Source organism: Gallionella capsiferriformans ES-2 (assembly GCF_000145255.1).
Lineage (GTDB): Bacteria > Pseudomonadota > Gammaproteobacteria > Burkholderiales > Gallionellaceae > Gallionella > Gallionella capsiferriformans.
In genome coordinates this window covers 2,880,979-2,996,321 of record NC_014394.1, presented here as the reverse complement: position 1 = coordinate 2,996,321, position 115,343 = coordinate 2,880,979, and the positions used below count along the sequence as shown (strand labels likewise).

Annotated in this window: 113 protein-coding genes and 1 tRNA gene (2 of these 114 only partly in view); 36 read left to right on the top strand and 78 right to left on the bottom strand. The window is 52.0% G+C overall.

Features of this window, described 5'->3' with window-relative positions; all coding sequences use genetic code 11:
- The 3 genes in view from GALF_RS13900 to GALF_RS13890 are tightly spaced (at most 40 nt apart) and all read left to right on the top strand, a layout consistent with a single transcriptional unit that may run on beyond the window.
- Positions 1-2,947, top strand: the 3' portion of a protein-coding gene (locus tag GALF_RS13900) for a DEAD/DEAH box helicase (RefSeq protein WP_013294682.1). 86 nt of this gene lie to the left of the window's left edge; only the last 2,947 of its 3,033 coding nucleotides appear in the window; the start codon falls outside the window, past its left edge; the stop codon is at positions 2,945-2,947.
- A gap of 40 nt (positions 2,948-2,987) precedes the next feature.
- Positions 2,988-3,599 (top strand): hypothetical protein, encoded by a 612-nt coding sequence (locus tag GALF_RS13895; protein ID WP_013294681.1) that lies wholly within the window; start codon positions 2,988-2,990, stop codon positions 3,597-3,599.
- Positions 3,596-4,630, top strand: coding sequence for a virulence RhuM family protein (locus GALF_RS13890; RefSeq protein WP_013294680.1), 1,035 nt, complete (start codon positions 3,596-3,598; stop codon positions 4,628-4,630). Before GALF_RS13895 ends, GALF_RS13890 begins: the two co-directional genes overlap by 4 nt.
- Before the next feature lie 182 nt (positions 4,631-4,812).
- Here GALF_RS13890 and GALF_RS13885 read toward each other — a convergent pair whose 3' ends face one another.
- From GALF_RS13885 to GALF_RS13870, 4 genes are all read right to left on the bottom strand, one after another.
- On the bottom strand, positions 4,813-5,508 hold the full coding sequence (locus tag GALF_RS13885) for a hypothetical protein (protein ID WP_013294679.1): 696 nt from the start codon (positions 5,506-5,508) through the stop codon (positions 4,813-4,815).
- Between the two features lie 438 nt (positions 5,509-5,946).
- Positions 5,947-6,825, bottom strand: a complete 879-nt coding sequence (locus GALF_RS13880) for a lysophospholipid acyltransferase family protein (protein WP_013294678.1) — start codon at positions 6,823-6,825, stop codon at positions 5,947-5,949.
- A gap of 20 nt (positions 6,826-6,845) precedes the next feature.
- Positions 6,846-8,471 carry a methyl-accepting chemotaxis protein gene (locus GALF_RS13875; protein WP_013294677.1) on the bottom strand — a complete coding sequence of 542 codons (1,626 nt, stop codon included), beginning with the start codon at positions 8,469-8,471 and terminating at the stop codon, positions 6,846-6,848.
- A gap of 2 nt (positions 8,472-8,473) precedes the next feature.
- Positions 8,474-10,333 carry a GGDEF domain-containing protein gene (locus GALF_RS13870; protein WP_041938103.1) on the bottom strand — a complete coding sequence of 620 codons (1,860 nt, stop codon included), beginning with the start codon at positions 10,331-10,333 and terminating at the stop codon, positions 8,474-8,476.
- Positions 10,334-10,461: 128 nt separating this feature from the next.
- On the opposite strand from GALF_RS13870, the gene GALF_RS13865 reads away from it, so the two are divergent.
- Entirely contained in the window at positions 10,462-13,554 is a 3,093-nt protein-coding gene (locus tag GALF_RS13865; protein WP_013294675.1) for a DUF748 domain-containing protein, read from the top strand.
- Between the two features lie 42 nt (positions 13,555-13,596).
- Here GALF_RS13865 and GALF_RS15170 read toward each other — a convergent pair whose 3' ends face one another.
- On the bottom strand, positions 13,597-15,741 hold the full coding sequence (locus tag GALF_RS15170) for a two-component system response regulator (RefSeq protein ID WP_013294674.1): 2,145 nt from the start codon (positions 15,739-15,741) through the stop codon (positions 13,597-13,599).
- A 193-nt stretch (positions 15,742-15,934) separates the two neighbouring features.
- Here GALF_RS15170 and GALF_RS13855 point away from each other — a divergent pair, with 193 nt between their 5' ends.
- Positions 15,935-16,606, top strand: coding sequence for a dUTP diphosphatase (locus GALF_RS13855; protein ID WP_013294673.1), 672 nt, complete (start codon positions 15,935-15,937; stop codon positions 16,604-16,606).
- Between the two features lie 57 nt (positions 16,607-16,663).
- On the opposite strand, the gene hslO is transcribed toward GALF_RS13855, so the two are convergent.
- The 9 genes from hslO to GALF_RS13815 all read right to left on the bottom strand — a co-directional run bounded on the left by hslO (position 16,664) and on the right by GALF_RS13815 (position 20,685).
- Positions 16,664-17,560: an Hsp33 family molecular chaperone HslO gene (hslO, locus tag GALF_RS13850; RefSeq protein ID WP_013294672.1), complete on the bottom strand. Its 897-nt coding sequence runs from the start codon at positions 17,558-17,560 to the stop codon at positions 16,664-16,666.
- A gap of 131 nt (positions 17,561-17,691) precedes the next feature.
- A tRNA-Arg gene (locus GALF_RS13845) sits at positions 17,692-17,768 on the bottom strand.
- Positions 17,769-17,898: 130 nt separating this feature from the next.
- The gene (locus GALF_RS13840) at positions 17,899-18,204 is read right to left on the bottom strand and encodes an ABC transporter permease (RefSeq protein WP_041938102.1); all 306 of its coding nucleotides are present in this window, start codon (positions 18,202-18,204) and stop codon (positions 17,899-17,901) included.
- A gap of 272 nt (positions 18,205-18,476) precedes the next feature.
- The gene (locus GALF_RS15790; RefSeq protein WP_013294671.1) at positions 18,477-18,635 is read right to left on the bottom strand and encodes a hypothetical protein; all 159 of its coding nucleotides are present in this window, start codon (positions 18,633-18,635) and stop codon (positions 18,477-18,479) included.
- A 2-nt stretch (positions 18,636-18,637) separates the two neighbouring features.
- A complete protein-coding gene (locus GALF_RS13835; protein WP_041938101.1) occupies positions 18,638-18,988 on the bottom strand; it encodes a hypothetical protein in 351 nt (116 codons plus the stop codon).
- Positions 18,989-18,992: 4 nt separating this feature from the next.
- Positions 18,993-19,334, bottom strand: coding sequence for a hypothetical protein (locus GALF_RS13830; RefSeq protein WP_013294669.1), 342 nt, complete (start codon positions 19,332-19,334; stop codon positions 18,993-18,995).
- A complete protein-coding gene (locus GALF_RS13825; RefSeq protein ID WP_013294668.1) occupies positions 19,334-19,972 on the bottom strand; it encodes a hypothetical protein in 639 nt (212 codons plus the stop codon). Before GALF_RS13825 ends, GALF_RS13830 begins: the two co-directional genes overlap by 1 nt.
- Positions 19,972-20,439: a hypothetical protein gene (locus GALF_RS13820; RefSeq protein WP_013294667.1), complete on the bottom strand. Its 468-nt coding sequence runs from the start codon at positions 20,437-20,439 to the stop codon at positions 19,972-19,974. Before GALF_RS13820 ends, GALF_RS13825 begins: the two co-directional genes overlap by 1 nt.
- Positions 20,440-20,466: 27 nt before the next feature.
- Positions 20,467-20,685: a hypothetical protein gene (locus GALF_RS13815; protein ID WP_150102625.1), complete on the bottom strand. Its 219-nt coding sequence runs from the start codon at positions 20,683-20,685 to the stop codon at positions 20,467-20,469.
- Positions 20,686-21,000: 315 nt separating this feature from the next.
- Between GALF_RS13815 and GALF_RS13810 the strand changes: the two genes are divergently transcribed.
- The 6 genes from GALF_RS13810 to GALF_RS13785 are packed head-to-tail and all read left to right on the top strand — an operon-like array spanning position 21,001 to position 27,839.
- A complete protein-coding gene (locus GALF_RS13810; RefSeq protein WP_013294665.1) occupies positions 21,001-23,142 on the top strand; it encodes a DEAD/DEAH box helicase family protein in 2,142 nt (713 codons plus the stop codon).
- A 30-nt stretch (positions 23,143-23,172) separates the two neighbouring features.
- Positions 23,173-24,795 (top strand): HsdM family class I SAM-dependent methyltransferase, encoded by a 1,623-nt coding sequence (locus tag GALF_RS13805; protein WP_013294664.1) that lies wholly within the window; start codon positions 23,173-23,175, stop codon positions 24,793-24,795.
- Positions 24,795-26,000, top strand: coding sequence for a restriction endonuclease subunit S (locus GALF_RS15165; protein ID WP_013294663.1), 1,206 nt, complete (start codon positions 24,795-24,797; stop codon positions 25,998-26,000). The genes GALF_RS13805 and GALF_RS15165 overlap by 1 nt, the downstream gene beginning before the upstream one ends.
- A complete protein-coding gene (locus tag GALF_RS13795) occupies positions 25,997-27,037 on the top strand; it encodes a hypothetical protein (RefSeq protein ID WP_013294662.1) in 1,041 nt (346 codons plus the stop codon). Before GALF_RS15165 ends, GALF_RS13795 begins: the two co-directional genes overlap by 4 nt.
- Positions 27,018-27,338 carry an STAS-like domain-containing protein gene (locus GALF_RS13790; protein ID WP_013294661.1) on the top strand — a complete coding sequence of 107 codons (321 nt, stop codon included), beginning with the start codon at positions 27,018-27,020 and terminating at the stop codon, positions 27,336-27,338. The genes GALF_RS13795 and GALF_RS13790 overlap by 20 nt, the downstream gene beginning before the upstream one ends.
- Before the next feature lie 3 nt (positions 27,339-27,341).
- On the top strand, positions 27,342-27,839 hold the full coding sequence (locus GALF_RS13785; RefSeq protein ID WP_013294660.1) for a hypothetical protein: 498 nt from the start codon (positions 27,342-27,344) through the stop codon (positions 27,837-27,839).
- Positions 27,840-27,854: 15 nt separating this feature from the next.
- Here the strand turns inward: GALF_RS13785 and GALF_RS13780 are convergent, their stop codons facing one another.
- The 7 genes from GALF_RS13780 to GALF_RS13750 all read right to left on the bottom strand — a co-directional run bounded on the left by GALF_RS13780 (position 27,855) and on the right by GALF_RS13750 (position 37,352).
- Complete coding sequence (locus GALF_RS13780) at positions 27,855-28,637, bottom strand: ABC transporter permease (protein WP_223293709.1); 783 nt, start codon at positions 28,635-28,637, stop codon at positions 27,855-27,857.
- Positions 28,638-28,795: 158 nt separating this feature from the next.
- The gene (locus GALF_RS13775; RefSeq protein WP_013294658.1) at positions 28,796-31,000 is read right to left on the bottom strand and encodes an ATP-dependent DNA helicase; all 2,205 of its coding nucleotides are present in this window, start codon (positions 30,998-31,000) and stop codon (positions 28,796-28,798) included.
- Positions 30,997-31,494 carry a hypothetical protein gene (locus GALF_RS13770; protein ID WP_013294657.1) on the bottom strand — a complete coding sequence of 166 codons (498 nt, stop codon included), beginning with the start codon at positions 31,492-31,494 and terminating at the stop codon, positions 30,997-30,999. Before GALF_RS13770 ends, GALF_RS13775 begins: the two co-directional genes overlap by 4 nt.
- Positions 31,494-32,000: a hypothetical protein gene (locus tag GALF_RS13765; protein ID WP_013294656.1), complete on the bottom strand. Its 507-nt coding sequence runs from the start codon at positions 31,998-32,000 to the stop codon at positions 31,494-31,496. The genes GALF_RS13770 and GALF_RS13765 overlap by 1 nt, the downstream gene beginning before the upstream one ends.
- Entirely contained in the window at positions 31,997-34,126 is a 2,130-nt protein-coding gene (locus tag GALF_RS13760; RefSeq protein ID WP_013294655.1) for a site-specific integrase, read from the bottom strand. Before GALF_RS13760 ends, GALF_RS13765 begins: the two co-directional genes overlap by 4 nt.
- The gene (locus tag GALF_RS13755; RefSeq protein ID WP_013294654.1) at positions 34,123-36,183 is read right to left on the bottom strand and encodes a hypothetical protein; all 2,061 of its coding nucleotides are present in this window, start codon (positions 36,181-36,183) and stop codon (positions 34,123-34,125) included. Before GALF_RS13755 ends, GALF_RS13760 begins: the two co-directional genes overlap by 4 nt.
- The gene (locus tag GALF_RS13750; RefSeq protein ID WP_223293708.1) at positions 36,180-37,352 is read right to left on the bottom strand and encodes a hypothetical protein; all 1,173 of its coding nucleotides are present in this window, start codon (positions 37,350-37,352) and stop codon (positions 36,180-36,182) included. Before GALF_RS13750 ends, GALF_RS13755 begins: the two co-directional genes overlap by 4 nt.
- A gap of 616 nt (positions 37,353-37,968) precedes the next feature.
- Here GALF_RS13750 and GALF_RS13745 point away from each other — a divergent pair.
- A complete protein-coding gene (locus tag GALF_RS13745) occupies positions 37,969-38,850 on the top strand; it encodes a hypothetical protein (protein WP_013294652.1) in 882 nt (293 codons plus the stop codon).
- Positions 38,851-39,163: 313 nt separating this feature from the next.
- On the opposite strand, the gene GALF_RS13740 is transcribed toward GALF_RS13745, so the two are convergent.
- From GALF_RS13740 to phnF, 15 genes are read right to left on the bottom strand one after another with little or no spacing between them, the layout of a single operon-like run.
- Positions 39,164-40,024 carry a DMT family transporter gene (locus tag GALF_RS13740; protein WP_013294651.1) on the bottom strand — a complete coding sequence of 287 codons (861 nt, stop codon included), beginning with the start codon at positions 40,022-40,024 and terminating at the stop codon, positions 39,164-39,166.
- Complete coding sequence (gene phnP / locus GALF_RS13735; RefSeq protein WP_013294650.1) at positions 40,021-40,782, bottom strand: phosphonate metabolism protein PhnP; 762 nt, start codon at positions 40,780-40,782, stop codon at positions 40,021-40,023. Before phnP ends, GALF_RS13740 begins: the two co-directional genes overlap by 4 nt.
- Positions 40,773-41,342, bottom strand: a complete 570-nt coding sequence (gene phnN / locus GALF_RS13730) for a phosphonate metabolism protein/1,5-bisphosphokinase (PRPP-forming) PhnN (protein WP_041938563.1) — start codon at positions 41,340-41,342, stop codon at positions 40,773-40,775. Before phnN ends, phnP begins: the two co-directional genes overlap by 10 nt.
- A 1-nt stretch (position 41,343) precedes the next feature.
- Positions 41,344-42,504, bottom strand: coding sequence for an alpha-D-ribose 1-methylphosphonate 5-triphosphate diphosphatase (locus GALF_RS13725; RefSeq protein ID WP_013294648.1), 1,161 nt, complete (start codon positions 42,502-42,504; stop codon positions 41,344-41,346).
- A 1-nt stretch (position 42,505) separates the two neighbouring features.
- Positions 42,506-43,222 carry a phosphonate C-P lyase system protein PhnL gene (phnL, locus tag GALF_RS13720; protein ID WP_013294647.1) on the bottom strand — a complete coding sequence of 239 codons (717 nt, stop codon included), beginning with the start codon at positions 43,220-43,222 and terminating at the stop codon, positions 42,506-42,508.
- Positions 43,223-43,229: 7 nt separating this feature from the next.
- Positions 43,230-44,063 carry an ATP-binding cassette domain-containing protein gene (locus tag GALF_RS13715; RefSeq protein WP_013294646.1) on the bottom strand — a complete coding sequence of 278 codons (834 nt, stop codon included), beginning with the start codon at positions 44,061-44,063 and terminating at the stop codon, positions 43,230-43,232.
- Positions 44,060-44,947, bottom strand: coding sequence for an alpha-D-ribose 1-methylphosphonate 5-phosphate C-P-lyase PhnJ (locus GALF_RS13710; protein WP_013294645.1), 888 nt, complete (start codon positions 44,945-44,947; stop codon positions 44,060-44,062). The genes GALF_RS13715 and GALF_RS13710 overlap by 4 nt, the downstream gene beginning before the upstream one ends.
- Positions 44,944-46,050, bottom strand: a complete 1,107-nt coding sequence (locus tag GALF_RS13705) for a carbon-phosphorus lyase complex subunit PhnI (protein ID WP_013294644.1) — start codon at positions 46,048-46,050, stop codon at positions 44,944-44,946. Before GALF_RS13705 ends, GALF_RS13710 begins: the two co-directional genes overlap by 4 nt.
- Entirely contained in the window at positions 46,047-46,628 is a 582-nt protein-coding gene (gene phnH / locus GALF_RS13700; protein WP_013294643.1) for a phosphonate C-P lyase system protein PhnH, read from the bottom strand. Before phnH ends, GALF_RS13705 begins: the two co-directional genes overlap by 4 nt.
- Positions 46,618-47,082: a phosphonate C-P lyase system protein PhnG gene (gene phnG, locus GALF_RS13695; RefSeq protein WP_013294642.1), complete on the bottom strand. Its 465-nt coding sequence runs from the start codon at positions 47,080-47,082 to the stop codon at positions 46,618-46,620. The genes phnH and phnG overlap by 11 nt, the downstream gene beginning before the upstream one ends.
- Positions 47,082-47,876 carry a phosphonate ABC transporter, permease protein PhnE gene (phnE, locus tag GALF_RS13690; RefSeq protein ID WP_013294641.1) on the bottom strand — a complete coding sequence of 265 codons (795 nt, stop codon included), beginning with the start codon at positions 47,874-47,876 and terminating at the stop codon, positions 47,082-47,084. Before phnE (GALF_RS13690) ends, phnG begins: the two co-directional genes overlap by 1 nt.
- Positions 47,877-48,674: a phosphonate ABC transporter, permease protein PhnE gene (gene phnE / locus GALF_RS13685; protein WP_013294640.1), complete on the bottom strand. Its 798-nt coding sequence runs from the start codon at positions 48,672-48,674 to the stop codon at positions 47,877-47,879. It lies immediately after the preceding gene.
- A complete protein-coding gene (gene phnC, locus GALF_RS13680; RefSeq protein WP_013294639.1) occupies positions 48,640-49,419 on the bottom strand; it encodes a phosphonate ABC transporter ATP-binding protein in 780 nt (259 codons plus the stop codon). The genes phnE (GALF_RS13685) and phnC overlap by 35 nt, the downstream gene beginning before the upstream one ends.
- A 56-nt stretch (positions 49,420-49,475) precedes the next feature.
- Entirely contained in the window at positions 49,476-50,345 is an 870-nt protein-coding gene (phnD, locus tag GALF_RS13675) for a phosphonate ABC transporter substrate-binding protein (RefSeq protein ID WP_013294638.1), read from the bottom strand.
- Positions 50,346-50,383: 38 nt separating this feature from the next.
- Positions 50,384-51,109: a phosphonate metabolism transcriptional regulator PhnF gene (gene phnF / locus GALF_RS13670; RefSeq protein WP_041938100.1), complete on the bottom strand. Its 726-nt coding sequence runs from the start codon at positions 51,107-51,109 to the stop codon at positions 50,384-50,386.
- A gap of 260 nt (positions 51,110-51,369) precedes the next feature.
- Between phnF and GALF_RS13665 the strand changes: the two genes are divergently transcribed.
- Positions 51,370-52,539 (top strand): IS4 family transposase, encoded by a 1,170-nt coding sequence (locus GALF_RS13665; protein ID WP_013292311.1) that lies wholly within the window; start codon positions 51,370-51,372, stop codon positions 52,537-52,539.
- 434 nt (positions 52,540-52,973) lie between these two features.
- Here the strand turns inward: GALF_RS13665 and GALF_RS13660 are convergent, their stop codons facing one another.
- The 9 genes from GALF_RS13660 to GALF_RS13620 form a co-directional block, all read right to left on the bottom strand.
- A complete protein-coding gene (locus GALF_RS13660) occupies positions 52,974-53,534 on the bottom strand; it encodes an ABC transporter permease (RefSeq protein ID WP_013294636.1) in 561 nt (186 codons plus the stop codon).
- Positions 53,531-54,445, bottom strand: coding sequence for an ATP-binding cassette domain-containing protein (locus tag GALF_RS13655; protein ID WP_013294635.1), 915 nt, complete (start codon positions 54,443-54,445; stop codon positions 53,531-53,533). Before GALF_RS13655 ends, GALF_RS13660 begins: the two co-directional genes overlap by 4 nt.
- Entirely contained in the window at positions 54,442-55,062 is a 621-nt protein-coding gene (locus tag GALF_RS13650) for an alpha/beta hydrolase (RefSeq protein ID WP_013294634.1), read from the bottom strand. Before GALF_RS13650 ends, GALF_RS13655 begins: the two co-directional genes overlap by 4 nt.
- Positions 55,062-55,373 (bottom strand): (2Fe-2S) ferredoxin domain-containing protein, encoded by a 312-nt coding sequence (locus GALF_RS13645; protein ID WP_013294633.1) that lies wholly within the window; start codon positions 55,371-55,373, stop codon positions 55,062-55,064. The genes GALF_RS13650 and GALF_RS13645 overlap by 1 nt, the downstream gene beginning before the upstream one ends.
- A gap of 28 nt (positions 55,374-55,401) precedes the next feature.
- Positions 55,402-56,472 carry a VanZ family protein gene (locus GALF_RS13640; protein ID WP_013294632.1) on the bottom strand — a complete coding sequence of 357 codons (1,071 nt, stop codon included), beginning with the start codon at positions 56,470-56,472 and terminating at the stop codon, positions 55,402-55,404.
- Between the two features lie 64 nt (positions 56,473-56,536).
- Positions 56,537-57,454, bottom strand: coding sequence for a site-specific tyrosine recombinase XerD (gene xerD / locus GALF_RS13635; protein WP_013294631.1), 918 nt, complete (start codon positions 57,452-57,454; stop codon positions 56,537-56,539).
- Positions 57,451-57,918, bottom strand: coding sequence for a methylated-DNA--[protein]-cysteine S-methyltransferase (locus GALF_RS13630; protein WP_013294630.1), 468 nt, complete (start codon positions 57,916-57,918; stop codon positions 57,451-57,453). Before GALF_RS13630 ends, xerD begins: the two co-directional genes overlap by 4 nt.
- Before the next feature lie 90 nt (positions 57,919-58,008).
- Positions 58,009-60,786, bottom strand: a complete 2,778-nt coding sequence (locus GALF_RS16100) for a methyl-accepting chemotaxis protein (protein WP_013294629.1) — start codon at positions 60,784-60,786, stop codon at positions 58,009-58,011.
- 66 nt (positions 60,787-60,852) lie between these two features.
- Complete coding sequence (locus GALF_RS13620; RefSeq protein WP_013294628.1) at positions 60,853-62,112, bottom strand: methyl-accepting chemotaxis protein; 1,260 nt, start codon at positions 62,110-62,112, stop codon at positions 60,853-60,855.
- 383 nt (positions 62,113-62,495) lie between these two features.
- On the opposite strand from GALF_RS13620, the gene GALF_RS15160 reads away from it, so the two are divergent.
- Positions 62,496-64,439 (top strand): PAS domain-containing sensor histidine kinase, encoded by a 1,944-nt coding sequence (locus GALF_RS15160; protein ID WP_013294627.1) that lies wholly within the window; start codon positions 62,496-62,498, stop codon positions 64,437-64,439.
- Positions 64,440-64,462: 23 nt separating this feature from the next.
- The gene (locus tag GALF_RS13600) at positions 64,463-64,903 is read left to right on the top strand and encodes a response regulator (protein ID WP_013294626.1); all 441 of its coding nucleotides are present in this window, start codon (positions 64,463-64,465) and stop codon (positions 64,901-64,903) included.
- Positions 64,904-65,098: 195 nt separating this feature from the next.
- On the opposite strand, the gene GALF_RS13595 is transcribed toward GALF_RS13600, so the two are convergent.
- The 15 genes from GALF_RS13595 to GALF_RS13525 form a co-directional block, all read right to left on the bottom strand.
- A complete protein-coding gene (locus GALF_RS13595) occupies positions 65,099-65,575 on the bottom strand; it encodes a YHS domain-containing protein (RefSeq protein ID WP_013292694.1) in 477 nt (158 codons plus the stop codon).
- Between the two features lie 10 nt (positions 65,576-65,585).
- The gene (locus GALF_RS13590) at positions 65,586-66,230 is read right to left on the bottom strand and encodes a methyltransferase family protein (protein WP_013294625.1); all 645 of its coding nucleotides are present in this window, start codon (positions 66,228-66,230) and stop codon (positions 65,586-65,588) included.
- A complete protein-coding gene (locus tag GALF_RS13585; protein WP_013292692.1) occupies positions 66,227-66,469 on the bottom strand; it encodes a DUF2933 domain-containing protein in 243 nt (80 codons plus the stop codon). The genes GALF_RS13590 and GALF_RS13585 overlap by 4 nt, the downstream gene beginning before the upstream one ends.
- Positions 66,470-66,513: 44 nt before the next feature.
- On the bottom strand, positions 66,514-68,904 hold the full coding sequence (locus GALF_RS13580) for a heavy metal translocating P-type ATPase (protein ID WP_013292691.1): 2,391 nt from the start codon (positions 68,902-68,904) through the stop codon (positions 66,514-66,516).
- A gap of 39 nt (positions 68,905-68,943) precedes the next feature.
- The gene (locus GALF_RS13575) at positions 68,944-69,360 is read right to left on the bottom strand and encodes a hypothetical protein (protein ID WP_013292690.1); all 417 of its coding nucleotides are present in this window, start codon (positions 69,358-69,360) and stop codon (positions 68,944-68,946) included.
- Positions 69,354-69,821 carry a hypothetical protein gene (locus GALF_RS13570; RefSeq protein WP_013292689.1) on the bottom strand — a complete coding sequence of 156 codons (468 nt, stop codon included), beginning with the start codon at positions 69,819-69,821 and terminating at the stop codon, positions 69,354-69,356. The genes GALF_RS13575 and GALF_RS13570 overlap by 7 nt, the downstream gene beginning before the upstream one ends.
- Before the next feature lie 352 nt (positions 69,822-70,173).
- Positions 70,174-71,442 carry an HD-GYP domain-containing protein gene (locus GALF_RS13565; protein WP_041937950.1) on the bottom strand — a complete coding sequence of 423 codons (1,269 nt, stop codon included), beginning with the start codon at positions 71,440-71,442 and terminating at the stop codon, positions 70,174-70,176.
- 150 nt (positions 71,443-71,592) lie between these two features.
- Positions 71,593-71,871, bottom strand: coding sequence for a hypothetical protein (locus GALF_RS13560; protein WP_013292687.1), 279 nt, complete (start codon positions 71,869-71,871; stop codon positions 71,593-71,595).
- Between the two features lie 81 nt (positions 71,872-71,952).
- Positions 71,953-72,423 (bottom strand): DUF2231 domain-containing protein, encoded by a 471-nt coding sequence (locus GALF_RS13555; RefSeq protein ID WP_013292686.1) that lies wholly within the window; start codon positions 72,421-72,423, stop codon positions 71,953-71,955.
- Between the two features lie 37 nt (positions 72,424-72,460).
- Entirely contained in the window at positions 72,461-72,898 is a 438-nt protein-coding gene (locus GALF_RS13550; protein ID WP_013292685.1) for a DUF411 domain-containing protein, read from the bottom strand.
- 13 nt (positions 72,899-72,911) lie between these two features.
- Positions 72,912-73,562 (bottom strand): cation transporter, encoded by a 651-nt coding sequence (locus GALF_RS13545; protein WP_013294624.1) that lies wholly within the window; start codon positions 73,560-73,562, stop codon positions 72,912-72,914.
- Between the two features lie 18 nt (positions 73,563-73,580).
- Complete coding sequence (locus GALF_RS13540) at positions 73,581-76,691, bottom strand: efflux RND transporter permease subunit (protein WP_013292684.1); 3,111 nt, start codon at positions 76,689-76,691, stop codon at positions 73,581-73,583.
- 1 nt (position 76,692) lies between these two features.
- The gene (locus GALF_RS13535) at positions 76,693-78,276 is read right to left on the bottom strand and encodes an efflux RND transporter periplasmic adaptor subunit (RefSeq protein WP_013292683.1); all 1,584 of its coding nucleotides are present in this window, start codon (positions 78,274-78,276) and stop codon (positions 76,693-76,695) included.
- Positions 78,273-79,526: a TolC family protein gene (locus GALF_RS13530; RefSeq protein WP_013292682.1), complete on the bottom strand. Its 1,254-nt coding sequence runs from the start codon at positions 79,524-79,526 to the stop codon at positions 78,273-78,275. Before GALF_RS13530 ends, GALF_RS13535 begins: the two co-directional genes overlap by 4 nt.
- A gap of 216 nt (positions 79,527-79,742) precedes the next feature.
- Positions 79,743-80,114, bottom strand: a complete 372-nt coding sequence (locus GALF_RS13525) for a DUF2946 family protein (protein ID WP_013292681.1) — start codon at positions 80,112-80,114, stop codon at positions 79,743-79,745.
- 302 nt (positions 80,115-80,416) lie between these two features.
- Between GALF_RS13525 and GALF_RS13520 the strand changes: the two genes are divergently transcribed.
- The 4 genes from GALF_RS13520 to GALF_RS16185 all read left to right on the top strand — a co-directional run bounded on the left by GALF_RS13520 (position 80,417) and on the right by GALF_RS16185 (position 84,213).
- On the top strand, positions 80,417-81,418 hold the full coding sequence (locus GALF_RS13520; protein ID WP_150102561.1) for a hypothetical protein: 1,002 nt from the start codon (positions 80,417-80,419) through the stop codon (positions 81,416-81,418).
- A gap of 35 nt (positions 81,419-81,453) precedes the next feature.
- A complete protein-coding gene (gene istA / locus GALF_RS13515) occupies positions 81,454-82,995 on the top strand; it encodes an IS21 family transposase (protein WP_041937949.1) in 1,542 nt (513 codons plus the stop codon).
- Between the two features lie 23 nt (positions 82,996-83,018).
- Entirely contained in the window at positions 83,019-83,753 is a 735-nt protein-coding gene (gene istB, locus GALF_RS13510; protein ID WP_013292678.1) for an IS21-like element helper ATPase IstB, read from the top strand.
- A 181-nt stretch (positions 83,754-83,934) separates the two neighbouring features.
- Positions 83,935-84,213, top strand: a complete 279-nt coding sequence (locus GALF_RS16185; RefSeq protein WP_396230363.1) for a response regulator transcription factor — start codon at positions 83,935-83,937, stop codon at positions 84,211-84,213.
- 65 nt (positions 84,214-84,278) lie between these two features.
- Here the strand turns inward: GALF_RS16185 and rplS are convergent, their stop codons facing one another.
- The 5 genes from rplS to GALF_RS13480 form a co-directional block, all read right to left on the bottom strand.
- On the bottom strand, positions 84,279-84,662 hold the full coding sequence (gene rplS, locus GALF_RS13500; RefSeq protein ID WP_013294623.1) for a 50S ribosomal protein L19: 384 nt from the start codon (positions 84,660-84,662) through the stop codon (positions 84,279-84,281).
- Positions 84,663-85,436, bottom strand: a complete 774-nt coding sequence (gene trmD / locus GALF_RS13495; protein WP_013294622.1) for a tRNA (guanosine(37)-N1)-methyltransferase TrmD — start codon at positions 85,434-85,436, stop codon at positions 84,663-84,665.
- Positions 85,433-85,993: a ribosome maturation factor RimM gene (rimM, locus tag GALF_RS13490; RefSeq protein WP_317623713.1), complete on the bottom strand. Its 561-nt coding sequence runs from the start codon at positions 85,991-85,993 to the stop codon at positions 85,433-85,435. The genes trmD and rimM overlap by 4 nt, the downstream gene beginning before the upstream one ends.
- Positions 85,947-86,204, bottom strand: a complete 258-nt coding sequence (gene rpsP, locus GALF_RS13485) for a 30S ribosomal protein S16 (protein ID WP_013294620.1) — start codon at positions 86,202-86,204, stop codon at positions 85,947-85,949. Before rpsP ends, rimM begins: the two co-directional genes overlap by 47 nt.
- A gap of 212 nt (positions 86,205-86,416) precedes the next feature.
- Positions 86,417-87,229 carry a cytochrome C assembly family protein gene (locus GALF_RS13480; RefSeq protein WP_013294619.1) on the bottom strand — a complete coding sequence of 271 codons (813 nt, stop codon included), beginning with the start codon at positions 87,227-87,229 and terminating at the stop codon, positions 86,417-86,419.
- A gap of 411 nt (positions 87,230-87,640) precedes the next feature.
- Here GALF_RS13480 and ffh point away from each other — a divergent pair, with 411 nt between their 5' ends.
- From ffh to GALF_RS13420, 12 genes are all read left to right on the top strand, one after another.
- On the top strand, positions 87,641-88,993 hold the full coding sequence (ffh, locus tag GALF_RS13475; RefSeq protein WP_013294618.1) for a signal recognition particle protein: 1,353 nt from the start codon (positions 87,641-87,643) through the stop codon (positions 88,991-88,993).
- Positions 88,994-89,065: 72 nt separating this feature from the next.
- On the top strand, positions 89,066-89,773 hold the full coding sequence (locus GALF_RS13470) for an HAD-IA family hydrolase (RefSeq protein ID WP_013294617.1): 708 nt from the start codon (positions 89,066-89,068) through the stop codon (positions 89,771-89,773).
- 65 nt (positions 89,774-89,838) lie between these two features.
- Complete coding sequence (gene rpe / locus GALF_RS13465; RefSeq protein ID WP_013294616.1) at positions 89,839-90,519, top strand: ribulose-phosphate 3-epimerase; 681 nt, start codon at positions 89,839-89,841, stop codon at positions 90,517-90,519.
- Between the two features lie 5 nt (positions 90,520-90,524).
- Positions 90,525-90,920: a hypothetical protein gene (locus tag GALF_RS15155; RefSeq protein WP_013294615.1), complete on the top strand. Its 396-nt coding sequence runs from the start codon at positions 90,525-90,527 to the stop codon at positions 90,918-90,920.
- A gap of 8 nt (positions 90,921-90,928) precedes the next feature.
- Positions 90,929-91,624, top strand: a complete 696-nt coding sequence (locus GALF_RS13455; protein ID WP_013294614.1) for a phosphoglycolate phosphatase — start codon at positions 90,929-90,931, stop codon at positions 91,622-91,624.
- Between the two features lie 119 nt (positions 91,625-91,743).
- Positions 91,744-93,231: an anthranilate synthase component I gene (gene trpE, locus GALF_RS13450; RefSeq protein WP_013294613.1), complete on the top strand. Its 1,488-nt coding sequence runs from the start codon at positions 91,744-91,746 to the stop codon at positions 93,229-93,231.
- 1 nt (position 93,232) lies between these two features.
- Positions 93,233-94,870 (top strand): NAD(P)/FAD-dependent oxidoreductase, encoded by a 1,638-nt coding sequence (locus GALF_RS13445; protein ID WP_013294612.1) that lies wholly within the window; start codon positions 93,233-93,235, stop codon positions 94,868-94,870.
- Positions 94,861-95,430: an anthranilate synthase component II gene (locus GALF_RS13440; protein WP_013294611.1), complete on the top strand. Its 570-nt coding sequence runs from the start codon at positions 94,861-94,863 to the stop codon at positions 95,428-95,430. Before GALF_RS13445 ends, GALF_RS13440 begins: the two co-directional genes overlap by 10 nt.
- Complete coding sequence (gene trpD, locus GALF_RS13435; RefSeq protein ID WP_013294610.1) at positions 95,427-96,461, top strand: anthranilate phosphoribosyltransferase; 1,035 nt, start codon at positions 95,427-95,429, stop codon at positions 96,459-96,461. The genes GALF_RS13440 and trpD overlap by 4 nt, the downstream gene beginning before the upstream one ends.
- Before the next feature lie 3 nt (positions 96,462-96,464).
- Positions 96,465-97,091, top strand: a complete 627-nt coding sequence (locus GALF_RS13430) for a glutathione S-transferase (protein ID WP_013294609.1) — start codon at positions 96,465-96,467, stop codon at positions 97,089-97,091.
- 86 nt (positions 97,092-97,177) lie between these two features.
- On the top strand, positions 97,178-99,076 hold the full coding sequence (htpG, locus tag GALF_RS13425; protein ID WP_013294608.1) for a molecular chaperone HtpG: 1,899 nt from the start codon (positions 97,178-97,180) through the stop codon (positions 99,074-99,076).
- Positions 99,077-99,186: 110 nt separating this feature from the next.
- A complete protein-coding gene (locus GALF_RS13420; protein WP_013294607.1) occupies positions 99,187-100,476 on the top strand; it encodes a M18 family aminopeptidase in 1,290 nt (429 codons plus the stop codon).
- Positions 100,477-100,513: 37 nt separating this feature from the next.
- Here the strand turns inward: GALF_RS13420 and GALF_RS13415 are convergent, their stop codons facing one another.
- The gene (locus GALF_RS13415; protein WP_013294606.1) at positions 100,514-101,371 is read right to left on the bottom strand and encodes an SDR family oxidoreductase; all 858 of its coding nucleotides are present in this window, start codon (positions 101,369-101,371) and stop codon (positions 100,514-100,516) included.
- A 60-nt stretch (positions 101,372-101,431) separates the two neighbouring features.
- Between GALF_RS13415 and GALF_RS13410 the strand changes: the two genes are divergently transcribed.
- Positions 101,432-102,454 (top strand): CDP-6-deoxy-delta-3,4-glucoseen reductase, encoded by a 1,023-nt coding sequence (locus GALF_RS13410; protein WP_013294605.1) that lies wholly within the window; start codon positions 101,432-101,434, stop codon positions 102,452-102,454.
- Here the strand turns inward: GALF_RS13410 and GALF_RS13405 are convergent.
- From GALF_RS13405 to GALF_RS13370, 8 genes are all read right to left on the bottom strand, one after another.
- Positions 102,451-103,788 carry a class I SAM-dependent rRNA methyltransferase gene (locus GALF_RS13405; protein ID WP_013294604.1) on the bottom strand — a complete coding sequence of 446 codons (1,338 nt, stop codon included), beginning with the start codon at positions 103,786-103,788 and terminating at the stop codon, positions 102,451-102,453. The two genes, GALF_RS13410 and GALF_RS13405, sit on opposite strands and share 4 nt — an antisense overlap.
- Complete coding sequence (gene xerC, locus GALF_RS13400) at positions 103,785-104,738, bottom strand: tyrosine recombinase XerC (protein ID WP_013294603.1); 954 nt, start codon at positions 104,736-104,738, stop codon at positions 103,785-103,787. Before xerC ends, GALF_RS13405 begins: the two co-directional genes overlap by 4 nt.
- Positions 104,698-105,324, bottom strand: a complete 627-nt coding sequence (locus GALF_RS13395; protein ID WP_013294602.1) for a DUF484 family protein — start codon at positions 105,322-105,324, stop codon at positions 104,698-104,700. The genes xerC and GALF_RS13395 overlap by 41 nt, the downstream gene beginning before the upstream one ends.
- A gap of 9 nt (positions 105,325-105,333) precedes the next feature.
- On the bottom strand, positions 105,334-106,164 hold the full coding sequence (gene dapF / locus GALF_RS13390; RefSeq protein ID WP_013294601.1) for a diaminopimelate epimerase: 831 nt from the start codon (positions 106,162-106,164) through the stop codon (positions 105,334-105,336).
- A 1-nt stretch (position 106,165) separates the two neighbouring features.
- Positions 106,166-106,741, bottom strand: coding sequence for a DNA-3-methyladenine glycosylase I (locus GALF_RS13385; protein ID WP_013294600.1), 576 nt, complete (start codon positions 106,739-106,741; stop codon positions 106,166-106,168).
- Positions 106,738-107,148 (bottom strand): CoA-binding protein, encoded by a 411-nt coding sequence (locus GALF_RS13380; protein ID WP_013294599.1) that lies wholly within the window; start codon positions 107,146-107,148, stop codon positions 106,738-106,740. The genes GALF_RS13385 and GALF_RS13380 overlap by 4 nt, the downstream gene beginning before the upstream one ends.
- 27 nt (positions 107,149-107,175) lie before the next feature.
- Positions 107,176-108,312, bottom strand: coding sequence for a PilT/PilU family type 4a pilus ATPase (locus tag GALF_RS13375; protein ID WP_013294598.1), 1,137 nt, complete (start codon positions 108,310-108,312; stop codon positions 107,176-107,178).
- 66 nt (positions 108,313-108,378) lie between these two features.
- Positions 108,379-109,422: a type IV pilus twitching motility protein PilT gene (locus GALF_RS13370; RefSeq protein ID WP_013294597.1), complete on the bottom strand. Its 1,044-nt coding sequence runs from the start codon at positions 109,420-109,422 to the stop codon at positions 108,379-108,381.
- A gap of 63 nt (positions 109,423-109,485) precedes the next feature.
- On the opposite strand from GALF_RS13370, the gene GALF_RS13365 reads away from it, so the two are divergent.
- Genes GALF_RS13365 through GALF_RS13350 form a run of 4 tightly spaced genes read left to right on the top strand, consistent with a single transcriptional unit; the run spans position 109,486 to position 111,872 of the window.
- Positions 109,486-110,181 (top strand): YggS family pyridoxal phosphate-dependent enzyme, encoded by a 696-nt coding sequence (locus GALF_RS13365; protein WP_013294596.1) that lies wholly within the window; start codon positions 109,486-109,488, stop codon positions 110,179-110,181.
- A 25-nt stretch (positions 110,182-110,206) separates the two neighbouring features.
- The gene (gene proC / locus GALF_RS13360) at positions 110,207-111,019 is read left to right on the top strand and encodes a pyrroline-5-carboxylate reductase (RefSeq protein ID WP_013294595.1); all 813 of its coding nucleotides are present in this window, start codon (positions 110,207-110,209) and stop codon (positions 111,017-111,019) included.
- A complete protein-coding gene (locus GALF_RS13355; protein WP_013294594.1) occupies positions 111,016-111,582 on the top strand; it encodes a YggT family protein in 567 nt (188 codons plus the stop codon). Before proC ends, GALF_RS13355 begins: the two co-directional genes overlap by 4 nt.
- Entirely contained in the window at positions 111,582-111,872 is a 291-nt protein-coding gene (locus GALF_RS13350) for a DUF167 domain-containing protein (protein ID WP_013294593.1), read from the top strand. The genes GALF_RS13355 and GALF_RS13350 overlap by 1 nt, the downstream gene beginning before the upstream one ends.
- 47 nt (positions 111,873-111,919) lie before the next feature.
- Here the strand turns inward: GALF_RS13350 and GALF_RS13345 are convergent, their stop codons facing one another.
- The 4 genes from GALF_RS13345 to rlmH all read right to left on the bottom strand — a co-directional run.
- Entirely contained in the window at positions 111,920-112,762 is an 843-nt protein-coding gene (locus GALF_RS13345; RefSeq protein ID WP_013294592.1) for a delta-class carbonic anhydrase, read from the bottom strand.
- Positions 112,763-112,854: 92 nt separating this feature from the next.
- Complete coding sequence (gene rng, locus GALF_RS13340) at positions 112,855-114,309, bottom strand: ribonuclease G (protein WP_013294591.1); 1,455 nt, start codon at positions 114,307-114,309, stop codon at positions 112,855-112,857.
- Positions 114,310-114,343: 34 nt separating this feature from the next.
- Positions 114,344-114,964, bottom strand: a complete 621-nt coding sequence (locus tag GALF_RS13335; RefSeq protein ID WP_013294590.1) for a Maf family protein — start codon at positions 114,962-114,964, stop codon at positions 114,344-114,346.
- Between the two features lie 8 nt (positions 114,965-114,972).
- Positions 114,973-115,343 carry the 3' portion of a 23S rRNA (pseudouridine(1915)-N(3))-methyltransferase RlmH gene (gene rlmH / locus GALF_RS13330; RefSeq protein ID WP_013294589.1) on the bottom strand. Its footprint extends 100 nt past the window's final position, so the window shows 371 of its 471 coding nt (coding positions 101-471); its start codon lies off the right edge, out of view — the gene reads right to left on this strand; the stop codon is at positions 114,973-114,975.

The following is a 115,343-nucleotide window of genomic DNA, read 5'->3' as shown; positions in this document are numbered from 1 at the left end:
AATTTCCGCGTTGCCCGGCAACAAGGAACGCGGCGACGCGTTTGAGATATTTGCCGAAGCCTATCTGGCGACCCAGAAAATAGCTCAGGCGCAGGAAGTCTGGCCGTTTGAGGCCGTGCCGCTGGAACAGCGCAAACTCCTTTCGCTCGACACGGGGCGAGACATGGGCGTGGACGGAACTTATCTGACCGTTGATGGCGAGTTACGCGCCTATCAGGTCAAATTTCGCAGCAATCGCACGGCGCTCACCTGGGATGAACTTTCTACCTTTATGGGCCTGACCGATCAGGTCAGCCAGCGGGTGCTGATTACCAATTGCGAGACGCTGCCCGCGCTGATGCAGGACCGCAGCGGTTTTGTCCCCATACGCGGTAGCGATCTGGATCGCCTCAATACCGATGATTTCGCTGCGATGCGGGAATGGCTGCATAGCGGGCGGATAACGCTGTCTCGCAAGCACCCGTTGCCACACCAGCAGGAAGCGCTGGATGCGATTGCGGACGGATTGCAGACAAATGACCGCGCCACCGTGGTAATGGCCTGCGGCACGGGCAAGTCGCTGGTCTCGCTGTGGGCTGCCGAGCAACGCGAATGCAAAGCCATTCTGGTTTTAGTGCCGTCGCTGGCACTGGTTCGCCAGTTGCTGCATGAGTGGTTGCGGGAAACCGCCTGGGAGCGTTTCACCTTTATGTGCGTGTGCTCCGATCCAACTGTCGCCAAGGGGGCGGATAATCTGGTCGTGCATCAGGCCGATCTCGATTTCCCTGTGACGACAGAAAGTGCCGTCGTTAGCCGCTTTCTGAACAAAGCATTCGATGGCATCAGGATCGTCTTTTCCACCTATCAGTCGGCGCATGTCGTGGCAGAGGGCATGCCTGTCGGTGCAGATGGCATGGCGTTGCCATTTGATCTGGCGATTTTTGATGAAGCGCATAAGACCGCCAGTCGCGAGGGAACGCGTTTCAGCTTCGCGCTGGAGGACGCTAACCTGCCGATCCGCAAACGGCTGTTTTTTACCGCTACCCCTCGCCATTACGATGTTCGTAAGAAGGACAAGGAAGGCGACAACGCGCTGGTGTATTCGATGGACAGGCCGGAAGTCTATGGTCCGGTCATTCATACCTTGAGTTTTGCCGAAGCGGCAAGGCGCGACATCATCTGCGATTACAAGGTAGTGATCTCGGTGGTCACCTCCGAAATGGTCAACGACGAATTGCTCAAGCACGGTGAAGTGACCGTTGCGGGCGATACGGTGAAGGCGCGTCAGGTTGCACTGCAAATCGCTTTGCAAAAGGCCGTAGAGAAATACGGTGTGAGCCGAATCTTTACTTTTCACGGTTCGGTCGCCGCCGCGCGTTCATTCACCTCCGGTGATGGCGAAGGCATCCGACAGCATTTGCCGGATTTCTCCACATTGCACGTCAGCGGCGAAATGCCCACCTCCCGACGCGAAGACAACATGAAGGCGTTTCGTCAGGCGGAAAAGGCGGTCATTTCCAATGCCCGCTGCCTGACTGAAGGTGTGGACGTCCCCGCCGTAGATATGGTGGCGTTTATCTCGCCGCGCAAATCCAAGGTGGATATTGTTCAGGCCACGGGTCGCGCCATGCGCAAATCGCCCGGCAAACAGTTCGGCTATGTGATGGTGCCGCTATTTGTCGAACAGGCTGCCGATGAGTCCATTGAGGAAGCGTTACAACGCAGAGGCTTCAATGATATATGGGATCTGCTTGGCGCGATGCGCGAGCAGGACGAGGTGTTGACCGACATCATTCGCCAGATGCGCGAAGATAAAGGCCGCACGGGCGGCTATAACGAAAGCCGATTCAGCGAACGCGTCGAAGTGCTGGGACCTGACGTTTCGCTGGAAACGATAAGAGAGTCGATTACGGCGGAGTGTATAGAAAGTCTTGGAGCATCTTGGGATGAGTTCTTTGGGAAGTTGCTAGCATTTTCCGAACGAGAGGGACATTGCCGAGTGCCTAGGGATTACTTGACTGTGGGAGGATTCAAATTAGGTAATTGGATACACCATCAGCGAGTGAATATCGGTGCTTTGACAACAATACGGAAGGAACGGTTTCAGGCATTACAGGGTTGGGTTTGGGATGTCCGTACTTACCAGTGGGAAACTGGTTTCCAGTACCTCTCGGAATTCGCTGAGCGCGAGGGGGGTAGACTATTACCTGTGAATTATCAAACGAGCGATGGGTACCGTTTGGGTCAGTGGGTATCGAAACAGCGAACAGAAAAGAATAATTTATCAGTCGAGAGTAAGGAAAGGCTTGAATCTATTCCCGGCTGGATTTGGGATCCAGTTTCAGAGCAGTGGGAAATCGGCTTCCGATACCTCACGGAATTCTCAGAGCGTGAAGGGAATTGCGAAGTTCAACAACGGTATAAAACAAATGATGGATTTCGATTGGGGGTCTGGGTTTCGAGTCAACGAATGCTCATGGAAGAATTGTCTGTCGAGAGAAAAAAACGACTTGAGGCGCTTTCCGGTTGGTTATGGGAGGTGGTTTCTGAGCAGTGGGAGCTAGGGTTTTACCATTTGACGAAATTTGCAGATCGCGAAGGGCATTGTAATATTCTTGGAGATTATCAAACAGCGGATGGATATCGACTCGGTCAATGGGTGACAGTGCAAAGAACAAAATATAAAAGTCTGCGCCCAGACCGAAAAAAACTGCTTGAATCTACGCCAGGCTGGATTTGGAGTGTATTTTCTGAACAATGGGAGCGTGGATTTAGATACTTAGAAGAATTTTTAGCTCATGAGGGCCATTGTGAAGTCACGGCAAAATATCAAACAAGTGATGGATATCGCTTGGGAATTTGGGTGCATAACAACAAACAATCTTGTAAAAATGGTTTGCTATTGCCTGAGCGAGAAAGTAGGCTGAGAAAAATAGGTTTGGTAATTCCAGCGCGCATTAAAATTTAAATTGCAGCGAATAAGTGGAAATAATATCGGGAGAGATGTTGTGGGAAATTTTACTTTTGACAGGCAATATACCAAGCTAAAGCTTAGACAGTATGTTTCCGATATAGAACACTGCAAAAAATTATCTGATACTGGTTACTACACCGAATCTTTCATTGCAATGTGGATACTTGTTGAGGTGATTGCCAAAAATATTCAAATTACATATCGGGCTTCAATAGTCGCAGAAAATATCTCGGGTAGTCTGCTGAGAAAATTACTTGCGAATCATGTTGATATTGAAAAGAATGGACTCCGTATTCAGCTCATTGATATTTCATTTTATAAAGCAAAGGAAATGTATGGAAGCAGGCGTGAATATATTGACGTAGGTGATGTAATTTTCGGATTAAAGCTTAGTGCACCAGATGCTGATGAACAGCGGTTGAGGTTTTTACTGGCATCAAAAATTGCTCAGGCTCCAACTGGATTTTCATCAAGAACAACGATTCGAGAAATACGGAATGGCCTTGTTCATAGTAAATGCACCATTTCTAAAGAAAATTTTATAAGATATCAAGAGTATTTTGATTACTTTTTCTCCCTTACGGTGCACAAAGAAGCATCCGCTCCAGCTTTTGCCACTAACTCACATTCTGAGGACGTCAAATGACCGCCGAGATTGTTTTTTACCAGAGCGAAGACGGCACGATCAGGCTGGAGACGCGGCTGGAAAATGAGACCTTATGGCTGACGCAGCAACAAATGGCGGAGCTGTTCCAGACTACGCAGCAAAATATCAGCCTACACATTCAAAATATTTACACCGAGGGCGAGTTGTCGGATGAGGCAACTCACAAGAAAAGCTTGTGGGTTCGCCAGGAAGGCAATCGGCAAGTGCAACGGGAGCTGGACAGTTACAACCTGGATATGGTGATTTCCGTCGGCTACCGGGTTAAAAGCCTGATAGCAACGCGTTTTCGCATCTGGGCTACGCAGCAACTGAAAGAGTACATCGTCAAAGGCTTTGTTATGGATGACGAGCGCCTGAAAAATCCACCTGTTGCGGGTTCTGCTGTGCCAGACCACTTCGCTGATTTATTGGCGCGCATTCGCGATATCCGTGCCAGCGAACGGCGCATGTATTTGCGGGTGCGTGAAATTTTTGCACTGGCCGCCGACTATGAACCTTCCTTGCCGGAAACCAACCTGTTTTTCAGCACCATACAAAACAAGCTGCACTTCGCCACCACGGGCATGACGGCTGCCGAACTCATTGCCGCGCGCGTCAATCACACTTTGCCGAATTCAGGGTTGACCAGTTGGGCGCGAGACGAGGTGCGCAAATTGGATGTGACGATTGCGAAGAACTACCTTAACAGCGAGGAAATTACCGAACTGAACCGCATCGTCACCATGTGGCTGGATTTTTCCGAAGACCAGGCAACGCGACGCAAGCAGGTATTTATGCGCGACTGGCAAACCAAGCTGGATGAGTTTTTACGCTTCAATGACCGTGACGTGTTGCCGGATGCGGGCGGCGTAAGCAAAAAATCAGCCGATGAGAAAGCTCGCGCTGAATATGAACAGTATGCCACCTTGCGCCGTGAAGAAAAGGAAGTGGCGGGCGAAGCAGAGTTGATGAAACAGCTAGAAGCTACCGCCAAATTGATCCCGACAAAAAAAGGTCGCATCAAGAAATAGGAAATTGAATATCGGCTCTGTCTCGTTACCGGATACTAAAGGTTTAAAATTTCTTGCCCGAAAGCGGATAGTTAAACCAATCAGCCTTTTCCAGCTGGAAAATAAAAAACAAAAGTCGATTTAAACCGATAGCCGGTTGTGATGAGTAGTGTCCGGTGCGAGCGAGAAAACGAAAGTTGCACTTAATGCCCGACTGTTATTTTTTGTATCGGGCTGAAATCACCGCTGATCTTATTGTTCTCATACCAGCATAAGCGGTATTCTCGAATCTCAGGAACTGATGGGGTTTGCAATGGACGATTGTCCAGCCAGGGGGAGATCAATGCAACGCCTAAATATTCCCAATTGCCGTTATTGCGTCGTGTTTCGATCAAAACGGCAGGATGGTGATATTTTTTAAATCCAACTTCAACCAACTCTCCGTTCGCATCGCGTTTGATTATCAAGTTTGCTTTCGGGTAGGCATGCGTGTCGATCTTGTTGATGCCGATCAAACCAAGATCCTGGCCGATTGATTCGGTATAATTTGTGCTGTTTTTAATGCGTTTCACCAGTTTAAACAGGCGAACAAGGATGCCAGCTGGAAAGGGAGACGGAGGATTGTCAAAGACGACCGGCATCGGTAAAGGTGGAGTGCCAGCGGATTCATCCATCGCCATGCTGAGCTTGTGTGCGGTCGCTTCCAGTGCAAATTGTTGCGTACTGATATACCAGTTTTGTACCAGCCAAACATAATGCATCAGCTCAGCAATGGTCGTGGTGATCTCTTCTTCACTGATGCCTACAATCGGTCCTTGTACAGGAAGTTTGTCGCAAAAATGGACAATCCAGGAAATGCTTTCAGCTTCACTGTGGGGAAAATAACCTTGATTGCTCATTGCAAATCTCCTTAAAGAAATTGTTTGGCTGTCAGGGAGACTTTAATGTGTCTGTTTTGTTCTGTATATCGGGCAATGATGATTTTAAAGGCGATATTTGATGATTGCGACTAGGAATATCCCTGAAGAGGACTCCCCTGGAGTTGCTGGGGAATCCATGACGCTGATTGTGAAACCACGGAACTGCTGGAGAGTCCACGGCGCTACTAGTGAATCCACAGTGAATGTTGAGGAAATCCGGGCAAGTCCTTACTACACCGACTAATCGACTAAAGCCCCGGCGATTTGGCTAAAATCTCGCCGAAGCGCCTAAAGCATTGGCGAATCATCTAAAGCTCCAGCGCAGCATATAAAGCCTTGGCGAAATGCATAGTATCTCCGGGGGCATTGTTAATACATCGGCGAAGTTTGTGTTGCCTCGAAAATTTAAAAATTAAATTAACGCGAATGGAGAGCCACATCATCGCTCTCATAACTGCCGGGCATGGGAAGCAGCATGCTATACATTGCTTTTATATTTTCTTCGAGAGGTTGATCCGCTGCTGTACCTTCCGGTAGCTGATGATCTTCGTGCATCGCAGCGATTGCCGCACGAATCTGTTGCTGGGCCGCAGCAGTCAGAGACCGACGATTAAAATCCGCTGCGCAGAGGGTTGGCGTGACAGTCAGATGTGCGTGTAAATTGTGGCACTTGAGAATATTCCAGAGCGAGGCGGCGAAGGTTATTTCGCCGATATAGGCCGGTGCTGTGTTATGTGTGCCATCGGCGTCCTGATAGCGAAGGGCAAGCGGATATAGGTTAGCCGCCGCATCGATGGCGGGTTGCAGCAGCGAGGCGTGAAAGTCTGCCACATGCCGTCCGTCGGTCGAGGTGCCTTCGGGAAAGACGGCCAGCGAGTCGCCGCTTTGCAGCAAATCGAGGATTTGTCTGTTGAGGCGCGCCGCATCGCGTGCATGGCCGCGTTTGATGAATAATGTTTGCGAGCGGGCGCATAACCAGCCGATCACAGGCCAGCTTTTAACTTCTGTTTTTGCAATGAAACGGGTTGGCATCACCGAGTTCAGCACGAACACGTCCAGCCATGAGATGTGATTGCAGACGATGAGGCCGGATGCAAGCTTATGCAGCGCGTCCGTTGCGGTAACTTCGATCCGGATGTTGAGGATGTGCAATAGATCTGCCGACCAGCGTCGCACGATACGACGCCGTTTATCGGTATCAAAGCGCGGGAAAATCAGCGCAATCATCAGGCCATAGACCAGATGCAGTGCCATGCGCGCTGCGCGGAAGAGCGCGATAATTTTATGCCGTGGCATGATCGAGACGTCAGCTGTTGTCAGGCAAACAATTCAACGCCGCCAACCCGGGTGCCTGGTGCGATTGAGGTGATGCGAAAACGCGAGACGCTGCGGTGTAATCCTTCCGAGGTTTGGGCAAGCCCGACCATTTCATCGCGGGTATTCTCAATGTCGGTGCTGGTATTGCTGCTGATGCTGTGCACCTCGGCGATATGGTTGGCAATGCGTTCTCCGGAAGAGGATTGCTCTTGGGTCGCCTGAGCGATTTGCTGCATACGTTGTGCGACCAGCTGCATGGAGTGTTCGATCTCAGCGAGTACCGTATCGGTTTTTTGTCCGCGCGTCAGGCCGATTTTGGCCGTATCGCGCGCGGACTGCATTGCCCCGACCGCATTTTTAGCCGATACATGTACCTCATCGAGCAATATGGAGATATCTCTGGCCGATGCAGCGGTACGGTCTGACAGTATCCTGACTTCATCGGCCACCACGGCAAATCCGCGCCCGTGATCGCCGGCACGCGCAGCTTCAATGGCCGCGTTGAGCGCCAGCAAATTAGTTTGACCTGCAATGTCTTTGATCATCTGGCTGATATCGTTGACCTTTTGCAAGGTCTGATTGAGTCCGTCCATCGTTTTGACTGAGTCGGTCATCGTGGCGTCGAGATTCGAAATCGCCTCCAGTGTCTGACGGCCGGCCTCGCTGCCTTCCTTGACCTGCTCGCGTGTTTTGTTTGCGGCATCGGCGGCAAAATTGGCATTATCTGCGATGGCGGCGATCGTACTACGCATCTCTTGAATCGAATCGTTGGCATTCGATGCTTTTTCGGACTGCGCATGGGCGTTGTTGCTGACGGCATGGGTCATGAGCAGGACTTTGCTCGAGGCCTTAGATGCCTGATCGGAGGATAGGTTAACTTCGCGCAGTATGCTTTCAAAGCTGGCGATGAAAGAATTGACGGTGCTTGCCATAACACCGATTTCGTCGGCATGGCTGGTGGGCAGCCGGTGCGTTAGATCGCCGTTGATCAGGTGATCCATTGTGCTGATGACATCGTCGACGCGTCTTTTAAGGTGGCGGTTAAAGCGTGCCTGAAACGAGATGATAATGACGCCTGAGAAAAACAGCGGCAATACGATGATCCAGATAATCCGGTTAACGGCGTTGTTGATCGATTGCTTGGCGGACGCGAGGTTCGATTCGTTAGCGGTAATCAGCGTGTCGATGTCATTGATCATCGGGCCGGTATGCATGCCATAGAGCATATCCTGTGCAGTCACGGCATCGGCAGGGCTTGTACTGGCGATCTGTACGGCAAGCGCGAGCCCTTTTGCATAGGCATCCCACGCGGACAGCGCATGAGTCAATGGCGTCTGATCGAGTCCGGCACTCGCGACCAGCATGGTCGCCTGATGTAATTCGCGTATTTTTTTGTCAGCCAGCGCTAATTTTTGGCTTGTTTCCTGCAAAATCGGATCGGCGCGGGAAATCGAGAGTGCTTCGCTTTTAATGGCAGAGAGATTGGCGGAAAAGACCTGTTGATTCTGGTATTGGTCAAAGCTGTTGCGCAGCCATGAGAGTTGTATCACAGCGAAAATGACCACGCCGGAGAGACAAATCAGCGTGATGAGGGCAATCAGGCGTAATTGAGCTTGCAATGTCATGATTAGATTTTTCCTTCTATGCCGCGTTGTTCAATAAACAGGCTATTGCCCGAGATTTTTTTTGCCATTTTCTTTGCGCTGCTCATTGCCGCCGACACTTCATGGTGAGAGATAAACTGGCCCGGCGCTATGCTGATAGCACCGATTGAGAGGCTGGTGAGCGGGTGAAAGTGCATCTGTCCGTCACGTCCTTCACTGGTATATCCGCCGGCAATTAAATGTTCTTCTTTAAATAGCAGAGACGCTGCTTGTTCAAATGAACGCAGTGCCTGTTCGCAGCGCGCTTTCCAGTCACGGCTTTGCATCAGCAGAATGAAGTCGTCGCCACCAATATGACCGATGAAATCCTGCTTGTGATCGCACGCCCAGTTTAGCAATCGGCCGGTAAGCTGGATCATTTCATCACCTTTGCGGTAGCTGTAGGTGTCGTTGAAGGGTTTGAAGTGATCCAGATCGCAATAGCAGGCGACGAAAGACGTGTTTGCCAGCAGAAGTCGTTCGATGTGTTCGTTGATAGGTACATTGCCCGGCAGCAGACTCAACGGGTTGGCATAACGCGCCGATTCAATCTGCATCCGGGTTAATTCACGGAGCAAGTCCTGACCTGAAGCGACACCAATATAACGATTGTTTTCGGTGATGATGAAGCCATCTGCAAAATAGCGGTTATCCGCTTCAGCCAGAAAATAGCTCAGTTCTTCGATCGGCATGCTTTTTTCTACCAGCAGTGGCGCAGTGGCCGGAATAAATTTGTTGCAAGCTTTCTTACCTAATAATTCGCGCTGAAAGGGTTTTGAGTAGCTGTCGATAAACTGATAGCGGTTGATCAGACCGACCGGAAGGCCATTTTTTACCACCGGAATCATGTGCAGCGCGGCGTTGCTGGAAAAGCGCTCGAATACCTGTTCATTTGAGGTGTCAGGATGAACAGGTTCTATATAGCTCAACAGTTTTTGCGCTGTCATCTGCGAGCGGTAGCTCACTTCCATCATCGGAAAAATAGCGATATTGTTCGAACTGATGATGCGGCTGGTTTCAGAGGAGGCCAGCAGGGGCGGGGTGGGACTGGGGCGTGCGATGAAATAGCCCTGGCCCAGCGCGATGCCGATGTCCTTGACTACGCGCAATTCGCCTTCGGTTTCAATTCCTTCGGCGATGACGCGCGTGCCGCAACTCTCCGCGATCTGCTGTATCGACTTCAGAAACTGCAGCTTGATCGGGTCATGATCCACGCCCTGCACGAAGTGCATGTCGATTTTGATATATTCGGGACGTAATTCGGACCAAAGGCGCAGGCTGGAGAAGCCCTCGCCCAGATCATCGATGGCAGTCTTAAAGCCCATGTTTCGATAGTGCAATAGCGCGTTGCGCATCTCGGTGAAATCGAAAGTGGGTTGGTTCTCGGTAATTTCCATCACGACGCGCGCGGGATCGATATTCAGCGTTCGCATGAATTCAAGCGTCTGCCCATTTTTGAAACTGGGATGCGTGAGTGTATCCGGACTGATGTTGAGAAACAGGCTGCCCGGTAATTTTTGCCGGGAAAATGCTTCCAGTACCGTTTGGCGCGCCAGCATCTCCACTTCCAGCGATAAGTTTTGCTGTAGGGCTGCACCGAATAGATTGATAGGCGAATGCAGCGGGCTATCAGCCGGGCCGCGTATCAGGCCTTCGAATCCCAAAAAATCACCGCTTTTTAGATCGATGATGGGTTGGAATAACGCGCTCAGTTTGCGCTGCGCGATGATTTCCTGCAGAGGTGTTTTGGCTTGTTCCTGCGCCATGATGAGATCGTCCAGAAATTCCACATGGAGAGAGAGGTGAGAGGGACGTTTGCGCTCAGCGGTTTGGATGGCTAACATGCGTTTTCCGTTATCTGTCTTGAGGAGGCGCACACTAGCGCCGCTGTGTGACAGCGTTATTACAAAACTCTGGGCAATTGTTTGGGCAGGGGCTAGAATCGGCGCATATCGCATATTCAAGGTTGATCATGACGTTACGTCTTCCCTCACGCAAGGTATTGGCACTGACTTCTACGGGCTTGATCCTGAGCGTAATACTATTCAGTTGGCTGGTTTTGCCGCACCTCATTCAGTCGCAGGCAGAAAAATACTTCACGGATAAGACTGGTCACCATCTGACCATGGCGACTCCCAGCTTTAATCCTTTTGAGCTGAGTTTGCGCCTGTCCGGTTTGCGTCTGACCGAGCCCGATGGTAAGCCGCTGCTCGCATTTCGCGAATTGCTAGTTAATTTTTCCTCTGCCAGCCTGTATCGGGGCGCACTGGTTTTCGACAATATCAAGGTTGATGGGCTGGAAGCAACGGCGGTCTTATTGCCGGAGGGGAAATTAAACTGGTCAGGGCTGATTACGGCGCTGCAAAGTCCGGAGACGCCAGCGACTGATGCGCCGCTACCCAGATTCGATATCCGCCACATTACACTATCGGGCACGCAGGTGGACTTTACCGATAACCGCCTCAAACCCGCGTTCACTACGCGCATCGAACCTATGGATCTGGAACTCAATGAGTTGTCCTCATTGCCGGGCGATCAGGGGAAATTCCGGCTATCGGCCACGACGTCTTTTGGTGCGCGATTGCTCTGGCAGGGGCAGGTGCGCTTAGATACGTTGACTGCTAACGGTAATGTGGCGGTGAGCGAGGTTAATCTTGCTCAATTGTCGGGCTATTTCAAAGACAGTCTGCCCGTTAAACTGTCTCAGGGGGTGGCTGGCATCACGACCGATTATCGCGTAGGTTATGACAAGGGCGCTTTGTCGTTCAATCTGGATCATCTGAATGCCAAACTGTCCGGTATTCAGCTGGCGTATCCGGCAGGCCCCGGTGTTTCGATCAAGTCGATTGAAGTTCGCGAGGGACGTTTCGATCTGGCGAAGAACCGCTTATTGCTGGATAGTCTGAACATTTCCGGCAGCCGGTTTAGTTTGCCGCAGGGCCGCGAAGCCTTTGCGCTCGGTAGTTTTGCGGTAGACGCGATTGATGTGAATGTGGGCGCACGTCAGGCAACGGTCGGCCGGGTCGCGCTGAACGAAGGGAATCTTCATGTGGCGCGCAACGCGCAGGGGGAAATCGATCTCCTGCAGGCCTTGAAAATTATGTCGCCGCCTGCCAGCGTGTCTGCGGCTAAACCTGTCGCGACGCCGTGGCGTTACAAACTGGAAAAATTCGATCTGGCAGGGTTTGCTGCCGAATTCAATGATCAGGCTATTCAGCCCGCGGCCAAATTGGCAGCCAGCGATATCGCGCTATCGCTGGGTGGGATCAGCGAGGACTGGGCGGTAGCGGTCCCCTTAAAAGCGGCCTTTAAAGTTGTCGGCGGGGGAGACTTTTCTGCCGAAGGGAGCGTCGTTCCTGCGCTGCCGGGTGCGGATATCAAGCTTAAACTGACCGACTTGAGCCTGAAACCGGCACAACCCTATTTGTCTCAATCGGTCAGATTAAAACTTGCCAGCGGGCGTCTGTCTACGGCGGGGCGGGTTATCTACAATCCGCAGAGTGCGGCCTATAAGGGAGACTTTGCATTGCGCGATTTGCGCTTGCTGGAGGAGGGCGGCCCGGTGTTTTTAAGCTGGAAGTCGCTAACGAGTCGCTCATTTGAAGTGTCGCCCGCTAAACTGGATATCGCGGAACTGACGCTCGACGGGCTAGACACCCAGCTGATCATCAATAAGGATAAAACGCTCAGTTTTAATCGCATTTTAAAGCCATCACAAGCCTCCGCCGCGCCAGCAAAACCATCGACGTTTGTGGTTAATTTAGAACGCTTGCGCTTTAGCCGCGGCGAGATGGATTTTGCCGATTATTCACTGGCTCTGCCATTTGGCACGCGAATACACGGCTTGAAAGGGGTTGTCAGCGGACTTTCTACCCGTCCCGATGCCTTGGGGCAGCTGGTGCTGGATGGGCAGGTGGATGAATATGGCATTGCGCGAGCGGCCGGTAAAATCGATTTAATGAATCCGACCGATTTCACGGATATCAAGGTTGTGTTCAGAAATATTGAAATGGCCCGGTTGACGCCCTATTCGGCCACTTTTGCCGGACGTCGCATCACCTCAGGTAAGTTGTCTCTCGATCTGGAATACAAGATTATTCAGCGTCAGTTACAGGGCAAGAATCAGATTGTGATGGACAAACTGACACTGGGCGAAAAGGTTGCTAGTCCTGAAGCGCATGATTTGCCCTTGGATCTGGCGGTGAGTATTTTGCAGGATTCTGAGGGGCGGATTGATCTTGGCTTGCCAATATCCGGCAGCCTCGATGATCCTAAGTTCAGTTATGGCGGCATTATCTGGCAGGCGATTAGCAACGTGCTCAGCAAAATTGTGACTGCCCCTTTCCGTGCGCTCGGTGCGCTGTTCGGTGGCGATGATGAATTTGAGCGCATTGTTTTTGACGCTGGCAGCCCACTGCTGACGCCCCCTGAACGGGAAAAACTGGTGCGACTGGCAGAGATATTGAACAAGCGTCCGGGATTGTCACTGGCCGTTCAAGGGGTTTATGCCGACATGGATCGTACCGCGCTTCAGGATTTGCAGTTGCGCCGTACCATCGTCGGCATATCGGGTCAGCATCTTGAAACGGATGAGGATCCGGGGCCGTTGGCCATTCATCAGCCTAAGATTCAGAAAGCGCTGGAGAGTCAGTTTTCGGATCGTCTGGGAGGCGGGGAGCTGGCCGCCGTTAAGACGGGTTACCGGCTGGCAAATCCCGGTAAGCTAGAACAGAGCACTGCCGGGAAAATGATGTCCGGTTTGACGGGGCTGTTCCGCGAAAAACGCACGTTGAGCGAACAGGAAATCGCCAAAATGAAGGGGGCTGATTTTTATGCCGTACTGTTTGAACGTCTGCGCGGCACGATTGTGGTTGAGGACAAGCAGTTGCTTGCACTGGCGGCCTCCCGTGGGGAAGCGACTTTAGTTGCTCTGAAGGATGCAGGTGCGCCGAATGAGCGTTTATCGGTGCTGGCCGCCGAAAAAGTGATAGCGGAAGGGCTCACTGTGCCGGTCAAACTGGTGCTGGGCACGGCCGCTAAAGCTGCTGCTGATGTTGCAAAGTAGCAAACTTAAGTTAGCTGTACCCTAGGCACGCATCGTTGTGCATTATTTATAGCGATGTGCGAAGGTCTCAAAGTCATCTATACGCAGGGGTTTGCTGAATAAATAGCCCTGATATGCATGGCAGTCTGCACTTGCCAGAAACGCTCTTTGCGCCTCAGTTTCAACGCCTTCGGCGATGACGCCTAAGCTTAGACTTTGCGCCAGTGTGATGATCGTTCGGGCAATGGCCGCGTCATTAGGGTCGATCAGCACGTCACGCACGAACGACTGATCAATTTTCAGCTGATCGAGCGGCAGGCGCTTAAGATAAGACAGCGACGAGTAGCCGGTGCCGAAGTCATCGAGCGAAAAGCTGACCCCCGTTAATTTCAGCGCAATCATTTTCTCGATGATTTCTTCCACGTTCGTTAACAGCAGGCTTTCTGTTAATTCAAGTTTCAGACGATGCGGGTTGGCGCCGCTATTTTTGATGACTTCAAGCACCTGATCAACAAAGTCCGCCTGGCGAAACTGATGTGCACTGACGTTCACTGCGATGGTCAGGTGCGCGCGTTCCGGTTGATTGGCCCATATAGCCAGTTGCCGGCAAGCTGTTTCCAGTACCCACAGACCCAGCGGCAGGATCAAACCAGTTTCTTCCGCCATCGGGATGAAGTCGGCGGGCGACACCATGCTGCCATCAGGTTTTTGCCAGCGCACCAGCGCTTCCACACCGGTCAGCTGTTGATCCGCTATTTGTGGCTGATAATGCAGTATAAATTGTTGTTGCTGGACCGCTACACGCAGATCATTTTCCATGTTGGCATAGCGGGTCACTTTGGTTTCCATATCCTGATCGAAGAAATGCAGGGCATTGCGTCCCGCCTCCTTTGATTTGTACATCGCAAGTTCAGCTTGTTTTAACAGAATTTCGACATCAGTCTGTTCACCGCAAAACAAGGTAACACCGATGCTCGGGGTGCTATGGTGCGGGATGGCGTCAAAGTGATATGTCCGGTTGAGTGCAGCAAGGATTTTTTCGCCTATATTTTCAGCTTGTGTGGCCGCGAGCGCTTCATGGGTGTTGAGATTTGCCGACATTACAACAAACTCGTCGCCGCCCAAGCGCGCAACAGTATCGCCGGAGCGAACGCAGTGGCTGAGCCGTTCTGCGACCTGTTTGAGCAACTGATCGCCCATGTCGTGGCCCAGTGTTTCGTTGATCGTTTTAAATTTGTCCAGATCAATCAACAGCAGCGCAATATGACAGCGGTTCTGGGTGCTGGCGCTCATGGCCTGTTTTAGTCTGTCCAGAAGAAGCACCCGGTTTGGCAGGCCGGTGAGTTGGTCAAAGAAGGCCAGTTCATTGATTTTTTTCGCGGCCTGTCTTAATTCATTCGCATGCAGTTGCTGCTGAGTGTGTTCTATCCTGTGCACCATGCGCTGGTTTTCCAACAGATAGCTAATACGCGCAAATAACTCCTCTTTGACAACCGGCTTATGAATATAGTCTGTCACCCCCAGATTAAACAGCTCGATGCGCCGGGTTTTGTCATCGAAAGCGGTGACGGCGATGATTGGAATGTCACCTTTAGTGCTGGTGGTTCGGCGAATTTGATTAACGAGGGCAAGCCCGCTCATCGAGCCGCCTAGTACGATGTCGGTAAGTACGAGATCATAGTCGTGGTCCTTGAAATTCTGCAGTGCCTCTTCTGCGGATGCAAAACTATCTACGGTCAGTCCGCGATGTTGAAGGATCGCTTTGAGAACATCGCGCTGACTTCGGTTATCTTCGACATAAAGTATGCGGCCTGTCATGCGAGCATGCGATGACGGGAAGCGCGAGATGAAAGCCAATAGCTGGGCGATATCCTGCCTGTGAAAAATATCGGTGACCCCGGCCGGCAGCGCTTTATTGATCGCATTGCTGTTGTCAACCGAAGTCAGTAAAACATACGGTTTGGCAATATTTTTTGTCAGGTGTCGCACGCGCTGACACAGTTCGATACCCTCCATGTCAGGCAGATAAAAGCTCGAGCAAATGAAATCGATGTAGCGACTGCCGATTAGCTCCAGCGCCTCCTGTCCGGTTGAGCAAATAAACAATTCGCAGGTATCGCTGTTAAAAGTGGCTTTGAATACGCTTTGGAAGGTTTTGCTGTCGTCAACCAGTAGGACTTTGCGGCGGAATCTGGATCGTTTTGGCATGTTTTCGGCTACAGTAGCGAGGATCAGAATAACTGGACGAGCCGCATCATAACTAAGGGGGGGGTGATTGGCAATTTTCTCCGTTGAATTATCCTCTTGTCGTGAATATTCAGACTAAATTGGCTAGGTGCGGGATAGAAACTGTTAGGCTGTCTTGGTAGAATGCGTGCACGACTTAATACTGACTTGAATAATGACGCTTACCGAATCGCAATTGATCGACATGTTGCAAATGCAGCACGATATGAACAGCAAGGTCAATACAGACTGGGTTCTGGCAAACAATAACTGGCATCGGGCCATTCAGGTCGAAGGCGTTGAGGCGATTGAACATCACGGCTGGAAGTGGTGGAAAAAGCAGGATTGCGATATGGCGCAGCTGCGTATGGAGCTGGTTGATATCTGGCATTTTATTTTGTCCGCGGCTCTTCAGCATAAACATGGCAATGTGGCTTTAGCACGTCTCGATATGATGGCGGAACAAAATCTGCATCAGAAAACCGTTCAGTTCGATAACCAGTATTTTGTGCTGGCACAGATGAATTTGCTGGCAAAGCTCGATTTGCTGGTCGGCTTGGCTACCGTCAAACGCACCAGTCTGGCCTTGTTTGAATCACTGCTGACCGATTGCGGAATGGATTGGACGCTGCTGTACGGGCAATATATTGGCAAAAATGTGCTGAATGTATTTCGTCAGGATCACGGCTATAAGGATGGCTCATACCTCAAAATATGGCATGGGCGGGAAGACAATGAATATCTGGTCGATGTGCTGGAGATGACAGACCTGAATGCTAGCGACGTCCGTGCAACGCTTTATCAATCACTGAAGTTGCAATACGCATCGGCGCTGGAAAAATGCTAGCTGCGTTTTGATGCGGTTATCAGCGTTTTACAGCAGATCGGCTTAAGGCAGAGCGTGTTAATGACGCATTTCGCTGACGGCGACTTGCGCGGTCGCTGAGAAAATCTGTGCCGCATCGACTTTGTCGAATTCGTAGCGGTGATTGCAGAACTCACAATGCACCTCGATGGTGGTGCGTTCAGTCAGGATCGCATCGACTTCTTCTTCGCCCAGCATGCGTAGCATCTGCGCGACATTATCCCGCGAGCAGGAGCAGCAAAAAGCGACCGGCTGGGCCTCAAACAAGCGTACTTCTTCTTCGTGAAACAGCCTGAGCAATAAGGCCTGTGTGGACAGTTGCATCAGCTCGTCATCGCGCAAGGTGTCGGCCAGTTGTGTAAAGCGCGACCAGGCATCAACGTCCTCTTCCGTCTGATCAGGCAATTTTTGCAGCAGCATGCCAGAGGCCGAATGTTCGTCGACCGCCAGCCACAATCGGGTGTCCAATTGTTCTGAATGGGACATGTAGTTTTGCAAGATCTCTGCAACACTTTCCCCCTCCAGTTCCACGATACCCTGATAGGCAGGTTTTCCATCCTTTTGGATAAGTGTGATGACAAAGCGTCCGTCGCCGAGAAGTTCGGACAAACAGCCCTGTAACGGCCCTTCCCATTTTGCAGTTGCACGCAACTTCAGGTCTCCGCCACATTCCACTACCAGCAATTTGATCGGCCCCGTCCCCTGTATTTGCAACAGGAGCGAGCCGTCCAGCTTGAGCGTGGCCGCCAGCAGCACCGCGGCGGCAGTCAGTTCGCCCATCAGTTTCCGTAGCAGGGGCGGGTAATCGTGGCGGTCGAGTACACTGCGCCATGATTCGTCCAGATGTACGCGTTCGCCGCGGATCGGTGCATGTTCAAATAAGAAGCGGAAGAGGGAGTCGGGCAGATGTTTCATAGTGGCAATGATAGCATGCATGGCAATACACGGTTAACCTGCACGCAGCAAATTGGGGATCAGTCAGTCCAGATTAAGGGCGATTTGCCGCCCTTGCGATGCATCAAATGAAAATAGGCACTAATAATCTAGTGCCTACACTCATATTGAATTGGTGCGCTCGGCGGGAGTCGAACCCACGACCCTTGGCTTCGGAAACCAATACTCTATCCAGCTGAGCTACGAGCGCGTATGTGAAAATGACAACGTGACATCCGATAACGATGCCTGACTTAAACGGAAACTTGTCAGGTCAGTTTCAGAAGAGTGCGCAGCATAGCGGTTTTTGGCTATTCCGTCCATGAGGATCAACCGGTTTGTTACTGAGCCAGCCGTTTTCTGAACAGCACCAGCGAGACGTAATAGCCGGTCAGCGCATAACCTGCAAGCACCGCAGCATCCGCAAGGATGCTGCCCGGAACATTGCCGCTCAACAAGGGGCGTGCCAGATTGACGGCATGGGTCAGCGGCAGAATGGAAGAGACCGTTTGCAGCATTGATGGCAGTTGATCGACCGGGAAGAACACGCCGCACAGCAGGGTCATTGGCGTGATGACCAGTGTGAAGTAATAATCAATTATACGTTGCGGAACACTATACGAGTATCCCAATTCGTTGTATTTCATGAAATATATTGCTCATATAGCGCGACATCACTAGATGAAACGATGGAGATCACTAAAAAGTATGCTTTCCATATAGTGGTGGGACACCACCTACTTCCTAAAACGGCATCAAAGTGCCAAAGCAGTGGTTGCTTATAACCACTCAAATAGAAAGGGGAATCCGATATGAAGATTACGACAATTGGCATTGATTTGGCAAAAAACTGTTTTCCAGAATCACGGCGTAGATGAACGCGGCAAGGTGGGCATGCGTAAGTGTCTGGTACCACACTTTAAGGTAATGGGACGGTGACGACGCTGTCATCACTGAATTTGATAAACAGATCGCAATTCAACTGTTTTAGATGTTGCAACAGACTCGCGGCCTCATCTGTTTTAAGAATTTCAACAAGCCCGTCAACAAGAATCCTTTGCTCTTTTTCGTCAATCATATTTAACTTTCTTTGTTGTTTGCGACCTCAATAAACTCCAGTTGCAAGGGTGAATTTTCCGGCCAGCCTGGGCGGTAAGCGTAAACGCGGAAACCATTACCAGTAACAAGACTCATTGTTACCACAAATTCGCTCGTTATTTGTAGTGGATCTGTTATCCCCGTCTTGCCAAACCGATCGTCGTAATTGGGTAAACTCGCCAAAAAATCTAACATCAGAAAAGGGCTGACTATCGGCTGGTGCTCAATTTTCAGGTCTAGAGTCATTTTTCCGAAGTCAGCACACCACTCAATGCAAACATCCCTTGCGTCAGTAAATTGGTGCTTCATTAAAATTTTGTGCATATTTTGCATTGGATCAATCTATACCATTCTCGCGAAAAAGGTCTTCAAAATTGGTTTCTCTTGCGGGGTTATTGAGCATATAATTTCTAGCACGATCCAACTTTTCTTTCATAGCAGGCTCATGAAGCCAGTGCTCGTCAGCCGATATTTTCAGCCTTACATATCGAGCTTGAGCCTCTTGGAATTTTTTGCTGCGCGGAGGTGGATTGTCTATCAGCTCGATCACCCGTAACATCTCACGGCGCGTTAAGCTAATAGATGATTCACTTCTCAATCCTACCCCACACCAACCACCATTGATTAAAACAGCGCGACGGCGCATTAGCCTGAGCTTTTCCTGTTTTAAGTTTTTCATTAAGCCGCCCTTTTCTCCCGCTCATTAAGCCATTCAGCACGGCCATAGCAATAGCCTGGGAACTCTATTTCTAGCGTAGTTTGTCTTAGCAAAAGCCGCTTTGCTAAGAGGGCAACCATTGCCAATTCGTTCCCATTACGAACTTCCATCGGTGCCACCAAGCTAATTCCCATTGCCCAATTCAGGCGTTCAAATTTACACGATGGCGCAACATCTTTCTCTATGCCTTTATTTGCCAAACGCTTACCGATGATACGCAACTTGTCGTAATACTGCGATTGTGCTTCAGAGGGTTGGCGACTGGTATAGCTGACAATCTTCTTGCGTGACGCACCGGCAGGCTTGTAATTTTTTGTACTGCCATCTGTAAGCCAGTTGTCTTGCGGACTATCGCCAGCTTCCTGTAAAGATTGCTCATCAATCGCGTCTGCATATATGAGACGCGGATGCTGCCACCAGACGATGATACGCCGACCGTTCAAAATAAAGCCAACGTCATCCCACCACGAAAGACCGTCCGGTTTTGTGTCTGAATACGAGTGTGGAATATAAAGCCCGCCCATCCTCAAACGCCATTGATTGCAACGGTGATATTGACGCTGCATTAGCCTGAGCTTTTCCTGCCTTAGATTTTTCATTATTTCCAAACAATTAAGTCGACTTCACTCCTACTAAAATAATAATCCCCTAGCTTTATTAGGCTTGCCTTACTCGCGGCTGAACTGAATACGTTGTTAATCCCTGGAATTTCTTCTTCATTATCGATGAGGAATGTTTTTTCCGCTAAAAACACAGTGCATCCACTTTTATCGTCCCCTTCTATTCTCTTTACGGATTGATTGATCGTTATATAATTAATATTTTTAATATTAATTAAATATCCAGAGCCATTATTTTTTAATGAAGACCAAAGTAAAAAATCACAAATATCATCACTTTTTGATATATCTAAGGCATCTGTTAATTTTCCAAGCCCATCGACATCGAATTCAAAGCTGTGCTTTTTCTGTGAGAATTGGATACAAATATGGTACATCCCCTCGATTTTTTCATCGCATTCATTGTAATTTTTATTACTGCTTTTAGTCTTAAAAAAACTGAACATATCTTCCCTATCAATACAGTAATATAATTATCTTATTGCCATCTTAATAACTGATTTTCTAAGGTCATCCAGACGTTGATAATAAATTATGCGATCAATGATGTTATATTGACGTTCAAAAAAATATAACTCTTTTACATTCAATGAGTTATCGTGATTTTTTTTGCGAAAATAAAGAGTCTCGATTCTCAACTCGATATTTTTTCTTTTAATCAACATCTCTTCAAGCAGCATTTTTTTCTTCACGCTTGCACATCCTTAAAAATTAATTTAAATGAACTCGACCTTGATTGGCGTTTTTAAGACTAACATCAAACACTATTTAATTCAATTAAAATGTTGTTTTATAAGGGTATTTTGCACTTCAAGTGTTTTTTAATGCCACAACATTTCTAATCAACACTTGTAGTATCAAATTTAAGCTAAAGAGGCGCTTATAGTGTGTACCTATTGGAAATAAGGGTAGGCGTTGTTATCAATAGTCAGTTTTTCACGAATAGGTCAATTTATTGACATTGTGTTTTCGCACGGCAAGTCCGCTGTGTGCTAACCTCTCATTCCATGAAATCTACCAACGAAGCTTTCTCACGTGTTGTCATCGACAGCCAGCTCACCGTACAGGGCTGGAGTTTGGCTGATGGTTTCAGTGTTCGATACGAAGTAATGATGGAAGACGGTACGCGCGCCGACTATGTGCTGTGTGATCGTCATGGCCGCTCGATTGCCGTAATCGAGGCAAAGCGTTTTTCAGTTAGTCCGGGCGATGCCACGGAGCAAGCCAAGAATTACGCAAGGCAGCTTAAGGTTCCCTACATTTTTCTTGCTAACGGCAATGAAATTAAGTTCTGGGAATGGCAACGCGAGGCTTATCCTCGTCCCGTTAAAACGTTCTTCAAACAAGATGATTTGGAACGCCGCTTTGCCACGCTGCAAGTTGCGCGCAAGCCGTTGTCCGTTCCCATTGATGTAAAGATTGCCGGTCGTGACTACCAGCAAACCTGCATCCAGACCTTGTGCCAGGAGATTGAGCAAGGGCGTCGCAAGTTACTGGTGGAGATGGCAACTGGTACTGGTAAAACCCGCACTGCCGCAGCTCTCATCAAGCGGTTATTCGAGGCAAACGCCATTACCCGCGTGCTGTTTCTGGTGGATCGCATTCCGCTGGCTATACAGACCGAAGATGCCTTCGCCGAAAATCTGCCGGACTACCCATCTTATGTACTGCGATCTGGTCGTCGTTTTCAGGATGAGAAGCGCATCACCATCACCACGCTGCAAAGCATGGTCAACATCTACGGCGAATACTCTGCCGGATATTTCGATCTGATTATTTCCGACGAATGCCACCGCAGTATCTATGGCAAGTGGAGCGGCGTACTCAAGCATTTCGACGGCATACAAATCGGCCTGACCGCCACGCCATGCGTCAGTGGCGAAGATACGGCTACCGAGAATGAGGATGACAAACTATTCGTGCGGGACACGATGCGTTTCTTCGAGGTGGACAAGCCTACTTTCAGCTACAAGATGAAAGATGCGATCAAAGACGGCTATCTCGTGCCGTACCAGATATATAAGGCCAAGACCGTTAAAACTGCTGCTGAAGGTGGCTTTGAAGTCAAACGCAGTGAACTTGACTGGTCGGCAATGGATGAGAAGACCCGGCAGGAATTTGAGGTGCTGTTCAAGGATTCTGATTCGGTGATGATAGACCCGAATGCGCTGGAGCGCCGCTTCACCATACCGGAACGCAACCGCGCCTTGGTACGTGAATTCCGTCAGGTAATGGACAACGGCTACATTGACCACAAGGGTATTCAGCGCAAGCCATTGTTGGGCAAGACCATCGTGTTTGCTGTCACCAAACGCCATGCTGAAACGCTGGCCCAGATGTTTGACGAAGCCTTTGCCGACAAGAAATCGTCGGCGGATGTGCGCTATGCCGATTATGTTGTCTCTGGCATGGGGCAGGACGATACTGTAGATGCGATGAGCAGGATCAAACGATTCAAGAAAGAGCCGTTCCCACAAATACTGGTATCGGTAAACATGCTGGATACCGGCTTCGACTGCCCTGAGGTTGCGAATCTGGTGTTTGCACGATTCACCAAGTCCGTCACGTTGTACCAGCAGATGCGCGGTCGCGGCACACGCAAGGCGCAGAATAAGCCGGTATTTACCATGTTTGACTTTGTCGGTGTTGCTGATTACCACGGCGACGACGATGTTTACGCGCAAGGCGGAATCGTGGTGGCCAAACAGCCACCCAAGAAGCCTTATGAACCACGCCGCCTGCTCTCGCTGGATGTTGACGACAAAATCGACCCTACCACCCGTGAATGGGTCACGGTAGATGAGGACGGCAACATGGTATTCCCGGAAGCCTCCGAGCTGAAAGCGAACGAAATGGGCGCACGTTTTGAGGCCTGGCTGCTATCGCGCACTGACATATGCCCGGCACAGGAAATCCTGCTGCGTGTGGTCGGCAGCCAGATACGCGCCAATGCCGAAACTTGGGATGAGTTCACCAGTGACTATTTCGCGTTACCGATCTTCAGTTCACAGGGCGGCTACCAAAATGCACTACGCGTTTTTGGCGGTAAAGCTCAACTGGATGAGGTCATGGAAAGCCTCAACGCCAACGTGTTCCAAGACGAAAGTACATTTCAATCCGATGCGTCGGATATTCACACTCCCATGTAATAACCTGCATCACCACAGAAAGTATCCGTAATGTCATTAACACCCGAAATGCGCCAGTCCATAGATCAGATACGCAACTACCTCTACGGTGGCGGTTATCCCGATCCAATGAGCAACGCAGAGCAGCTGTCCTTCCTGTTTTTTTTCTATCTCATCGAAGGGATAGATGCTGAAAACACCATGAAGGCTAAGGTGATGAAGCAGCCCTATGAGTCGCTTTTTGCGGGTGAATGGACGTTGCGTAACCCGCTTAACGCGCCTGAATCTGACAGTAAAACCATCACCAAATCTCGTTTCAAGTGGTCGGTATGGGCGAAAGGCTTGAGCGGTGAATCACTGGTGCGCTTTGTGCGCGACGAGGTATTCCCATTTTTTGCCGAAGTCGCCGAACGTTCCGCCTTCAACTTTATGAATGGTGCGCGTCTCACTATCGACGAACCTACCGTACTGACACAGGTGGTCAATCTGGTGGATGGTCTGCGTCTTGATCAGGCCGATGCCGACACCAAGGGCGACTTGTTTGAGCATGTGCTGCGTCAGATCAAGCAGGCGGGTGAACTCGGTCAATTCCGCACGCCGCGTCATGTGATTCGCGCCATCGTTGAGATGCTCGACCCCAAAATTGGTGAAACGATTTACGATCCTGCAGCAGGTACGGCGGGCTTTCTGGCAGCGGCCTACAATCACATTCGACTTGCTAACTCATCGCCAAGCGGGATTAGCGATGCGGAATCAGATGGCAAACTGCAAAAACGTGGCATCGGTGACAAACTGTCGGCTGCACAAGTCTCCGTGCTGCAAAACAGCACATTCTACGGAAACGATGTTGATCCGAAGATGGTGCGCTTAGCCACCATGAACCTGACGCTGCGCGGCCTGCCGAATGTGCGTATCCAGTTGCGCAACGGCTTGACCACTACACAGGACAATGAACGCAAGGCCGAGTTGGGTTTGCCGCTGGAAGGCTATCACGTCGTGCTGGCCAATCCGCCCTTCTCCGGTCGCGTCGACAAAGACCGCATCGTAGATGAAGTGAAGGTCGGCACCAGCACCGCTACCGAAATCCTGTTCCTAAAATACATGATGGATTGCCTGCGTCCGGGTGGTCGTTGCGGTGTCATCATTCCTGAAGGTGTGCTGTTCGGCTCCACTGGCGCGCACAAGGAATTGCGTCGCCAATTGATTGAGAACAATACCGTTGAAGCCGTACTGTCACTACCTGGCGGCGTGTTTCAGCCATATTCCGGTGTAAAGACCTCCGTGCTGTTCTTCAAAAAAGGCGGCACGACTGACAAGGTGATGTTCCTGCATGCCGACAATGACGGCTATAAAATGGATGCCAATCACGACACACCGATAGCTGCAGACGACTTACCAATGCTGGCAGATGCATACCTGAGCCGCAAAGAGAAATGGGCAGAATGGGCTGCGCGGGATGTAGCAGCGGAGTGGACTCAACAATGGTGGTTTGCAGATACCGCCACCTTGCGCAGCAACGACTTCAATCTTTCTGCCGGACGTTACCGCCCTATGAGCCAGACTGCTGTCATACATCGTAACCCGCGCGAATTGTTGGATGAGCTAGCCGCGATTGAAACGGAGATTGCCGAGGAAGTAGAAGCATTGCGGGCGGTTCTAGGAGAATTGGCCTAATGCTAGAACTCGCTACGCTTGGAGCTGTTGTAGAGAAAACAACTGGCACTCGGAATCCTACCAAAGCACCGAATGATAGTTTTATTTACGTCGATGTGGCGGCTGTGGATAACACCCAAAAAATTATCTTTGGCGCAAGGAATATCTTGGGTAATGCGGCACCGAGTCGAGCACGTAAGCTAATTCGCACAGGAGATATTTTGGTGTCCACTGTGCGGCCAAACCTGAATGCGGTAGCACTTGTCACAGCAGATTTGGATGGGCAAATCGCGAGCACAGGTTTTTGCGTGCTTCGCGCCACAACCAAGGTTTTGCCGGAGTACCTGTTTTACTTTGTGATATCTCGCAAGTTCGTAGATGCTCTGTCTTCGCTTGTGGCAGGGGCATTGTATCCAGCCGTGTCAGATTCGCAGGTATTAGCTCAGTCATTGCCACTACCATCCATCGTCGAGCAACGCCGCATCGTTGATATTCTTTCCCGGGCCGGGGGCATCGTGAAACTGCGGCGCGAGGCAGAGAAAAAATCTGCCGAGCTGATCCCCGCGCTGTTCCTTGATATGTTCGGCGATCCAGCGACGAATCCGAAGGGGTGGCCGGTTGTGATGCTCCCTGACGTATTAGCTTACCCATTCAAGAACGGTTTGTATCTACCAAAGGAAAAATACGCGCCCGAGGAGTCCGGTGAGGGCGTTGAAATGGTTCATATGTCTGATGCCTTCTATGGGGAGGTGAAAAGAGGTGGGCTGCGACGTGTGCTCGCTGAAGAAAAACAAATCCGGGATTACGGTCTATCGAAAAATGATCTCTTGGTTGCGCGGCGTTCACTGACCTACGATGGCGCAGCAAAACTCTGCGGTATCCCAGCATCGGATGAACCACTTCTTTTTGAATCTTCTTTCATCCGCCTGATACCCGATTCTGGGAAAGTGCGCACTGAATATCTTCTTTATTACTTAAATGACGAAAACACACGGCGAGCGCATGTTTTGAGTCGAATATCAGGAATCACCATTTCAGGAATCAATCAGGCGGCAATGAACCAAATCCCTGTAATGGTCCCACCACTTCCTAAGCAAGGAGATTTTGTGGAGCGTGTCAGTGAAGTCCGATCCATCCAGTCCCAGCAAGCCGCAGCTACCACGACGGCGCAAGCCACCTTCGACGCATTGCTGGCTAAGGTGTTTGCTGTAAAGGGAAATCCATGAAAAAACTTACGAAGAAAGCTCGGGAACGCCAAATTCGTTTAGCCCAGCAACAGCTGTGCCGCATTCGGAAGAAAAAATTGGTGCGTAACAAAAGTATTAAATTCCGAGTGAACCTTACGACAATAAAGGCTCCTGATACCTTCACTATCAGTACGGAAGATAAGCGTCACAGTCTTTTGAATTTTTTGGAAAAATTACGTAAAACCGTTGTTCTTCGTAAACATTCAGTTTGCATTGACTTTACTGCTACACAGAAAATGATTGCTGATGGAACATTATTATTTTATGCGGAACTCAACCGGATAAATCGTTTGAAGGGTAGCGTGAAAATAAGGTGTATTCCCCCTCGTAGCCATAAGGTGGCTCAGGTTCTTAAACAGGTCGGCATATTTGATTTGGTTGGTTACCGAAAAAGAATTGAGACAACTCATGCAGATGTTATCCATTGGCGAAGTGCGAAAGGCCATGAAGTAGCAGGCGAAAAATTTGACGAAGTGCTAGGCCATTATGATGGTCAAATCACCGATGCGCTAAGCAGAAATCTTTATCTAGGATTTACTGAAGCGATGACCAATTGCCATCATCATGCTTATATTGGTGTGAGACCGGATGGGCTTAATGTATCAAATGAGCCTAGGGAATGGTGGATGTTTTCGCAAGAAAAAGATGGAAAACTGATGGTTGTGTTTTGCGATTTAGGGATTGGAATTCCTGGCACATTACCGATTAAGAAACCAACACTCTGGCAGCGTATCCAGATATTTGGAAGCCAACTGGACGCTCATGCAATACAAGAGGCGATTGGTGAAAGCCGGACACGTACTGGTTTGCACCACAGGGGCAAGGGGCTTAAGCAATTAGTTGATGTAATCGCCCATTTGGACGGCGGGCAGGTCAATATTTTCAGTAACAAGGGGCGTTTTACTTTAAAATCTGGGTCTGAACGTATTTCGCAATTCAAAGACGATATTTATGGCACGCTTATTATGTGGCAAGTGCCAATAGGAGGGTTATCAGATGAAACAGTCCGTGGTTAATGTGGCGCGGGACTTCTCAAGGTATCCCGCAGGTAGATACCTTGAGGATGGACCCGCAAGTGGACAGGCTTTCCGTGACAAATTTTTGCTTCCCTCTCTCAAGGAAGCAAAGGGCCTGACTATAGAGCTTGATGGAACTAGGGGATATGGATCTTCTTTTCTTGAAGAGGCGTTTGGTGGTGCCGTAAGAGAAGGATTTGCACCTGCCACCGTTACGCAGACATTTACTTTGATTAGTGAGGACAATAGCCTTGTAGCAGAAATACATGATTATATTAATCACGGCAGCGATCCCGAATAGTTCATGTGTTATTCCTCGAATGGTCAGTTTCTAACACAGATACCTACTTGGCTTATCGTTGTTGCTGGTTGGTTTGTGGTTCATCATCTGTCCCAAAAGCGCGATCAACGCAAAGAAGCGCGTGAACGTGTTGATCAGTTAGTCACTGCAATACTATCAATTGAGGAAAGAGCAGTCCGATTTCATCAGTCAGATTCATACCAAGGCGATGTAGCCCGCTCACTATTGTTTGATATTCAGCGCATTATTGCCAAGTTAAAGCGCCATCCATTTGGTTCATTCGTGATTAGCCCAACCCTACTTAAAGAGCTGCGCCGAGCAGTTACGCTCAAAAATTTCGATGCAAGCAAATTTACTCGTCAGGAAGCCAATAGTGCAATTTTGAGTAATATTGCTGATGCGGTGGACGATATAGAAGATCAGCTTGAGCAGGAATATGAGCGAATTTATCTTTCGACTGAGTGGTTCGTAGTACCCAGCCAGCAGAAAAATTGCCGATGACCAACCATCGAGCGCCTACTGTAAAAAGCGACGACGGCCTAAAATAACGGCAATCCAGAATGCGATTAACGATGTCGCGAATAGAGACACGGCGTGACTGATGAGTGCTACCGGAACTTCGCCAGATAACAAAAGCGGCCTCACTAAGGCAATTACATGCGTCAGAGGTAGCCAGCCTGACACCACCTGTACCGACGATGGCATCTGATCGAGCGGAAAAAACACACCCGACAGCATCATCATTGGCGTAACAAACAATGTGAAATAAAACATAAAGAAATCATATGATGAAGCAAGCATCGTGGCTATCAATCCAAGCGAGGCGAATGTCAGCCCGGCGAGAAATATCACCGGCAATGCCCACAAGGCCATAGGGGAGGTGACTATGCCAAGCGCAAAGAGAACAATAAGCATAGCTGTGCCGGATAGCATTGCCTTGGAAGCGGCCCATAGCAGTTCACCGGACATCACGTCCTCAAGCGCGATTGGTGCGTTCATAATCGCTTCCCACGTGCGCTGATCATGCATTCTGGAGAAGGTTGAGTACAGTGCTTCAAATGACGCGGCGTTCATAGTTGATGCACAGACCGTACCACTACCCAGAAAGGCAATATAGGACACGCCGTTTATTTGTGGTAATAATCCACCCAAACCGTACCCAAGTCCAAACAGATAAATCATCGGATCCGCTAGATTGCCGAGCAGTGAACCAATTGCCAGCTTCTTCCAGACGAAAAAATTCCGTCGCCAGATATAAATGGCTCTCATTGAAATGCTTGGGTATGCGATCAGCTTCACAGTAAAATTTTCCAATATAAAATTGCCGATATATCCAAGATGAACAGCGGGGCTCCGCCCCATACCCCGCGCTCGCCACAGAGCATATGGCTCACTTGTGCTATCCAGGCCTTTCGCGGCATAAACGGCATCCGCCCCGCTACGCGGGATCCCTCCATTTATTCCACGGTGCCTTGACAGCCCTTCGCTTCACCAACGCGAAATCCTGTAGTTCGCACAGTCCTTCGCGCTACTGCGCGTTCCAAATCACCACTCTCACCAATTACTAACAGCACCAATTGCTTTGCACGCGTAACAGCAGTATACAACCACTCCCGCGTGGCCAACGAAGTGGCTTCCACGAGCACCATTACCGTATTGGCGCTTGATCCCTGCGCCTTGTGGCAGGTAATCGCATAGGCAAGTTCAACGTCGCCTTCCGCTTCTTCAGGCAAGTCGCGCGACTCTGACTCGCCGTCAAACCGAACTTGAACCCTCGCCTCGGATATCTCCGTTACGACGCCCAACAAGCCATTAAATAGGCCATGCTTGTACCGATTGACGGTAATCACTATGGGGTCGCCGACAGCAACCGTCGCCAGCGGCCCAAGGCGGCGAGTTGGAACATGCTGGTCCTGCCGTGCCTCTGCTTCGGATTCATTAATACTGGCTACAGTGTTTCTGAGAGCTGCCACAACTAAGAAATCGACGCCATGCAGCTCTCTCTGTACACGCTCGCGTTGGTTTACATGCACGGTAAATACCCCCTTGGCTTCTCCTCGCCATTCCTGCAGACTAGGCGTTATCCCGCAGTGAACCTGGTTTGCGACATGTGGTATCACACTGTCATTGGCCTGCCTCAATATTTTGGTAAGCCTGACAACGCGAGTTCCATCGGCTACGAGATCGTGAAACACCTTGCCAAACCCTATGGGAAACAACTGCCCGCAATCCCCTACAAAGAGCAACCGAGCTCCTGTTGGCAATAGTGCCAGTATTCGATGGAGTGTGGGCGTGTCCATCATGCCCGCTTCATCAATGACCAGCAGTGTCATGGAGTCAAAGGTTACGTCTGGCCGTCTTTTTGATCTCGTCTCTACATTCAGGAACGCCTGTTCTTCGAGCATGCCTATCAATCGGGCAAGGGTGTATGCAAGACGAGGACAATTATGAGTCGACGCGCCACGAGAGAGCTGCAGGGCCGCCTTTCCAGCGAGCGCCCCCATAACTACGTTGCCGCCTAAACGCTCCCAGCAGTATGCCAGAACCTTCATCACGGTTGTCTTCCCCGTACCGGCCCCGCCCTGCAGGACACCAATTGGATTGTGCAGAAGCTTTCGGAGTGAGTCGCGCTGCTCATCTGTCAGTCGGAGGTCGGTGGCACGCTCGCCGTCGCCGATGATTTTATCGATGGCAGCATCGTGAGGTACCGGAATGGTAGGAGGGTAGGACTCGATCCGCTCAAAGGCACGTGCCACCTCATTTTCAATCCAGGCAGCACCTGGCGCACGAATGAGGTCGCCGGATTCGTAAAGGTGATGAAGACATCTGGCGTGCGCAAGCGCGAGGTCTGGATCGACACCTCGATCAACAAGCATCTCCCGAACGCATTGCTCGCTTGCTGCGCTGTCACCATTACCAATGAGTTCGCGCCAAACGCTGGCTAGTGCTCCCATCAAACGGGCTGGATGTACATCCAGATTCTCAGAAACTTCGCTCTCACGGAGCAGGCGCTTCCCTAGTCGGTCAGCGACACTCCAATCCATGAGGTGCGCTGGCACATAGGGATTTTTGAGCAATTGTTCCGGGGCGTTAGATCCCGCCATGAACCGCCAGAGGCGAAACGCGGTACGCGGCTCGCGCAGCCCAATCTTCTCCAAGTAAGCCAGAAACTCGGCTTCCGCGACCTTCACTTGGTCAGCTGCGGTCTTGCTGACCATGGCTGCATATATCTGCGCGGCAAGGCGAGCGGCCAATGCCGGTTTATTCGGCTCGATCGTCTCGGCGATTTCTGCCATACGAGTCGCGTCCTTGAGGACAGTCACCAGATCATGGCCAAAGCGATCTAAGAGCCGCTTACCGCGCTCCGGTCCAATGTTTGGAATGCGTTGAAGCCACGGGCCGAGCAGATCCCCTACGACCACTCTCCGTTTCATGATCTTGCTATCAACCTGATGATGGATCCGGCGATATTTATCCGTATAATTTTTCCATTGCCCCTTTATGTGAAAGGTATCGCCTGGCAACGGGATCACGTCTCGCCCCTGATACTTGACCCGCACAACTTCCCCATCTGACGTGACGGACGTGAAGATAGCGCCGCCTTCCATCTGAGAGAAGACCTTAGTTACCGTGACTTCCTGATCGAAACCAAATGCACTCACGATTCTATGCTCACCCAAAGACCTTCTCGAACCGCGTCAAGCTGCGCACGGAGTCGCACGTTTTCGGCCTTTGTTTCCTCCAGTTCGGTGGATAGCTGAGCAATGCGGCTAAGCAGTTCCTGCTGTGTAGAAACCGCTTCTACAGCAGCTTGTGAGTCTTCTTGTGCTGACTTGGCCTGCATTGTCAGTCGAGCCTTGATCGCTTTATCTGAGGCTGACTGGTGCAATCTGGACCCTATTGACAATAGTTCCTGCCCTTCAGCAATACAGTTAATCAGATCGGTCAGTTCCTTCCTCTCAAAGAGGTACTTTTCCTGGTTGACGGTGAGATCGATAGCGGTAGCGACTGCCCTGACGTTAATTTTTCCGTCAGGCGTGCAGGGGAGGGTTGGCTGGCGATTTAGGTCATCTTGTGCCAGATACTCAGCTTCCTTTTGATCGAGGTATTCTTCAAGCCGTGCCTTGATGCCTGGTATGACGCTTGGACGAGGCATCAGTTCTCCCTTTTTGGTATTGGGGTAATCTTGGACTTGCCTGCTAGTCTCAACTGGTCCAAGATGACTGCATTTTCATTGCGCAATCGCTGAACCTCCGCGATTGCTTCATCGCGCTCGGACTGTGCAACCTGGAGATCAAGCTCGGTTTTGATATGACTGTCCTGTAATGCGAGAAAGCGGCTTTTCCAGTCCTCTGCGCGATCCTCAAAGGTTCGTCGCACACGTTGGCGACCGATGGTTTCTTTCTTTTTAAGGGCTTCCAGCCAGAGCGTGACCTTTTTCCCCAACTCCTTTTGCTTGGGGGTGAATAGTGTAGTCTCGCTAATACCTGCTCGGCGCGCCACCTCGTTTTTGCTAACCGCTCCGCCATTAGCCGGGTAGATGCCACCATTGGACTTTATCTCTGCCATGATGGTATTCATGGCCTCTTTGACCTTGCGTTCAATATCGGCGGATCTCGCCTCGCCACGCACTAGCGCTGCCTTCTCAAATCGATTACTCATTCAACAGCCTCTCTCAGTAAAACCACGTCGGGATGATTGACAAATTCCTCTTTGATATCATCAAAGCGTAATATCTCCTCGTTGATTTGCTGAACCTTGTCGGCTACCAACAGTAGTTGATTCTCGACCAGTGCTCGCTTGCCTTCGTCAATTAGTACAGGGATGACTTTGCGGACATCGCGCCGTGCTGTTTTTTCTTCTATCCGGTTTATGCACGTTGAGTCACAGGTGCATGGACCCGCCTCGCGTGATTCTTTTAGACATACTACACCTGGCCGAGTCATGCGGAAGTATTGGCCGTTTCCAGTCAAGATAACGGACAGTTCGTAGGATGAATTAGCGTCCCACAACTGACCGGTGCGGTGAAGTTCTTCTTCATGTGTCTTGACAGCTTCAGTTATGAAAGGGGCTGCACCGCCGCCATGCCCACCGAATTTTGAAGCATCTGGAGTGTGAAGTGCTGTATGCATATCTTCAATGACTTCCTGACACCGCATGATGCGAAGTTCCCGTGCCACCTGGTCGATCTCTACCTGAAGTGCCTTGTCGGTCAGGATGTAACCTAAGGTCATAGCGATGTCCTTGTGGCCAAAAAGCTTCATCAGCACGCGCGGGCTATCGACGATTGCAATTCCAACCAAACGCGCAATTGTCTTCCGGAAACGGTGGGGGTGCAGGTTCTTGCCACCCGGTTTCGGGGTGAGGCCAGTGCGCTCAGCTAACTTCTGCAAAGCTTGACCAAATGACATAAGTTGAGATTCTGGGTCGTTCTGGCCAGCTCCGAGTGACGCCCATAAATGCTCGCCATCGAAGACCAACATCTCATTATCCTCTTGACTTAACCCTTTGACTAAACGTGCGATCCGTTCCCATGCTGAAACCAGCCTCGCTTGCTGCGCCAATGCCTGCACGAGAATTTCCGGGGCGGGCCAATCGCGATCCGTTCCAGCAAAATTTGCACTCAGCTTGAACGTCTTACCGTTAGCAAATGGTTTTCCGTCGCGAGCCCAGTCGATACAGTCGCGTTTCAAGGATGATATTTCGCTGATACGACCGCCCATTCCAAGCAGGGCGACCCAAAGGTGAGCAGCCTGTAAGGTCACAGCCAGAATACTCATATTTTCCCAATAGCGTGGTGGCCACGCATAGGGATCTCGGCCATTTAATTTTCTTCCAAGCTTGAGTGGGAAAGGTGGCGCAATAATTGCTTCGCCATTGCGGTCACGCCAATTGTATTGAGAAAGTTGCGGTCCTAAACGAGCTGCCTTTGCCTTCTTATGGTTCGAACCTGGAATAAATAGAATGTCGCTGAACAACTCAGGAATGGACTCAAACATAGAGAGTAGATTGGGTGCCAGGTCTCGTACTAACCAAAGGATACGTGGCCCCATCTCAGCCAGATAATCGTCAGGAATTGGAGGATAGGGTATCGAAATGCTTTGCGCTGCGGGCATTACAGCCTCACCCTTTGGGTTCGTTGTTATCGAGATATCAGCCTTCAGAAGGGCATCCCTCCACAACATCTGATCTGCTAGCATGCGCATTCGCCTAAATTCAACGCCGATAGCTTTGTCAATATTATTCAATTCGCGAACAGCATTAGACGTCAGATAACGCACAAATACTTCATATTCTCGGCTATCAAGTTCGAGGCTGCGCAGGATACCTTTAGCAAGAATCTGTGGCACTATTGCATATAGACGAGTTGCTATCATCGTGACGTCAAGTGAACGACCATTGCCCTTATTCATACCAGACGGGCCGATCCTAAGCAACAAGGCGTAGCGGGTCATCCAGAGTACGCCTTCGTCGAGCAGAGCATCCAGAGATGGTAACGAGATAGTCGAGATAGTGGCCCCGGGTATAAAGTTCTTCAGACGCTTGCGCAGATCGACGCATTGCGAACTTCTAAATTGTTTGCGTCCTATCATTGCGTCAGGAGTTTCCCACATGCCGAAGCGGCTTCCATGACCGAGGATTGTTTGGCAGCGGATGGCACTCTCACGATCCAGATATTGCAAGTTTTCCAATGGGAAGAGGCGAAGTGCTTCATCGATCCGTCGGCCAGATTCTGACATGGCCGGCACGCTGCTTGCAGCAGACAAGTCTTTGAAAGTGTCACTCATGTTGCCTCGCTCAAGTTGTTGATTATATGTAGCCCAGGGATATAATGTGATCCATTATCAATGGCTTGAGCCCAGTGCGTGCGCGCTTCCAGAACCTCATCAGGAGAAAACAGCCTGAGAATATCTATGCCGTTGCGTAATTCCTCAGGAAACCGCGACTCAAGCCAAATCCCGACGGGCAAGACATCTCGCATCGTATTCAGCTCCTCAACCCTCATGGCTATGCCTGTCATGGACTCAGGGAGGATAACCGCATGGGACTTGCAGAGGAGACATCTCTGCGAGCCACACATACGATTTTTTTTCGACTCGGGCTGGATGCCTGCTGGCGGATGGAACGGGTCTTTACAGGCCATACCCATCCGGCTGCGTTGATGCGCTCGAAATTCCGTCAGGCGCTGCTCCATTTCCTTGCTGACTGCACCGTGGCGTTGCAGGTGGGCAAGAATTGTGATGTCTACACGCCCTTTATCTAACTCATCAAACAGATGGTCAAGGAAGGTTCTCGCCTGACTGTCGCGCTCCGCATTAAGGATGTTGTTCTCGGTATAGCCTTGTGTGGTGCGCAAATGCGCATGATTGAGTGTGTGCATCAATGTCAGGATATTTCCACCCGTCCTACGCCATACATAAAGGGCAAACAAGTCGCGGAAGTCCGATGGAGCCACCACAGAAATTGGCGCTTCACTGAGGATAGCTCGCTCTCGGTTGATTTGATCAATGAGTTTTGCCATGTATGTAACCGGTTTACCGTTGAGACGAACGCCTACACTTGAATTTGGACGCAACCATTCTATTCCCCCCCTCTGACTCACATAAAGCCAGACGCTGCGACACCCCATCTCAATCTTCTGAATTTTATTTAACTGGCACGTAAGCTCATCTGCCGATGCGCCCTCATTCACCATCTGTGAATATCTGATTTTCTCAGTCACAAGCATTGTCTTCAACTGCTCACGCAACGGCGCGACACGTTCCAGCCACGTCTTGATGATAAATCCTGGACCAGCCTTTGTTTTCCATAGGCCTTTCACAAGCTGCTCTTTTCCGCCAGCCCGAACCTTAGTCCCCTTCAGTAAATAACTGTCAGGATCTCGCGGGTGATCTTGGAGGAAATCTTCATATCCGTTACATGCGTCAAGTGATGACAACACTGCGGGGTTCCAACCCGTGTTAGCAAGACACAAGTGAAAAGCGGTCTCTACTTCCCATCGACTGGGAAAAATGATATTTCGCATCTTTAAAATGCCCATACCGGTTGACTTTAGAAATACTCCTTTTCCTTTTCCTTCGCGCAACTCGTCAGTAGTAGGCAGAGCACGACCGCTTGATTCCTGAATTTTTACGAAATGTTGCCAATGTTTCTGAATGGTGGACTCTTTTTCTGTCTGCGGTTTGAAACCATTGGCACAAACCAGATCAGACTGCGCCCAGCACTGCCTCACTTTCTCCCACTCCTGTTTGAGCGCAATGCGGAGCGACTTGACCTGATCTTCGGGTGGCAAATAACGCTTCGGATCCGGATTTTCGGGCGGATGCCAATGCAATCCTGAAGAATTATGTAGTTTGAGAGTCGCATTTACGATGCGGTAGAACGGATAATACATTTCTGTTCTCATGCCACTCCGATGGACGAATTCAAGATGTACGCGCGAAAGCAGGCGTACATCTTCAACGCGATCCATATTCTGACCCACCATCGTAGCTGCTTGCTCAACAGTATCTAACAGGCGCCACCAACACCGCATAGAGTTGATAAGCTGTCTGACGCTCCCCTTTACATATCCAAAAGTAACTTTTTCAATCGCTGGTGCCATCTGAAGAATTAACTGCGGTCGCCCCGTGAATGAACCCACCCATGAACCACCCTTTCGTTGCCTTGTCAGCTCACCTTTTGCGAAAACAGTAAGGTCAACCAACATATTTTCCGTTTCATGTTGTGTCCAGAATTTCAGCGGGTCTTCGTGGTTAGGAAGCGGTGGTAGGTCTACAGGCGTCACAAGTTCGACGCTGGCATGTTCCTTCAAGTGATCCTTTTTGATATTGCGAATACTCATTCGCACTCACCCTCGTCGTTGCTCCCCTCGCTGAGTTGTTCAACCCAGTTTTTATGCAGGTTGAGATTCACACCAAGCCGATCTGCTAACCATTGCAAATAGATCATTGTGGTTTCCTTGCTGCGGTGCCGGAGTTGTGGCTGAATTTCCAACTGAATGACGGCCAAAGCATTTGATTGCAAAGCGGTGAGAATTGAGTCGTCAACATTTGTTCTGAGGGCGTATTCCAGCAACTTGCGCTGGTCTTCGATCCTGCGCCAGAGCAAAGAACAAGCCCAAAAATCCCTAGCTAGGTGCGGTGACCAGCCTTTTGGCCGCTCTACGCTACGCCAAATGTCGTAGATGTTTCCGCCCGAGTATCTCCGCCCGGTTCTGGGGTTGATAAAGAGATGAACGGTATCATCCCTGATCCTCCGTTGCTCCGCAGCTGTTCGGCCTTGGCGGATTGCCACCGAAAGTGCTTTAGGTCGTACCGTTTCACGATATTGATGGAGTTTGAGTGCCAACGGCATAGGGATACGGATGGTTCCCAACGGCCCGATCTTGTCACCATGGTTCAATCCATATTCATGGCCCTTAGTGCCATAGCGCACCTCAACAAGGACTGCCTGATTTTCAATCGCAGCGTTTGGATTGGGAATCTTCCAATCGCCCTGATTTCGCGGCAGTGTGTCCACTCGGAAGCATGCAGCTTCAGTTTCACGCAGTGCAGTTTCCAAAATCATTTCGCATATTAGCCCCTCCGTTGGGCCAACAAGCTCCTTGTTAAAAATTTCAGCAAGCCACACCGCAATTATTTTCTCATCTGGAAATCCAAGCCGACGTTTGGATTCTCTCAGTTTTCCTTTACGTACCTTAACTTGAACGGGGAGATGAGACACCGAACTTGTCGCACTTCCTCTCAAAAATGTACGTGTCACCGTTGCAACCTCCATCGGTGAACGCATGCCCTTGTCAGTTGCCCATGTGAGAAATTCGACGGCAGTATCCACGCGGCTGTTAATTGTCCTTTCGGAAAGTCCTGAGTTGCCGCGCGACCAAATGCCTTGGACCATTTCCTTCTGGTACCGACCGATCAAGTCACTGGCATATTCTACCTTCATCGGGTCGAGAGTTCGCACATCGCACCACTCCAAAAAATTTGCAAGCCGGTGTGCGTAGTTTTTCATGCTTATTGATGCTGGGGGTGGTTGAATCTCTTTCCCCCCCCTGTACTCCATGTCCCACAGCCCTAATCCACGATCCTGTAAATATCGTGATCCGCCACGGTGGTAACTTGGCCGCGAATCAAAGATACACGGCAGCCTGGCAACTTTTCCGTATCCGGCGCCTGTAAGGGTGTTCATTTCCGAATATATGACTCGATAACTATAATTCATTGTTTTCCACCCTTACTTTTTTCACCGTTTGGAGTGTCATATGGTTGATAACCTAGAGGACATATTCTTTTAATGTCACGCACAAGGGTTTCTGAGACAATGCGCTGCGCTCAGTCTTTGGAATAGGCGACCACAGTAACTAAGAGAACGGGAATGGCTCATAAACTCCAACCTCTTTTCTTTGGGTGGTCCTTCTGCCCATTTTGCGCTAGCTTTACATGTCTTTTTGGTTGCTTTGTGTTGACATGTTACCACTATATGTCAATGCAACTTGACATGTCAACTATATCTTGAAGTATTATTTTGCTTCCCCGTAGTTTGAATATAAAATTAACGATAATTTATCGATATCTATGACAAGTAATTTTATTAAGCAACTATTGGTCTTGTTACATATGGGGATGCCATGCGGTACTCTTGCGCTGAGCTAGCCAGATTTCAATTACTAGGCTATCCAAAAAGTAGGCAAGGGTGGGATAAGCTGGTTAAAGAGAGGAATTGGGAATTCGTTGAGCTTCACGGAAAAGGCAGAGGTGGATTCCGTCGCGAATATTTACCATCTGAAGAAGTGCTTAACTTGATCAAAAAGGTCAAAAATTCCGATATAGCTCCTCCGGTTTCAAGTGAGAAAACAGGAATGGAAATGCTCGCCACAAATCCTAATGTAACCTCTGGCCGTGATAAGTTGCATGATCTACAACTGGTTTCATACGGAAATACCTTGCGTTATTCTTGCGCTCAGCTAGCCAAATTTCAATTAGTAGGCCACCCAAAGAGCAGGCAAGGGTGGGATAAGCTCGTTAAAGAGAAGAAATGGGAATTCGTTGAGCTTCACGGAAAAGGCCGAGGTGGATTTCGTCGTGAATACTTACCCTCTGAAGAAGTTCTCTACATGATTAAAATGGGTAAAAATAACAACTTAGTGCCTCCTGTTTCAAATGAGAAAATAAGGATTGAAACGCTTGCTATTAAGCCTAAGGATACCTCTGGCTTTGAAGAGTTGCTCGATCAACAAGATGAATGGGCCGAGATTTCAATTCGATTGGAACGAATTATCCGAAACAATCAAGTTTTAGCAAATGCTGACAATAGGACGCTTAAACGCCTGTCCTTAATGGCTCTCCGATGTATTTATATGTTTTGTGAAGGAAACATTGAGGCTGCCAAGTTATGGTTGGATAATGCCCTCAGTACTAATAGTCTCGTAAAGCTTGTCTATGAAGGATTTTGTAACGGTAAGAATATAGACCCCGCGTGTAATTATTATATTAACCCACCCATGTGGTGACCCAGCCATTAAAAATATTCACTCATGCAGATGTTCAGTTCGCTCTGCCAGTAAATTCCGCCAGTAATTTCAACGGGAAAATAAATTTGAATGTTTTTTGTTCCGCATCGTGAACATCTGCTTTGGTTCAGATAGCGGATGTTCATCCCAACGAAGATTCAACTGCCGCTGACGAGACACAGCGGTCATAGCCAAAGTGGCTATGACGGTCAGCTCTGGGACGTGAAGCGGTCGTTGATTTTGGTATAAATCGCTTGGTTTAATTGTCACCAATCACTCACTGAACCTGCCTACCAGTTTTTATAAGGCTGAATCAATCAGCCATTATGCTCACGACGATGACGCTGATTACAACCAAACTTGAACCAATAAGACGTTGTCGCCAGCCTTGATGCTCTTTCAGCCAAACGATGCCTAGCAATACCGTCAATACAATGCCTGCATTAGTCAGGGTTACCGCATAGGCAGCGGGTAGCGCGCGCATCGCATAGATCACCAGGGCGTATGCCGTACCAACGCCCGATGCTCCTATGATCAGCGCGTAAACCGGCGGGATCGTTGCGGGCTTCCAACGACCTGTACGCCACTTTTGTTCGAGCAGCAGAAAAATCCAACTAATCGCAAAATTCACGCAAACATAACCCAGCGCGGCCCTGAAATCAGGAATATTTACCGCTGCCAGCTTGTCGCTCAAACTGTAAATCACCGTCATCGCGGCGGCAAACAAAGCATAAGTCCAGGCACGACTCAGCCGCGTCACCCCGTCCTGTGCGCTGCTTGCAATCATCCATAGACCAGACAAAGCCAGCAGAATGGCGAACCAGGACAACAGCGGAAAACTGTGACCGAAGAACAGCACTTCAACAATCGCAATCAACAACGGTGAACTGCGTGCCATCGGATAGACCGCGCTGGCGGGTGCCAATGTGTAGGCCCGCCGAAGTGCTAAAAAATACAGGCCATTGCTTGTACCGCTAATGGCCACACAGAGATACAGTTCTGGTGCCTGTGCTGCGGCACGCAGGTAGTCCGGCAAGCTGAATGGCGCGAATATCAGCACATACAGCCCCACAATCCACCATAGAAAATTAGCCTCACTGGGCGTCCGCCTGGTCAAAAGATTCCAGGACACGTGCAGTAAAACGGATGCTCCTACGGCCATCAACGGCGTCATGATAGCCCCGGAATATCCAGTCTATCGCCATCGCGCGCCAGAGATAACCGTCCGGTCAGTGCTAAAGGATGATTCAATAACCAGACGTCAAGACTGTGACTGATATGCATCAGCACAATATAGCTATCCGGATAAATTTTACTCAATTCCAGTACTTCCGGAAAATCAAAATGATTCCGTTTTCCCTCTACGCCGGGCGGATAAGTGCAATCAAGGCAGATCGTATGAGGTTGCCATTGGGTCAAAAATTCTGTGGTAGCGGGCGGAATTTCACGACTATCCGTCAGATACGCCAATCGAGCACCATTATGTTCGATACAGTAACCCAGCGTCGGTTTGGAATGCACGAGTGGCACTGGCGTAATGCGTACCCCGCCCACCTCAAACGATTCAAATTTAGACAGGTGCTTAAATTTCAACGGGCCGGGATACTTGTAAAGATCCGCGCATCCTTCCACGTCGTGCGGCGCGAACACATTCAGTTCACCTACGCCCCAACGCCAGTGAAATAAGCCTTGCACATGATCCGGGTGAAAATGAGTAATTAAAATGGCGGATAAACTGCCAGATGGGAAACGCTCGCAGACGTCCATTACACCTGCGTCCAGCAGTAATTTCACACCATCAGCCTCAATCAGCGCGCAATTCGGACGTCGTATAGCGCTGACATCAATCCGGGCGCGGCGGCAAATCAGACAGTCACACCCCCACAGCGGCACGCCACCCGCAGCACCCGTACCCAGAAAAGTCAGCTGCATTGCATTACTCGTGTTTTAGAGCGGATCAATTCGACGAACGCGTGGCCTGTTTCTTCGAGTGGTGCGTCATTATGAAATCGTAGCAATCTCGGATGCTGCAAGGCTGTGAACTCCTCTGCCCGCATCAGCCTAGCTTCAATCTCACTATCAGTTTCACGTCCGCGCGACTGTAATCTGCCACGTAATACATCAGCCGAAACTTCTATCAATAGCGGAATCAGTTCTGGATAATTTTTTGATGCCTGTTGAAGATAAGCCCGCGAGCCATTCACAATCACGACCAGTCCTTTTGCCAGCCACTGATTTATTTCGCAGCCGATGCCATACCGCATTCCATGACTGTGCCAGTGCAAGGGGAACAATTTTCGTGCCATTCTGGAATCAAATTCTGCTTCACTTAACGCCACATGATTTTCACCGCCGGCATCGTGCGGGCGAGTAATGTAACGATGCGCGAACACAACACTGGAATCCTGTTCCAGCGCATGCCGCGCATGCAGCATCAAACTGTCCTTACCGCTGCCGGACGGACCAATCACATAAAGTAAAACACCGCTCATCTCAGGCACCATGATCGAAAGCCAGTGTCATCACAGCAATTCCCTCTGACCATACGCGCGCCGCCTGAGGCAATCCGCCCAGATTACGCACCGCAATCAAATCGGCACGTTTGCCCACAGCGATGATGCCGCGGTCATTCAGACCGGCTGCACGCGCAGGATTTGCACTCACTAGCGCGACAGCTTGATGCAGTTGAATACCGGCCATCACAGGTAACTGCATGATTGCAGGCAACAACGCCGCAGGAGAATAGTCGCCGCACAGGCAATCTGCCACTCCTTCGATGATGGCATCCAGCGCACGCATCGAGCCTGATTGTGACTTTCCCCGCAATATATTCGGCGCACCGAACAATGTTGCCAAGCCAGCGGCACGTGCCGCCTGTGCGGTCTCAAGGTTTATCGGAAACTCGGAAATTCTCACCCCTAAGTCAGTCACAATGCTGATTTTTTCAGGGCGATCATCATCGTGACTCGCCAATGGAATACCTTTTTGACGCGCTACTTTTGCCAGTTCCTGCATGCGCGCAAAAGAGCCATCCCCTTGTGCCAACTTGTCTGCCAGCAACGCATCTATTTCAGCGGGTGATTTCTTATAGGTACGCGCAAGGTAGTTACGATAAGCATCGGTATCTTTAAATTGACCCTGCCCTGGCGTGTGATCCATAAAGGACATCAGGTGTATCTCGTTATTTTCCAGTAGCTCGTGCAGTACGGCAGGTGCAGTCGGATCGGTAATCTCATAACGCGCATGCACCCGGTTATCCACCAATGCGTGTTCCTGCCAAGCGTGCACCGCACGCGCCAACGCCGCCGCGGTCTGGTTATTACGCACGCCCAGTTCAGCATTAGCAAAGGACAGAGCATGATAAATGGTGGTAATACCCGCAGCCGTATTGCGTTTATCCGCCTGAGCGCAGGCGAAATCGAAGGGGAAATGCACGCCGGGACGGGGCTCCGCTTCCTTTTCCAGCGCATCGCAATGCAGGTCAATCATGCCCGGCATCAGGATATGCCCGGTCAAATCGATCTCCGTCGCGCCATTGTTGCTTGCCGGGTCAATTGCAACGATCACGCCGTTTTCAATCAGAACCGCAGCGCTTTTCAGGGTTTCATTTTCCAGCACCACCTGTGCGCCGGTAAGATAGAATTGATTTTTCATGCTAATCCTTGCTAAGTTCATTTACTGCGATTGGGGGAGAAAGTTCCACGACCTCATCGGCCAGGCGACGTACCAGGTCAGGGTGATGAAAGATGGCCAGCATGGCGATGCCAGTTTCTTTAAGTGATTGAATATACTCAACTACTCTCTCAGTTGTCGCGGGATCCAGACTAGCGGTAGGTTCATCCAGCAACAACAATCGAGGCTGTGCAATCAAGCCGCGCGCCAGATTCACACGCTGCTTCTCGCCACCCGAAAAGGTCGCCGGTGGAACATTCCACAAATGACTTGGCACCGCCAGTTGCGCTAATAATTTCTCAGCACGGCCGCGTGCCTCATGGCTGTCCACACCCCGTGCAAACAACGGTTCAGCCACCACATCAATGGCTGATTTGCGGGGCAGGCAATACAAAAACTGCGTCACGAAACCGATTTCCTGTTTACGCAATTCGAGTATCTGATGTTCGCCCGCTTTTGCCAGGTCAATGACATTTCCGGCTTTGCTACGATACAGAATACGTCCGCTGCTTGGCAGGTAAGTGCGGTAAATCCCCTTCAAAACAGAAGACTTCCCCGCACCAGTAGGTCCGATAAGAGCAGTTAATCGTCCCGGATAAACGCTCAAATTAACACCCGATGCCGACGGAATATCTTTGTTTCGTTCATGTAAATGAAACGTCTTGGCGTAGTCTTCAATGGTTAAAATTGCTTGTGTCATAGTCATCTCACAGTGCGGAAGCTACCAGCCGCTGGGTATACGCGTGCTGAGGATCTTCGAGAATTTGATCGGTCAGACCGGACTCGATTACACGGCCGTGTTTCATCACCAGCGTGCGTCCTGCCAGCAACCTGATCACGCCCAGATCATGGGTTACCACGATCATCGCGGTATCGAGTTCATTTTGAATCTCCAGAATCAGATCGAGAATGGCAGCTTGTACAGACAGATCAAGGCCCGTGGTCACTTCATCCAGGAACAGCAGCGGCGGCCTGGTAGCCAACGCCTTGGCAATTTGTACGCGCTGTTGCATCCCGCCTGAGAAGGTTTTTGGATTTTGATCTATACGCGCCAGTGATACCTCCGTGCGCGAGAGTAATTCACCTGCCCTGCGGCGAATCTCAGCGTAATGCTTCAGGTCACTCATCAACAGGCGTTCCGCGATATTACCGCCTGCCGATATCTGAAAATTCAGACCCAGATGCGGGTTCTGATAGACCATGCCAAAACGTTTGTTGCGCATACTGCGTTGCTGGGCCGCGTTAAGGCTGAACAAATCGTGCTGTTCTGCACCATCGAAGAAAGTTGCTTGTCCGGAAGTCGGTGCATCGTCGAAATACAGCATTTTGACCGTGCTTGATTTACCGCTGCCGGACTCGCCGATGATGCCCAAAATTTCGCCCCGATACAGATCGAAATTAATATCATGAGCGGCAACCACACTCCCGCAAAAAGGGCAGATATTGGTATCAAATTCAGGGCCGGTATGTTGCGTGCAGAGCGGACAGCCCTTGCCGTGGATACGCGACAGTCCGCGTACTTCGAGTATTTTGTTACTCATGCTGCACTCCCAGTTTGTTGCTGTTCTTCGCAATAGGCGGAATCCGAGCATTGATATGCCACCATTCCTTGATCATTGCTGAACTCATCCAGAAAACTCACCGTTGAACCGCAGCATCGGCAGGCATGACGTACACCCGTCGCATCACGAAAATTTTCCACACGAAAAGCGATATCATCAAAAACAAGCGGTTCAGCCAGCGTGTAAGGCGGCACGGCGTAAATCTTCTTTTCACGTCCCGCACCTAGCAAAACTAGGGCTTTGGACTGATGTAATTTGGGTACATCCCAACGCGGAATCGGCGAAGGATCAATCACATAATGCCCGTTGATCCGCGTCGGATAACGATGCGAGATGGTGATCTCGTCAAAATGCACGATGTCTTCGTAAAGTTTGACCAGCAAACGTGAATAGTCTGCCTCGGCATGCATGATTTTTCGCCGCGCTTCTGATGCTTCAACCACCACCAGCGCATCGGGATACGGCACTTGCAAAATCAAAATCTGCGCTTCCGTCAGCGGCTTTTCTGGAATGCGGTGACGCGACTGTAGCAAGCTCGCTTCCTCCGTTTTCTCGGTGACGTCAACGCCCGGACAAGTCAGCTGCACAAATTGGCGTAAATTCACGGCGTTGACCGAATCATCCGAGCCTTGATCGATCACCTTCAGCGTGTCTTGAACGCCGATCAACGACAGGGTAATTTGCAGGCCACCCGTACCAAACCCTCGACCCATCGGCATTTCACGCGAGGCATAGGGTGTTTGATAACCGGGAATAGCAATGGCTTTGAGGATGCAACGACGCACTTCTTTCTTTGCATACTCATCCAGAAAACCAAATGAGTAGCCTGCATCCTCTAGCGGCAGTTCATAATTTGAATTCATTCTGTTTCTCCTGACTTACGCACCTTGCCTTGCGTGGTGCGCAAGCGATCCATATCCGACTGAAAGGTGACGTAATGCGGCATTTTGTAATGAGAGGCGAAGCCCATTGAATCAACCCCATCCACATGCAACAAGACAAATTCAGGATCTTCTGAAGGGTTATCAGGACCGTCACGCATACCTTTTTGCAATGAACGATCAAGGATCGCCATGCTGATTGCCTTGACTTCATTGTGACCAAAACACGCACCGTAACCCAAGGTAAAGACTGGCATGTCACCGGCGTTGCCGCTTTCATACATCGCAACCACTTCGCATTCGGTCATCAGTACTTCACCGGCTTCCATCAATTCACCGGTCACAGGATGCGGCAGCATGACCGGCAGATAACCCACGCGGAGCTCTGCCACGGTAGGATGCACATCGCCATAACCACGCATATTTGAATACGCCATCGCCAGCAAAGAGCCGGTTTCAGCACGCGCCATGGTAGCGAGTGCTGCTGAGCGCGGCACCGGGAATACCAGTGGGTCGCGTGTAATATCAAAGGCTTGCTCGCGCATCAAGCCTAACGGTGGCAGTAAACCTTCGGCACGCAACGCGTCCAGCACCTTCGGAAAACTATCCGGCAAATCAGCCTCTGGCGTATTATTGAGGAAATTTTTGGCAACTTCTCGAAATGCAGCAGGGTCTTCATTTGCCAGATCGAGACGCAACAGACGCAAGGCATAATCGAACGTCGCACCCAACATTTGACCGCCCGGAATGTCCTTGAAGGCCGATGAGATGCGACGAATACAGCGCATTTTCGACGTGTCTTGTAGCGGTGTTTCCAGCAATCTGGGCTTGGTTGAGCGATAGGCGCGCAAGGCAAAAGCCGCTTCCAGCGTATCGCCCTGAAATTGCTTGAGCGCGAGTGCGGCCAGTTTCGGGTGATAAAGCCCGCCTTCGGAAACGATTCTTGAGGTCAACAAGCGCAACTGATCTTCGATGACGGACAACTTGATCGGCTCATCAACTGCATTCATGCAGCGCATATAATCGGTCGCGGCGGCGGCGCCATCGATGGCCGCTTTACCGCCTTTGATTGCAACGTAACTCATGCTGCATCTCCTATTGTGATCTGCGTGGTTCGCGGCATTGCCACAAAATGATGTTCATCACACAGCAGAAAATCGACACCAAGTGGAAAAGCCGATACCCATTCCTGACGCGCGTCAATCCACGCGGGATGCAGTCCGTCTACACTGATGGACGTTGTACTTTCAATGCCGGGACCACTCAAATGCAAGCTAAGATTGCCAGTCAAATCGGGGTGCAATGCAGCCACGCGCAATAAAATAGTAGCCCCCGTTTCAGGCGCATCCAGTGTGCCTATGCACGGATCAAAATCAGGTTCTGGAGCACCATTCAGCAGAATAAACGCCGCCTTCTCCAAAACGCAGGGGCGCGTTTCCAACCTGGCCCACAATGCTGAACTCAACAATTGCTGAGGATCTGCCAGCGTGGTTTCGCCATCAACCAGCGCAATCAGAACTGCAAGACAAGCGCTTGTCTCATGATCGGCACAGGGGGTAATGCGTCCCGGATAGCTAAAGCTATCAAGCAAGCCGCGAAATACCTGCTGTTGCATCATGGGTTGCCAGATAGCCGGCGAACAATTGATCGTTTCATTCAGCATCTTCGTCATCCTCTTGTTCCAGCAGCGAAAAATCGACACGAGTGGCAGCCAGCATTTGTCGGCGTTCGCTTATCTTTTGCATACGCATCAGCTCTCCCTTTTTAACCAGCTTTTCGGCCACGTCACAACCCGGTAACTTACCCGACAGGATTGCATCGAGAATGGCGATGGAACGAGCCAGTTGTGCTCGGTCATCAACCAATACGCTGCCACCTTGAACCTCACGACCATCAGTTGTTTTCAAGATCACCTCGGCGCGAGCCACCGGGATTTCACCCAGGTAAAACGGCTCATGAAACGCACCATCGGTTAGACTCAACAGACCTAGCCCTGCCTGTGGCAAGACCACATCGCGCACTTCAATGTCACTGCTAAGGCTTGCAGCAACCGCTTTGATCTCAGCCGCGTTTAATTGACAGAGCGCGCGCGGCCAATCATTTCTTAGAATATTCATTAGTTAAGTTTTCCTCTTATCCAGGTAGACAGATAATCAATCGTTAAAATCGTGACCAGAATCACCACAATCAGCGCGGCTGATTGGTCGTAATTGAACATGCGTAAGGTGTCATGCAGAGCAAGACCAATACCACCCGCGCCGACCAGACCCAATACTGCGGCCATGCGTACATTGCGGTCGAAGATATAGAGCATGTAACCCAGCGCTTCGCGTTGAATAGACGGCCATCCTGCATACATCACCAGTTGAATACGCGATGCACCGGTCGCTGTGACGGCTTCATAAATCCCGTTATCTACGCGTTCCAGACTTTCCGCAAAGAACTTACCCAGAAATCCTGCCGTATGTACGCCCAACGCCAAGGCGCCCGGCAACGGCCCCAAGCCCAGTGCAGCGACAAAAATCAATGCCAGCAACAAATCCGGCATGGCACGCATAAAGTTGAGCAATTCACGCGCAATACGATAGGTCACGGCATTCGGTGACAGGTTTCGAGCGGCGAACGGCGCTAACAGCACCGCCACGACAATCGCCAGAGTACTTCCCCACAACGCCGTTGCCAGCGTTTGCCCCAACAGTTCTACATATCTAGATAAGTCCTCAAAATTAGGGCGACTGTAGCGGCTGAAATACTCGAAAATGTCCTGTACGCCATACAGCAGCGTCTCAAATGACAACTCAAGATCGACAATAATTAGCCAAATCAGCGCCAGCCAACCCGACAACCAGACGGAAGTAGGATTGAACGGCTTCTTAGGTAAGGCAGGACGTTCGATTATTTTCTCAGCCATTTAAATCATCCTCATGCGAAAGTGATCGGATGCGCGATCCAGCAACGTCACCACGATGTAAATAGACAGCGCAATGGGCAGCAGCCGGTCATAGTCGAACATCCGCATGGCCATCACTAGGTCATATCCGATACCGCCCGCGCCCACCAAACCTAGAATCGCAGCGGCCCGCAGGTTGTGATCCAGCACGTACATCACCGTGCCAACAAAGTCAGGAAATGCTTGCGGAAAATGAGCGAAAGTACGCAGTTGCAACCAACTTGCCCCCTGTGCCACCACCCCTTCCAGCTGACGCTGATCGACCACTTCAATGCTTTCGGCAAAAAACTTGCCCATGAAGCCGACCGTCACGAATGACAGTGCCATGATTCCCGGCAAAGGACCTAAGCCCACCGCAGAGACAAACACCAATGCCCAGACCAGTTCGGGCAGCGCGCGCATCAAGGACAGTAAATTGCGTGTCGCATGAAAAACAGCAGGATGCGGGCTGGTATTTTTAGCCGCCAGAACGCCCAATGGCAGACTAATGACCAGCGCAATACTGGTCGCCAGAAACGTCATTTCGATGGTCTGCAAGATATTTTTAGCCAATATCGGCAAGTATTCCCAATCGGGGAGAACCAGCAAATTTCCCGCAAAAGCCAACATGCGAGGAATGGCAGTGACAATCCGCCCAAAATCAAGCTCGACCGCCGGTGCGCTGATCGCTAAAAGCAAGATACAGGCGAGTAGTGACAGCGTCGGTACCAAGCCAGGTCGTCCGTTAGGCGTAGGCCAGCATAGTTTCGAGTTGCTCATCGACTTGATCTCCGTTGCGACTATAGATTCGACTCAGCGTTGCGCTATCCAAGCCGCTGGCAGGACCGTCATACACCACCAGTCCGTCATTCAGTCCGATGATGCGGTCAGCGAAACGCTTAGCCAATTCGACCTGATGCAGATTGACCACCACGGTAATTCCGTCGCGCGTACAAATTTCGCGCAGCAACCCCATGATCTCCTCGCTGGCAACAGGATCCAGGCTGGCGACCGGCTCATCGGCCAGAATCACACGCGGTTGTTGCGCCAGCGCACGGGCAATACCGACACGCTGCTGTTGTCCACCTGACAATTTATCAGCGCGATTCCAGGCTTTGTCTGTCAATCCCACCCGAATTAACGCATCGTGCGCAAGATCCAGATCGGTGCGACGAAATAAATACAAAAGACTTCCCAGCCACGAACGATGCGACAAACGCCCGGTGAGCACATTGGTCATGACTGACAATCGATCCACCAGATTGAAATGCTGAAACACCATGCCAACTTGTGAACGAACTTCACGAAGATTGTTTTGCGTGACGACTTGTTCTCCTATCTGAATGGTGCCTGCAGTAGCTGTTTCCAACCCATTGATAGTGCGTAATAAAGTAGACTTCCCCGCGCCAGACGGGCCGAGAATAACCGTGAAAGAACCCGCTGCAATTTCTGCGCTAACGCCCTTGAGTGCTTCAAATCCATTGGCATAACGTTTGCCGATGTCTTTTATAATGATTTTAGCCATACGACCTCCTAATTAATTCGCGGTCGGCATCTACTTTGCCGACCGCGACACTTCAATTACTTCAGCTGCTCTTTCTTAAGGCCAAGTTCTTTAACCATATTGCGGATCATTTGATAATCTTTAGGCTCAACCGCAACGTAATGGCTGATCTTGCCGTAGCCTGTTACTTTGATTTCCTTGTCTGCATTCAAGATTGCATCGCGAATTTGTGCTTTCAGTTCCTTAGGTAAATCACCGCGGTAAACCAGAGGAGAACCTGGCAACGGTGATGATTCGGCGATGATGCAATTGCTTTCCTTGGTAATCAGACCTTTTTCCAACATCTTTGGATAGGTAATGTCATTGTCTGCCGCCGCATCAACGGTCTTGTTCTTCACAGCCAATTCCGCTGCATCGTGCGAACCAGCATAGGTAAACTTACCGAAAAATTCCTGAGGCATCTTGCCGGTCGCTTGCTTCACCATGTAGCTCGGCATCAAACCGCCAGAGGTAGAGGCTGGGTCAACAAACGCAACGCTCTTGCCTTGTAAATCCATAATGCTTTTGATGCCACTGTCGCAAGGCGTAACGATGATGCTCTTGTAAGTAGCTGAATTGCTGCCTTCACGAATGCCGACGGCAAAAGCTTCAGCACCTGCTTCTTGTTCAGCCAGGTAATACGACAAAGGGCCGAACCAGGCGATATCAACACGCTTCTTTTTCATCGCCTCAATCACGCCGGCGTAGTCCGTTGCAGTGAACATTTTCACTTTTTGACCCAGCTTCTTTTCCAGATAGGCGCGCATCGGTTCGAAGGTTTTGATCATTTCTTCGTTGTTATCAGCTGGAATCAAGCCAAGTACTAATTCGCGAGCCTGTACCGCTGCAGTTGCACTCATCAGCGAAGCGCCGATCAGCATGGAAAGAACAAGTTTGTTAAATTGCATGTTGAAACTCCTGTTGGATTCAGTTTGGTAGGGAGGTTTTAGGGTGTGATGCGCAGTTGGATCCGGTCTGCGCGGAACCGGGTAATGGCGTACTCGACCGGAGAGTTATCCCGATCCAGCACGTTCAAACTCTTGACCCGCAAGACGGGCCGATTTTGGGTAATTCCCAGCAGCTTTGCATCGTCGCCTTGAGGAAGCACGGCGGTTACCAGACTTTCGGTACGATGAAGTGCGCCGTGATTTTTCTCTAAAAAGTCATGCAACGAGCCGCCGGCATAGTCATCCAGCAATTCGCTAAATGGTTTAACAGGCAGAAAATGGGAAATAACACAGAAGGGCAAGCCATCGGCCAAGCGTAATGTTTCAAGCCAAAGAACAGGTTCGTCAGCCAGCAGCGCCAAGTTGCGCGCAACACCCGCAGGCGCAGGAGTAATCATTTTTCGTATCACGCGTGTATCGGTAGAAATACCGATATCGGCCAACGTTTGAGTAAAACGCGTATTGGCACCTACGCGATAATCGAGCAACTGATCAGTAATAAAAATACCTACACCATGACGCCGCTCAAGCAATCCTTGCGAAATCAGTTCATCAACGGCACGACGCAAAGTATGACGATTAACGGCAAAGCGTGCCGCCAACTCACCTTCCGCAGGCAATCGATCGCCCGCCGCGCCCTGACGAACATAGTCACGCTCGAGCACTTCGGCGATTTGTGCGTAAAGGGTAATTCCGGTGTCGCGATCAATTGCGTAAAGACTCATGAGGTAGATGTCTAGATATGTAATGACACACATCATGAGTTAGAACTATTTCAAGCGAATTAAGCTTTTGTTAAAGTTTTGTGAATTATTAATACTTCAACACTACTGTCCGGTAGATTTTAAGTTCATTTCGCTGTAGCCCTTTATTGACGTGGCTTTCAGCACGTTTTTGCATTCCGACGATTTCAAATACTATCTGGAATCGCCTTTGGTTAAAAAACCGTATCGTTTGCCCTTTAATCGGCAGACGGAGCGGCAGCATGAATCGGGGCAAAACAGTTTTCGCACAATTGCTGGACTTCGTGCCGTTCAATCATTTCGAATATCTGACCGAGCGCTTTGCCGCCAACCACGGGATCAAGCATTTCTCCGCATGGAGCCAATTCATCTGCATGGCCTATGCACAACTGACCCGGCGCGATGGCTTGCGTGATTTGGTTGCCTGTCTCAATTCTCAGAAGAGCAAGCTTTACCATATCGGTATCCGCAGCAAAGTATCCCGTTCCACACTGGCCGATGCCAACGAACGGCGCGACTGGCGGCTGTTCGAGGCACTCGGCCATCGTTTGATCTCCATAGCGCTCGAACTGTACCGGGACGAGGACATCGGCCTGGGACTCAAAGAACCGCTCTACGCCATGGACTCGACCACCATCGATCTGTGCCTGACGCTGTTCCCCTGGGCGGAATTTCGTTCAACCAAGGCCGCCGTCAAAGCGCACACCATCATTGATCTGCGCGGTTCAATCCCTGTGTTTCTGTCCATTACCACCGGCAAGGTTCACGATGTCAATCTGCTCGACGTGATCCCATTCCCCGCTGGCACCATCGTCGTCATTGATCGGGGCTACCTGCACTTCGCCAGATTGTATGCGCTACACCAGCGCCAAGTTACCTTTGTCATCCGCGCAAAGAACAATCTCCGCTTTACCTGGATTGCGTCGCGCGAAGTGGACAAAGCCACTGGATTACGCTGCGATCAAACCATACTGCTGGCGACACCCAAATCAAAAACCGCTTACCCGGAACGCCTGCGCCGGGTTTCTTTCCGCGACCCGGAAACCGGCAAGCATTTGGTGTTCCTGACCAATCGCTTCGATTTGCCCGCGCTGACCATCGCCAATATCTACAAAAATCGCTGGCAAATCGAACTGTTCTTCAAGTGGCTCAAGCAAAACCTTGCCATCAAACATTTCTATGGCAATTCCCTCAATGCCGTCAAATCCCAAATCTGGATCGCAATATGCGTTTACCTGCTGGTCAGCATTGCCAAAAAACAGCTCAATCTTCCTGCCTCCCAGCAGATTTTACTGAATCTTTTTGAGGTCAATATGTTCGATAAAACCCCAATAAATCAAATGGTTGCAAATGCGATACAGAATCTTGACGAACCGGACATCAGTAAACAATTGAATCTATTCGATTTTTAACCGGACAGTAGTGATACTTCAACACTAAAGCGGGAGTTATAAGAGGGGCCGGTATGTATTTGAGATGAGGATGAAGAGAAACTGACTGTCGGGGCAGATAAGATTTAGTCTTTAACGGCTGGATTGTTCATGTTTTTGTCCGGCCAACACCAAAGCATCCAACGACCGCTGTCCATTAGCAAGCAGTCGATCAATTTTGCCAATTGACCATCCGCAAATGGCACTAAGCCGCTTGTGGCAAATGTATATTTTCGCGTCATTCTACGACTGCTTACGCCACAATACCAGTTATTCAAATCTAAGATATTTCAGCCAACCATTTGGATTGCATATGGAAAATCTTAGGTGGTAAATTAGGCATAAAAGTGCGCAAATTACATCGAGTCTTTTTTACTCTCCATATAACTTCGTGATGATTGAAAAAATATTATCCATCAAATACTATTTGGCGTCCGTATAAACATGAAAAATTCATAGCCCGGTGCCAGTGCCGTCACAATCAGTCCCAGGGCCGCGAAGCACAGCCCGACCAGTAGGGCCAGCGGAATGATCCACAGCGACATCAGCGAGTGCGATAAGCCCAGTACCCAGATCACCATCAGCACTGCGATGCCCGATAACAGGCTCTTGCTCGCCGCCCAGAACATCTCCGAGAGCACGATATCGTCCAGCGTGATCGGGGTGTTGAGGATGGCTTCCCAGGTGCGTTGCTCGTGCATGCGCGCGAAGCCGGAATATAACGCCTCGAAACTGGCGCTGTTCATCGTGCTGTAACAGACCGTGCCGGCGGACAAAAAGGCGATGTAGGACATGCCGCCGATTTCGGGCAGCATGCCGCCCAAGCCGTAACCTAAACCCAGCATATAGATCACAGGATCGGCCAGATGTCCCAGAATGGACGGGCCTGCCATCTTTTTCCAGACCATGTAATTGCGCCGCCAGATAGGGAAAAAACGCAGACTAAATTGCGGTAGTGCAAAGATATTCACTTTCATTCCCGCATCTCCCGCCCCGTTAGTTTTAGAAATACGTCTTCGAGATTGGCCGGACGATGCACGTAGCGTAATTCGGCATGTTGCTGCAATTCGAGCAGCAGCGGCTGCGCGTCATTCACATAGCAAAACACCGATTCGCCGCTGACTTCGAAGCGTTGAGTGTGATGTGCCGCATGGCTAATCGCCCAGTCGGCCGCCTGTTCGCCAAATACCTCGACGACTTCGGGCTCGATATTTTCGGCAATCAGGTCGCGCGGTGAGCCCTGACTGATGATGCGCCCGTTGTCCATCACGGCCAGACGATGACAGAGTCGCTCGGCTTCATCCATGAAGTGCGTGGTCAGCACCAGCGTTTTGCCGCGCGCCGTCAGTTCGCGCAGGCGCTGCCAGATCAGATGGCGTGCCTGTGGATCAAGGCCTGTGGTCGGCTCGTCGAGAAAAATCACATCTGGATCGTTGACCAGTGCGCGCGCCAGCGTCAGACGCCGTTTCATGCCGCCTGACAGCGTCGGGACTTTCGCATCGGCCTTATGCGTCAAATTGGCGAACTCCAGCAGTTCCGGTAGACGCGCCTTGATCTGCGCATCCGTCATGCCGAAGTATCTGCCGTATACCATCAGGTTTTCTGTCACGGTAAAGTCGGGGTCGAGATTGTCCATTTGCGGCACGACGCCGACGCGCAGCCGCGCCTCACGGGCATCTCCTGGTATCGGGTGATTGAGCAATTCGATATGGCCGCTATCCGGTGCAATCAAGCCCAGCAGCAGTCGCAAGGTGGTCGTTTTTCCCGCACCGTTCGGCCCCAGCAGGCCAAAACATTCGCCGCGCACGATATCGAGACTGATGCCATCGACGACGCGCTGACCTGCGTATTGCTTCACCAGATTTTCGGCCACAATGACGCGGTTCATAGACGACACCCGTTAAATTCGCGAAGCACGATTTGCTTGAGCTGCTGCAATCTGCCGTGGAAAAAATGTCCTGCCTCGGGAAATACCACCAGCGGCAAATGCTGCGGGCGTGCCCAGTCCAGGGCATCGCTTAGCGGTATCACTTCGTCCTGTTCGCCGTGGATCACCAGCGAATTATGGGCCACGGGCGGCATCGCGAAACGCACGACGGCAGGCGCAATCAATACCAGTTTGTTGGGTTGCGGCTGAATATGCTCTGCTGCGCGCGCGGCAACATAGCCGCCGAATGAAAATCCCGACAGGATCAGCGGCAGATGCCCGAAGGCATCCCGCGCGTGCTGCACGACTGCCAGCAGGTCTTCCACTTCTCCGTTGCCACTGTCGAATTCGCCGCAACTTGCGCCTACGCCGCGAAAATTAAAACGCAGCGTGGCAAATCCTAGCTCTGCGAAAGTCTTGCATAGCGTGGTGACGATCTTGTTATCCATCGTGCCGCCCATAGTGGGCAGCGGGTGCGCTACCACGGCAATGGCGACGGGTTCAGAATCCGGCAGATGCAGCATGCCTTCGAGCTGACCGGTAGGGCCTGCGAGGGTGATTTTGCTTTGCGTCACCATTAAATCTTCAGACGCTCGACGATGCGGCCATGCTGCAAGTGTTCTGCGATGATTTCATCGAGATCCGATTCATCGATAAAGGTGTACCAGACGCCTTCAGGGTAAATCACCAGAACCGGCCCCTCATCGCAGCGGTCGAGACAGCCGGCGGAATTGATCCGGATGCTGTTGCCGCGTGCAGAAATACCCAGTTCTTTGACCTTGTTTTTGACATAGTCCCGCGCCTTTTGCGCACCGTGATTGCCGCAACAATCGCTGCCGTCTTCACGCTGATTGGTGCAGAAGAAAACGTGCTTATCGAAATGACTCATCGCTCGGCTCCAAATTAATATGCGCTGATTATACGTTGCGTATCCGCCACAGATGAAATAACAGCAAGGCCGGGAAAATCAGCGTGATGGTTTGCGCCAGACCGTTGTAATTGAGCAAGTGCCCGTAATGCCAGTGGTACACCGACATCGCGGCGGCCGGCGTGTTGCCATCCACCATGAAATTCACCATTAAAAAATAGCTCACTGCCACCAGCGCACCTGCCGCATTCACGGTCGCCCGCGGTATCCATAGCAGCAGGATGAGGATCGCGAGGCCCAGTAAAATGCCCAGCATCGCCTCGCCGTTGATCCAAAGCAGCAGCGCCCAGGATTTGAGCAGTACGGCAGCGGCGATAAATTTTATCAAGGCGACCATGCTCAGTACCACCAGTAGGGACGATGCGACGCGGCGCGGGGCGCGAAGTAAAGACAGCAGCAAAGCGCCTAACATCAATAAGTTGAGGGTGACGACGCCGGTTTCCCGCCAGCTGAATGGCTCAGGCAACGGCGCTACAAAGGGTTGATGCACCGCTTCGGTGATAAACACGTTGCCCAGCATTGGCAAGGACGGATTGATCTGTCCGAACACCCAGAGTGCGAGGAGTGCTAAGCCAAAATCCATCTCGCGGCCGTGATGGAACTGGCTGCTGCGCCAGCGCATGAGCCCCAGACGAAACCAGCTCCAGGAGGCGACATTCACTGCTAGCAAGGTGCCGATTAAGGTGCCGCTACTATTGGTCAGCACATCCAGATTGGAACTGGTGCGCGAAGGCAGGTACATTTGCAGAAACTCCATGCCCGCCGACAAGCAGATGCCGCACGCGAGCGCGACGAGTAAACTCGCCGCTACGGCGAAACGCGCCCGCAGCGCCAGGCCAACCAGAAAACCGAAGGGAATATACGCCAGCACGTTGACGACGGCATCAAACGGGGTAAATGTCGATAGCAGCGGTATGCTGAGTACATCGTTGAAACGGAGGCCCTGGTCGCGCCAGCCGGTAAAAGGCGACAGGCTGACGTAGGCGATGAACAGGGTATAGCCGATCGCCAGCAGCGTGCGCAGCCGTGCACGGGATTCGGAGATAAAAAGTTCGCTCATAGCGGTTGTCCATTCATGGCGGTGCGAGTTTACTCTATTCGGCCGTTTTGTTTGTAGGCACGACTCATTGGCCGACGGGCGCCGGTGATCCTCTGGGGTGATGTTTGGCGTGCAGTTGCTTCAAGCGTTCGCGGGCGACATGGGTGTAAATCTGTGTGGTCGAAATATCGGCGTGCCCCAGCAGCATCTGCACCACGCGCAAGTCAGCGCCGTGATTGAGCAGGTGCGTGGCAAAGGCATGGCGCAAGGTGTGCGGAGAGAGCGGCTTGTCGAGCCCGCCTTGTTTTGCGTGTTTTTTGATCAGATACCAGAACATCTGCCGCGTCATGCCGGAGCCTCGGGCGGTGACGAACAGATCGTCGCTGATGCGTCCTGCCAGCAGTACGCCGCGACTGTCATCAAGATAGCTTTGCAGCCAGTCCAGCGCGACTTCGCCCAGCGGGACGAGCCGCTCCTTGTTGCCTTTGCCGGCGACACGCACTACGCCCATATCCATGTCGAGCTGGCCGATGCCGAGGGATACCAGTTCCGATACGCGTAAGCCGGTAGCGTACAGCACTTCAAACATGGTGCGATCCCGCAGCCCCAGCGATGTTTCGATGTCGGGGGCGGCTAAAAGCTGCTCAACGTCCTGTTCGGTCAGCGACTGCGGGAGATTGCGCGGCAGCTTGGGGGTGTCGATTTTCAGGGTGGGGTCGATCGCAATTTTCCCCTGACGCAGCAGATAGCGGAACAAGCGTTTGAGGCTGGAGAGATTGCGTCCAGCAGAGCTGGGTTTGGCCTTTTGTACGATGAACAGATCGGCGATATAGCCTTGCAGATCGGCATGCGTGGTCTGCAACAGATCTTGCCCGCGCTGGTTTCTCAGCCAGTCAGAAAATTTGTTCAGATCGCGCCGGTAACTATCCAGCGTATTGCGCGACAGCCCGTCTTCCAGCCAGAGTGAATCTGCGAATTCATCGAGCAGTTCGGCGTTGTTCACCCTGTTATTCCTTCATGCGCCAGCAACCAGCGTTTGATATCCAGTGTGGTAGCGCCGGTACTGTTCATAAACCCGCCTAATCCGGCACGGCCCACGACACGATGACAGGGGATGATGATGGGAATCGGGTTGGCGCCGCAGGCTTGACCGACTGCCTGTGCACCCGAATTTAATTGCCGGGCCAGCTCGCCGTAGCTACGCGTCTGGCCGCAGGGAATAGCCGATATCGCTTGCCAGACGCGTTGCCGGTACGCGGTTGCCGGGTATTTGAGCGCAAGGCTAAATTGTGCATCGGGTTTGTCAAAGTAACGCGCCAATTGTTCGCAGACCGTTTGGGCAAACGGACCGCTGGCACGCTCTGCTGAGTGTGTTAAGGGTAAAAAATCGATTCCGGTCAGCGCATCGTCTTCGCAGCGGATGCCGAGGATGCCAAACGGGGCGGATAGTTTTGCCTGATAGTCCATCACGCCATCATAGCGGAAAATATCCGGGAAATTTCACGACTTCAATCGCTCGTCAGCTAGTTTAAAATGCACAAACCCCGGCACGCTGCATTAAAACTCTTCCCATGTTTCTTTATCGTTTGATGCTTTTGGGAGTGCTTTGGGTTTTTGTACGGGACGTTTTTCAGGCTGTCTGGCCGGATAGTGCACGGCTGGCGCACCCGAGTTTAATCTGAAAGTCAGCATGAGGCGATTGAGTTCTTGCGCTTGCTCTTCCATCGATTCAGCGGCTGCAGCGGCTTGTTCTACCAGCGCTGCATTTTGCTGGGTGACATCGTCCATTTGGGTTATCGCACGGTTTACCTGCTCTATCCCCGTGCTTTGTTCATCGGAAGCCGCGCTGATTTCCGACATGATGTCGTTTACTCGGTTGACCGCACTGAGAATTTCACCCATGGTTTGACCGGCTACCCCGACCAGCTGGGTTCCTTCGCTCACTTTAGCGACCGAATCGGTGATCAGCTTTTTAATCTCATTCGCGGCTACGGCACTGCGCTGGGCAAGGTTGCGCACTTCTGCTGCGACGACCGCGAAACCGCGCCCCTGTTCGCCTGCGCGTGCCGCTTCAACGGCTGCATTGAGTGCGAGTATGTTGGTTTGAAAAGCAATACCGTCGATCACGGAAATAATATCGACGATTTTTTTCGAACTTTCGCTGATGGATTCCATGGTGTGGACGACACGCCCCACGGCTTCGCCGCCACGCCGCGCAATTTCGGAGGCGCCATGCGCGATTTTGTTGGCTTGATGTGCATTATCGGTGTTGTGTTTAACGGTTGCGGTGATCTGCTCCATGCTCGAGGCCGTTTCTTCCAGACTGGCTGCCTGCTGCTCGGTGCGCTGAGAAAGATCGGTGTTGCCTGAGGCGATTTCCTTCGATGCCATGTTGATGGTTTCTGCGGCAATTTTTATCTGGCTGATAATATCCGTCAGTTGTTCCGATGTTGTATTTGCATCATCTTGCAATTGCCGGAAAGTCCCCTGGTGATTGCCGTTCATGGTTTGTGTCAGGTCGCCTTTTGCGAGTGCACCCAATACGCTGACGACCTCGTTTAAACCACTTTCGCTGGCGGACAAAAATAGATTCATATCTTCGGCCAGCTTGAGGAAAAATCCTTCTTTGCCAGTCAATTCGACACGAGGGGCAAAATCCCCCGCTGCGGCTGAAGCGACAATCGAGGCAATTTCACGTTCTACGGCCACTTCGTTGGTGCGGTCTATCCATTGGGTCACGCGGCCGAGATAAGTGCGTTGACTGTTATAGATCGGGCAAGGCTCCAGTCGCATGTCGCGTCCTGCCATCGGTACTTCAAAGCGTTTTGGTGCATCAAGCGGCGCGGCATAGGCTGTGCGTAATTCGTCGCTCTCGAAGAAATTACCGACACGTTTTCCGATGATGTCTTCCGTATTAAAGTCAGGGAACAGTCGCTGCATTTGAGGCTGCATCAGGTTGATTTGTTTGCGCATCGCTTCATTAAAGTAGATGACTTCGTTGCGCTCATCCGATACGGTCACGCATGATGAAACTGAATCCAATGCGCTTTTGATGCGGAGTGCTTCAGCGGTATTCTCTTCGGCGTGCTTGACTGAGTACCCGGTCCTGATCTGCATGACTTTGAATTCCTCCAGCATCTGTCCGAGTTCATCTGTGCGGCCTTCCGCATCAATTTCATGGCTGTACTCGCCTCTGGAAACAGCCTGCGCTGCACGCGTTGCTTTTCTGACCGGGAGCAAAATGCTTCTAGCTGTCCAGAGATTGAGTAGTCCGCTAATGGCCAAGGAGACGCCGAGCAGTATCAATAAAAGTCGGGTTGCTGATGTAATGCCGGAGGTTACATTTTCAGTTCGCTGACCTGTGTCATCTTTAATGTGTTGACTGAGTTTTTCGAGTGCGCTGCCCATTGCTTTGTCCGCACCTTTGATACTGCTGTCAATTTCGGCGATGCTTTTCCCCAGCGCTTTGAGTCGCGCCATTTCATCAATGGCAGCTAAATAGCGCGTTTTTCCCTCACGCAGATTTGTTAGCGCGTCAATCTCGTCACTTGTGATGCCCGGCACCTGACTGAACGCTGTAATAGTTTTATCCATTGCGGACATGTCAGCATAAAATTTTTCTTTGTATTCACCGCCCCGGATCAGATAATTTTTGAAGTGGTGTATGCCGTCGCCCAGTTCGATACGCGCCTGTTCCAGATAGGTGCGCTTCTGGTTGACAGTTTGCTGGTAATTTTGCCATTGCTGACCGAATTCTGTGATGCCCCTGTACGAAGTAGCACCGATAATCGCGAGCAATAGCATCATCATGCCAAAGCCGAGCGCGAGCCTTTGCCCAATAGACAGCTTTTTGAGTTGTATTTTCAGTGCGCTCAAAAGCGTGTGGCGAACGATTTTTCCGGCCTGTATGCGCAGGCTTTTTGCATCACCCGCAAGTAAATTTCGGTAGCCGGCCTCAGCTGTCGCCACCTGTTCGCGACTCGGTTTGCTGCGTACGGACATGTAGCCTGTGGCCACTCCGTCATTATGCACGGGGGTGACATTCGCCATAACCCAATAGAAATCACCGTTTTTGCGGCGGTTTTTGACGATGCTTGACCAGGACTTGCCATTTTTTAAGTTTTCCCACATATCTTCAAATGCCTCTGCCGGCATGTGAGGGTGGCGGACTAGATTGTGTGGTTGTCCCAGCAGCTCTTTTTCAGAGTAACCACTCGCTTCGATGAAATTCCGGTTGCAAAAGGTAATTACGCCATTCAGGTCGGTGCTTGATACCAGCATTGTGCCGTCTTGCAGTAAATATTCGTTGTCTGTTACGGGCAGATTTGTGCGCATTACCTAATACTCCAGTCGTTAGTGTGTGCCTTAATGTGACAACTCGTTTGAGTGTGGCAGGTGAAGTTAGAACAATTCAATTTTGTTGGGCGCGCCAAGGAGATTTGCTCCTGCAACAGCTATTTGATGTATTTCTCGTTGACTCGCCATGACATATTCAGAATAGATATTATCAAATTGTGCTTTGATTGAGGGCGTATCGATAAAATGCTTATTCCGCATCATGCCAACCATGTCTGATATGCGAGAATCAAGCTTGTTGAGTGATTTTTGGACCTGCTCTACCTGCTGTCTTGTGATGTCTTGAAACTGAATGCTGGCCATCACATCCATAAACATCGATGACAGGGTCTGGCTCGTTTTTTCTAGGTGCGCGATCATCTCCTCGTCACGCAGCTTCAACTGAAGGTAGCTCTCGCGCATATTGTCCAGATGGGCGGAAAATTTTTCGAGTAGCTGTTGTTGTTTTATTATGCAGCTGTCTTCGAGCTTACTGCCGAATTGGTCGTCGATTAATTTGACCACATTACTAATGCCATCTTGGACCTTTGCTACGGCCAGTTCAGTTGAACCCGATAGTCGACGCACCTCGTCGGCCACCACGGCGAATCCGCGGCCAAATTGACCGGCACGGGCCGCTTCGATGGCCGCATTGAGTGCCAGCAGGTTGGTCTGAGCAGAAATATCCTTGATCATGTTGACCAGCGCTTGCATGGATCTGGCTTGCTCAACCACGATCGCAATGCTGTCACGATCTTGATTTGCTTCAATAAGCCGGTCTTGAATATATTGATTGAGATTCTGAATCAATTGAATATTTGACTCGGTATCGTCCTGATTTACACGTGTGGAGATTTCCTGCTGACTTGTTGTCACGGTCTCGAGCAAGCTATCGATCACACGCTCTATCAGTTGCAATCGTTCCATAATTTGAAAAGCGGATCGTTCCGTTTCAACTGTGACGGATTGCAACTGATCATTGAACAAGCTGGTGAGAGACGGGAGCTCATTAAGTTCGTCCGCGGCACTCTGTATAATTTTTTCGCTGCAATTCAATGAGGCCGACAGCGTTTCCTGAGTCGCTGCCATGCCTAAGATAATATCTTTAAACAGCGTGATGGAAACCAGATTGCTGACCATAAAACTGATCAAAACAATGATTGCGGTACCTGTTGCATCGGCGATTTGGTCGGATAATCCTGATGCCTGATGCAGCCAGTCGTGAAATGGCGTATGCATCAGATAGACACCGCTTGCGCAAATCATTGCGGTCAGCAACGCCACGGTCAGCTGACGTTGTCTGATTTTGCCGATTTCTAAGGGCATTGCAACCTCTTTTCTGGATGTGTGGCAGATATCGATCTGAGAATCATTCTTGCGCGCTAACTTGAAGACTGAGCGAGCCCATCGCTAAACTTGATTACCGCGCAAATTTATTATCCACTTAGCCGATAATGAAATGTAGTCGGTCAATTCTGATTTTTACCGGCACTATTGCCTACCTGGTTGTAAGATTTATCTGGTATGTGAAAACAGAATCGGTCAGCAATGCAATTAATCAGCGCTGGGTGTTGGTTTTTCAGGTTATCTGGCATTGTTCTGGGATAGAATCGGTTCAGAATGAAGTACCTGTTACCGCATGATTTTTCTACCCATCTTGTTCGTTATTTACAAATCTCAGTGCTGCCGATAGAAATTAAACAATAGTCATGTCCATTCAAACCATCCTTGAAAATCGGGTTTGTGCGCTTGAACTGGAGACTGCGCAATCTTGTAGTGAAAGCGAGCAATTGCGCAGTCTTTTCTTGCGGGACGGGCGGGTTGATGGTGCGAGCTTACGGCTGAAGACGCTGCTGTCAATCCTGGACAGCATGCCTGCGATGATAGGCTATTGGGATCGTAACTTGCACAACCGTTTTAGTAATCGTGCCTATTCGACCTGGTTTGGCGTGTCACCCGTAAAATTGCTCGGCAAGCATATACGTGAGTTGCTGGGCGAGCAGATTTATCAACTCAATTTGCCTTATATTGAAGCCGTACTGCAAGGAGTGCCGCAGAAATTTGAACGTACGATCCCTGTGCCTGATGGGACGGGGGTGAGATACTCGCTGGCTGAATATATCCCTGATATCGTTGACGACAACGTGGTCGGTTTTTTTGTTCAAGTGTCCGATATTACGGCGATCAAGCTGGCAGAGAAAGGGCTTCGGGAAAATGCCCACTCCTTGCAGCAAAGCGAAGCGCGCTATCGTTCCATCGTGCAGGAGCAGACAGAGCTTGTTTCACGGTTGCGTGTCGATGGCAGTTATATTTTTGCAAATGAAACTTTTCTGAAATTTTTCGGAAAATCTTCAGTGGAGTTGCTCAATTCAGGATGGCATCCCATCGTATATCAGGACGATTTATTGCGGGTCAATGCAGAGATTTCCAAGTTGAGTCTGGAAAATCCGGTCGTCATGATCGAAAACAGAGTCTACTCGTCTGACGGGCAAGTTCACTGGATGCAGTTTAACAATCGCGGTCTGTTTGATGCTGACGGACAGCTGGTTGAGATTCAGTCTGTCGGGCGGGATATTTCCGATCGAAAGCAGATTGAAATGAATCTCCGCGAGAGCGAGGCGCGCTTTCAGGTGATGACAGCAAATGTACCCGGTATGGTTTTTCAGTGCACTCAGCGGGAAGCGGGTTTTAATTTTACTTACATCAGCAACGGCGCAGAATGGCTGCTGGGTGTCAGTGCAACGGCTATCGAACACGATGCTAACGAATTTCTCGCGCGCATTTTGCCTGAGCATGTCGATGCGTTTAATCACTCACTCACGCATTCTCATCGGGAAATGACGCTGTGGAATTGGGAAGGGCGTGTTTTATCGGCCGATAATGGCATCAAATGGATTAATTTACGTGCCACACCGAGAATGCTGGCGGGCGGAGGTTGTATCTGGGACGGGGTTGCAGTCAATGTCACAGAGAGTAAAGGCATTGAAGAAAAGTTGTTACATTCGCAGCAGATGTTGCGCGAGCTTTCAGCCCATCTGGAAAATATCCGCGAAGACGAGCACCGGCATATTGCGCGCGAAATTCACGATGAACTCGGTCAGGCACTGACCGCACTGAGGATGGATGTTTCACTTGTGCGTTTGAATTTTGGGGAGGCCAACCCGCAATTGCTGACGCACCTGCAGTCGATGAGTCAGCGTGTACAGCGCACCGTCGATATTGTGCGTCATATTACATCGAGTTTGCGCCCGGGTGCGCTGGATATGGGGATCGTCGCCGCGCTCGAGTGGTTGGCCGAGGAGTTTACCGGATATACCCAGATTCAATGCGAACTGGCACTCAATGATGGCAATATCGCACTGGATGAATTTTCTGCAACGGCCGTATTTCGTATCGTTCAGGAGTCGTTGACCAATATCGCGCGCCATGCACAGGCGACGCAGGTTGAGGTGATCGTAACTCGAAGCGAGGACGAACTTTGTTTCGAGGTATGCGACAACGGTACAGGGTTCGACCCCGGCGCAATCGAAAATTGCAAATCATTCGGATTGATCGGCATCCGCGAACGTGTCGCCATGCTCAGCGGGCATTTTGAAATTGAAAGCAGGCAGGGGGCAGGAACATGTCTTCGTGTGCATATTCCCGTGGCGTAACTATAATTTTTTAAATTTTGAATATGATCAGACTTTTTATTGTCGACGATCATGCCATCGTCAGGCATGGCCTCAAGCAACTTCTCTCTATGGTTCCCGATATTCGTGTTGTCGGCGAAGCCGGCTGCGGTGAGGAATTGCTCCTTGCGCTGGCGTCAGTGCCATGCGATGTTCTGCTGCTGGATATGAATATGCCGGGACTCTCCGGTGTGGAACTCATTTTGCAGCTGCGTGCCAATCATCCTGTGTTGCCTATTCTCGTTTTAAGTATGCATATCGAAGGGCAGATTGCCAGTCGGGCGCTTAATGCGGGGGCATCAGGTTATCTGACTAAGGATAACGAGCCTGAAATTCTCATCGATGCCATACGAAAAGTTTATTCGGGGGTGCGTATTCTGGTGAAAACCGCCACCTATAATGCTCCAAACCCGCCACCTGAAATACTTCAAATACTCCACCCATAATGCCCGCAATTCCGCCACCGAAAATGGTGTAATAGCGCCACCTGCTGTTTAGATATTTTTGAACGTCTGATTAGATAGCAGAAGTTATTTCGATGTTGTGTGAATGTAGCCTGCTTATCTTGCTTGGTTTCTATCTGTTGTGGCGCATCTGAATGAGTCCGTCAGCCTGAGGTTCGTGGCCGCTGCTTTAGGCAATTAGTGACAACCCTTTTTATTTGCGACCTCAAGACTACCAACCTCGCATTCTTCCAGATAATTGATAAAGGCCAGTTTGAGACGATCTACCCAGTCTCCGCCGAGCTCGGAACCGATATAGCTTAGCTTGTCTGCGATCTGCTCAGTGGTAACCTGTATCAAGTCATACTGTATTTCTATCTTGTTTGCCGCAATGCGAACCGCCTGTATCCCCATCATCGAAAGCAGCGCTTTTTTCACCTGTTCGGACTGAACGGCATCCAGTGGTTCCGATAGCATCAGACTGCGTTTCTTGATTACTTCTTTGCCTAGTTGTGCGGGTGCTTTGTGTCCGGGAAGTCCGATATATAAACGCGGATTCGCCAGAAATCTTTCGCGGCACTGCTCAGAACAAAAAGCATACTGTATGCCTTCGTATTCGCAGACATGGGACGTTGTTGGGACTTGCATGTGACAAACCGGGTCTTCGGCGTTCATGACGCACCTCCTATGATTTTGAACGTGTTCGTTGCGGGATGAACCTTGATGTATGAGCCGCATATTCCCGCCACTGCGCGCCAAAACGGACTTCTGCATCTCGCTCCTCGGTATGCGCCAGACGCACATACATCCACACCAGCACAGGGAACATCAACAGGGTCAGCAGCGTTGGCCATTGCAACAAGAAACCAAACATGATGAGTACGAAAGCATCGTACTGGGGATGGCGGATTTTGGCATAAGGCCCGGTAATCGCCAGTTGATGATTGCGCTGCGCCTGATAGAGAATTTTCCATGCAGATGCAAGCAGGATGAATCCGCCGCCGATGAACACAAAACTGAGCATGTGTAACGGATCGGTGTGCGGATCGCCCCTCCAGCCGAGCAGGGTATGCCAGAGGTGACCGCTATTATGGGAGGAAATATCGACACCGGGATAACGGGTTTGCAACCAGCCGGCAAACAGATAAATCGTCAGTGGAAAACCATACATTTCGGCGAACAGCGCCACGATGAAGGCCGAGAACGCGCTGAACGAGCGCCAGTCGCGCGGCGTTTCTGGCTTGGTGAAGCTGAATGCAAATATGATGAACACCAGCGAGTTGATGATGACCAGCGACCACAGGCCATAATCGGGAGCGTCCGTATTCATTTTGACTCTCCTTCGGATGAACCATGATTATGCTGGTCATGGTTGTTATGGCCATGATGCATGAACAAGTGCATCAGCGGGCAGGCCAGCAAGAACAGAAATGGCAATGCACCCAGCAGGTGGGCGCGGTGTTCGGTAAACAGAAAAAATGCAGCAATCGCCAGAAATACCACCAGAATCCAGTTGTATCCCCTTGGTACACAGTGTGCATCTTGCTTAGTAGATTCGTCCTGTTTCATCACGTTCTCCTTTCAGGAAAAAGTTTACGTCCAAAAAAACCTTGTTACATCTTCACCCGATTCAGCCTGAGCGCATTCAGTATCACCGACACAGAACTGAAACTCATCGCTGCGGCGGCGATGATCGGCGAGAGTAGCAAGCCGAAGAACGGGTACAGCACGCCTGCCGCAATCGGAATGCCGAGTACGTTGTAGATGAAGGCAAAAAATAGGTTCTGGCGGATGTTGCGCATGGTGGCGCGTGACAGACGCAGCGCACGCACGATGCCGTTCAGGTCGCCCTTGATCAGCGTGATGCCTGCACTCTCCATCGCCACATCGGTTCCGGTGCCCATCGCGATGCCCACCTGCGCCTGAGCCAGTGCAGGCGCGTCGTTGATGCCGTCGCCTGCCATCGCCACGATGCGCCCCTCTGCCTGCAACTGCTTGACAATGGAGGCTTTCTGCTCAGGCAGCACTTCAGCTTCGATACGGTCTATGCCCAATTTTTTTGCAACCGCTTGTGCCGTGATGCGGTTGTCTCCGGTAAGCATGATGACTTGCACGCCTTCTTCATGCAGGGCGCGGATCGCCTCTGCCGTAGATGCCTTGACCGGATCGGCCACGCCGATCAGTCCCGCCGCCTTATTTTCGATTGCCAGCAGCATCACCGTCTGTCCGTCGCTGCGCAGCGCCTCGGCACGGATGTGCAAGTCGCTTGCATCGATGTGTAATTCTTCAAAAAGTTTGAGATTGCCCAGCGCGATTGCCCTGCCCTCGACCGTGCCCGCCACGCCCTTGCCGGTGAACGATTTAAAATCACTGACTGTGTTGAGTGTTATTCCCTTTTTCTCTGCGCCGTTCACGATAGCTGCAGCCAGCGGGTGTTCGCTGGCGCGTTCCAGACTGGCGCCCAGCCGCAGCACCTCATCCTCTTCAAATCCGGCAAGCGGAATGACCGAAGTCAGTTTCGGTTTGCCCTCGGTCAGCGTGCCGGTCTTGTCCACTACCAGCGTGTTTACCTTTTCCATAATTTCCAGCGCTTCGGCATTCTTGATCAGCACGCCGGCCAAGGCACCGCGTCCGGTGCCGACCATGATGGACATCGGCGTGGCCAGTCCCAGCGCGCACGGGCAGGCGATAATCAGCACCGCCACCGCGTTGACGATGGCATGCGCCAGGCGCGGCTCCGGCCCAAAGAGTCCCCATACCGCTAGTGTGGCGAGCGCTGCCAGCACCACTGCCGGCACAAAATAACCCGCAGTGACATCGGCCAGCCGCTGGATAGGCGCGCGTGAACGTTGCGCCTCGCTCACCATATGCACAATCTGCGCCAGCAAGGTGTCTGCCCCTACGCGCTCGGCGCGCATCAACAAACTGCCGGTGCCGTTCACCGTGGCACCGATCAGCCTTGCATCTGTCGTTTTTTCCACCGGAATGGATTCGCCGGTGACCATGGATTCATCCAGCGAACTGTTACCTTCCAGCACCACCCCGTCTACCGGCACCTTCTCGCCAGGACGCACGCGCAGCACATCGCCAGGCTGCACTTGTTCCAGCGGAATGTCTTCCTCGTGTCCGTCAGCACGCACGATGCGCGCGGTTTTTGGTGCTAAGCCCAGCAGCAGTTTGATTGCGGCACTGGTCTGGCTGCGTGCGCGCAATTCCATCACCTGCCCCAGCAGCACCAACGCCATGATCACCGCAGCAGCCTCGAAATAAACCGGCACGGTTTCCCCCATGCTGCGCATTGCAGGTGGAAAATTCCCCGGCAGCAACATCGCAATCACGCTGTATGTCCACGCCACGCCGACACCGAGCGAAATCAGCGTGAACATGTTGAGACTGCGGTTGACCAGTGAAGCCCAGCCGCGCCGGAAGATCGGCCAGCCGCCCCACAACACAACCGGGGTTGCCAGAAAAAATTCCAGCCATTGCAACACCGTCATCGAAACGGAATCCGGTATGAATTGCGGTGCCAGATCGGATGCCATCGCCATCACGAACACCGGCAAGGCCAACGCCGCGCTTAGCCAGAAACGGCGCGTCATGTCATGCAATTCGGTATTGTCATCATCAGGTGCGTTGCGCGGCTCCAGTGCCATGCCGCAGATCGGGCAACTACCGGGTTCATTGCGCACGATCTCAGGGTGCATCGGGCAGGTATATTCGGTAGCACCTGACTTGGCCGTAACTGGTGCAATCGGTTCCAAGGCCATACCACACTTGGGACATGAACCCGGCGCAGGCTGGCGAATTTCCGGATGCATCGGGCAGGTGAATACACCTGCAATTTGAACAGTAGCCGTCACAGCCGGCTTAAGGTATTCAGTGGGATTTGCCTGAAACTTGGCCAGACACTTCACGCTGCAAAACAGATAAGTTTGTCCGCTCTCTACGAGGCGGTACGTGCTGTCGGCAGAGACTGTCATGCCGCATACGGGATCAGTTGCCATTGCATGCCCCTTTCCGGTGGTGAAAATTGCCTCAGTGAATCATTTGATCAACCATTTGAAGCTTCTGGGAGACTTGTCGCCTGCCAGACGTATTTGCAGTTCCATTGATCGTGGCTGAGGAGCAACCGCCTTGAAGCGCAACAGCCCCTTGCGGTGATGGCCTCCGGGCGGCGCGCCGTCCCAGGCCAGCGGCAGGTATTGCTTGCCATCAACAATCAGCGTTGCAGACTTGGTCAAATCATCGCTCAAGGCCTGCGTATGGGTTTCCAGCGTCACCTCAAAAGTCCATGTTTTCGCATCCGCAGGAATAGCTTGCAGCGCAGTGGTTACCTTGATGCCCCGCTCGTTGCTTATTTGCGGCGCAATCTCCGCCGCATCGCATGTCGTAATAAGGCCGTTATGCACAAAGGCAATCAACGTTGCAAATGCAAAACTGCTCAAATATTTTTTCAGCATTTTTTATGCTCCCGCGTAGCGTTGATAACTTTAGGTACGATATAGAGAATACCGGCCACGTTAAAGGCAAGACCTGCCCAGAACAACTCAATCTGATATTCTGCAACGATGGTGAGAAAGCCGGTGACACCCAGAACAGGCAAGATATTGACCAGATAATGTGCGCAACAGGAAACCATTGCCGCAGTGGAGGTCGTGCCGGACACCGCTACCACCTTGCCTGATGCGCCATGTTGCCCGACAAGTTGCTTGAGGTAGGTGTAGAGACCGACCTGAATGCCAAATCCCAACGCAAGGGACACGAAGAAATACCAGAACTTTGTAAACTGTTCGAGTGTGAAATCCACCCCGGAAATCAGGCTGACCACAGCAAAATTAATGGCGAGCAGCAACACAAATGCACCCGCTCCAAATTGGATGGGTCTTATGGATAGAGCCGTCTCAGATTGTTGCTGCGTCATGCTGACCTCACATTCAGTCGAATTCAGTCTAATGATTAAATTCCAGTGTGTCCATGCATTACTGACATGTCACCCGACTCATCCGCTCATTCGGTGCTTACCCTAATGTCTTCTTTAATAAATTCAACATACCATCCTCATGCATCACAACAGGTTCATAAACAGGTGGCTTTTCTGTCGAAGGTGATTGCCCATGATTACAGGTCATTGTCCAACGACGCTGCAGGACATTTTTGCAATAATCATAGCGGCACGCACTGGGCCTTCCCGTAACAGCTAGGCTTAACATTTGACAGCTGCATTTATTCCCATGCGAGTTTTCCATAAATTTCCCTATCGTTATTGAAATCCACTAGAAATATTTTTTTATTATCACTTTTAGTGTTTTCTGCAAATATCCTCGATCGGATTGTCCAATCTCGCCGTATAGCGTGGCGGCGACAGTTATGAAGATACCGACTACTTCAGGATCAAAATGTCCCCCGGCTCCATCCTGCAAAATTTTTAATGCGTCATCAATCAATAAGGACTCCTTATAGGGCCGTTTTGACATCAAAGCATCGAACACATCAACCACAGCAAACAATCGTGCCGAAAGAGGAATATCCTTGCCATAAATGCCGTGTGGGTAGCCGCTGCCATCAAATTTCTCATGGTGAAAAAGCACCACGTCCCGGGCACGCTTCAACCAAGTTGAATCCTGAATAATCTCCCCGCCAAATACAACATGGCGTTTCATAATCTCAAACTCATCCGCAGTCAGTCGCCCCGGTTTCAGTAGTATCTGATCCGGAACTCCAATTTTTCCGACATCGTGCAGAAAAGCACCAACAATCAGCGATTCGATGCTATCTCGATTCAGGTTCATTGTTTCGGCAAGCCTGACCGAATACAGCGTCACCCGGTAATTATGCGTATCGGTATCGGCATCTCTTTTTGCTATAGCGCTACCCAATGATTGCAATAATTCAAGGTTCGAATCCAAAAGCGATTGAGACAGGGACTCGGACCGCCGCGTCAATCCAAGTAAAACGGGGTAGAGCAAGATTAAAATCAAAATCACCGCAACGAAAGAAGTCAGTGTTGCATTGCGCGCCTGATGTTTTCTTGCATATCGCGTTCCAACATCAAGACGATAGACGCCTTCAAAATACACTTCCGTCACACGCATCGAATCAAGCAGTGGTATGAGCACTTGCACGAAATCTTCATCCTCATTCGTTAGCCAGTTATAGTGTTGCTTGCCTGGCTTTGGAAAAACATGCTGATGCGCTTGCACAGTACTTCGAAGACTGCCGGCCTCCATCCCCCATGCTTCCATCAATGATTTTCCGGATGAATCGAAAATACGGATGCCTGCAAAGCTGGAGTTCTCCAATAGTTTGGCAAGTTCAAGCAGACTCATTTGAGAGTCCGCCGCAACCAGTTTCCGCATTTCAGGGGAATCGAAATGTCTGGCACTTGCCGCAGCTTGTTCAAAGGCCATCTTTTCGACTCTCCAGTTTTCCAGATAAAAAACAAGTGTGCCGACAAGTACGCTGATCAATATGCCTGATACAAAAAATCTTGTAAGCAGATAACGATGGAGTTCTCTGGAATTATTGGGAATGGCTGCAAACATGATTTTCTGCAATGCCTCATTTCAAATTTATTTGAATCTGATTGATAGTTGACTTGCTGGCTTTGTCAAAAAAGCCGACATATCAATTCAAAAGGGGAAAAAATGTACGCCAAAATATTGTTCATCCTGGCGCACACTGAAACACGTAATTTAGTGCTTCTCTTTCAAGTGATCGTGCATAGGCATGTCTTTAGGCATGGATTCACGATGACTCTTACCGCTCGCAGTGCTTCCGACAGGCATGCCGGTTTTCTCTTCCATATGATTGTGTCTTTTCACAGGCTTTTTTGCCTCTGCCTTTTCAGTCTTAACTGTCTCAGTTTTTTCCGTTCCGGTGTTGGTGTCGTGAACATCAACGGCAAATGCCGTTACATTGAAAACAGAAAATATAACCAAAGTGGCAGCAAGCAATGTAGATTTAAGTTTCATTTTATTCTCCGAATGGTGGTGGTTAAAAAATATGCTGTAACAAAAATTATTTAAACGCGCATCGACACCTCCTTTCAATAATTAGTGGGTATGCTCCTCATGCGCAGGCAAGGACATCACACCCAAGCCATGCCGATAGACCACCTCGCCACCATGCCAGGCAGCGCTGACCACTAGCAACCACGCCGCGATCAGCAAAACCAGAAAACCTGGCGAGGGTGCCGTAAAAGAACGACCGCGCCACACATCCCAAGCGGCAAGCAAAGCCAGCGCACCGAGAGCGGCAAGTGCCCAGTTACAATGGATCGTCATGGCCAGATGTCCCGCTTCGTCATGTTCGACACTGTTATAAGCTAGCCAGCCGAACACCGCTGCGATACAGGAAAAAATGGCCGCTGCCCACAACATCCAGCGACCCATCGTCAGGCACTGCATCGCCCATGAGCGATTTTTGAATATCGTACCTACGGCAATAAAGGTTACCGCAGCCGTGGCAAAGGCAATTGGGAAATGCACCAACACCGGATGCCAATTTGGAATAATTTCAATCATTACTGCCCTTTTAAATTTATGAGTGCAAATAGATTAGTTATTCGACTGAGAACACATACGGTTCTTTCCCATCTTTCGGGACGGCGTAAACGGTCAGCGTTCCCTTCTTTGTCTCTCCCATCCCCGGTGAATTCATCTTCATTCCGGGCACACTGATGCCGACAATCGCGGGCTTCTCATTGAGCAGTTTGCGAATGGCATTAACGGGAACATGCCCCTCAATGACATAGCCATTCACCAACGCCGTATGGCAACTAGCGGCATGTGACATGCCATAACGCTTCTTGACGGCACTCATGTCGGACTCATTCACCGCCTTCACCGTAAAATCGTTCTCGCGCAGATAGTCCACGTATTTCTCGCAGCAGCCGCACGTCGGACTCTTGTAAAGAGTCACTGCCGTTGCGGCTTGCGCTGCACCTATACCTGCCAAGGTGAGTGCTAGAGTGATTGCCAGTAGTTTAAAAATTCTCATCGTGTTTCTTTCATTAATTGAAATTATCAGGCTGTATCGCGCTATTGGTGCGAATGGCACGCAGTGCCCGGATCGACTCGCGCAATACATGCAGTGCCGAGCGTAAAAAGAGTGCGGCAAGTGCCAGACCAACAAGGATGTCAGGCCAGCCGGAATGGGTGAGCCACACGCCCACGGCAGCAAACAATACCGAGATATTCGCAATGATGTCGTTGCGCGAGCACAACCAAACCGAACTCATATTGATGTCATCCGCACGATGTCGCCAGAGCAGAAAGAAACATGTGCCATTCGCGGCAAGTGCCAGCAAGCCGATTGCCCCGATAGCCTCATACACAGGGAGTTGCGGGAACGCGATCCGGTAGATCACCTGCCCGAGGACGAAGAAGCCAAAGGCCGCCATGATGATGCCTTTGAGCAGTGCCGCTCTGGCTTTCATGGTGGCGCTGCGTGCGACCACGTAGAGGCTGAAGCCGTACACCATTGCATCGCCCAGCATATCCAGCGAATCCGCCACCAGCGAAATCGAGTTGCCGAGCAGTCCTGCCGTGAGTTCTACGACGAACATGACGGCATTGATACCCAGCACTATCTTGAGTGTCGAGCTTTGGCGATATCGAAGTGCGTCGATCTCGCATGCTTTGTCATTGCAACAATCAGCCATTACTTTTCACCTATTGAATTATCTGATTTCTCTGTTCTTGATCAGCGCATAGATCACCGGAATCACCAGCAGCGTCAAAATCGCTGAGGAAATCATGCCTCCCACCATAGGCGCTGCGATGCGGCGCATCACTTCCGAACCCGTGCCGCTGCTCCACAAAATCGGCAACAGCCCTGCCATGATCGCTACCACGGTCATCATCTTGGGACGTACCCGTTCCACAGCGCCGTGCATGATGGCTGTGTGCAGATCGACGGCGTTCGGTTGACGGCCTTCATCAGAGCAACGTGACTGAACGTCCTGCCACGCCTGCTCCAGGTAGATCAACATCACCACCCCCGTCTCCGCTGCCACACCCGCCAGTGCGATAAAGCCAACCGCCACGGCGACGCTCAAGTTGTAATCGAGCAACCACAGTAGCCACACACCGCCGACCAGCGCAAACGGTACGGACAGCATCACCACCAAAGATTCGGTGACGCGTTTAAAATTGAGATACAGCAACAGGAAGATGATCAGCAACGTGATGGGAATGACGATCTTCATTTTCGCGGCAGCACGTTCCATGTATTCGAACTGCCCGCTCCAGGTTGCATAGTAGCCAGGCGGAAATTTCACCTGTGCTGCAACTGCTTTGCGCGCATCGGCCACGTAAGAGCCAATGTCACGATCACGTATATCCACAAAAATATAAGCGGAAAGCAGCGCATTCTCGGTACGGATAGCAGGCGCACCTTTACTCAGGCTGACCTTGGCAAGCTGTCCAAGCGGAATTTGAGCACCCTCCATGGTTGGCACCAGCACTTCGTGGGCAATCTGTTCTGGATCGCTACGCAATTCGCGCGGGTAACGTACTGTCACGCCAAAACGTTCCCGCCCCTCTACCGTCGTCGTGACCATCTCACCACCCAGTGCGGTAGAAATGACTTCCTGTAAATCACCGACGCCAATCCCGTAACGTGCCAGGGCAACGCGATCAGGTTCAATATCAAGGTAGAAACCGCCCGTTAATCGTTCGGCAAAAGCACTGGTGGTACCCGGAACCTTCCTAACCACAGCTTCAATTTCCTTGGCGAGCCGCTCCATTTCATCCAGATTTTTACCAAACACCTTGATGCCTATCGGCGTGCGAATACCGGTTGCCAGCATATCGAGACGCGCCTTGATCGGCATCGTCCACGAATTTGCCACACCGGGAAATTGCAATGCTTTGTTCATCTCGCCGATCAGTTTGTCGATCGTCATTCCAGGTCGCCACTCCTCCTGCGGCTTTAAGTTAATGACCGTCTCAAACATCTCCAATGGTGCAGGATCGGTTGCAGACTGCGCGCGCCCAGCTTTGCCATATACGGACATCACTTCAGGAAAGCTCTTGATAATCTTGTTCTGCGTCTGCAACAATTCCGCCGCCTTGGTCACCGACATGCCGGGCAAGGAGGCGGGCATAAATAACAACGTGCCCTCATTGAGCGTTGGCATGAACTCGCTACCCAATCGGGTAGCGGGATAGGCTGACAATATCAAAACCAGTGCAGCAACGACGATGGTCATTTTCTTGTGTTTCAGCACCGCAGCAATAAGCGGACGATAGCCCGTGATTAACCAACGGTTTAGCGGATTTTGCGCCTCTGGTTTGATGTTTCCGCGTATGAATAGCAACATCAGCACCGGCACCAGTGTGAGCGAGAGCAACGCTGCGCCCGCCATGGAAAAGGTTTTGGTGAAAGCCAGCGGAGAAAACATTCGTCCTTCTTGCGATTCCAGCGTAAATACTGGCAAGAACGATACGGTGATGATGAGCAGCGAAAAGAACAGTGCCGGTCCGACTTCCTTGCACGCCGCAATCATCGCTTCTGTGCGCGATTCACCTTCTTTTACCCGCTCCAGATGTTTGTGTGCATTCTCGATCATCACGATAGCCGCATCTACCATCGCGCCGATGGCAATGGCAATCCCGCCCAAACTCATGATGTTGGAGTTCAGCCCCAGCACGCGCATCGCAATGAAAGAAATTAAAACACCAACAGGCAGCATCACGATGGCGACCAACGCACTGCGTGCATGCATCAAGAACACCATACACACCAGTGCGACAATTAAACTTTCTTCCAGCAGCGTGCCTTTTAATGTTTCAATGGCGCGATGGATCAAATCGGAACGGTCATATACTGAAACAATCTTTACGCCTTCCGGCAAACCGGGAGCGATTTCAGCGATCTTTTCCTTGATGTTGTGGATGACTTCTAATGCGTTTTGCCCATAGCGCGCCATGACGATGCCTGATACGACTTCACCCTCGCCGTTTAACTCAGTCAGTCCGCGCCGTTCATCCGGCCCCAGTTCGACACGGGCAATGTCGCGCAGCAGCACAGGGGTGCCTCGCTCGGCTTTAACGACCAGATTCTCGATGTCACTCTTGCCGCGCAGATAGCCACGCCCGCGCACCATATACTCGGTCTCGGCCATCTCCACCACGCGCCCGCCAACATCGCGGTTCGAGTCACGGATAATCTGTGACACTTTGCTCAAAGGAATACCATAAGCGCGCAGTTTAATGGGATCAACAGTCACCTGATATTGCTGTACAAAACCGCCGATGGAGGCGACTTCCGCAACACCGTGTGCCTTGGTAAGCTGGTAGCGTAAATACCAGTCTTGCATGGTGCGCAGCTGAGCGAGATTATGCTTCTCGCTCAACACCGCGTACTGATACACCCAGCCCACCCCGGTTGCATCCGGCCCCAGTTGCGGCGCGACATTTTTAGGCAGCCGTCCCGCGATGCTGTTGAGATATTCCAACACCCGGGAGCGCGCCCAATAGATGTCGGTGCCATCCTCGAAAATCACATATACAAACGATGCGCCAAAAAACGAGAAGCCGCGCACCACCTTGGATTTCGGCACCGCCAGCATCGCGGTGGTGAGCGGATAGGTGACCTGATCCTCAACCACCTGCGGAGCTTGTCCGGAATACTCAGTGTAAACAATTACCTGCACATCGGATAAATCAGGCAGGGCATCCAGTGGCGTTTTGAGTACCGCATAAATGCCCGCCAAGGTAACAAACAAGGTTGCCAGAATAACCATAAAACGGTTTCGAGCAGACCAATCGATGATGGAATTTAGCATCTTAATGTCCCTCGTGTTGCTGCGGCGCAAGCGCTTGCAACTTGGTAATCACCCATTCATCGGGTTTTCGCTCGACGAGTTCGAAGGTGATCTTGCTACCTGGTTTGATACCGGCGGCCAATGAGGAATTAGTCAAAGCGAAGTCCATGGTCATGCCGGGCCAGCCCAGTGATTTGATCGGCTCATGGGTGATGCTCACAGAACCATCCTCATTGATGCCGTTCAGGATGCCTGCTGCCTGATGACCTATTGTTGCAGGATTTTTCTTTGGCGCTGCAGGAGTTGCATGCGCTGAGTGATCTTCTGCGACGGGTGTAGCCCCGCCATGTGCTGCATGACCACCAAGACCACCCAACGCCGCTTTGAGGTTACTTTCCGCATCGATCAGGAACAAGGCCGAAGTAACTACCTGCTCCCCCTCTACAAGGCCATCCAGTATCTCGACATAATCGTTGCTGCGGCTACCCAATTTGACAGTGCGCGGCGCAAAGCGGCCTTGTGCTAATTGCACCAGCACCACCTGACGCATGCCACTGTCTATCACCGCCGAAGTTGGCACCGTCAGCATCCGAGTATTACTGCCTACGGGCAACGTCACGTTGGCAAACATGGATGGCTTAAGCAAACCTTGTGGATTGGCAATCTCCACGCGTACTTGCACGGTGCGCGTCGCGGAATTCAAAGTCGGATAGACGAAGGCGACTTTTCCCTTGAACAACTTATCCGGGTATGCACCGATACTGACCTGTGCGTCACTACCTGTCGTTACCTGCCCGATATCCTGCTCGTTGATGTCTGCCAGCACCCACACTTGAGACAAGTCGGCGATCTGATACAACGTCTCTCCCGGCATGAAGCGCATGCCCTGTACGGCCTTCTTTTCCAGTACGATGCCCGATACCGGCGCGTAATAGGTCAGGCTGCGTCTGGATTTTCCAGTGGTTAATTGCTTTATTTCTCCCGGCGTAATATCCCAGTTTTTCAGGCGTGCCAGACTGGCATCAGCCAGTTGCTTCATGCCCGCTTTAGTTTCTTCATCTGCATTCTCAAGTTTTGCTTCGCCTTGTGCGGCAATCGCGTATTCGCGCTGCGCCGACACCAGTTCGGGGCTGTACACATCAAACAACGCCTGTCCACGGTTAACAGTCTCTCCGGTGCTGTTCACATAAAGGTGTTCTACCCAGCCCTCGAATTTCGGTGCGATGGTATAGGTACGGCGTTCATCGATTTCAATGCGTCCGGTGGCATGAATGGTTTTGTTTAAACCGCGTAGCGTGGCTGCTTCGCTTTTTACGCCGAGTTTTTGCACTTTTTCAACACTAATATTGACACCCCCCTCCTCCTGAACAGCATCACCGTCATACACCGGTACGTAATCCATCCCCATCGCATCTTTTTTGGGTACCGGCGAGGTATCCGGCAAACCCATCGGATTGCGGTAATAAAGAATCTTGCGTTCCTCCTTTACGGCATCGGCTGTAACCGGCGCTGTCACCCCGGAGAAGCGCTTTCCCAAGCTATAGCTGCCAGCCGAAATAATCGAAACGACGACAATAATTGACACTAATACTATGATTTTTTTCATAACTCTTCTCCAATCAGGCGTTCAATTTCAGCTAGGCGCAATTGCGCGTCATACTGCGCTTTGATGCGTTGTTGGCGCGCTTTCAGTATTTGACGCTGCGCATCGAGCAGTGTGGCAAAATCAAGTTTGCCAGTCTCATACCCACTCAGCGCAGATTGAAAACTCAGCTCAGCTTGAGGTAGAAAACGCGTAGCGATGAGTGTCTCGGTACGCTGCGCGGTCTCAAGACCGGATACACTTTCCGATAATTCCGACAACACTTGATTGAGCAGAGATGCCTGACGCGCAGCGGATGCGGCCATCTTCGCTTCCGCTTCATGCTCCTGAGAACGGCGCGATTCCTGTTGCAACGGAAGATTGAATTCAACCATCAGATCCCAGCTCTTCACGACACTGCCGCTCTGTGTTGGGGCGACGCCAAGAGTAAATCCGGGATAACGGTTTTTATAGGTCAGGTCGCGGCTCTGCTGGGCTTCGTTGACGCTCGCATCAGCCACTTGCAGCTGCGGATTGTGCGCACGCAGCCTATCTTCCAGCGACGTAAGTCGTGCTGAGGCGGGAATTGGACGCAATTGCAGCGGCTCCGCCAGATCTGCATTGGCAGGACGCGACAGTAGATTGTTCAGGCTTGCATGCACATGATGCTGTTCATTGTCCAATTCAATCAGCATAGTTTGCAAATCAGTTTGTTCGATTTGCGCGCGTATCACTTCCTGCTGTGTACCCAGCCCGTTTGCATAGCGAGTTTGCGCGATTTTTTCCAGGCGCTTAGTTAAATCCAATGTTGCACGGGTCAGTCTGATACTGTCCGACAGGTAGTAATGCATCGCATAGGCAGTTTTTATTTTCCCGCTCAAATCCACCCATGCAATGGCAGTTTGTCCGCGCGCCCCGGCAACTTGTGCTTCGGCTATTCCTCTCTGTAAATCGAGCTTGCCGAACCACGGAACGCTTTGCATCAGCAAATAACGCGTACCGCCTACCTGTGACGGCAACAAGCTCGGCGGTTTATTCGTGCCTTGATTAGTAATGTCCATCAACTCGGTACGCAGCACCGGATCAGGCAATGCACCGGCGGGTTGCACGCGCAGCGAGGCGGCCTCGGCCTCATATCGCATCGCAGTCAGAGCCGGATTGTGTTCGCGCGCATAACTCAATAAACCCTGTAAGTCTGCACCTAAAGGTGGCTCTGCAGCTATTGCCGCAAAGCTTGAGGCGCAGCCAAACAGCATTGAAATCAGATTTTTCATATTATTCCTCACGGACTCGTAACGAGTTACGCTGCAAATCCGTCTTTGTTATTGCACCAGTGAGAATGATCAGCAAACCACGAGCATTGGTATTAACAAAATGTGTGCGTGCGTCAAACCGGTAAAACAAGGGCGAACGCAGACGCTTAAAGACTAAGGACGAGCTAGAGTCAGATCAATTTACGAAACTGGTAGACGGAGTCGTCCTGTAGAGCACTAAGCGAGAGGTGGAGGAACGACAGGTGTGGAGGTGATGGAATGATACGAGAATAAATAGGGCGTGACCGAAATGGCAGATTGCAGAACTTCTAGGTTCTTGATTGCCTGCACACCCAAATATCCGCTGCATGCCAGATGGCAGACAGCACAGGCGGTGCAGGATGTTCCGTCCTGATCGTTGTTGGGTGACTGATCATGCGACATCGCGTGTTGATGTTCATCCATATCTTGCATCGTATCCATGCCAGCTTCATGGCACGAGCCATTCTGTATTTGCATGGATACGCTAGCCGCCAGCGCTCCACCGCTAAACAGTGGTAGCCAGATGGCTAAAAGCACAGCGATAAATTTTCGGACGAAACTGGACATGCGCTGAGTTTTTCAGATGCAGGAGCTAATGTCAAGATAAAAACATACAAAATAGAAACTTCATGCCAAGGGCGGGTAATGGCACATTATTCCGATAGATTAATTTCTAATTCTATGAACGCTTGCTATCTGATACCAGCCAATCAGCACTTGTGAATTAGAACGTTTTGTAATGTAAGGCATTGCTATCCGAATATTTCATTCCATCCACCGAAGTATGTGGCGGCTGCGGAGCGGGCTTCGCGCATAGCCATTCCATATCCATCTGAGAATGCTTGACCTACATGCTTTAGCTGGCTATAGTGATTGCTAATTTACAATCAACGATCATGACAACCAGCCAGATTACACAACAAATCAACACAGATCTCGTCTCCATGGCAAAGGGCGAGGCTCGCTCATGGGCGCAAATTGGTCTGCTGCTGGATCAGGTAGATCATAGCGGCTACTGGCAAAAATCTTCCGGCTCTTTTACGGAATGGCTCAAGGCATTAAGTCCTTCCCTTAATTTGAAAGAAGCCAGCCTTTGGCGTTACCTCACGGCAGCAAGGTATTACCAGGAGTTACGCAAGACTTTAATTGCTAGTGGTGTATCCATTCCTTCCCTTGATGAATTATCCGACAAGGTGAGTCCCGAGAATATCGAAATTCTCTCAAAACTGGCTCGTGTTATGCCCGATGATGTCTTTCGGAAAATCGCACAACAAGTCGTGGCTAGCACCGTAACTCGTGCGGAACTGCGAGAAACCTGGCTTGCCTATCGTCCTGTACTAGAAGGAAGGACAGCGCGTGGAAAGGGTGTAGCAGTTCCAAAAATCAATCCAGCGGATTCCTTTCAGTCTGAGTCCATGCTGGAGGCGCAGGTCTTTACAGCGTTATCCGCTAACGGATCTGAATGGACTGGCATTGAACGTCCAGACCGTTACGAATTGTTCATGCACGTTAGCCCAGAACCACCTCTCAATGCTCGCCAGAGATTTACGTTTGACGCAGTGGCCGCAGTGCGCGCCCATAAGTCAGCCCCTCTTACATTCCATGGGATTGAGATTAAAGGGAGTTACCTTATTAGTAGATCCACTTACGAATTGCTTGAGCGACAAACCCCTTTTTGCGACTTCCTTTGGGTTGCAACCCATGGACGCACATCGGAACTGAGCATGGAGTGCATACCGGAACATGTTGGTTTGATGATCGCCGATGGCAACAGCATCCAGGTCATACGTCCTGCACAACGCAGCCAACAATCCGGACACTACACGGGTGAATTGGCCAAAGGCTTGTTGGTCAAGGTCTTCGCTCGCTGAATTTTTTGAGAATCATAATATAGCCGGCTATATTCATGTGTAACAGGAGATTAAATATGAGGAAGATAAGGCAGGTGCTGCGACTCACCTTTGAGATGGAGCAGAGCAAACGCGCCATTGCCAGCAGTATAGGAATTTCCCGCGATTCCGTTTCGGATTACTTGACACGTTCAGCGGTAGCGGGTCTATCTTGGCCTCTGCCATCAGATATGGATGATGCCGAGTTGGAGCGACGCCTGTTCCCATCTCTGCCCAAGGATAATACTTTGCGCAAATCTGAACCCGACTGGATGAAAATCCATCAGGAATTGAAGCAAAAAGGCGCGACGCTCCAAGGATTTCATGAGGAATATCTAGCCGAGTATCCAACTGGACTATCTTACAGTTACTTTTGCCAGCGTCACCGGGAATTCGAAAAAACGCTGAAGCGTTCTATGCGCCAAATCCATGTGGCAGGCGACAAGGTTTTTGTGGACTACGTTGGTCCCACGATGAAAATAACCGATATTGCTACAGGTGAAATCCAAGAGGCCCAAATCTTCGTCGGCGTATTGGGGGCGTCATGCTACATTTATGCCGATGCAGTCTGGAGCCAGAGTCTACCCAATTGGATTGATTCCCATGCGCGCATGTTCGAGCACTTTGGTGGGGTGCCCGCCGTTGTTGTGTGTGATAACTTAAAGTCTGCCGTCATTCGGGCCAGCAAAACCGACCCCACCATTAATTCCAGCTACCAAGACATGGCTGATCATTACGGAACCATGATTATCCCCGCCAGGCCATACAAACCGAAGGATAAGGCTCATGCGGAGAATGGAGTTCTGATCGTTGAACGATGGATTCTCTTCCGGTTGCGCAAACGCATCTTTACTAATTTAGCTGATCTGAACGATGCCATTCGAGAACTTCTCGTTGATGTTAATAACCGCCCATTCAAGAAGCTACCTGGCTGCCGTCGCTCCGTTTTTGAGGCTATCGACCAGCCCGCTCTCCGCCCCTTGGCACTCGAAAAATATACATTAGCAGAATTCCGCCGATTTTGTGTCGATCACGACTATCACATTGATCTGGGCGACCGACACCTATACAGCGTGCCCTACACGCTAATTCGAAAGAACGTTGATGTCCGTGTGACAGCCACCACCGTCGAAATCCTTCATGGTGGCCGCCGCATTGCGACCCATCCACGCGCTAACGGGCCAGGAAAAACAACTGACAAGGAGCACATGCCTTCTTCCCATCGCTATCAGCAGGACTGGAATGAAGACAAAGCGTTGGGCTGGGCACTGGGTATCGGCCCCAATACGCATAGTTTTTTGAAGTTGGCTCTATCCAAGTTAGCTCGCCGGGAACAATCCATGCGTGCAGACAGTGCGCTGAAGTCCATGGGCAATGCGTTCGGCGAAGATCGACTTGAGTCGGCGTGTGCTCGGGCACTTGCCATCGGAGCGAATCATGTGAGTCGTGTGCGTAGCATTCTGGAGAAGAATCTTGATCAGCAGCCCATTTCTGCACCAGCTGTACAGGAAGCGAATTTCGACCACGACAACATTCGTGGCCCCCAATATTACCACTGACCCATTCCACTAAGGAGAACGAAATGCTTATTCAGCAGACTATTACCAAACTTCAAAATCTACACCTAATTGGCATGGCCAAGGGCTTTGATGATCAGTTATCGAGTGTGGCGGCCATGAGCCTCAGTTTTGAGGAACGCTTCGGAATTCTGATTGATCAGGAAACCACTTACCGTGAAAACCAGCGCCTAAAGCGCCTGCTGAAAACGGCCAAGCTCAAATTCAATTCCTGTGTCGAGGATATTGACTACCAACACAATCGCGGATTGGACAAGAGCCAAATGGCTTCGCTGGTGACTTGCCAGTGGATTGAGAAAGGTGTGAATCTGATCATGACCGGCCTGACAGGTTCGGGAAAAACATGGCTGGCGTGTGCTTTTGGCAATCAGGCATGTCGGCAGGGGAAAACGGTATTATTCCAGCGGCTTCCACTTCTCCTAGAGGAGTTGCAAATCAGCCATGCGGATGGCAGTTTCAGAAAGCGCTTGGCACAACTGGCGAAATGCGATCTGTTGATACTAGATGATTTCGGAATGGCAGCGCTAACTATTCAAGGGCGGAGTGACTTACTAGAGGTCATTGATAGTCGTGTGGGAGGGCGTTCAACCATCGTCACCAGCCAGATTCCCGTGGAAAATTGGTATGGCTACCTAAGTGGCGGAAATCCTACCGTTGCCGATGCAATCTTGGATCGAATAATCAGCGGATCATTGCGTATTCCGTTGCAAGGTGAGTCGATGCGGAAACTACGTAAGTAAACTGGCAATATTTCCAAATTCAGCGATGAGCCGACGCTACCCGAAAGAGGCGTCGGCTTTATTATTTTATAGGGTGGCGGATTTGGGTGTTATGAGTGGCTGGTTTGCGAGCATTACAGATGGCGCTATTGAAGTATTATACGTGGTGGGTTTGGAGCATTTTTGGTGGCGGTTTTAGGGCATAAAACGCACGGGGGGGAATTACATCGATCCTGTTCTGGTTGAAACGCTGGTATTCAACCGGGAAATTGGCATTCCCCATGAAAGCCTGTCGGCACGCGAGTATCAGGTCTTTCTCATGCTGGTGTCGGGGAAATCCGTTGGAAATATAGCCAGTGAACTTTGTTTGAGTATCAAGACGATCAGTACCCACAAGTCGAGATTCATGCAAAAAATGAACATGCAAACGAAAACCGAGCTGGTTCGCTATGCGATACGACATAAGTTGATTGAAGGCTAAGCGGGCGAATTGAAGATAAAAAAAACGGGAGCCAAGGCTCCCGTTTTTTAGATCATGCAGGCAACTTACGCTGCTGCAACGGTCTTTACTTTGCGCGCTGGCAATTTTTCTTTGATACGTGCTGACTTGCCTGAACGATCGCGCAGGTAGTACAGCTTAGCGCGACGAACTGCACCGCGACGCTTGACTTCGATTTCAGCGATCACAGGGGAGTAAGTTTGGAATGTACGTTCTACACCTTCACCGGCAGACATCTTGCGCACGATGAAGCTGGAGTTCAAACCGCGATTGCGCTTGGCAATCACAACGCCTTCGAAAGCCTGAACGCGCTTGCGCTCACCTTCGACTACGTTCACGCTGACAACAACGGTGTCGCCTGGCGCAAATGCAGGAATAACTTTACCCAAACGGGCGATTTCTTCTTGTTCCAAAATTGCGATCAAATTCATTTACTGCTCCTTAGTTTTCGGATCTTGTTCCTTCTGAAACGATGCCAGAAGACCAGATTCCTCTTTTGTCAAAACACGCCCAACCAATAAATCCGGACGGCGTGTCCACGTTCTGCCCAACGACTGGGAAAGCCGCCAGCGTTGTATGTCTGCATGATTGCCAGACAGCAACACCGGGGGCACGGCTTCACCATTAAACATTTCCGGGCGGGTGTAGTGCGGGCAGTCTAGCAAACCCTGCACAAACGAATCCTGTTCCGCGGAGTCGGCATCGCCCAATACACCGGGCAGTTGCCGCACCATGCTGTCCATCAACACCATCGCCGCCAGCTCGCCACCGGACAATACATAGTCGCCGATGGAAATCTCTTCGTCCACCATCTGGCGAATTAAACGTTCGTCGATGCCTTCGTAACGACCGGTCAGCAGTATCAGTCCTTCATCAGGCTGCGCCACCATTTCTTTGACCACGGCATGAGTCAATAGCCGACCTTGCGGTGACAGATACACCACACGGCTTTTTGCAATTCCGCTCGCCGCCTGACGCTGCCTCGCTGCATTGATCGCATCCGCTAAAGGTTCTGCCAGCATCACCATGCCGGGGCCGCCCCCGTAAGGGCGATCATCCACGGTGCGGTGATTGTCTGTTGTGAAGTCACGTGGATTCCACGTCTTAACAACATAGCGTCCCTGTTCAGCCGCGCGACGCGTGATGCCACATTGCGTCAGCGCATCGAACATCTGCGGAAACAGCGTGATTACATCAAAGATCAAAGCAAAAAGTCCGCCGACCAGTTGACCTGTATGGTCTTGGTCGTCACGTCGACCGGCCCGATAACGCTATTCAGGAAGGGAATCAGCACATCCGGGCCGTTGCCTCTGACGATGAGCACATCGTTGGCGCCGGTTTCCAGCAGCTCAATCACCGTGCCCAGCGTTTCGCCTGCGCCGTTTATTACCGACATGCCGATTAGATCAGCCCAGTAGTATTCACCTTCTTCTTGCGTCGGCAAGCTACTGCGCGGCACGGCGATCAACAGCCCTTTGAGCTTTTCGGCGGCAGTACGATCCGGGCAATCCGGAAACTGGGCAGCCAGCGTCTTGTCATGCGTCTCGCACTGAGCAACCGTCACTTCTCGCCACGGGCCATTTTCATGGCCCAGATACCAGGTTTTATATCCCAGCAGGCTATCGACATACTCGCTGAAGGGCTGGATTTTCACCCATCCCTTGATTCCGAATGCCGAAGCCACGCGACCCATGATAACCATGGGTTCGGAGACCTTAGGCTGCAACAACTGCACCGGCAGCGCGTTTAACCAGCTTTGCAACAGCGTCGCTCAACTGCGCGCCACGGCTTTGCCAGAATGCAACGCGTGCCAGATCCAGACGCAATGCTTCTTGTTTTTCATTGGCGATCGAATTGTAGAAACCTACGCGTTCGATGAAGCGACCATCGCGACGATTGCGTGAATCGGCAACAACCACATTGTAGAATGGACGATTCTTTGAACCGCCGCGGGAAAGACGAATGATGACCATAAAAAACCTATCTAAATTATCAGTCTAAAAAAAGACTTGGGTTGCAAAACTTTACTAGCAATTTCCGTTGTGCCGGAGAGTTGCTATTCGTCAGCAATGGGCTCGCCTGTGCGAACCCTATCGCCACGAAAGGGCGCGCATTCTACGACACAAGGCCTGTTGATAGCAAGGACCTTGATAATCAAAGAGTTTGGCGCGCGTCCGGACAGCGTTTAACGATGCAGCAATTGCTCCAGCACAAATTTGCTGCCCAGATACGCCATCATCAAAAAGACAAAGCCGCTCACCGTCCAGCGCACGGCGATTTTGCCGCGCCAGCCATAGAAATAATGGCCGTACAGCAGCACTGCAAACACGCACCATGATATGAAGCCGAACAGTATTTTGTGATTGAACTGCCAGACTTTGCCGAAGATTTCTTCCGAAAACAAAATGCCCGACGCAAGGGTTAGCGTTAGCAGCACGAAGCCGATGCCTATCATCCGGAACAGCAGCGTTTCCATGGTCATCAGCGGCGGCAGGTTGCGCAACACGCGCGGCAATGTGGCATGACGCAGGCGTTTTTCCACTAAAGAAATCAAAATGGCATGCACCATCGCAATAGTGAACAGGCTGTAGGCGAGCATCGCGACAGCAATGTGAATTTTAAAGGCCAGCATGTCCGTGTGGGCTAACTGATGGTCGGCAGGAAATACGCCGGGCAGCAGCAGCGTCACCGCAGCCATTGGCAGGACCAGCGCCTGTAAACCGCCGATCGGGTAGAAAAAGCGCGCCACCCAGTACACCAGCAAGGTTAGCCATGCAATTAACGACAGTGCGTTATACACACCCAGATCGAATCCGCCGCCGGCGAAGATGCCCTGCCAGAGCAAATAGCCGTGCAGGGTGATGGGTATCAGCGTTAAATGTCCAACTGCACCGCGCCAGCGCGCATCGCAATCGGCACAGGCATTCGCGCGCCAGAAATAAGCGGCCAGCAGCACATAAGCGACAAAGGTAACAAATGACAGGAGAAGATTCGGCATTTTTCTTCGGGATATTTTGGACTCGTGAATTCTACCTCATTTGCTTTGCGAGTTGCTGCCCACTGGGCAGCATCCCTGCTAAAACCAGTTGCGAGTTGCTGTTCATTGGATGTCATCCCTGCTAAAACCAGTTGCGAGTTGCGAGTTGCTGGCTGCGGGGAAGTATCTTTGCTAAAACCACCTGCGAGTTGCTGGCTATCGGGGAATATTCCTGCTAAACCCTATTGCGAGTTGGGGTTCATTCGACACTGTCACGGCTCAATGTGCTTGCGCGTTGAGGTGTTTTGGACAAAATTTCCGCTTTAAACGCTGGCGATTTGATGTTGATCGGGCGCAACCCTGCTAGAATCTTCCAAATTATTTAGGCGTGGTTTTTTGCTATGCCGGTTTGATTAGCTACTAAGGACGGATATGCTGGACAATTTGACGCAACGCCTCTCCGGTGTCATTAAAAATCTGCGCGGTCAGGCAAGGCTCACCGAGAGCAATATTCAGGATGCGCTGCGCGAAGTGCGCATGGCGCTGCTCGAAGCTGATGTGGCGCTGCCGGTTGTAAAAGAGTTTGCAGCTCAGGTTAAAGAAGCCGCTTTAGGGCATGAGGTCATTGGCAACCTCAATCCCGGTCAGGCTTTTATCGGTGTGGTGCATCGCGAGTTGACCCGTTTGATGGGCGAGCACAACGATGCGTTAAACCTCACCACGACGCCCCCTGCTGTGATTCTGATGGCAGGTCTGCAAGGCGCGGGTAAAACCACTACCTGCGGTAAGCTGGCTAAACTGCTGCACGATCAGCACAAGAAAAAAATCTTACTGGTCAGTTGCGATATTTACCGCCCGGCGGCGATTGAGCAATTACGCACGCTGGCCACGCAACTTGGCATCGATTTTTTCGCGTCTGACATTAGTCAAAAGCCGCAGGATATTGCGCTGGCGGCGTTGGATTTTGCGCGCAAACATCACCATGATGTGCTGATCGTCGATACCGCCGGGCGTCTGGCGATCGATGAGGCGATGATGGCTGAGATTCAGCAACTGCACGCCACTTTAAAGCCGATCGAGACGCTATTCGTGGTTGATGCGATGACCGGGCAGGACGCGGTCAATACCGCCCGCGCATTTGGCGAGGCCCTGCCGCTGACCGGCATTGTCTTAACTAAAATGGACGGCGATTCGCGTGGCGGTGCTGCGCTCTCGGTTCGACATGTCACCGGTCGTCCGATCAAATTCATCGGCGTCAGCGAGAAGCCTAATGGCCTTGAAGCCTTCCACCCTGAGCGCATGGCGTCGCGTATTCTCGGTATGGGCGATGTATTGTCGTTGCTCGAAGAAGCACAGCGCGGCGTGGATCACGGAGAAGCCGAAAAGCTGGCCAAAAAAATGCAGGCCGGCAAGGGTTTTGATCTGAATGATTTCAAGATGCAATTTGTGCAGATGCGCAAGATGGGTGGGATGTCAGCGCTGATGGACAAGCTGCCCGCACAGCTGTCGCAAGCGGCTGCCGACTCGAAAGTGGACGACAAATCGATCAATCGTCTGGAAGGTATCATTAATTCCATGACGCCGCAGGAACGCAGTCATCCTGAGCTCATTAAGGCGCAGCGCAAGAAACGCATTGCCGATGGCGCGGGCGTGAAAGTGATGCATGTCAATCAACTGTTAAACCAGTTTGAACAGACGCAAAAAATGATGAAAATGTTTTCCAAAGGCGGCGGCATGGCTAAAATGATGCGCAGCATGGCCGGTAAACTGCCTGGGATGCGCTAAAAGGCAATGGTTAATTAACAACGGTCACTTATCCACTTTTAATTTTCAACTATCAATTTTCAACTATTAATTATGATTAAAGCGATAATTTTCGATGTGGATGGCACGCTGGCCGATACAGAAGACGGACACCGTTTATCTTTTAATAAAGCGTTTGCCGAGTGCGGTCTCGACTGGAGCTGGGATGTGGCGCTGTACGATAAGCTGCTTAAAGTGACCGGCGGCAAGGAGCGAATTAAATACTTCGTCAGTGACTTCTTGACGGGTTTCGAAAAACCGGCTGATTTTGACGGTTTCGTTAAAAATCTGCATGCCGTCAAGACACGCCACTACACCAGCATGATCAGCGAGGGCGGCGTTCCGCTGCGCCCCGGCATCAAACAGTTGATCCTCGATGCACATGCCGCTGGTATCACGCTCGCCATTGCGACCACGACGACCCCTGAAAATGTGTCGGCGCTGCTGGAAGTCGGGCTGGGTAAAAACTGGGCCGATCTATTTTTTGCCAACGGGTGCGGCGACATCGTGCCGCACAAGAAGCCAGCGCCCGATATTTATTTCTGGGTTCTTGAAAAGCTCGGATTGCAAGCTGCCGACTGCATCGCTTTAGAAGATTCCGAAAACGGGCTGCGCTCGAGCTTGGGGGCAGGCATCAAGACTTACGTTACGATCAATCATTACACGCGCAATCACGATTTCACCGGTGCGGCGGCCGTGTTTGACGACTTGAGCGACTTGGAAAAATTCTATAAGACAGCTGGACTGACGTTGTCCAAATAACCACTAAACGGCACATTCGGTTTAGAATGCGCCTTGTGACTATCAATTTTAACGAAGGAAACATCATGTATCAGATCGCTCCAAGCATCCTCTCCGCTAATTTCGCCAAGCTGGGCGAAGAAGTCGACAACGTTTTGGCCGCAGGCGCGGACATCGTTCACTTTGACGTAATGGATAACCATTATGTGCCTAACCTGACGATCGGCCCTCTGGTTTGCGATGCATTGCGCGCGCACGGCGTGACAGCACCCATCGACGTGCATCTGATGGTGAAACCCGTGGATCGCATCATTCCTGATTTCGCCAAGGCTGGCGCGACCTTCATCACCTTCCATCCTGAAGCGTCTGAACACGTTGACCGTACGATCGGCTTGATCAAGGAATCTGGTTGCAAGGCAGGTCTGGTATTCAATCCAGCTACCCCGCTCGATATCCTCGAATACATGTTGCCAAAGTTGGATATGGTTTTGCTGATGTCGGTCAACCCCGGATTCGGCGGTCAGAAATTTATTCCTTACACGCTCGACAAGGCGCGCAAAGTTCGCGCGATGATCGATGCCGGCGGCTACAACTGTCTTCTGGAAATCGACGGCGGCGTAGGCCCTGCGAATATTCGCGAAGTTGCGGCTGCAGGCGTGGACACGTTCGTTGCGGGTTCGGCGATTTTCAACGCGCGTAATGCAGCTGACAAAAACCAGTTTGACACCGTGATTGCTGCGATGCGTGCTGAATTAGCAAAAGTATAAGTATCATGCTGCTCCGCCACGCCATCGTCTGGCTGCTGATCGCTGTTGCAACCACCGGTTGCGACCAGATCACCGGTGCGGCTGAGCAAAAGACATCTGATGCAGAAGCGATAGGTTATGCCTGTCGCGTCTCGCTGAAAAAACCCGAAGACTGCATGAAAGAAAACGAGGCGCAGAGCACGTCCTCTGTTCTGACAGGCTGGAAAGCCGCAGACAAAGATATACAGGAAAAAACGCTGGATCCTAGCATGGGTTCTGATCCTTCTATGGCGATACAGTTAAAAGCGGCCTCCGCGCCAGATGAAACGAAAGACGAAAAGTCCGCCAAAAAAGGCGAAGAAGCGACCGCTGATGCAGTAGAACCTGCTGAGCCTGAGAAAAAACCTAAAAAATCGCATTGAGGAATACCATGCCTAACATCAAACGATACACAACACCGGTCAGCGTCAAGGCCATCGTCATCGATCTGGACGGCACGCTGCTGCACACCGCGCCTGAACTCGCCGAAGCCGCTAACCGCATGTTGCGCGACATTCACTATGCGCCTGTTGCACAGGAATTGCTGGCAAGCTACATCGGTAACGGCATCAGCTGGCTGGTTAAGCGCGCGTTGACTGGCGATATGCACGCGACACCGGATGCCGCTTTATACGACCATGCGCTGCCGATTTTCGAAAAGCACTACACCGAACTGTTGCTTGAGAGCAAAGTTTTCGACGGTGTCATTGAAGGTCTGGAAGCCATGAAGGCCGCGGGTTACCGTTTAGGCTGCATCACTAACAAGGTCGAGCGTTACACGACGCCGTTATTGGCGGGTGTCGGTCTGTCCAAGTATTTCGAAATCGTGTTGGCCGGCGATACGTTGCCGGAAAAGAAGCCGCATCCGATGCCATTGTTGCATGCCGCCAAATTCTTTGGCGTGCCTATCGAACAGTTGTTGTTGATCGGCGATTCGCTCAACGATACGATTGCAGCACGCGCCGCCGAATGTCCTGTGTTCTGCGTACCTTACGGCTACAACCACGGTGAGCCTGTCGAAACGCTGGATCTGGACGCGGTGATTGCGAATCTGCCAGCCGCCTTGCCATTAATGAAGCTTGCCTGAAAATGAATCTGAATAACCTCCTGCATCAATCAGTTTATTGGCGATGGTGTTAATCGTACTGAATACGATAGTGCCGGGTACGCGACCGGCCGATAGCACAACAACACAGGAGGTTTTTCATGCTGCACCCTATTTCCGAACAAGAATTTAACGCATTAGCATCGCAGGGTTACAACCGCATTCCGCTGGTATCTGAGACCTTCGCCGATCTCGACACGCCGTTGTCGCTCTATCTGAAACTCGCCAACAAACCGTTTTCCTATCTGCTCGAGTCCGTACAGGGCGGTGAGCGTTTCGGCCGCTATTCCTTTATCGGTTTGCCTGCCGATACCCGCATTACGGTGCGTGGCAAACAGGTCACGCTGACGACCTGTGCCGGTGAAACATCGCACGCAGTAGCTAACCCGCTGGATTTCATCGAAGCATATCAGGCGCGCTTCAAGGTTGCCCCCTTGTCCGGTCTGCCGCGCTATACAGGTGGACTAGCAGGGTATTTCGGTTACGAGACCATCCGTTATATCGAGCCCCGCTTGGCGGGCGTAGTCAAGCCCGATGCGATCGGTACGCCTGATATCTTGCTGATGCTCACCGAGCAGCTGGCAGTCGTGGACAACCTGTCCGGAAAACTGACTTTTATTGTCTATGCTGATCCGATGCAGGACGACGCGTATTCTTTAGCTTGTGAGCGCTTGCGCGAGCTGACCGGCATGCTACGGCGGCCGGTGGACATCCCTTTTGCGCCGGCAGTACACCGAACCGAAGCTGAATCCGAATTCGGTGAGGCCGCCTTCAAGGCTGCGGTCGAAAAAGCCCGTCAATATATTTTCGACGGCGACATCATGCAGGTCGTGCTGTCGCAACGCATGGCGCAACCTTTTTCGGCAGAACCGCTGGCGCTGTATCGCGCGCTGCGCAGCATCAATCCTTCGCCTTACATGTTCTATTACGACATGGGCGATCACCACGTCGTGGGCTCCTCACCGGAAATACTGGCGCGTCTCGAAGGCGACATGGTGACGGTGCGCCCGATCGCAGGTACCCGTCCGCGCGGCAAAACGCAGGAGCTTGATGCGGCGCTCGCGCAAGAGTTATTAGCCGATCCGAAAGAGCTGGCCGAACACCTGATGCTGATCGATCTGGGGCGCAACGACATCGGTCGCGTGGCGCAAAATGGTACCGTAAAATTAACCGATAAGATGGTCATCGAGCGCTATTCGCACGTGATGCATATCGTCTCCAACGTTGAAGCCAAATTGAAACAAGGCCTGTCCGCGATGGATGTGCTCAAAGCCACCTTTCCTGCCGGTACCGTGTCGGGTGCTGCGAAAGTGCGCGCGATGGAAATCATCGACGAGCTCGAGCCTTCCAAGCGCGGTATTTATGCGGGTGCGGTCGGTTATCTGGGTTTTAACGGCGATATGGATGTGGCGATCGCCTTGCGCACCGCTGTCGTGAAAGACGGTACGCTGTATGTGCAGGCGGGGGCGGGCATCGTCGCCGATTCCGTGGCGGATAGCGAATGGCAGGAAACGCAGAACAAGGCGCGCGCCGTGTTGCGCGCCGCCGAAATGGCGCTCGACGGACTGGACGTGCAGGCGCACCGCTAATATGCTCAGACTGACCGAAATCAAACTACCCATCGAGCATCAGGATGGCGAAATCAAGGCGGCGATCCTCAAAAAACTGGGGATAGCCGAGGCGGACTTGATCCGTCACAGTGTCTTCAAACGCGGCGTCGATGCGCGCCGGGCGCATGCCATTTTGTTCACCTATACGCTGCTGGCCGAAGTCTGCGACGAAGCGGCGATTCTTGAACGATACAAAAACGATCAGCACATCAAAGTTGCGCCCGACACCAGCTATCACTTTGTCGCAGAAGCGCCGGCTGATTTATCCGCAAGACCCGTCGTCGTTGGCATGGGGCCGGCAGGGCTGTTTGCGGGGTTGTTGCTGGCTCAAATGGGATTTCGTCCGCTGATTCTGGAACGCGGCAAAGCGGTTCGCGAAAGAACGAAAGACACCTTCGGCCTGTGGCGTCAGGGGGTGCTCAATCCGGAATCGAACGTACAGTTCGGCGAAGGCGGTGCGGGCACCTTTTCGGACGGAAAACTGTATAGTCAAATTAAGGATCCGCGTTATCTCTCCCGCAAGGTGCTGGAAGAATTTGTCACGGCCGGCGCTCCCGAAGAAATTCTGTATGAGAGCCATCCGCATATCGGCACCTTCCGACTGGTCGGGATGGTCGAAAAAATGCGCGAAACGATACTGTCTCTGGGCGGCGAGATCCGCTTTAGCAGTCGTGTAGACGATATTGAGATGACGGACGGTCAGGTGAGCGGCGTGGTGCTGGCGAACGGCGAGCGCATTGCGACTGAACATCTGGTGCTGGCGGTCGGTCACAGCGCGCGTGACACCTTCGAGATGATCCACAAACGGGGCATTTACATCGAAGCGAAACCTTTTTCCATCGGCTTTCGTATCGAACATCCGCAATCCCTGATCGATGCGGCGCGCTTCGGCAAGCATGCCGGCAACGAGTTGCTGGGCGCTGCCGACTACAAGCTCGTGCATCACGCCAGCAATGGTCGCTCAGTCTATAGTTTCTGCATGTGTCCAGGCGGTACGGTGGTTGCCGCGACCTCCGAGCCGGGGCGCGTGGTCACCAACGGCATGAGCCAGTATTCACGCAACGAGCGCAACGCCAATGCAGGCATCGTGGTGGGCATCACCCCTCAAGAAGATTTTCCCGGCGATCCGTTAGCTGGTGTCGAATTCCAGCGGCGCTGGGAGTCGCAAGCCTTTAAATTAGGCGGCGAAACCTATCAGGCGCCCGGGCAACTGGTCGGCGATTTTATCGCGGGGCGTCCCTCAACTGAATTTGGCGAAGTACAGCCGTCCTATACGCCCGGCGTGCATCTGACTGATTTGGCCACCGCGTTGCCCGAGTATGCGATCGAGGCAATTCGCGAGGCGCTGCCCGCCTTTGCCAAACAGATTAAAGGCTTCGATCTTAGCGATGCGGTGCTGACCGGGGTTGAGACGCGCACCTCGTCGCCGGTACGCATCAAGCGCAATGCGGACGATTACCAGAGCATCAACACCCGCGGCCTGTATCCGACCGGGGAAGGCGCAGGCTATGCAGGCGGCATACTCTCGGCAGCCGTAGATGGCATCGAAGTCGCTGAAGCGGTCGCTCGCGCCATGCTGAGTAACAAGAACCAAGATGAGGAATCAACATGCTCTTGATGATCGATAATTACGACTCATTCACCTACAATCTGGTGCAATATTTCGCTGAACTGGGTGCCGATGTGGAAGTGCGCCGCAACGACGAAATCACCGTCGCGCAAATTGCAGCCATGAATCCAAAGCATATCGTCGTCTCGCCCGGCCCCTGTACGCCGAATGAAGCGGGGATCTCGGTTGCCGCGATTCAGCATTTTGCCGGAAAAATTCCCCTGCTGGGCGTATGCCTTGGTCATCAGAGCATCGGTCAGGCGTTCGGCGGAAAAATTATTCATGCCAAACAATTGATGCACGGCAAGACGTCGTTGATTCATCACACCAATCGCAGCGTATTCACCGGCCTGCCTAATCCGTTTACCGCGACGCGGTATCACTCGCTGGTGATCGAGCGCGAAACGCTGCCCGAATGTCTGGAAATCACCGCCTGGACGGATGACGGCGAGATTATGGGCGTGCGTCACAAGACGCTGGCGGTGCACGGCGTGCAGTTCCATCCTGAATCTATCCTGACCGAGCATGGTCACGACATGCTGAAAAATTTCCTGGAAGGCCAGCCATGATTACCCCGCAACAAGCGCTGACCCGGCTGATCGAACAGCGGGAAATTTTTTATGACGAAATGTTGTCGCTGATGCGCCAGATCATGAGCGGCGAGGTATCGGCCGCTCAAATCGCCGGCATTTTAGTCGGTCTGCGCGTCAAAAAGGAAACGGTGGGAGAGATTTCCGCCGCCGCATTTGTGATGCGCGAATTTGCCACTAAAGTGCCGGTTATCAACCGCGAGCATCTGGTCGACACCTGCGGCACGGGAGGGGATGGCATTCAAACTTTCAATGTTTCAACTGCCAGCGCCTTTGTTGCGGCCGCTGCCGGTGCGCGCGTCGCCAAGCACGGCGGACGTTCGGTATCCTCGACTTGCGGCAGCGCGGATGTGCTGGAGTTTCTGGGCGTCAACCTCAATCTCACGCCTGAGCAAGTCGCGCACTGTGTCGATACCATCGGCATCGGCTTCATGTTTGCCCCTAATTTTCACGGCGCGATGAAGTATGCCGCCTCTGTGCGGCGCGAATTGGGGGTGCGCACGATGTTCAATGTGCTGGGGCCGCTCACTAATCCGGCGGGTGCTGATAATCAGGTGCTGGGTGTCTTTCACCCTGATCTGGTCGGTATCATGGCGCGCGTGCTGCAGCGCCTCGGCAGCCATCATGTGTTGGTCGTGCACGGCATGGACGGCATGGACGAAATATCGATTAATACCGAAAGCTGCATCGCGGAATTAAAAGACGGCGAAATCCGCGAATACACGGTCACGCCTGAGCAGTTCGGCATGAGCCGGGCATCGAACGACTTGCTGCGCGTGGCGAATGTGACGGAGGCCAGTGCGATGCTGCGCAGTGTACTGGACAATCAGCCGGGCGCGGCGCGCGACATCGTACAGATGAATGCAGGTGCGGCCATTTATGCGGCGGGCTTGAGTGCGACGCTTGCCGAAGGTATTCATCGCGCGGGTGAAATGATCGCCAGCGGGGCAGCGAAAGCTAAACTCGCGCAACTGATCGCGTTCAGCGGGCAGTTTGCCGCCAAGGCTTAAACTCTGCCGCACCCGATCCTCTACTCATTTCGGCGCTGCCCTTACGCAATCCGTGCCCGCATGGCTTTGCATGCGAGCGGCGTTGCGTTTGAATTGCGTGAAATCGAGCTGCGCAGCAAACCGGCATGCATGCTGATCGCCTCACCCAAGGGGAGCGTGCCCGTGCTTGTGCTTCCCGACGAAGGTGTCATCGACGAGAGCCGGGAGATCATGCAATGGGCGCTGCACCAGCACGACCCGGAAGGTTGGCTGGGCGTGTCGGATGCTTATTTGCTGGCCGCAGCACCGTTAATCGATATCAATGACAACAATTTTAAAACGGCGCTCGATGGGTATAAGTACGCCGATTCCGAGGCCTCCCGGGCAGTTTGTCGTGCGCAAGGCGAAGACTTTTTGCAGTCATTGGAGGCGCGGCTGCAAATGACACGTTATTTGTTGGCCGATGAACAGAGCATCGCTGATGCGGCCATCTTTCCATTCATCCGGCAATTTGCCGGTGTCGACAAGGACTGGTTTGAGCAGTCGCCCTATCCTGCGTTGCGCATATGGTTGACGGGCATGATCAATTCGAGGCATTTTTCCGCCGTCATGCAAAAACAAGCGATCTGGCAAGCAAATCCTGAATCCTAGACCCCAAATCCTGCATCTACCCTCTTGAAATCCGGCAAATCTGCCCCATCTGTCCTTAACTCTTTCAAAACGTCAAAGGACAGAATATGACTGCAAGTACCAATCGCGAAACAATGGGATTTCAGACAGAAGTAAAACAGCTTCTGCAATTGATGATTCACTCACTGTATTCCAACCGCGAGATTTTCCTGCGTGAACTGGTATCCAATGCCTCGGATGCCTGCGACAAGCTGCGCTTTGAAGCGCTGCACAACGATGCCATGTTCGAAAATGATTCCGAGCTGCAAATCAGTCTGAGCTTTGATAAGGATGCCCGCACGCTGACAATTTCCGATAACGGTATCGGCATGAACCGCGACGAAGTCATCAACAATCTGGGCACGATTGCAAAGTCCGGCACCCGCGAATTCTTCTCTAAACTCTCAGGCGACCAGCAAAAAGATGCCGGTTTGATCGGTCAGTTCGGTGTCGGATTTTATTCCGCGTTTATCGTCGCCGATAAGGTCGTGGTGACCACGCGTCGTGCCGGTGAAGCGACCGATCAGGGCGTCTGCTGGGAATCCGATGGCGGCGGCGAGTTCGACATCGAGATGGTCGAAAAAGCCACCCGCGGTACCACGATCGAACTGCATCTGCGCGAAGATCAGGACGATCTGCTCTCCGGCCACAAGATTCGTTCCATCATCCGTAAGTACTCGGATCATATCGTCCAGCCTATCGTGATGAAAAAGGAAGAATGGAAGGATGGCGCGCAGGTCATCACAGAGGAAGACGAAACGATCAATCAGGCGTCCGCTCTGTGGGCGCGCTCCAAGAACGAGATTAGCGACGACGAATACAAGGCGTTTTATAAGCACGTCGGCCATGACTATGAAGATCCGCTGGCATGGACGCACGCGCGCGTCGAAGGCCGTCAGGAATACACGCAGTTGCTCTATGTTCCTGCCCGCGCGCCGTTCGATATGTGGGATCACAAGGCGCAGCACGGCATCAAGTTATATGTGAAGCGCGTCTTCATCATGGACGATGCGGAGCAGTTGCTGCCGTCTTACTTGCGCTTTGTGCGCGGTATCGTCGATTCGAACAATCTGCCGCTGAACGTCTCACGCGAAATTCTTCAGGAATCCAAGGACATCAAGGCGATCCGCGAAGGCTGTACCAAGAAGGTGATCGGTCTGCTCGAAGATATGGCTGCCAACGACGCTGAAAAATACACTACCTTCTGGGGACAGTTCGGTCAGGTCATTAAGGAAGGTGTAGGGCAGGATTTCGCCAACAAGGATCGCATCGCGGGTCTGCTGCGTTTCGCCTCCACCCATACCGATACATCGGATGAGACCGTCTCGCTCGCCGACTACATTGGTCGCATGAAGGAAGGTCAGGACAAGATTTACTTCATCACGGCTGATAGTTTTAATGCCGCGAAGAACAGCCCGCATCTGGAAGTGTTCCGCAAGAAAGGGATCGAGGTGCTGCTGCTCTCGGCCCGTGTGGATGAATGGGTGGTCGGTTCATTGACTGAATTCAAGGAAAAATCGCTGGTGTCCGTTGCTAAAGGTGGCTTGGATTTGGGCGCATTGGAAGACGAAGCCGAAAAGGAAGCGCAGGCCAAGCAGGCCGATGAGCACAAGGAACTGACGGAAAAGATTGAAGCGAGTCTGACAGGTCGCGTTAAAGAAGTGCGGATTACGCATCGCCTGACCGACTCGCCAGCCTGTCTGGTCGCGGACGAAGACGATATGAGCGGCAATATGGCGCGTATGTTGAAGGCCGCAGGGCAAAAGATACCGGAAACGATGCCGATTCTGGAAATCAACCCGCAGCATCCGGTGGTGATTCGCTTGAGGGCTGAATCGCAACACTTCGACGATTGGGCGGCGGTGTTGTTTGATCAGGCTTTGCTGGCCGAAGGCGGTCAGCTCGACGATCCCGCGGGCTTCGTCAAACGCATCAATCATCTGATGCTGGAAATGCGCGCAAGCTAATCAACTGTATCATCCCCGCGCAGGGAGCCAGTAAAAGGCCGGAGCAATCCGGCCTTTTTATTTGCGCCGCTGTATACTCATACTAATCTCAATACGCACCTCTACACGCCATGTCCGCAATCCGTTCCGAACGTAACGCAGCCCTTGAGCTAATCGACTTTATTGACGCGAGTCCCAGCCCCTGGCATACGGTGGCGAGCGCAGAGGTGCGGCTGCAGGCTGCGGGATATATCCGGCTTGAGGAGGGAGAACGCTGGCAACTCAACGCGGGCGGGCGCTATTACGTTGTACGCGGTGGCGCGTCTATGATCGCCTTTGCGCTCGGTCAACAAGCGGAGGCGGGCTATCGCATTATCGGCGCGCATACCGATTCTCCCGGTTTAAGGCTCAAGCCTAAGGCGAGCATCGCCTGCGACGGGCTGATGCGTTTGGCGGTCGAAGTTTACGGCGGGCCGATACTGGCTAGTTTCTCTGACCGGGATTTGAGTCTGGCCGGGCGTGTTGTATTGCGCAATCAGCAGACGCGGCTTGTTCGCTTCGAGCACCCTCTGCTGCGTCTGCCGAACCTTGCGATACACATGAACCGAGAGGTCAATGAGCAGGGGCTGAAATTCAATAAGCAGACTGAACTGCCGCTCATTCTGGGGCAGTTGGGCGAGGGTGAGGACGCGGAGGCCAATTTGCGACAGCTGCTGGCCAGTGCCGCAGGGTGCGATGCCGCTGATCTGCTGAGCTTCGAGATGAATGTCTATGACGTACAAAAGGGCTGTTTGTGGGGGGCGAACGAGGAATTCATTGCGGATAGCCAGCTGGATAATCTGGCGTCCTGTCATGCTGCGCTGAGCGCGCTCATCGCGGCGGTGCAGACTAAGGCCACCTGCATGATTGCCCTCTTCGATCACGAGGAGGTGGGGAGCGAGAGTGCGGCGGGGGCGGGCGGCAGTTTTCTGTCCGACGTGCTGAGTCGTATCAGTTTTAGTGCGGAACTGGATGAGGAAGATAGAGTCCGCGCCCTGTCGCAGAGTTTATTTATCAGCGCCGATATGGCGCATGCCTACAATCCGAATTTCCCCGCCGCCTATGAGCCCGCTCACAAAGTGCTGGTCAACGGCGGGCCTGTCATCAAAACCAATGTGAACCAGCGCTACGCGACCAATGCCGAAACGGCGGCGCGCTTTATGGGATTTTGCGAAACGGCAGGTGTGCCGTATCAGCAGTATGCGCATCGGGGCGATCTGGGCTGCGGCAGCACCATCGGCCCCAAGGTGGCGTCACAGTTAGGCATTGCCAGCGTGGATGTCGGCTCGCCGATGTGGGCGATGCACAGCGCGCGCGAGAGCGCGGGAGCCAATGATCACGCTTACATGATTGCGGCCCTGTCAACCGCCTTCGGGAGCTGATACGCGGTGCTGATCCCGGATTTGCGTCAGAAATTCTTCATGTGTTAAAAAAGGCGTTCAGGGTCGGGTAGCGCAATACAACTTTGAGTTCGCGCTTCATGCGTGTATTACTGAGCCGTCTGGATTCATTCATAAACGACCACATCATTGGCGACACGGCTATTTTCACCTCGGCACGCGATAGACGCGGTGCGCGCGGCAGATGCGTGCCATCGGCCACGGCATCAAAGTAGTCGCCCATTTTCATCTCATCGTCATCGGTCGCATGATAAATGCGGCAGGGTTTGCCGCGCAGCAGGGCCGCCACCGCGATGCGCGCCAGATCCTCCGCATGGATGTGATTGCTGTAGCTGTCTTCGTCATTCGCAATGGCCGGCGCGCCTGCTTTGAGGCGATCCAGCGGCAGGCGGTCTGCGGCATAGATACCCGGCACCCTGAGGATATTAGCGTTCACGCGGTTAGCTTTTGCCCAGGCGCGGATTTGCCGTTCCGCATCCACCCTTAGTTTGCCGCGCATCGATGCCGGATTGACCGCTCGCGTTTCATCGATCTGCGCGCCATGACAATCGCCGTACACGCCGCTGGTGCTGATATAAACCAGACGGTGAGGGCAGCTGCCGGCAGATAAAACGCTGAGCAGGTTTCGGGTGCGGGTATCCGTAGATCCTTTGGGCGAGGGCGGCGCGAAGTGCAGTACCGTGTCGGCCACCCCTTTAATGCGTGACAGACTCTGTCGGTCATCCAGATCGCCGGTGACAGGAATTGCACCCAGTTTACGCAGATGTTCGCCATAGACCGGATTACGGATCAGCGCATACACGCGGTAGCGGCGGGTGAGGAGGGGGATCGTCCGCCGCGCAATGTCCCCGCAACCTGTAATGAGTATTCGTTTCATGAGCGAATTATGCGTTAAAATTCAACTTTACGCGTAAAGCACTCTAAAACGGCACAGATCATGAACTTTCAGACCACGATACAGCCCAGCGGGCACCAGTTTTCCATTGCCGACAACGAAACTATCCTCGAAGCCGCGCTTAAAAACGGCTATACGCTACCTTACAGTTGCCGTGACGGCGTATGCGGGGTGTGCAAGGGGAAAGTGTTGCAAGGTGAGGTCGATCACGGTCACGGTAGCGCGCTGACGGAGGCTGAAAAAAAGGCCGGTATGGCCTTGTTCTGCTGTGCCAAACCGCAATCGGATCTGATCATCGAATGTCAGGAAGTCAACGCGGTCAGGGATATTCAGGTGAAAACCATGCCCTGCCGTGTGCACAGCATGGAAAAACCCGCGGAAGATGTGATGGTTTTGAAGCTCAAGTTACCGGCCAATGAGCGCCTGCAGTTTTTAGCCGGCCAGTACATCGACATCCTGTTGAAAGACCAAAAACCGCGTAGTTTCTCGCTGGCCAATGCTCCGCATACCGACGAGTTTCTCGAGTTGCATATCCGCAACATCTCAGGCGGCGCATTCACCCATCATGTATTCGAAGAAATGAAAGAGCGCGACATCCTGCGCTTCAAGGGGCCGCTGGGCACCTTCTTCCTGCGCGAAGACTCGGACAAGCCGATTATTTTTGTCGCCTCAGGCACCGGCTTCGCGCCGATCAAGGCGATTATCGAACACGCGCTGTATATCGGCATCAAGCGCCCCATGCATTTCTACTGGGGCGCGCGCAAACTGTCCGATCTTTATATGCTCGAGATGGCAAAGCAATGGGAGGCGCAAGGCATACAGTTCACGCCTGTGCTGTCTGATGCGCTGCCGGAAGATCACTGGCAAGGGCGTACTGGCTTCGTGCATTGCGCCGTGCTGGAAGACTACAGCGATTTGTCGGCGCATGTGGTTTATGCCTGCGGTGCACCGGTCGTTGTCGAAGCCGCTCACACCGACTTTACCTCCACCCGCGGCTTGCCGAACGATGCGTTCTTCTCGGATGCCTTTACCTTCGCACCCAAGACGCCGATAGCAGCGCCTTAGTCTGCCACCCTCAGCAGCAAGCCCTTCAGGTACGCGCCTTCGGGGAAACTGAGCAGCACAGGATGATCGCCACTGGCATGCAGGTGGCGAACGATCTGCGCGTCGACCCCCGCATCGAGTGCGGCGCCGGCGATGATCTTCTGGAACAGCTCCTCGCTGATGCCGCCCGAACAGGAATAGGTAAACAGCAAGCCGCCCGGACGCAGCAGTTTGAAACCGAGCAGATTGATGTCCTTGTAGCCGCGCGCGGCCTTTTCGGCAAAAGCTGCGGTCGGTGCGAACTTCGGCGGATCGAGGATGATCATGTCGAAGGTTTTACCCTGATCGCGCAGTTTACGCAGTGCGACAAACACATCTGCCTCCTGCCATTCGGCGCGCGATTCATCCAGATTGTTGCGGGTCAGGTTATCCGTCGCGATATGCAGGGCTTCGCCGGAGGCATCCATAGACAGTACGGATTTCGCGCCGCCGCGCAAGGCGTACAGCGAGAAGCCACCCGTGTAGCAGAAGCAATTGAGTACGTCGCGACCTTCAGCCAGCGTTTCGGTCAGTTTTCGGTTGTCGCGTTGATCCAGATAAAAACCGGTTTTCTGGCCATCTGCCACATCCACTCGAAAACGCAGGCCGTGCTCAATCACTTCGACCGTGTCGGGTAGCGTGCCGCGCAACACGCCGCAGCGCAATTCGAGGCCTTCGAGCGTACGCGAGTCCGAATCCGAACGTTCGTAGATGCAGGCGGGATTGCACAGTTCCTGCAAGATGTCGGCGATCTGTGCGCGCCAGTGCTCTATGCCGGCACTGCCGATCTGCATCACCAGCACATCGCCATATTGATCCACAATCAGCCCGGGCAGTCCGTCCGATTCAGCATGGATCAGGCGCATGCCGCTACTGTCTTTTGCCAGATTGAGTCCCGCGCGACCTGCAATCGCAGTTGCAATCTTGCGGCGGAAAAAGGCTGTGTCTATCGCCTCCTCGGGATTCCACGACCAGACACGTGCGGTGATTTGTGAGCCTGCGTTGTAGGCGGCCTGCGCGACAAATTTTCCGGCAGCGTCCACAACCTGCAGTGTGTCGCCGCTCACGGGTGTGCCATCAATGCGCTCGATCGCACCGGAAAATACCCAGGGGTGGCGGCGCAGCAGCGATTTTTCACGCCCTTCTTTTAAGATGATGGCAGCCTGTGCCGTCGCATCTCCCGCAACAGGCACGCTGCGGGATTGGGGTGGTGCAGCAGGGCGCGCCTCACGTTGGGTGCGTTTGCGAAAATCGCGATTGCCTTGGGATGTGCGGTGCGGTGTCGAAGCTGATCTGGTATTCGTAGGTTTGCTCATGGTTTTCTCTTGGCGCGCGGATGCGCGGCGTCGTAAATTTTGCTTAAATATTGAAAATCGAGGTGGGTGTAAACCTGCGTGGTTGAGATGCTGGCGTGTCCTAGCATTTCCTGTACGGCGCGCAAATCTCCCGAGGATTGCAGTACGTGGGTGGCGAAAGAGTGGCGCAGCATATGCGGATGCACGCTGCTGGTGATGCCCTGTTTGATGCCCCATTGCTTCATGCGCAGTTGCACGACGCGCGGTGAAATGCGTGCGCCTCGCGCGCCGACAAACAGCGCGCGCTCACCGATGTTGGCAAGTGTCGGGCGCACAGCGAGCCATTCGTGCAGCGCGCTGATGGCACAGCCGCCGAGCGGCACGATGCGGGTCTTGTGGCCTTTGCCGGTCACGCGCACTTCGCCCGCAGTGATGTCTGAGCGTATCGACTCAGCATCAAGATCGATCAGCTCCATCAGACGCAGGCCGGAAGAATAAAATAGCTCGAACATTGCCTTGTCGCGTATCGAATCAGGCGCGTCGGTTGGCAGATCGACCATGCGAACCGCCTGGTCGGGGGACAAGACCTGAGGCAAGGCACGGGCCGACTTCGGTGCGCGCAAACCCACACAGGGATTGTCGGTAAAGCCGTGATCGCGCAGCAGATAGTTGTAAAAGCCGCGCCAGGCCGAGAGCAGGCGGGCGAGCGAACGGCCTCCCAGCCCTGAACTATGCAACTGCGCAATATAGCGGCGGATATGGCTGACTTTCAGCTCGTTCAGCGCGAGACCTGTGCTCAGTTCGAACAGATGTGCCAAGTCGCGCGCATAACTCTCGGCGGTCAGCTTCGAGTAACGGCGCTCCCCCAGCAGCCATGCCAGATACCCTTGCAAATACGCATGGTTAGGGTTCTGGCTCACGGTTGGGCGATCAGTGATCGAGATAAGGGTGCAGCGCGCTGCCTGCCGCATCGGCGATGCGTTGCAGGAATACGGTGCCCATTTCAGGGTAGAAACGTTGTTTTTCCTCTGAAGCTAACACCAGTAGACCGACCGACACGCTGCCGGCATGCAGCGGCAGATAGGCGAAAGAATGCAGCAGTGAGGCACTTTCGCCGAACCAGCTGGCCGTGTCGTGCGCGGCCTGATGCAGGCAGACGGGTTTGGACTGTTCGTCGGTAAACATCAGCACTTCCATGCTGGGTGGTGTCACCTGCCACAAATGCATTGCAACATGCGGGACGGAAAAAATATCGCGCAACAGATGCGGGATCATTTCCTGTAGCGTGGTCAAATCGCGTGCGGCGAACAAAGAGACCGTGAATTCATGTACCTTATTTTGCAGGGCTTCGTTTTCTCTGGCGAATTCGAGCATTTCGTACATCTGTTTTTCCAGCACTTTGTTTTTTTCGCGCAAAGCCAGCAGTTGTCGTTCACCCAGTGAAATCGTGCGACCCCCATGCGGGTGCGCCAGCGTAATTTGCGCGAGGGTGTCGAGATGGTCTTCAAAAAATTCCGGGGTGTTCAGCAAATAGTGTGCAACGTCTTCTGAATTCATGCTCATGCCTTATAAGTTAATTTCGCCTGAAAATACGCTGATCGCAGGACCTGTCATCAGTACTGGAGTTTCTTCGCCGCCCCACGCGATACTGAGGTTGCCGCCATGGGTGGCCACGCTAACCGGGCTGTCTAACAGGCCGCGACGAATGCCGGATACCACCGCCGCACAGGCTCCGGTGCCGCATGACAGGGTTTCGCCTGACCCGCGCTCATAGACGCGCAGCCGAATATGCTGGCGATCCATGATCTGCATGAAACCTGCATTGACGCGTTTGGGGAAGCTTGCGTGATGTTCGATTAGCGGACCCAGTACCTCCACTGCGGCGCGCTCAACGTCGTCGACGACTTGCACGGCATGAGGATTACCCATCGAGACGATGCTGACCATCAGCGTTTGATCTGCAACGACGAGGGGCTGCATCACCTCGATCGTGCCGCCCGAAAAGGGAATCCGCGCCGCATCGAAGACCGGCGCACCCATGTTGACGACGACACGTCCGTCGGCTTCCAGACGCGGTCTGATCAGGCCGTTGTGGGTTTCGACGACGATTTCAGCTTTGTTCGTCAGCTTCTGGTCATGCACGAAACGCACGAAGCAGCGCGCGCCGTTGCCACATTGTTCGACTTCGCCGCCGTCCGCATTAAAAATGCGATAGCGGAAATCTGCACTCGCGTCGTGCGCCTTCTCGACCAGTAAAATTTGGTCGCAACCGACGCCGAAATGACGGTCGGCCAGCAGGCGCAATTGTTCGGTCGTCAGCGAAATTTGCTGGCGTACGCCATCCAGCACGACAAAATCATTTCCCGCGCCGTGCATCTTGGTAAATTTCAACCGCATTTTAAACTCCCGCTCTATGTTCTACGTCGTGCCTAAAGCAATCTGTCGTGTGATCGTTAACCATGCCGGTCGCCTGCATCAGCGCGTAGCAGATCGTCGTCCCGACGAACTTGAAACCGCGGCGCTTTAATTCGCGGCTCATCGCATCCGATTGCGCGGTACTTGCAGGTACCTCTGCGAGGTGACGCCAAGTGTTCTGTACCGGTTTGCCGTCGACGAATTGCCAGAGAAAACGGTCAAAGCTGCCAAACTCGGCCTGCACGCGGAGAAACTGCTGTGCGTTTGTAACGGTGGATTGCACCTTCAGACGGTTTCTCACGATGCCTGCGTCGAGCAGCAGGGACGCTATTTTATCAGTGTCATACGCTGCAATGCGCGCGGCATCGAAATTATCGAAGGCGGCGCGATAGTTTTCCCGTTTGCGCAAAACCGTAATCCAGCTCAGCCCCGCTTGCGCCCCTTCTAAAGTCAGAAATTCGAACAGGCGTTGATCGTCGTGCAGCGGCACGCCCCATTCCGTGTCGTGATAGTGGCAGTATAAGGCATCACTGCCCGCCCAGGCGCACCGCACGGTCATGACAATGCGGCGCGGTCGCGCCACAGGCAGCGATCCATCACGACGGTCATTCCCGCGTTTTGCGCACGCTGTGCCGCCGCTTCGTTGATGATGCCCTCCTGCAGCCAGATGCGCTTAATGCCGAGCCGGATGCAATCCTCGACGATGGCGGGGATGTGTTCTGCGGCGCGGAATACGTCGACGATATCGGGCAGCGCCGGCAGACTGTCCAGATCAGGATAAGCCGTCTCACCCAGCACACAAGTTACCCCGGGTCTGACCGGGATGATCCGGTAACCCAGCTGCTGCAGTCCTCGTGCGACGCGAAAACTGGGCCGCGCTTCATTGGCTGACAGGCCGATGATCGCAACCGTGCGGATCTGTTGCAGCATCTGAGAAATCGTTGTCGTATCCGGATTGGTAAACATGGCTTTTTTATAAAAATTGTTCGCGCGTCAAGTCATTTGCAGGTGATGGGTGCCGCTCATTACATCGCGGTCGGCGGTGTGGCGGCTCTCCAGTTTGATTTTGAGGCGCAGGTCGTTGACCGAGTCTGCATTTTTGAGTGCTTCTTCGTAGCTGATGGCATGCGCCTCATACAAATCAAACAGCGCCTGATCGAACGTCTGCATACCCAGTTCGCGGGATTTGGCCATCACGCCTTTGATCGCATGAACGTCGCCTTTGAAGATCAGATCGGAGATCAGCGGCGAGTTGAGCAGGATTTCCATCGCGGCGGATCGGCCTGAACCATCTTTTTTGGGGATGAGGCGTTGCGAGATGAGCGCCTTGACGTTGAGCGACAGGTCCATCAACAACTGTTCGCGACGCTCTTCGGGAAAGAAGTTGATGATGCGATCGAGCGCCTGATTGGCGCTGTTCGCGTGCAAGGTTGCCATGCACAAATGGCCTGTTTCGGCAAAGGCGACCGCATATTCCATGGTTTCCCGGTCGCGAATTTCGCCGATCAGAATCACATCGGGTGCCTGACGCAGCGTATTTTTCAGCGCTGCCTGCCAGGATTCCGTATCCACCCCGACTTCGCGGTGCGTGACGATGCAGTTGCCATGTTCATGCACATATTCGACCGGATCTTCGATCGTGATGATGTGTCCAAAGCTGTTCTGGTTACGATGGCCCAGCATGCCCGCCAGCGTAGTGGATTTGCCCGAACCGGTCGCGCCCACCAGAATGACCAGACCGCGCTTGGTCATCACGATGTCTTTGAGGATGTCGGGCATGCCCATCTCGTCGAGATTGGGTATTTTGGTGGTGATGGTGCGCATGACCATGCCGACATGCTGCTGTTGCATAAATACGTTGACGCGGAAGCGGCCGATGCCGTGCGGGCTGATCGCGAAATTGCACTCGTGTGAGGCTTCGAACTCGGCGGTTTGGCGGTCGTTCATGATGCTGCGCGCCAGTTCGCGGGTATGCTGATGCGACAGCGGCTGGCTGGAAACCGGGGTCATCTTGCCATCGACCTTGAATGCGGGCGGAAAGCCTGCGGTGATAAATAAGTCAGATGCTTTCTTGCTGGCCATGCCGCGCAACAAATTGTGTATCAGCTCGGTGGCCTGATCTCTTTCCATGCTAATACTCCAAATAGGGTGACATCGCTTCTAACGACGAATCGCTAACGACTAACCACTGTTTATTTATCCGGGGAACATATCCTTGTTCATTGCTTTGGTGCGCGCTTCAGCGGGTGAAATCATATTGCTTTTCACCAGATTGGTCAGGCATTGATCCAGCGTCTGCATACCCATGCCTTGTCCGGTCTGAATCGCGGAGTACATCTGCGGCACTTTGGCCTCGCGTATCAGGTTGCGGATCGCGGGGGTACACATCATGATTTCATGTGCGGCCACGCGGCCTGTGCCGTCCTTGGTTTTGAGCAGCGCCTGTGAAATCACCGCGCGCAAGCTTTCGGACAGCATCGCGCGCACCATTTCTTTTTCATCGGCCGGAAAAACGTCGATGATACGGTCGATTGTTTTGGCCGCCGAACTGGTGTGCAGGGTGCCGAATACCAGATGGCCGGTTTCCGCCGCGGTCATCGCCAGACGTATGGTTTCCAGATCGCGCATTTCACCGACCAGAATCACATCGGGATCTTCGCGCAGTGCCGAGCGCAGCGCCGCATTGAAGGACAGCGTATCGCGTCCGACTTCGCGCTGATTGATCAGGCACTTTTTCGATTCGTGCACGAATTCGATTGGATCTTCCACAGTCAGAATGTGACCTTGTTCCTTTTCATTGATGTAATTGACCATCGCGGCTAGGGTGGTAGATTTTCCCGACCCAGTCGGGCCTGTGACCAGCACCAGGCCGCGGGGAAAACTGGAAATATCGGTGAAAATTTTCGGCGCATTCAAGTCCTCGAGGCTGAATACCTTGGAAGGAATGGTTCGCAGTACGGCCGCCGCGCCGCGTTGCTGGATGAAGGCGTTGACGCGGAAACGCGCCAGATTAGGGATTTCGAAGGAAAAGTCGACTTCCTTATTCTCTTCGTAAAACTTTCGCTGCCCGTCGTTCATAATGTCGTAAATCATCGCGTGAACCTGTTTATGTTCCATCGCGGGCAAATTGATGCGGCGCATATCGCCGTGTACACGTATCATCGGTGGTAGTCCGGAGGACAGGTGCAGGTCGGAGGCTTTGTTCTTGACGCCGAAGGCAAGCAGTTCGGTGATATCCATTATAATGTTCCCGGTGAAGAGGCTGACAGCGGCAAGCCTCGATGAAAAATCGGATGAGAGATTATGGCAATAATAGCTTCCAATTTGCAAGCTGTGCGCGCGGCAATGGCAGCAGCGGCCGTTTTGGCCGATCGAACGGCGGATGAGGTGACTTTGCTGGCGGTCAGTAAGACGTTTCCCGCCACCGCTGTGCGCAGTGCCTTTCAAGCAGGTCAGCGGCGTTTTGCCGAAAGTTATCTGCAAGAAGCGCTGGATAAGATCGCCGCATTGGATGATCTGGGAATTGAGTGGCATTTTATCGGGCCGGTGCAGAGCAATAAGACGCGACCGATTGCAGAGCATTTTTGCTGGGTGCACAGTGTGGATCGTTTAAAAATAGCCGAAAGGCTGTCCGCGCAACGGCCCGTTTCCCTGCCACCCTTGCAATGTTGCTTACAGGTCAATATCAGCGATGAAGACAGTAAAAGCGGGGTTCGTCCGGATGAGGTCAGTCAGTTGGCTCATGAAATAGCCTGCTTGCCGAATTTGCAATTACGCGGACTGATGGCGGTGCCGGCACCGACCGATGATCCGCTCGTTCAGCGTGCCGCCTTTGCACGCTTGCGCGAGTTGTATCTTCAGTTGAAAAGCGAGGGGTTGCCGCTCGATACCTTATCGATGGGCATGTCGCATGATTTTGCGGCTGCGATTGCGGAGGGCGCGACTATTGTGCGTATCGGATCGGCTATTTTCGGCGAGCGGAATTACAGTGCGCGTTAAACTTTAGAATAGACGGGATATTAAGATGAATATTTGTTTTATCGGTGGCGGCAACATGGCGACGGCGCTGATCGGCGGGTTGCTGGGTCAGGGATTTAGCGCCTCACTTATCAGCGTGGTTGAAATCAACCCGGACAACCGGGCGCGCTTGCAACAGGAATTTGCAGTGCGTGCGGTCGATAATCTGGCGGATGGCGTGGCGGGCAGCGAGCTTATCGTGTTTGCGGTGAAGCCCCAGCAATTAAGGGATGTGGCGCAGCAGTTAGCGCCCCTGCTGACGGGTCAATTGCTGCTCTCCATTGCGGCGGGTATTCGCGCCGTGGATCTGGCGCGCTGGACGGGCAGCCAGAACATCGTTCGCGCGATGCCCAATACGCCGGCGCTGATACAAAGCGGCATGACCGGGATGTATGCGATGCCGCAGGTACCGGCGGCTCAGCGCACAGCGGCGCAGAGCATCCTCGCGGCGGTAGGCGAGACGCTTTGGCTGGACGATGAGGCGATGATCGATGCGGTGACGGCGATTTCAGGCAGCGGTCCGGCGTATGTGTTTTATCTGATTGAGGCCTTGCAGCGTGCCGCAATGGAGCTGGGTTTTGTTGCACAGGATGCGCGCCGCTTGAGTGTGGCGACCTTTCTGGGGGCGAGCAAACTGGCCGCAGCAAGTGTTGAGGAAGTCTCCGTACTGCGCGAGCGCGTCACCTCTAAAAACGGCACAACTGAGCGTGCCTTGCTGAGTCTAGCGGACAACGGCGTTGCCGCTCACATCGCACAGGCGGCACAGGCTGCTGCTGCGCGCTCCCGTGAAATGGGCGACGAGTTGGGCCGCGCATCATGATGAGCGAGGCGCTGCTATTCTTGCTGGATGTGGTCTTGCAGTCCTTCGCGGCGATTTTGTTGCTGCGTTTTCACCTGCAATGGCTGCGTGCGCCGCTGCGCAACCCGATCGGCGAATTTGTCATGGTATTCACCGACTTTCTCGTGTTGCGCGCCCGCCGTTATGTGCCTTCCGCCTGGGGATTCGACACGTCGACGCTACTGCTGGCTTTGCTGGTCGAAACGCTCTACCTCGCGGGCGTCATGCTGATACAAGGCTATATCGGACACTTTTTCCCGTTGGCAGGGTTGCTGCTGCTTGCCGCAGTCAAACTGCTTAAAATCAGTCTGTACCTGCTGATGGGTGCCGTGTTCGCGCAGGCGATTTTGTCATGGGTTAATCCGCATACACCGGTCTCGCAGATACTGAATGTCATCACGTATCGTTTTTTGCAACCTTTGCGCCGTATTGTGCCGATGGTCGGCACTGTGGATTTGTCCTCAATGGTGCTGCTGATTTTGTGTCAGCTGGTGATGATGGTGCCGCTCGGGATGGTTGAACGGCTTGCATTAAGTCTCTTCTGATGGCGTCATGGTATCGCAGCATTGGTGAAGTGATCACGCTGACGCTGCATGTGCAGCCCGGTGCCAAACGCAGTGAAATTTGCGGTCTGCACGGCGAGGCGCTTAAGTTAAAACTGGCGGCGCCGCCGATCGATGGCCGTGCCAACGAGGCGCTGTTGAAATATATTGCTGAATTGTTTCGTGTGCCGGTAAGGCAGGTTGAGCTTAGGCAGGGAGCTCAGTCTCGGCATAAGGTTGTCGCGGTCACGGACAGCGCAATTCAGCCTGAAAGCCTGCTGACCGACCAATGAAAACAGCCCCTGAGGGCTGTTTCATGTTGCTATACCGATTGTGAAATTTACTTGATTTCGGACAGTAAACTTGGTGTCGTCACCAGTTTGCGCACACCGTGTGCATGATCTTCCTTGAACGCATTGCCCTTGCACCACTTGGCGACAGAGTTGATATCAAGTTTTGCGCAACTTGGGCGTACGCTCCAGGTTACCTGCAGGGGAGAGCAAGTGGCTTCGCTGTATTTTGGACCGGTAGTCGAACCCGCAAACACGACAGGCTTGCCTGTATTGCTCGGGATTGCGTCAGCCTGCTTGTAGCCGTTGACGGTCTTGCCGTGGTAGTCCAGCGAATTGAAATCTAGCGCCTTAGGGTCGTTCACCAGTGTGAACACCTGTGCTTCTACACGCAGGTCAGGATTCTTGACATTGTCGGACAAACAGGCGCCCAGTGTGGGGCCTGGCGTGACAGGTGCTGAAGAGTGTACCCAGTGTACTTCGATAGTGTCGCCAGGCTTGAGTTCGCCGTGTTCGCTCGGGCAGACAGGCTCTGCGGTCGCTGCCAGCTCTGCCTTGCTCAGGTGTTTGCTCATACTGCACTGATAACCGCCATCTGCACCGTGCTCGCCTTCAGCATGAATCGCGTACTCCTTGGCCTTGTGTTCTGCATTCACGTGGAAGTGGAGATTGCACAGATTCATGTCTTTATAACTCGGGGACAAAGAAAAAGCGAGCTTGTTATCGCCATGATGACTGTCAATGTCGCGTGGTGTTTGCGGGCCGAAACCGGTACAGGCAGGCGCGTCAACAGCGTGTTCAGCATGCTCGACATCGTGGCCATGCACGTCAGCAAAAACCGATGAGGACAGGAAGGTTGCCGCAAGGGCAATCATAATTCTGGTTTTGAACATATTTTCCCTGAGTATAGTTAATTATTAATGATTAAGATGCGCAATGAGGTCACGCGCGACGATTATACTAACGCGTGCAACTTGCATCAACCTTACATCAGAATAACATCGTATTGCTCTTGGTTGTATTGATTTTCAACCAGCATCGAAATGGGTTTTTCTATGAAGTCAGACAGGCCGGCCAGTGCTTGAGATTCTTCTTCCAAGAATAAATCAATGACTTGCTGTGAGGCTAAGATGCGATATTCGCGCGCATCAAACTGGCGTGCTTCCCTGACGATTTCGCGCAGAATCTCGTAGCATACCGTCTGGGCGGTTTTGACCTCGCCGCGACCTTTGCAGGTAGGGCAAGGCTCACATAAGACATGCGCCAAGCTTTCGCGTGTCCGTTTGCGCGTCATTTCCACTAGTCCCAGTGAGGAGAAATTGTTTACGCTGATGCGGGTATGGTCGCGTGCCAGTGCCTTCTTGAATTCCTCCAGAACCGCATCGCGATGCTGCAGATTATCCATGTCGATGAAATCGCAGATGATGATGCCGCCCAGATTGCGCAAGCGCAATTGGCGGGCGATGACTTGTGTTGCTTCTAGATTAGTCTTGAATATGGTGTCATCGAAATTGCGCACGCCGACAAAGCCACCGGTGTTGACATCGACTGTGGTGAGCGCTTCTGTCTGATCGATGATCAGGTAACCGCCGGATTTCAAATCCACCCGCTTGGACAGGGCGCGCTCGATTTCCTCTTCGATGTTGTACATGTCGAACAGCGGGCGTGCGCCGGTATAGTGTTCCAGCAACTGCGCGGCATCGGCGTTGTAGTTGTCGGCGAATTCGAGCATTTTATTGCGGGTACTGCGCGAATCGATCAAAATTCGGGCGGTTTCTTCGCTGACGAAGTCGCGCAATACGCGCAGGCTGATGTCCAGTTCCTGATACAGCAGTTGCGGTGCGCTGGCCGTTTTAGCCGCCGTTTGCAGGTTGCTCCACAACTTGTCGAGATAGGCGATGTCGATTGCGAAGTGCGCGTCGTCCTTCGCTTCGGCAACCGTCCTGATGATATAGCCGCCGTGGTGGTCAGGCGGCAGGATTGCCTGTAACTTGGCGCGCAAGGCGTCCCGTTGCTCAGTCCCTTCGATGCGCTGCGATACGCCGATGCGCATTTCCTGAGGTAAGAAGACCAGCAAACGTCCGGCAAAGCTCAGTTGCGTGGTGAGTCTGGCGCCTTTACTGCCGATCGGTTCTTTGATGACTTGCACCAGCAGATTTTGTCCTTCAAAAAGGATTTTTTCGATCGGCTTGGCCTCGATACCGCTGTTGCTATTCTCCCAGATGTCCGCAACGTGCAAAAAGGCGGAGCGTTCAAGTCCGATGTCGATAAAGGCCGACTGCATGCCGGGTAAGACGCGCTTGATGCGGCCAAGATACACGTTGCCGGCAATGCCGCGGTTGCTGCCTCTTTCTATGTGCAGTTCCTGCACGACGCCCAGTTGCATCACCGCGACGCGCGTTTCCTGCGGGGTGACGTTAATCAGTATCTCTTCGCTCATGGGTTTATATAGTGTAATCTGCTGCAAAGGACGTTTAAGGTGCCGGGAAATCGAATCGCTGCAGCATCTCGACGGTTTCAAACAGCGGCAGGCCCATTACACCGGAGTAGCTGCCGCTAATGCGTTCAATAAAAGCGGCGGCTTGACCCTGAATGGCATAACCGCCCGCCTTATCGATATATTCATGCGTCTGCAGATAGCGTTTGATGCGAACTTCATCGAGTTTTGCAAATTGTACGGTCGAGGTGGAAAGCGTCACTTCAATATGTTCGGATCGGGCGATTGCCACGGCGGTCAGGACTTGATGTTCACGGCCGGACAACTCGCGCAGCATACTGGCTGCCTGATCGCTACTTTCAGGCTTGCCGAAAATTTTTCCGTCGAGCGTCACAGTCGTATCCGCTGCCAATACAGGTTGCGGCTGCAAGTTGCGGTATTGCAGCGCGTCAAAACCGGATCTGGCCTTTTCACGGCTAAGGCGCTGGACATACAGCTCGGGAGTCTCATCTGCCCGCGGTGTTTCATCGACATCGATCTGGCGACGCCTGTCGGAGCGTAGTAGCAGCAGTTCAAAGTGAACGCCGATCTGTTTGAGCAGTTCGCGGCGGCGCGGGCTTTGCGATGCCAGATAGAGGTAGGGATGTCTGGTACTCATGGTATGACCTATTCGCGATGATAAGGGTGATTGTGCATCAGACTGTGTGCGCGGTACAACTGTTCGGCGAGTAGTACGCGCACAAAGGCGTGTGGCAGTGTAAATGCAGACAAGGCCATTAATTGGCCTGCCGATTGCTTGACCGAGTCGTGCAACCCGTCTGCGCCACCGATAATGAATGCGACGTCGCGTCCCTCGCCCATCCAATCCTTCAACTGACCGGCCAGCTGTTTGGTGGTGGGCATCGCGCCGTGCTCATCGAGTGCAATGCGCCGGCAAGCCGGTGGCAGTGCATTCAGGATGCGCGCGGCTTCTGCTTCCATGATCTGCTGAGTGGACTTTCCAGTGGTGCGCGGTTCGGGTTTGATTTCCAGCAGTT

Coding starts and splice junctions, on each gene's coding strand:
- GALF_RS13890 (WP_013294680.1), top strand. CDS start 3,596: ATGACCGCCGAGATTGTTTTTTACCAGAGCGAAGACGGCACGATCAGG.
- GALF_RS13885 (WP_013294679.1), bottom strand. CDS start 5,508: ATGAGCAATCAAGGTTATTTTCCCCACAGTGAAGCTGAAAGCATTTCC.
- GALF_RS13880 (WP_013294678.1), bottom strand. CDS start 6,825: ATGCCACGGCATAAAATTATCGCGCTCTTCCGCGCAGCGCGCATGGCA.
- GALF_RS13875 (WP_013294677.1), bottom strand. CDS start 8,471: ATGACATTGCAAGCTCAATTACGCCTGATTGCCCTCATCACGCTGATT.
- GALF_RS13870 (WP_041938103.1), bottom strand. CDS start 10,333: ATGTTAGCCATCCAAACCGCTGAGCGCAAACGTCCCTCTCACCTCTCT.
- GALF_RS13865 (WP_013294675.1), top strand. CDS start 10,462: ATGACGTTACGTCTTCCCTCACGCAAGGTATTGGCACTGACTTCTACG.
- GALF_RS15170 (WP_013294674.1), bottom strand. CDS start 15,741: ATGCCAAAACGATCCAGATTCCGCCGCAAAGTCCTACTGGTTGACGAC.
- GALF_RS13855 (WP_013294673.1), top strand. CDS start 15,935: ATGACGCTTACCGAATCGCAATTGATCGACATGTTGCAAATGCAGCAC.
- hslO (WP_013294672.1), bottom strand. CDS start 17,560: ATGCATGCTATCATTGCCACTATGAAACATCTGCCCGACTCCCTCTTC.
- GALF_RS13840 (WP_041938102.1), bottom strand. CDS start 18,204: ATGAAATACAACGAATTGGGATACTCGTATAGTGTTCCGCAACGTATA.
- GALF_RS15790 (WP_013294671.1), bottom strand. CDS start 18,635: ATGATTGACGAAAAAGAGCAAAGGATTCTTGTTGACGGGCTTGTTGAA.
- GALF_RS13835 (WP_041938101.1), bottom strand. CDS start 18,988: ATGCAAAATATGCACAAAATTTTAATGAAGCACCAATTTACTGACGCA.
- GALF_RS13830 (WP_013294669.1), bottom strand. CDS start 19,334: ATGAAAAACTTAAAACAGGAAAAGCTCAGGCTAATGCGCCGTCGCGCT.
- GALF_RS13825 (WP_013294668.1), bottom strand. CDS start 19,972: ATGAAAAATCTAAGGCAGGAAAAGCTCAGGCTAATGCAGCGTCAATAT.
- GALF_RS13820 (WP_013294667.1), bottom strand. CDS start 20,439: ATGTTCAGTTTTTTTAAGACTAAAAGCAGTAATAAAAATTACAATGAA.
- GALF_RS13810 (WP_013294665.1), top strand. CDS start 21,001: ATGAAATCTACCAACGAAGCTTTCTCACGTGTTGTCATCGACAGCCAG.
- GALF_RS13805 (WP_013294664.1), top strand. CDS start 23,173: ATGTCATTAACACCCGAAATGCGCCAGTCCATAGATCAGATACGCAAC.
- GALF_RS15165 (WP_013294663.1), top strand. CDS start 24,795: ATGCTAGAACTCGCTACGCTTGGAGCTGTTGTAGAGAAAACAACTGGC.
- GALF_RS13795 (WP_013294662.1), top strand. CDS start 25,997: ATGAAAAAACTTACGAAGAAAGCTCGGGAACGCCAAATTCGTTTAGCC.
- GALF_RS13790 (WP_013294661.1), top strand. CDS start 27,018: ATGAAACAGTCCGTGGTTAATGTGGCGCGGGACTTCTCAAGGTATCCC.
- GALF_RS13785 (WP_013294660.1), top strand. CDS start 27,342: ATGTGTTATTCCTCGAATGGTCAGTTTCTAACACAGATACCTACTTGG.
- GALF_RS13770 (WP_013294657.1), bottom strand. CDS start 31,494: ATGCCTCGTCCAAGCGTCATACCAGGCATCAAGGCACGGCTTGAAGAA.
- GALF_RS13765 (WP_013294656.1), bottom strand. CDS start 32,000: ATGAGTAATCGATTTGAGAAGGCAGCGCTAGTGCGTGGCGAGGCGAGA.
- GALF_RS13760 (WP_013294655.1), bottom strand. CDS start 34,126: ATGAGTGACACTTTCAAAGACTTGTCTGCTGCAAGCAGCGTGCCGGCC.
- GALF_RS13755 (WP_013294654.1), bottom strand. CDS start 36,183: ATGAGTATTCGCAATATCAAAAAGGATCACTTGAAGGAACATGCCAGC.
- GALF_RS13750 (WP_223293708.1), bottom strand. CDS start 37,352: ATGAAAAACTACGCACACCGGCTTGCAAATTTTTTGGAGTGGTGCGAT.
- GALF_RS13745 (WP_013294652.1), top strand. CDS start 37,969: ATGCGGTACTCTTGCGCTGAGCTAGCCAGATTTCAATTACTAGGCTAT.
- GALF_RS13740 (WP_013294651.1), bottom strand. CDS start 40,024: ATGACGCCGTTGATGGCCGTAGGAGCATCCGTTTTACTGCACGTGTCC.
- phnP (WP_013294650.1), bottom strand. CDS start 40,782: ATGCAGCTGACTTTTCTGGGTACGGGTGCTGCGGGTGGCGTGCCGCTG.
- phnN (WP_041938563.1), bottom strand. CDS start 41,342: ATGAGCGGTGTTTTACTTTATGTGATTGGTCCGTCCGGCAGCGGTAAG.
- GALF_RS13725 (WP_013294648.1), bottom strand. CDS start 42,504: ATGAAAAATCAATTCTATCTTACCGGCGCACAGGTGGTGCTGGAAAAT.
- phnL (WP_013294647.1), bottom strand. CDS start 43,222: ATGACACAAGCAATTTTAACCATTGAAGACTACGCCAAGACGTTTCAT.
- GALF_RS13715 (WP_013294646.1), bottom strand. CDS start 44,063: ATGAGTAACAAAATACTCGAAGTACGCGGACTGTCGCGTATCCACGGC.
- GALF_RS13710 (WP_013294645.1), bottom strand. CDS start 44,947: ATGAATTCAAATTATGAACTGCCGCTAGAGGATGCAGGCTACTCATTT.
- GALF_RS13705 (WP_013294644.1), bottom strand. CDS start 46,050: ATGAGTTACGTTGCAATCAAAGGCGGTAAAGCGGCCATCGATGGCGCC.
- phnH (WP_013294643.1), bottom strand. CDS start 46,628: ATGCTGAATGAAACGATCAATTGTTCGCCGGCTATCTGGCAACCCATG.
- phnG (WP_013294642.1), bottom strand. CDS start 47,082: ATGAATATTCTAAGAAATGATTGGCCGCGCGCGCTCTGTCAATTAAAC.
- phnE (WP_013294641.1), bottom strand. CDS start 47,876: ATGGCTGAGAAAATAATCGAACGTCCTGCCTTACCTAAGAAGCCGTTC.
- phnE (WP_013294640.1), bottom strand. CDS start 48,674: ATGAGCAACTCGAAACTATGCTGGCCTACGCCTAACGGACGACCTGGC.
- phnC (WP_013294639.1), bottom strand. CDS start 49,419: ATGGCTAAAATCATTATAAAAGACATCGGCAAACGTTATGCCAATGGA.
- phnD (WP_013294638.1), bottom strand. CDS start 50,345: ATGCAATTTAACAAACTTGTTCTTTCCATGCTGATCGGCGCTTCGCTG.
- phnF (WP_041938100.1), bottom strand. CDS start 51,109: ATGAGTCTTTACGCAATTGATCGCGACACCGGAATTACCCTTTACGCA.
- GALF_RS13665 (WP_013292311.1), top strand. CDS start 51,370: ATGAATCGGGGCAAAACAGTTTTCGCACAATTGCTGGACTTCGTGCCG.
- GALF_RS13660 (WP_013294636.1), bottom strand. CDS start 53,534: ATGAAAGTGAATATCTTTGCACTACCGCAATTTAGTCTGCGTTTTTTC.
- GALF_RS13655 (WP_013294635.1), bottom strand. CDS start 54,445: ATGAACCGCGTCATTGTGGCCGAAAATCTGGTGAAGCAATACGCAGGT.
- GALF_RS13650 (WP_013294634.1), bottom strand. CDS start 55,062: ATGGTGACGCAAAGCAAAATCACCCTCGCAGGCCCTACCGGTCAGCTC.
- GALF_RS13645 (WP_013294633.1), bottom strand. CDS start 55,373: ATGAGTCATTTCGATAAGCACGTTTTCTTCTGCACCAATCAGCGTGAA.
- GALF_RS13640 (WP_013294632.1), bottom strand. CDS start 56,472: ATGAGCGAACTTTTTATCTCCGAATCCCGTGCACGGCTGCGCACGCTG.
- GALF_RS13630 (WP_013294630.1), bottom strand. CDS start 57,918: ATGGACTATCAGGCAAAACTATCCGCCCCGTTTGGCATCCTCGGCATC.
- GALF_RS16100 (WP_013294629.1), bottom strand. CDS start 60,786: ATGCGCACAAATCTGCCCGTAACAGACAACGAATATTTACTGCAAGAC.
- GALF_RS13620 (WP_013294628.1), bottom strand. CDS start 62,112: ATGCCCTTAGAAATCGGCAAAATCAGACAACGTCAGCTGACCGTGGCG.
- GALF_RS15160 (WP_013294627.1), top strand. CDS start 62,496: ATGTCCATTCAAACCATCCTTGAAAATCGGGTTTGTGCGCTTGAACTG.
- GALF_RS13600 (WP_013294626.1), top strand. CDS start 64,463: ATGATCAGACTTTTTATTGTCGACGATCATGCCATCGTCAGGCATGGC.
- GALF_RS13595 (WP_013292694.1), bottom strand. CDS start 65,575: ATGAACGCCGAAGACCCGGTTTGTCACATGCAAGTCCCAACAACGTCC.
- GALF_RS13590 (WP_013294625.1), bottom strand. CDS start 66,230: ATGAATACGGACGCTCCCGATTATGGCCTGTGGTCGCTGGTCATCATC.
- GALF_RS13585 (WP_013292692.1), bottom strand. CDS start 66,469: ATGAAACAGGACGAATCTACTAAGCAAGATGCACACTGTGTACCAAGG.
- GALF_RS13580 (WP_013292691.1), bottom strand. CDS start 68,904: ATGGCAACTGATCCCGTATGCGGCATGACAGTCTCTGCCGACAGCACG.
- GALF_RS13575 (WP_013292690.1), bottom strand. CDS start 69,360: ATGCTGAAAAAATATTTGAGCAGTTTTGCATTTGCAACGTTGATTGCC.
- GALF_RS13570 (WP_013292689.1), bottom strand. CDS start 69,821: ATGACGCAGCAACAATCTGAGACGGCTCTATCCATAAGACCCATCCAA.
- GALF_RS13565 (WP_041937950.1), bottom strand. CDS start 71,442: ATGTTTGCAGCCATTCCCAATAATTCCAGAGAACTCCATCGTTATCTG.
- GALF_RS13560 (WP_013292687.1), bottom strand. CDS start 71,871: ATGAAACTTAAATCTACATTGCTTGCTGCCACTTTGGTTATATTTTCT.
- GALF_RS13555 (WP_013292686.1), bottom strand. CDS start 72,423: ATGATTGAAATTATTCCAAATTGGCATCCGGTGTTGGTGCATTTCCCA.
- GALF_RS13550 (WP_013292685.1), bottom strand. CDS start 72,898: ATGAGAATTTTTAAACTACTGGCAATCACTCTAGCACTCACCTTGGCA.
- GALF_RS13545 (WP_013294624.1), bottom strand. CDS start 73,562: ATGGCTGATTGTTGCAATGACAAAGCATGCGAGATCGACGCACTTCGA.
- GALF_RS13540 (WP_013292684.1), bottom strand. CDS start 76,691: ATGCTAAATTCCATCATCGATTGGTCTGCTCGAAACCGTTTTATGGTT.
- GALF_RS13535 (WP_013292683.1), bottom strand. CDS start 78,276: ATGAAAAAAATCATAGTATTAGTGTCAATTATTGTCGTCGTTTCGATT.
- GALF_RS13530 (WP_013292682.1), bottom strand. CDS start 79,526: ATGAAAAATCTGATTTCAATGCTGTTTGGCTGCGCCTCAAGCTTTGCG.
- GALF_RS13525 (WP_013292681.1), bottom strand. CDS start 80,114: ATGTCCAGTTTCGTCCGAAAATTTATCGCTGTGCTTTTAGCCATCTGG.
- istA (WP_041937949.1), top strand. CDS start 81,454: ATGTGTAACAGGAGATTAAATATGAGGAAGATAAGGCAGGTGCTGCGA.
- istB (WP_013292678.1), top strand. CDS start 83,019: ATGCTTATTCAGCAGACTATTACCAAACTTCAAAATCTACACCTAATT.
- rplS (WP_013294623.1), bottom strand. CDS start 84,662: ATGAATTTGATCGCAATTTTGGAACAAGAAGAAATCGCCCGTTTGGGT.
- rpsP (WP_013294620.1), bottom strand. CDS start 86,204: ATGGTCATCATTCGTCTTTCCCGCGGCGGTTCAAAGAATCGTCCATTC.
- GALF_RS13480 (WP_013294619.1), bottom strand. CDS start 87,229: ATGCCGAATCTTCTCCTGTCATTTGTTACCTTTGTCGCTTATGTGCTG.
- ffh (WP_013294618.1), top strand. CDS start 87,641: ATGCTGGACAATTTGACGCAACGCCTCTCCGGTGTCATTAAAAATCTG.
- GALF_RS13470 (WP_013294617.1), top strand. CDS start 89,066: ATGATTAAAGCGATAATTTTCGATGTGGATGGCACGCTGGCCGATACA.
- rpe (WP_013294616.1), top strand. CDS start 89,839: ATGTATCAGATCGCTCCAAGCATCCTCTCCGCTAATTTCGCCAAGCTG.
- GALF_RS15155 (WP_013294615.1), top strand. CDS start 90,525: ATGCTGCTCCGCCACGCCATCGTCTGGCTGCTGATCGCTGTTGCAACC.
- GALF_RS13455 (WP_013294614.1), top strand. CDS start 90,929: ATGCCTAACATCAAACGATACACAACACCGGTCAGCGTCAAGGCCATC.
- trpE (WP_013294613.1), top strand. CDS start 91,744: ATGCTGCACCCTATTTCCGAACAAGAATTTAACGCATTAGCATCGCAG.
- GALF_RS13445 (WP_013294612.1), top strand. CDS start 93,233: ATGCTCAGACTGACCGAAATCAAACTACCCATCGAGCATCAGGATGGC.
- GALF_RS13440 (WP_013294611.1), top strand. CDS start 94,861: ATGCTCTTGATGATCGATAATTACGACTCATTCACCTACAATCTGGTG.
- trpD (WP_013294610.1), top strand. CDS start 95,427: ATGATTACCCCGCAACAAGCGCTGACCCGGCTGATCGAACAGCGGGAA.
- htpG (WP_013294608.1), top strand. CDS start 97,178: ATGACTGCAAGTACCAATCGCGAAACAATGGGATTTCAGACAGAAGTA.
- GALF_RS13420 (WP_013294607.1), top strand. CDS start 99,187: ATGTCCGCAATCCGTTCCGAACGTAACGCAGCCCTTGAGCTAATCGAC.
- GALF_RS13415 (WP_013294606.1), bottom strand. CDS start 101,371: ATGAAACGAATACTCATTACAGGTTGCGGGGACATTGCGCGGCGGACG.
- GALF_RS13410 (WP_013294605.1), top strand. CDS start 101,432: ATGAACTTTCAGACCACGATACAGCCCAGCGGGCACCAGTTTTCCATT.
- GALF_RS13405 (WP_013294604.1), bottom strand. CDS start 103,788: ATGAGCAAACCTACGAATACCAGATCAGCTTCGACACCGCACCGCACA.
- xerC (WP_013294603.1), bottom strand. CDS start 104,738: ATGCGGCAGGCAGCGCGCTGCACCCTTATCTCGATCACTGATCGCCCA.
- GALF_RS13395 (WP_013294602.1), bottom strand. CDS start 105,324: ATGAATTCAGAAGACGTTGCACACTATTTGCTGAACACCCCGGAATTT.
- dapF (WP_013294601.1), bottom strand. CDS start 106,164: ATGCGGTTGAAATTTACCAAGATGCACGGCGCGGGAAATGATTTTGTC.
- GALF_RS13385 (WP_013294600.1), bottom strand. CDS start 106,741: ATGACCGTGCGGTGCGCCTGGGCGGGCAGTGATGCCTTATACTGCCAC.
- GALF_RS13380 (WP_013294599.1), bottom strand. CDS start 107,148: ATGTTTACCAATCCGGATACGACAACGATTTCTCAGATGCTGCAACAG.
- GALF_RS13375 (WP_013294598.1), bottom strand. CDS start 108,312: ATGGAAAGAGATCAGGCCACCGAGCTGATACACAATTTGTTGCGCGGC.
- GALF_RS13370 (WP_013294597.1), bottom strand. CDS start 109,422: ATGGATATCACCGAACTGCTTGCCTTCGGCGTCAAGAACAAAGCCTCC.
- GALF_RS13365 (WP_013294596.1), top strand. CDS start 109,486: ATGGCAATAATAGCTTCCAATTTGCAAGCTGTGCGCGCGGCAATGGCA.
- proC (WP_013294595.1), top strand. CDS start 110,207: ATGAATATTTGTTTTATCGGTGGCGGCAACATGGCGACGGCGCTGATC.
- GALF_RS13355 (WP_013294594.1), top strand. CDS start 111,016: ATGATGAGCGAGGCGCTGCTATTCTTGCTGGATGTGGTCTTGCAGTCC.
- GALF_RS13350 (WP_013294593.1), top strand. CDS start 111,582: ATGGCGTCATGGTATCGCAGCATTGGTGAAGTGATCACGCTGACGCTG.
- GALF_RS13345 (WP_013294592.1), bottom strand. CDS start 112,762: ATGTTCAAAACCAGAATTATGATTGCCCTTGCGGCAACCTTCCTGTCC.
- rng (WP_013294591.1), bottom strand. CDS start 114,309: ATGAGCGAAGAGATACTGATTAACGTCACCCCGCAGGAAACGCGCGTC.
- GALF_RS13335 (WP_013294590.1), bottom strand. CDS start 114,964: ATGAGTACCAGACATCCCTACCTCTATCTGGCATCGCAAAGCCCGCGC.